The following is a 115,343-nucleotide window of genomic DNA, read 5'->3' as shown; positions in this document are numbered from 1 at the left end:
CCGTATTCAAAAGAATAATTCACAAGGAGTATGAATGTGACTGCGCTAAATCTGATTCCAGGCCAACTGAGTCTTGCCCAACTGCGGGCCATCTACCAACAGCCGGTAACCCTCAGCCTGGATGACAGCGCCACGGCGCAGATCGATGCCAGCGTCGCCTGCGTGGAGCAGATTCTCGCCGAGAACCGCACCGCCTACGGCATCAACACCGGTTTCGGCTTGCTGGCCTCGACCCGTATCGCCAGCGAAGACCTGGAAAACCTGCAGCGTTCCCTGGTGCTGTCGCACGCCGCCGGCGTCGGCGAGCCGATCAGCGATGCGCTGGTGCGGCTGATCATGGTGCTCAAGGTCAACAGCCTGAGCCGTGGCTTCTCCGGGATTCGCCGCCAGGTCATCAACGCGCTCATCGCGCTGATCAACGCCGAGGTGTACCCGCACATTCCGCTTAAAGGCTCGGTGGGTGCCTCCGGTGACTTGGCGCCATTGGCCCATATGTCGCTGGTGCTGCTCGGCGAAGGCAAGGCGCGTTACAAGGGCCAATGGCTGGAAGCCACCGAAGCGCTGAAAATCGCCGGCCTGACGCCACTGACCCTGGCCGCCAAAGAAGGTCTGGCGCTACTCAACGGTACCCAGGTGTCCACGGCCTATGCCCTGCGTGGCCTGTTCGAAGGCGAAGACCTGTTCGCCGGCGCCCTGGCGTGCGGTGGCCTTACCGTGGAAGCCGTGCTCGGCTCGCGCTCGCCGTTCGATGCGCGCATTCACGCGGCACGCGGCCAGCGTGGGCAGATCGATTCGGCAGCGGCCTATCGTGACCTGCTGGGCGACAGCAGCGAAGTGTCCAAGTCGCACCAGAACTGCGACAAAGTGCAAGACCCGTACTCCCTGCGCTGCCAGCCGCAAGTCATGGGCGCCTGCCTGACCCAGTTCCGCCAGGCTGCCGACGTGCTGGTGGTGGAAGCCAATGCCGTGTCGGACAACCCACTGGTATTTGCTGCCGAAGGCGACGTGATCTCCGGTGGTAACTTCCACGCCGAACCGGTGGCCATGGCTGCCGACAATATCGCCCTGGCCATCGCCGAAATCGGCTCCCTGAGCGAACGTCGTATCTCGTTGATGATGGACAAGCACATGTCGCAACTGCCGCCGTTCCTGGTGGGCAATGGCGGGGTGAACTCCGGCTTCATGATCGCCCAGGTGACGGCGGCGGCGCTTGCCAGTGAGAACAAGGCGTTGGCCCACCCCCATAGTGTCGACAGCCTGCCGACGTCCGCCAACCAGGAAGACCATGTGTCGATGGCTCCAGCTGCCGGCAAGCGTTTGTGGGAAATGGCTGAAAACACCCGTGGCATCCTGGCAGTGGAATGGCTGGCTGCGTGCCAGGGCCTGGATCTGCGCGATGGCTTGAAAACCTCGACGAAACTGGAAAAAGCCCGCGGCCTGCTGCGCGCCAAAGTCGGTTTCTACGACAAGGACCGCTTCTTCGCCCCGGATATCAATGCCGCCAGCGAACTGCTCGCCAGCCGCTGCCTGAATGAACTGGTGCCGGCCAAGTTGTTGCCAAGCCTCTAACCGCAAACTTGTAGTGAGCGGGCTTGCCCCGCGCTGGGTGGCGAAGCCGCCCCAACAAGGGCGCCGCGGTTCTTCAGATAGACCGAGGTGCCTGGTATCGGGGCGGCTTCGCCGCCCAGCGCGGGGCAAGCCCGCTCACTACAGGCTCGGTTTTTCTCGGGATAAGAATAATTAGGGAAGAGAAATGCACCAGCAAGAAAAGGGTTTGAAACGCGGGCTTTCAGCTCGACATATTCGCTTCATGGCACTCGGCTCGGCCATCGGCACCGGGTTGTTCTACGGTTCCGCCTCCGCCATCCAGATGGCCGGTCCTGCCGTGCTCCTGGCCTACCTGATCGGCGGCGCCGCCGTGTTCATGGTAATGCGCGCCCTCGGCGAGATGGCGGTGCACAACCCGGTGGCCGGCTCTTTTGGCCAATACGCCAGTACTTACCTGGGGCCTATGGCCGGCTTCATCCTCGGTTGGACCTACGCGTTTGAAATGATCATCGTCTGCCTCGCCGACGTCACCGCCTTCGGCATCTATATGGGCTTCTGGTTTCCGGAAGTTGCGCGCTGGGTCTGGGTGCTGGGCATCGTGTTTCTGATCGGCGGCCTGAACCTGTGCAACGTCAAAGTCTTTGGCGAAATGGAGTTCTGGCTGTCGCTGCTCAAGGTCGGCGCCATTGTCGCGATGATCCTCGGCGGCTTGGGCATCATGCTCTTGGGCATTCACTCGGCCGGTGAAACCCAGGCCAGTGGCCTGAGCAACCTCTGGGCCCATGGCGGTTTTATGCCCAACGGCGTCGGTGGCTTGATCGCCTCGTTCGCGGTGGTGATGTTCGCCTTCGGTGGCATTGAAATCATCGGCATCACCGCCGGTGAAGCCAAAGACCCGCAACGCGTGATCCCCAAGGCGATCAACGCCGTGCCGTTGCGCATCCTGTTGTTCTACGTGCTGACCTTGTTGGTGTTGATGGCGATCTACCCTTGGCCGCAGATCGGCAGTCAGGGCAGTCCGTTTGTGCAGATCTTCAGCAACCTCGGCATCGGCTCGGCAGCGACCCTGCTCAATATTGTGGTGATTTCGGCGGCGGTGTCGGCCATCAACAGTGACATCTTCGGCGCCGGTCGCATGATGTACGGCCTGGCCCAGCAAGGGCAGGCGCCAAAGGGGTTTGCCCGGTTGTCCCGGCAGGGCGTGCCGTGGATGACCGTGGTGGTGATGGGCGCGGCGTTGCTCGGCGGCGTGGTGCTCAACTACCTGATCCCGGAAAACGTGTTCCTGCTGATCGCCTCGATTGCCACGTTTGCCACCGTGTGGGTGTGGCTGATGATCCTGTTCACCCAGGTGGCCATGCGCCGTTCCATGACCCGGGAGCAAGTGGCCGAGTTGAAATTCCCGGTGCCGTTCTGGCCCTATGCGCCGGCTGCGGCCATCGTCTTCATGCTGTTCGTGTTTGGTGTGCTGGGGTACTTCCCGGACACCCAGGCCGCTTTGCTGGTCGGGGCTGTATGGATCGTGTTGTTGGTGGTGGCTTACCTGCTGTGGGTCAAGCCTGCTGCCGGACAAGCGGCCAAGGTCCATTACGAGTCGGTTCTGTCTCATCGTTAACTTAGGGAGGCGTTGATGAAAACGCTTTGGCAACACTGCCACGTCGCAACCATGGCTCATGGCAAGTACTCGATCATCGAGGATGCCGCCATGGTCACCGCAGGTTCGCTCATCGAGTGGATCGGCCCCCGCAGCCAGGCGCCGACGGCGGACTACGCCCAGGTGCATGACCTGCAAGGCGCGTGGGTTACCCCCGGGCTGATCGACTGCCACACCCACACGGTGTTCGGCGGCAATCGCAGCGGCGAATTCGAGCAGCGCCTGGAAGGCGTCAGCTATGCCGAAATCGCGGCCAAGGGTGGCGGTATTGCCAGCACCGTGCGCGCCACCCGTGCCGCCACCGAAGACGAACTGTTCGAAAGCAGCCGCAAGCGCCTGCGCAGTTTGTTGCGTGACGGCGTGACCACGGTCGAGATCAAGTCCGGTTACGGCCTGGACCTGGCCAACGAACGCAAGATGCTGCGGGTTGCGCGGCGCCTCGGCGAAGCTCTCCCGGTCAGCGTGCGTGCGACATGCCTGGCTGCCCACGCATTGCCGCCGGAATACAAGGATCGCGCCGACGCTTACATCGAACACATCTGTACCGAGATGCTGCCCGCCCTGGCAGCCGAAGGGCTGGTGGATGCGGTGGATGCCTTCTGCGAATACCTGGCGTTTTCCCCGGAGCAGGTGGAGCGTGTCTTCCAAGTCGCCCAGCAACTGGGCCTGCCGGTGAAGCTGCACGCCGAGCAACTGTCATCGTTGCATGGCTCCAGCCTGGCGGCGCGCTATCACGCGTTGTCGGCGGACCATCTGGAATTCATGACCGAAGCCGACGCCATCGCCATGGCCGCCTCCGGCACCGTCGCCGTCTTGCTGCCGGGCGCGTTCTACTTCCTGCGCGAAACCCAACTGCCGCCGATGGACGCCCTGCGCAAACACGGGGTGAAGATCGCCATCGCCAGCGACCTAAACCCCGGCACTTCGCCGGCGCTGTCGGTGCGCCTGATGCTGAACATGGCCTGCACCCTGTTCCGCATGACCCCGGAAGAAGCCCTGGCTGGCGCCACCCAACATGCGGCCACCGCCCTGGGGATGGGGGACAGCCATGGTTCGCTGGAAGTGGGCAAGGTTGCGGATTTTGTCGCATGGCAGATCGATCGTCCCGCCGACCTGGCCTACTGGCTGGGTGGCGAGCTGGATAAACGCGTTGTGCGCCATGGCGTCGACGTCACTGTTTGAGGAGTGTTGTTGTGGATAAGGTTCTGACATTCAAACAAGGCCGTGTACCCCTGTTGATCAGCATGCCCCACGCCGGTGTGCGCCTGACGCCAGCTGTCGAAGCCGGCTTGATCCCCGAGGCGCAAAGCCTGCCGGACACCGACTGGCACATCCCTACGTTGTATGACTTTGCCGAAGAACTGGGCGCCAGCATCCTGGCGGCCGAGTACTCGCGGTTTGTGATCGACCTTAACCGCCCGTCTGACGATAAGCCGTTGTATGTCGGTGCAACCACCGGCCTGTACCCGGCGACCTTGTTCGACGGCGTGCCGTTGTTCCGTGAAGGGCTGGAACCCGACGAGAGCGAACGCGCCAGCTACCTGCAAAAGGTCTGGGGGCCGTATCACCGCACGCTGCAAGAGGAACTGGCCCGGCTCAAGGCCGAGTTCGGCTATGCCTTGCTGTTCGATGCGCACTCGATCCGTTCGGTCATCCCGCACCTGTTCGAGGGGAAATTGCCGGACTTCAACCTCGGTACGTTCAACGGTGCCGCCTGTGACCCGGAGTTGGCCAGTCAGCTTGAGGCTATCTGCGCCAGCCATCCGCAGTACACCCATGTGCTGAACGGGCGCTTCAAGGGTGGGCATATCACCCGGCACTACGGTAACCCGGCCCAGGACATCCATGCCGTGCAGCTGGAATTGGGGCAGTGCACTTATATGGAAGAGTTCGAACCGTTCCGTTATCGCGCGGACCTGGCCGAGCCGACACGCGTGGTGTTGAAGCAGTTGCTGGAGGCGTTTTTGGCCTGGGGGCAAAAGCGCTACGGCTGAACTGTCATCGGGAGCAATGCCCCTAGCTGTGTGAACCCGATCAAAGGTCGGAGGGGGCTTGCCCCCGATGACGCGTGTACAGTCGCCACAGTGCAACTGTCGGTCGCCACCGTTCGTGTTGAGCGCATCCCTGCTGGGTAAGGTTGTTGAATAAAAACAGCCGAGTGAGCCCGCATCCATGAAAAAACTGTTGTTGTCCCTCACTGGTGCCGTGCTGCTCAGCGCGAATGCCATGGCCGCCGAGCCAAGTTCCTGCAAAAACATCCGTATGGGCGTGGTCAGCTGGACCGATGTGATCGCCACCTCCGGCATGGCCGACGTACTGCTCAACGGCCTGGGCTACGACAGCAAGCAGACCAGCGCCGTGCAGCAGATCATCTTTGCCGGGATTCGCGACAAGCGCCTGGATATCTTCCTGGGTTACTGGAAGCCGGCGATGGACAACAACATCGCGCCGTTCCTGGCGGCCAAGCAGGTCAAGGTCTTCGACAAACCCAGCCTCGCCGACGCCCAGGCGACCCTGGCCGTGCCGCAATACGTTGCGGATGCGGGCCTGAAAACCTTCGCCGATATCACCCGCTTCAAGGACAAGCTAGGCGGTAAGATCTATGGCATCGAGCCCGGCAGCGGGGCCAACACCGATATCCAGAAGATGATCGACACCGACCACTTCGGCCTCGGCGGTTTCAAGCTGGTCGCTTCGGGGGAGGCCGGCATGCTGGCGGCGGTGCAGCGCGCAGTGAATCGCAAGGAGTTCGTGGTGTTTGTGGGTTGGACCCCGCACCCGATGAACATCAATATGAAGATGACCTACCTTACCGGCAGTGACGATGTGTTTGGCCCTGACGAAGGCCGCGCCACGGTCTCCACCGTCACCGCGCCGGACTTCGCCGAGCGCTGCCCCAATGCGAACCGGCTGCTGGAAAACCTGACCTTCACTGCCGCCCAGGAAAGCCAGTTGATGGTACCGATCATGGAGCGCCAGTCGCCCCAGGATGTGGCCAGGCAGTGGCTGCGTGATCACCCCGAGGATTTGCAGCGCTGGCTGGCCGGGGTTCAAGCGTTTGATGGCAGTGATGGCACGGCGGCGGTTCAGGCCAGCCTCAAGCCCTGAGGCAATCACAAATCCAAATGTGGGAGCAGGGTTGCTCCCACAGTTTGATCTTCATTGCTAAGGATATGCGCGCATGTATCCAATTTCTCCGCAGCTTGCTGCTTTCGTCGCCAAAACCGAATCTTTCACCAGTGACGACTCATCCCTGGCCAGTTTGCGCCAGAACTACGACCGCATGTGCCAGGCATTCACCCCGCCGAAACCAGCGGGCTTGCAGGTCGGTGACTTCACCCTGGCCGGCGTGCGCGTGCGCAGTTATCTGCCGACTGCGTCCACTCCACCTGATGGCTGGCCATGTCTTTTTTATATACATGGCGGTGGCTGGATCGTCGGTGGGTTGGATTCCCATGATTTCATCTGCTTCGAACTGGCCAGCACGCTGCAGGTGCTGGTCATCGCCATCGACTACCGCTTGGCGCCGGAGCATCCGTTCCCGGCAGCTTATGACGATTGCCGCGACGTGTGGCAGGCCGTCCAGGCAGGGCAGGCGCCCCACGCTATCAACCTGCAACGTCTGGTGGTGATCGGCGACAGTGCCGGCGGCAACCTGGCAGCGGCGTTGTGCCAGGGTCTGCGGGATGCTGGCCAAGCGTTGCCCAAGGTTCAGGTGCTGATTTACCCAGGCTTGGGTGGCCCGGCCGATTTGCCGTCGCGTCGTGATTGCAGGGACGCGCCGCTGCTCAGCACCGACGACACCGATTATTACGCGCGGCTGTACCTGCAAGGTGCAGGCAAGCCATCGGCTTATGCCATGCCGCTGTTGGCCGAGGACTTGCGCCGTTTGCCCAGCGCCCTGGTCGCGGTGGCCCAATTCGACCCGCTACGCGACGACGGCATGTTGTATGCCGAGCGCTTGCAAGCGGCGGGTGTCAATGCCGTGCTGTACCCGGGTAAAGGTCTGATCCATGGCTGTTTGCGCGCACGCGGCCAAGTGCCGGAGGTGGATCGGCTGTATGACTATCTGCTGCAGTTCCTGAGGAGCGAAGTGCTGACACAGGTCTAATTGCTCAAGGACATGCTCATTGCACAATTCGGGTTTATGATGCCAGACGGCAAAATAATAGACGTCCCCCCAGGGATGAACCCGACACCCTACGGAGCGCGCAATGCAGACTTGGTACCCGCAGATCAAACCCTACGCCCGGCACGATCTGGCAGTCGATGACGTCCACACGCTGTATGTCGATGAAAGTGGCTCTCCCGAAGGCTTGCCGGTTATTTTCATCCATGGTGGCCCAGGTGCCGGTTGCGACGCCAACAGCCGCTGCTACTTTGATCCGAACCTGTACCGCATCGTCACCTTCGACCAGCGCGGCTGCGGGCGCTCCACTCCTCGCGCCAACCTGGAAAACAACACCACCTGGGATCTGGTCGCCGACATGGAGCGCATCCGCGAACACCTGGGCATCGATAAATGGGTGCTGTTCGGTGGCTCCTGGGGCTCGACCCTGGCCCTGGCCTACGCGCAAACCCATCCGGAGCGCGTACATGGCCTGATTGTGCGCGGCATTTTCCTGGCTCGTCCCAAGGACATCCACTGGTTCTACCAGGAGGGCGCCAGCCGCATGTTCCCGGATTACTGGCAGGATTACCTCGCGCCTATCCCGCAGGATGAGCGCCATGATTTGCTGGGTGCCTACCACAAACGCCTGACCGGCAACGACCAGATCGCCCAGATGCACGCGGCCAAGGCGTGGTCGACCTGGGAAGGGCGCATGCTGGGCCTGTGCCCCAACCCTGCGCAGGTGGAGCGGTTTGCCGAGCCGCAGCGTGCGCTGTCCATCGCTCGCATCGAGTGCCATTACTTCACTAACAACTCATTCCTCGAGCCCGACCAGCTGATTCGCGACATGCACAAGATCGCCCATCTGCCTGGCGTAATCATCCATGGCCGCTACGATATGATCTGCCCACTGGATAACGCCTGGGAGTTGCATCAGGCGTGGCCCAACAGTGAGCTGCAGGTTATTCGCGAGGCTGGCCATGCCGCATCCGAACCCGGCATCACCGATGCTTTGGTGCGTGCCACCGGGGAAATGGCCCGCAACCTGCTTGACTTGCCGCCTGAAGAAGCATGAAGGGCTTGTTGCAACGGGTGCGCGGCGCCCGGGTCGAGGTGGCGGGCGATATCGTAGGGGCGATCGACCAGGGTTTGCTGGTGCTGGTCGCCGTCGAACCTTCAGATACGCCCGAGAGCGCCGACAAACTTTTGCACAAGCTGCTTAACTATCGAGTGTTCAGCGATGATGAGGGCAAGATGAACTTGTCTTTGAAGGACATCGAAGGTGGTTTGCTGCTGGTGTCGCAATTCACCCTGGCAGCGGACACCAAGAGCGGGCTGCGGCCGAGCTTCTCCACGGCGGCCCCTCCGGCGCTGGGAGCGGCGCTTTTTGAACACTTGCTGTTACAAGCGCAACAATTGCATGGCAAGGTAGCGTCAGGGCGTTTTGGCGCTGATATGCAGGTGCATTTGGTCAATGATGGCCCTGTGACCTTCCTCTTACAGACATGAATGTATTAAAAACGACTTTAATGCCTAAAAACGCAGGGTTTCACTACAAATACTTCGTTGTCCCTGATGCGTTGTTTCGCGGGCTACTAGATAATCGCGCGCTACGGGGATCAGCGTTGTTTGGTCCATTTTTGACTTAGGTAGAGACTTGTCCGATAGCCTTTTGGGGAATCATTTTGACCCAGGGGAGTCGGAACAATGCTCGCCAACCTGGCATATAGATAGCTGGCCGTTGGTTTTTTGATCTGTTTTCGGCGAGGGTTGCTCGTGATTGTTAGTCCCTGTAATGCACCAAAATTGTCTGCCAAACGGTTACGAAACGCACTGGTGACGGGCTCTGCCCTGTTTTGCCTGTTCGGCGCGGGTCAACTGTGGGCATTCAGTCTGGATGATGTGTCGGCCAAGGCAAAAGAGCTGGCCGGGCAAAAATACGAAGCTCCGCGCAGCAATTTGCCAAACGAATTCCGCGAAATGAAATTCGCTGACTACCAGAAGATTCGTTTCCGCAACGAAAAAGCCGAGTGGGCTGATCAGAACACCCCGTTCAAACTGTCCTTCTATCACCAGGGTATGCATTTCGATACACCGGTGAAAATCAACGAAGTGACCGCCGACAGCGTCCAGGAAATCAAGTACGACCCGACTCGTTTCGATTTCGGCGACGTGAAGTTTGACCCTAAAGCCACCGAACAGCTGGGTTATGCCGGTTTCCGTGTGCTGTACCCGATCAACAAGGCCGACAAGCAAGACGAAATCATGACCATGCTGGGCGCGAGCTATTTCCGCGTTGTCGGCAAGGGCCAGACGTATGGCTTGTCCGCCCGTGGCATGGCGATCGACACTGCCTTGCCGTCCGGCGAGGAGTTCCCGCGTTTCACCGAGTTCTGGATCGAGCGTCCGAAACCGGGCGAGAAACAACTGGTGATCTTTGCCTTGCTCGACTCTCCACGGGCCACCGGCGCGTATCGCCTGACCCTGCGTCCGGGCGCCGACACCATTGTCGACGTCAAGTCCCAGATGTTCCTGCGCGACAAGGTCAGCAAGTTGGGCGTTGCCCCGCTGACCAGCATGTACCTGTTCGGCGCCAACCAGCCGTCCAAGGTGCTCAACTACCGTCGTGAGCTGCACGACTCCAGCGGCCTGTCGATCCACGCCGGTAATGGCGAATGGATCTGGCGCCCGCTGAACAACCCTAAACACCTGTCGGTCAGCAGCTTCGCCGTGGAAAACCCGAAAGGTTTCGGCCTGCTGCAACGCGGTCGCGACTTCAGCCATTACGAAGACCTGGACGACAACTACGACAAGCGCCCAAGCGCCTGGATCGAGCCCGAAGGCGACTGGGGCAAAGGCACTGTCAGCCTGGTGGAAATTCCGACCGCCGATGAAACCAACGACAATATCGTTGCCTTCTGGAGCCCGGAAAACCTACCTGAAGTCGGTCAGCCGCTGGACGTTTCCTACCGCCTGCACTGGACCATGGACGAGAAAGCCCTGCACCCGAGCGATAGCGCCTGGGTCAAGCAGACCCTGCGTTCCACCGGTGACGTGAAGCAGTCCAACCTGATTCGCCAGCCTGACGGCAGCGTGGCCTACCTGGTGGACTTCGAGGGCCCGTCTCTCAAGGCACTGCCTGCGGACGCCCCGGTGCGCAGCCAGGTGAGTGTCGGCGACAACGCCGAACTGGTTGAAAACAGCGTGCGTTACAACGAGCACACCAAAGGCTGGCGCCTGACCCTGCGAATGAAGATCAAGGACGCAGGCAAGCCGACCGAAATGCGTGCGGCGCTGGTGCAAGATGTTCCTCCTCCGGCGCCTGAGCAGGACTCGAGCCACGTGCTCAAGGCCGACAAGGTCCTGGCCAAGCAGCACGAGAAACAGGCCAAGAAAGACGCCAAGGATGCGAAAGACAAGGAAGCCAAACAGCCCGAAGCTGCCCCTGCCACCCCAGAGCCGGCCAAGACCGAACAAGTCCTGACCGAGACCTGGAGCTACCAGTTGCCTGCCGATGAGTAATTCACAAGCCAAACCAGAAACTCTGTCCGAGTACCTGGCGCATCTCCCGTTGACTGCCGAGCAGCGCGCCGAACTGGCGGGCTGCACCTCCTTCAGCGAATTGCACGAACGCCTGTCGTCGAAGACGTTCGACGCACCGACCGACGCCGCCCAGGCGTCGGTTGGCACGCGCTTGACCCTCAGTACCGCCGAGGAACTGCAAGACGCCGAAATGCTCGCGCTCGACGCCAGCGGCCGGGTCAGCCTGAAGGCCACACCGCCGATCCGTCGGACCAAGGTGGTGCCTGAGCCATGGCGTACCAATATCCTGGTACGTGGCTGGCGCCGCTTGACCGGTCGCACCAACCCACCCAAGCCGCCGAAAGACGAGCGTGTATTGCCCGCTGCGCGCTGGCGCACCGTCGGTTCGATCCGCCGTTATATCCTGCTGATCTTGATGCTTGGCCAGACCATCGTGGCCGGCTGGTACATGAAAGGCATCATGCCGTACCAGGGCTGGTCGCTGGTCGACTTCGACGAGATCCGCAACCAGACCCTGCTGCAAACCGCCACACAGGTACTGCCTTACGCTCTGCAAACCAGCATCCTGATCATGTTCGGGATCTTGTTCTGCTGGGTCTCGGCGGGTTTCTGGACTGCGCTGATGGGCTTCCTGGAACTGCTTACGGGTCACGATAAATACCGCATCTCCGGTAAAAGTGCCGGTGACGAGCCGATTCCGAAGGACGCCCGTACCGCGCTGGTCATGCCGATCTGCAACGAAGACGTGCCCCGGGTATTTGCCGGTTTGCGCGCTACCTTCGAGTCGGTGGCCGCCACGGGCGACCTGGACCGCTTCGATTTCTTCGTGCTCAGCGACAGTAACGACGCCGATATCTGCATCGCCGAACAACAGGCCTGGCTGGACGTGTGCCGCGAAGCCGGTGGCTTCGGCAAGATCTTCTACCGCCGCCGTCGCCGCCGCGTTAAGCGTAAAAGCGGTAACCTCGACGACTTCTGCCGTCGCTGGGGCGGTGACTACAAGTACATGGTGGTGCTCGACGCCGACAGCGTGATGAGCGGCGAATGCCTGACCAGCCTGGTACGCCTGATGGAAGCCACGCCGGACGCGGGGATTATCCAGACCGCGCCGCGTGCGTCGGGCATGGACACGCTGTATGCGCGCATGCAGCAGTTCGCCACCCGCGTGTACGGCCCGTTGTTTACTGCCGGCCTGCACTTCTGGCAGTTGGGTGAATCCCACTACTGGGGCCACAACGCAATCATCCGCATGAAGCCGTTCATCGAGCACTGCGCCTTGGCGCCGTTGCCAGGCAAAGGCGCGTTCGCCGGTGCGATTCTGTCCCACGACTTCGTCGAAGCTGCGCTGATGCGTCGTGCAGGCTGGGGCGTGTGGATCGCCTATGATTTGCCGGGCAGCTACGAAGAACTGCCGCCCAACCTGCTGGATGAACTCAAGCGTGACCGTCGCTGGTGCCACGGCAACCTGATGAACTTCCGCCTGTTCCTGGTCAAGGGCATGCACCCGGTGCACCGTGCGGTGTTCCTCACCGGCGTGATGTCCTACCTGTCGGCGCCGTTGTGGTTCTTCTTCCTGGTGTTGTCGACCGCGCTGCTGGCGGTCAATACCCTGATGGAGCCGCAGTACTTCATGGCGCCGCGCCAGTTGTACCCGCTGTGGCCGCAATGGCATCCGGACAAGGCGGTGGCGCTGTTCTCCACCACCATCGTGCTGCTGTTCCTGCCTAAACTGCTGAGCATCATCCTGATCTGGGCCAAGGGCGCGAAAGAGTTCGGTGGCAAGTTCAAGGTGACGCTGTCGATGCTGCTGGAGATGCTGTTCTCCATGCTGCTGGCGCCGGTGCGGATGATCTTCCACACCCGCTTCGTACTGGCCGCGTTCCTCGGTTGGGCTGCGACCTGGAATTCGCCGCAACGTGACGACGATTCCACGCCATGGAGCGAGGCCGTCAAGCGCCACGGTCCGCAAACCGTGCTGGGCTTTTTGTGGGCCTTGTTGGTGGTGTGGTTGAACCCAAGCTTCCTGTGGTGGCTGATCCCGATCGTCGGCTCGCTGATGTTGTCGATCCCGGTGTCGGTGATCTCCAGCCGGGTCAAGTTGGGCCTCAAGTCCCGCGACGAGAGCCTGTTCCTGATCCCCGAGGAGTACAACCCGCCGCAAGCGCTGTTGTCGACCGAACAGTACACCCACGAAAACCGTTGGCACGCCCTGCATGACGGGTTTGTACGCTCGGTGGTCGACCCGCAGCAGAACGCCCTGGCCTGCGCCCTGGCGACTTCGCGCCACCGTCAGGCGGAGCCGATCGAGCACCTGCGTGCCGAGCGGGTGCGTCATGCGTTGAAAGTCGGCCCGGCCGCACTCAACAACGCTGAACGCCTGGCCCTGCTCAGCGATCCGGTAGCCCTGGCCCGCCTGCACCAGCAGGTCTGGAGTGAAGGTCACGCCGAATGGCTGGGCGCCTGGCGTGCCTCGATCAAGGCTGATCCGCACGCGCCGTTGCTGCCGCTGCAACCGCTGTCGTCCCAGGCCCAGCCGGCCTGATTCAGACGCCCCCGAAGGCTCACTTCGGGGGCGCTTGAAACGCTGGTCCTACGGCGTTTCGCGTCTCTTCCTTTTTGTTCTAACTCCTTGTTATTTCGAAACAAAAGACCTCGATTCGAGGCGTATTGCCGTGCCTGTGGCTGGGGTAGCATCGCCCCCCAGATTTGACTTGCCACGGGGGTATTCATGTTCAAGAGGTACGGTTCAGCATGGCTGATCGGCGTTGTCGCAGGCATCTACGCAGGTTGGTTGAATGCCGGTGCCCTCGATGATGCGGTTCGACGGGGAGTGCTGAAGGTCGGCACGACGCCCACCTACATCCCCTTTGAAATGACGGATAAGCAGGGGCGCATCGTCGGCTTCGAGATCGACCTGCTGCAGACCATGAGCCGTGCATTGGGGGTCGAGCTCGAGTTGGTGGCGGTGCCCTATACCGAGTTGCTGCCTGGCCTGATGACCAAGCAGTTTGACCTGATCGGCAGTGGCATGACGGTGACCCAGGAGCGCAACCTGAAACTGAATTTCAGCGACTCCTTTATCGTGGTCGGCCAAACCATCCTGCTGCACCCAAGCCTGGCCGGTAGGGTTTCCAGTATTGAAGACCTGGACAGTGCCGAGTACCGCGTCGCCGCCATTGCAGGCACCACCGGGCTGGCGGCGGCGCAGCGCTTCCTGGGCGCGGCGCGCCTGAGCAGTTTCGCAACCCCTGAAGAAGGTGTGCGCCAGGTCGTGGAGGGCAAGGCGGATGCCTTTGTGCACGATGCACCCTACAACCTGATTGCAATGACCCGCCCCGAGAACAGTGCGTTGCTGGTGCTCGAACAACCCTTCACCTTCGAACCGCTGGCCTTCGGCCTGAAGAAGGGCGACTACGATAGCCTCAACTGGATCAACCACTTCCTCAATCAGGTGGCCCAGGACGGGACCTACGATCGCCTGCACGACAAGTGGTTCAAGGACACTGCCTGGATGGCGGAAATCGACTGAAAGTCATAACTGTTTACACATAACCCAATGGACGAGTGACGAGGGCAATGTGTCTACGCCCATGCTTCGCTGCACCCATGTGGGGCATTTCCGACATACGCCGATAACATTTACCCGTGAAACCTTTGTGACGGGCAACGAGTGGGTTAGGATCGCACCCCGAAATGGTGCAGCCCTTTTGCGCGCCGCTCTTATAAGAACCGTCCAGGGGACTTGATGATGAAAAAGTATCTTTCGATGCTGATGCTCGGCGTCACGGCGTGGGTCGCCGCCACTGCGGCCCAGGCCGGTGCCATCGATGATGCGGTCAAGCGCGGCACGCTCAAAGTCGGCATGGACCCGACCTACATGCCGTTCGAAATGACAGACAAGCGCGGTGAAATCATCGGCTTCGAAGTCGACATCCTCAAGGCGCTGGCCAAGTCCATGGGCGTCAAGCTGGAGCTGGTCTCCACCGGTTATGACGGGATCATCCCGGCGTTCCTGACCGGTAAATTCGACATGATCGGCAGCGGCATGACCCTGACCCAGGAACGTAACCTGCGCCTGAACTTCAGCGAACCCTTCATCGTCGTCGGCCAGACCCTGCTGATACGTAAAGACCTGGAAGGCACCATCAAGTCCTATAAAGACCTGAACGACGAGAAGTTCCGCCTGACCTCCAAGCTCGGCACCACCGGTGAGATGGTTGCCAAAAAACTGATCTCCAAAGCCAAATACCATGGCTATGACAATGAGCAGGAAGGCGTACTGGACGTGGTCAACGGCAAGGCCGATGCCTTTGTGTATGACGCGCCTTACAACGTGGTCGCCGAGAAAAAAGTCGGTAACGGCAAGCTGGTGTTCCTGGAAGAACCGTTCACGTTCGAACCCTTGGCGTTCGGTTTGAAGAAAGGCGATTACGACAGCCTGAACTACATCAACAACTTCCTGCACCAGATCCGCAACGACGGCACCTACGATCGTATCCATGACAAGTGGTTCAAGAGCTCCGAGTGGCTCAAGGACATGGAATAAGGCTTAAGACCGAGTCGCGTCCTTCGCGAGCAAGCCCGCTCCCACATTTGACCGAGTTCCAGCATGAGCATGCGGTCGAGTGTGGGAGCGGGCTTGCTCGCGAAGGCGGTCTCACAGGCGACACATATCCCGGAAAGTGAAATGAAACAGAAAAAAGCCCAATGGCCCTGGCACCTGCTGACCGTGGTCGTGCTGGTCGGCCTGGCTGGCGCCTTGTACTACGCCACTTCGCTGATGTCCTACGAGTGGCGCTGGAACCGCGTACCGCAGTACTTCGCCTACCAGGCCGAGACCTCCCAGCGTGCCGCCGATATCTCCACCGTCGTTGAACTGGTGCGCAAGGGCGATGTGGCTGAAGTCACCCTGCGCAACGACGCCGGTGTAGAGCAGAAGCTGAGCGTGGCCGACAACAGCCTGCAAGTGGCACGTGGCGATGACGTAGCCGAGGGCGATGTGGTCGGCGTGACCCGCCATTGGGCGTTGGGCCCGCTGATGTGGGGCTTGTGGACCACCTTGTGGTTATCGGTGGTCTCCGGAGTGCTCGGGTTGGCGATCGGCTTGGCGACCGGCTTGTGCCGTCTCTCCAGCAACCCGACGTTGCGCGATCTGTCGACGATCTACGTCGAACTGGTGCGCGGAACGCCGTTGTTGGTGCAGATCTTCATTTTCTATTTCTTCATCGGCACCGTGCTCAACCTGTCCCGGGAGTTCGCCGGGGTGGCTGCGTTGTCACTGTTTACCGGCGCCTATGTGGCGGAAATCGTTCGTGCGGGTGTGCAGTCCATCGCCCGTGGTCAGAACGAAGCTGCGCGCTCCCTGGGGTTGAGTGCCGGCCAGTCGATGCGGCATGTGGTATTGCCGCAAGCCTTCAAGCGCGTGTTGCCGCCGTTGGCCGGGCAGTTTATCAGCCTGGTGAAGGACACCTCGCTGGTGTCGGTGATTGCGATTACCGAGTTGCTCAAAAGCGGCCGGGAGGTGATCACCACCTCGTTCTCGCCATTTGAAATCCTGTTCTGTGTGGCAGGCTTGTACCTGCTGATCAACCTGCCGCTGTCGAAAATGGCCAGCCGGCTTGAGCGGAGGCTCGCGCAAAGTGATTGAAGTCCGCGATCTGGTAAAAGTCTTCGATACCCGTGGCCAGGTCGTGCGCGCGGTGGACCACGTGACCACCCAAGTGGCCAAGGGCGAAGTGCTGGTGGTGATCGGCCCGTCGGGCTCCGGCAAGTCCACCTTCCTGCGGTGTCTCAATGGCCTGGAAACGTTCGATTCGGGCTCGGTGAGCATCGACGGCCTGCAGCTGGCTGATCCGAAAACCGATGTGAACGCCTATCGGCGTGAAGTCGGCATGGTGTTCCAGCACTTCAACCTGTTCCCTCATATGACCGTGCTGGAAAACCTGTGCCTGGCGCAAAAGGTCGTGCGCAAGCGCGCCAAGAAAGAGCGCGAGGCCAAGGCCCTGGCGCTGCTGGAAAAAGTCGGTATTGCGCAAAAGGCCAACGAGTTTCCATCACGGTTGTCCGGCGGCCAACAGCAGCGCGTCGCGATCGCTCGTGCCCTGGCGATGGAGCCCAAGGTGATGTTGTTCGATGAGCCCACCTCGGCCCTTGACCCGGAAATGGTCGGTGAAGTGCTCGACGTGATGAAGACCCTGGCCCTGGAAGGCATGACCATGGTCTGCGTCACCCACGAGATGGGGTTTGCCCGCGAAGTCGCCGACCGCGTGCTGTTCTTCGATCACGGCAAGTTGCTCGAAGACGCGTCCCCGGCCGAGTTCTTCGATGCCCCCAAAGACCCGCGGGCCCAAGCGTTTTTACGCCAGGTCCTGTAAGCGTCAGAGCCTGAATTTGCCGATCAGCGTCTGCAAATCCAGGCTCAGCCGCGTCAACTGAACACTGGCGGCCGCCATTTCTTCGCTGGCGGTCGCCGTCTGTTCCGACACATCCCGCACCTTCAACACACTGCGATTGATCTCCTCGGCCACCGCGCTTTGCTGCTCGGCGGCGGCGGCAATCTGCGGGTTCATGTCCTGGATGATCGACACCGTGCGCGCAATCGCCGCCAACGCTTGACCGGCATCGCGGGTCAGGCCGACGCTGGTGTCGGTCAGGTTTCGGCTGCTGTCCAGAATCTGCGCCACCTGCTCGGTGCCCTTGTTCAGGTCCAGGATCAGCCCTTCGATTTCTTCCGCCGATTCCTGGGTGCGTTGCGCCAGGCTGCGTACTTCATCGGCGACCACGGCAAACCCTTCTCCGGCACTCCCGGCGCGCGCCGCTTCGATGGCGGCGTTCAACGCCAGCAGGTTGGTTTGCTGGGACACGGATTTGATCACATCCAGCACGCTGCCGATTTTCTGGCTCTCCTGCTGCAAGGCGAGCATGGCGCGACTGGACAATGCCATTTCACTCGCCAGGTGACCAATCTGCTCCACCGCCTGCGCGACCACCTGTTCTCCGGCGCTGGCCTGTTGGTCTGCTTCCTGGGCGGCGGCCGACGCCTGTTCGGCGTGTCGCGAGACTTCCTGGGCGGTCGCGAGCATTTCATTCATGGCCGTGGCCACCTGGTCGGTTTCGTCTTTCTGGTTGTTCACGCCCGTGCGGGTTTGCAAGGTGACGGCGGACAATTGGGTGGCCGCACTGGCGATCTGCCGGGCACTGTCGCCGATGCGGCTGATCAGGTTGCGCAGGTTGCGGGTCATTTGCCCGATGCTCTGTTGCAATTGGCCCAGCTCATCACGGCGATCGGTCTGGGGGGCGTGGCTCAGGTCGCCGTCGGCGACGCGATGGGCAGCGGTGAGGATTTCGCGGAGCGGTACGGCAATCTGCCGGGCGATCCACCACGCGGCCAAGCCGCCCAGTAGCAAGGCCGCCGCTGTGACGTTGATCAGCAGTAAGCGCGTGTGTCTCGCTTCGTTATCACCCTGGGTGTTCTGCCCTTCAATCAATGCAAGGTTCTGCTCGCGCAATTGATTGAGTTGCTGTTCAAAGCGGTTTTGCACGGTTTCTGTGTTGAGCTGCGCGTCCTTGAGCCGGGTGAGTTGCTCGCGATAGGTGGCCAGGTCGGTTTTGAGCTGCGCCGAGTCGACAGGCAAGGTGGTGACTACGGCTTGGGCGACTTCCAGCGCGTCGAGCGTCTTGGCAATGGCCTCGGCGTAGGCTTGCAATGATTGCGCGGCCCATGCCGGGCTTTGCACACGCTCCTCGGCCTGCTCCATGGCCTGGCGCAACTGCTCGATGGCGCCATGGGCGTTGCCGTCTTCCGGGTCGGGTAATGCGCCGGCGAGCTGGACGAGCGTCTCACTGGCTTGCAGCGCCGTTCTTTTGAGCGCGGGGCGAATGCTCTCGCGTTGCTCGATCAAGGGCGGCAGTTGCACCAGGGCGGCCTTGAAATCCGCGACCCAGCGCGTTGCCTCCTGCAAGCGCTGCAGGTCGGCGGGGTCTTTCAAGCGGCTTGAAAGGTCGGCCAGGTGTGCGTCGATTTGTTCGATGCTGGTGGCCATCTTGGCCAGGCTGTCGGCGTCCGTCAGGGTGCGGTAAACGATACGATCAGCGCGCATGGCTTCTGTGTCGACGGCCAATCGCCCTAGCACCGTCAGGCTGCTGGTGTGATACAGCGCGGTGTTCAAGGCTTGCCAGCCGGTCATGGCGATCAGGAGACTGAGGATCAGCACTTGGCCGAATCCCAGGATGAGCTTGAGACGGACGCTGGCATTGACCAGCAAGTGGGTCAGCCGAGAAAACATGATGAGCCTCCAATCAGAAAAAGCGTTCGGTTAAAACGCTAAAACGATTCGAGGTGTTGGCGGGCTGATAACTGCGTAGGACGTTTCACAAATTGCGGCGGCCTTGATCGACCGCCGCAGCAAAGGGTCAGACGCGGAAGCGCCCGACCAAGGTCTGCAAGTAGATCCCAAGGCGCGCCAGTTCTGCGCTGGAGGTGGCGGTCTCTTCACTGGCCGACGACGTTTGCTCCGACACGTCGCGCACATTCAGCACACTACGGTTGATCTCTTCGGCGACGGCGCTTTGTTGCTCGGCGGCGGTAGCGATCTGCGAGTTCATCGCCTGGATGGTCGAGACCGTGCGGGTGATGCTCGCCAACGCACTGCCGGCGCGACGGGTCAATTCGACGCTGCTGTCGGTCAGGCCACGGCTGTTGTCCAGGATGCTGGCCACCTGCTGGGTGCCGCTTTGCAGGCCGACGATCAGTTCTTCGATCTCTTCGGTGGATTTCTGGGTGCGTTGGGCCAGGCTGCGCACTTCATCGGCCACCACCGCGAAGCCGCGTCCGGCTTCACCGGCGCGCGCCGCTTCAATTGCCGCGTTCAGCGCCAACAGGTTGGTTTGCTGGGCGACCGACTTGATCACGTCGAGCACGCTGCCGATCTTGTCGCTTTCGCGTTTCAGATCGCCCATGGCGGTAGTGGAGTGGCCGACTTCGGTGGCCAGGCGCTCGATCTGGTCGATGGCTTCACTGACCACCTTGTCACCTTCACGCGCCTGTTGGTCGGCGGCCACGGCGGCTTCGGACGCTTCCTCGGCGTTGCGCGCCACCTCCTGCACGGTGGCAGCCATTTCGTTCATGGCGGTGGCCACCTGGTCGGTTTCGACCTTCTGGCTGTTGACCCCGGCGCTGGTTTGTTCGGTCACGGCCGACAGTTGTTCGGCGGCGCTGGCGATTTGCGTGACGCCGTCGCTGATGCCGCCGATCAGTTCACGCAGGCCCACGGTCATGCTTTGCATGGCGCGTTGCAACTGGCCCAGTTCATCCTGGCGCATCGAGTCCAGGTTGTGGCTCAGGTCGCCCGAGGCTACGCGCTCTGCGACTTTAAGCGTCTGGTTCAGTGGGATGACGATTTGGCGGGTGATGGCCATGGCGGCGATGATGCCGAAGATCAGCGCCAGCACGGTGGCCAGCAGTAACAGCTGTTTGGCCTGCACAACGTCGGCATCACGCACTGCCGTTTGCGAGGTGGTGAGCTTTTCGCTATGGCCCAACAGGATATCGCCTTGGGCCTTCATGGTCGCCATGGCCGCCGCGCTGGCAACCTGGGCGTCGCGATACTGGCTGACGGCAGCGCGATAGGCTTGCAGCGACACCCCGGCTTCTTGCAGGTTGGCCTGATACGGCTCCGGCAATTGGCCTTGCAGTTGGTTGATTTTTTTCAGGGCGTTGTCGATGGCATCCAGGGCCGGCTGTTCGGCCTCCGTCTTGCCGCTGTAGGTGTAGCCGCGAACCTGGAAGCGCGATTGCTGGATCAGCTTGCTCAAGTCCACCACGCTATTGAACTGGGCGACGCTGTCGCCTTGCAGCAGGGCTTTTTCGATTTCATTGATCTTGGCCACGGCGTTGTCAGCGGTGTCGCCCAATTGGCTGCGGGCGCCTTCACGCTTCAGACCGGCCTGGACCATGGCGGCGAAGGCTTTTTTGTATTGATTCAGAGCCTCCAATTGCTGCTCGACCAGCGCCTTGTCGTTAGGCTGTTCGATCAGATCCAGAGCGGTTTTCAGGCCGCTGTCCAACTGCGTGAGCAAGCCATTGACCGCATCCGTACCTTGTTCACCACGACGCATCTCGAAGTCCAGGCGTGCCAGTCGCAGGTCTTTGGTCAGGCTGTTGAGGCTGGAAATAAAGCCAAGTTTGTCGCCACGGCTGGTCACGTTGCTCAGGCCGGTCCAGCCGGTGAAGGTGATCAGTAGCGTCAGGATCAACACCAAGCCGAAGCCTACGCCCAGCTTGCGATTGACGCTCACATTCCCCAGTTTTTCGGCTAACCAACGATACATGCTGCGATCTCCTTTGGAACAAGGCTTGGACTTATTCAAAGGCTATCGGCCGGCCGGGCTATACCTGTAGGAAAACTGGAGTTTGTAGTGAGCGGGCTTGCCCCGCGCTTGGGGGCAACGCCGCCCCAAACTCAGGCGCTGCGGTCTTTCTGAATCACCGCGGCGTCCTTGGTTAGGGCGGCTTCGCCCCCCAGCGCGGGGCGAGCCCGCTCACTACAGGGTGTTGTTAGAACAGGCGGGCGAGCAGGGCGGTGACCGCCGTTTCGACGCGCAGGATACGTGCGCCGAGTTGCACCGGTTGCAAGCCGGCCTGGGTCAGCAGGTCCACTTCGTAGGGAATCCAGCCGCCCTCGGGGCCGATGGCCAGTGTCACCGGCTCATCCAGCCCGCGCGGGCAGGCCGGGTAATCGCCAGGGTGGCCGATCAGGCCCAGGGTGCCTGCGGTCATGGCGGGCAAACGGTCTTCAACGAACGGCTTGAAGCGCTTTTCGATAATGATCTCGGGCAACACCGTATCCCGCGCCTGTTCCAGGCCCAGGATCAATTGCTCACGGATCGCTTCAGGTTCCAGGAACGGCGTCTGCCAGAAGCTTTTCTCTACGCGGTAGCTGTTGACCAGCACGACCTTCGGCACGCCCATGGCGGCCACGGTTTGCAGCACCCTGCGCAGCATTTTCGGGCGCGGCAGGGCCAGCAGCAGGGTCAGGGGCAGTTTGGCCGGCGGGGGCTGGTCGAAGCTGACTTGCAGCTCGCCCTCGCGGGTTTCCAGGCGCAACAGCTGGGCGTTGCCTATCAGGCCGCCGATGCGCCCCACGCGCAGGCTGTCGCCCACCGCAGCGCGGTGGACTTCCTGCATATGCACCAGGCGCCGATCACGCAGCACCACCCGGTCGGCCGCGATAAAGTCGGCCTCTTCCAGCAACAGCAGGTTCATGGCTGGGTGGCTGGCGGCTGGTCGTTGTCGACGGGCGGGTCATCCGGCTGGTCTTCGCGCTTGCTGATCAGGCTGCCGAACAGGATGCCGATCTCGAACAGCATCCACATGGGCACGGCCAGCAAGGTCTGGGAGAAGATGTCCGGCGGGGTGAGAATCATGCCGACCACGAAGCAACCGATGATCACGTACGGGCGGATCTTCTTGAGGTATTTGACGTCGACCACGCCGATCCATACCAGCAGCACCACGGCCACCGGAATTTCGAAGGCCACACCAAAGGCGAAGAACAGCGTCATCACGAAATCAAGGTAGCTGGTGATGTCGGTCATCATCTCCACGCCGGCCGGCGTGGCTGCGGCGAAGAATTTGAAGATCAGCGGGAACACCAGGAAATACGCGAACGCCATGCCGGTGTAGAACAACAGGATGCTCGACACCAGCAACGGAACGGCGATGCGCTTCTCATGCTTGTACAGGCCCGGCGCGATGAAGCCCCAGATCTGGTGCAGGATCACCGGGATCGCAAGGAACAACGACACCATCATGGTCAGCTTCAATGGCGTGAGGAACGGCGACGACACATCGGTGGCGATCATCGTTGCCCCAGCCGGCAGGTACTGGCGCAGAGGCGTGGAGACGAAGGTGTAGATTTGCTGGGTAAAGGCGAACAGCCCGGCAAAGATGATGAAGATGGCCGCTACACAACGCAGCAGGCGGGTGCGCAACTCGGTGAGGTGCGAGACCAGCGGCATGTGCTGGTCGTTTTCCGGTTTATCAGCGCTCATGGGGCTCGCGGCGGCAATGTAGGGTCATGGGGCGCGGGCGACGCAACGGGCGTCGGCGCAGGCTCGGTTGGCGCGGCGGGCGTGGCTTGTGCAACGGGTGCGGGCGCGATGCTGTTCGGGGCCGCAGGCTCCTCCGGCTTAGCCGGCTCCTGTACCGGCGACAGGATTTTCCGGGCTTCCTGCTCCAACGACAGAATGTGTTCGTTGTGCAGTTGGCGGCGGATCTCGTCGGCGCCGATTTCCCGTTCAACTTCCTGTTTGATGGCGTTGAAACTGCGTTTCAGGCGCCCGATCCACAGGCCGGCCGTGCGTGCGGCACCGGGCAGGCGTTCAGGCCCCAACACCAGTAACGCCACGAGGCCGACGAGTAGCAGTTCAGAGAAGCTGATACCAAACATTAGTCAGTGCTCACGAGTCTTTGCGGGTCGGCTCTTCGACTTTTTCAGCCTGCACGTCGAAGGTCCGACGCTCGGTGATCGGCTGGGTGGCCTGCGGATGTACCGGCTGGGCTGGCGGCACCGGAGTGGCGACCGGGTCGGCCGGTTTTTCGTCGTCGTTCATGGCCTTGCGAAAGCCCTTGATCGACTCGCCCACATCGGTGCCCAGGTTCTTGAGTTTCTTGGTGCCGAACACCAGTACCACCACCACCAGAATGACGATCCAGTGTTTCCAGTCAAAAATGCCCATGCTGCAATTCCTCTGTGAAAGTTATTCAGGCGGACGGGCGCGAGGCCTTTTCGACGTGCCCGGACAAGCCGAAGCGACGGTCCAGTTCATCCAGTACGGCCTGCGGATGCTGCCCCAGTTGGGCGAGCATGACCAGGCTATGGAACCACAAGTCGGCGGTTTCATAGATTACATCGCTGTAATCACCGCTGATCTGCGCGTCCTTGGCGGCGATGATCGTTTCGATGGACTCCTCGCCGAGCTTTTCCAGGATCTTGTTCAATCCCTTGTGGTACAGGCTGGCGACATAGGAGCTGTCGGCATCCGCGCCCTTGCGGTCTTCCAGTACCTGGGCCACGCGGTTCAGGGTATCGCTCATGTTCAGTGTCCTGGGGAATAAATGGCGTGCGGGTCTTTGAGCACCGGCTCGACAATTTTCCATTCGCCGTCTTCGAACACGCGATAGAAGCAACTGTGACGACCGGTGTGGCAGGCGATGTTGCCGATCTGCTCGACCATCAGGATCACCACGTCGGCGTCACAGTCGAGGCGTATCTCGTGCAGGGTTTGCACATGGCCGGACTCTTCGCCCTTACGCCACAGTTTGCCACGCGAACGTGACCAGTAAATAGCGCGCTGCTCAGCGGCGGTGAGGCTCAGGGCCTCGCGGTTCATCCAGGCCATCATCAGCACGCGCCCGGTCTTGTAGTCCTGGGCGATGGCCGGTACCAGGCCGTCATTGTCCCACTTGATTTCGTCCAACCAGTCTTTCATGTTCGGCTCCGGCAATTTGCGACAGTGTATAACCGGATCGGCTATCGACGCACGATCAGATACACACCCACGGCGACCATGATGCCGGCTGGCCAGTGGCCCAACTCATTCAGTGGCCCGCCAATGGCCAGTATCACGCCACCCACCAGGTGCGCGGCGCCCAACAGGCGCAGGAACCAGTCGTCCTTGCGCTTCTGCCAGGGTGGCGCCGGGTCATGGGCGTGGGGCTGGGACATGCGCTCCAGCAGGTCACGGGTCATGTTGGCCAGGTGCGGCAGTTGTTCGAACTGGCTGTGCAGGTTGCCGATCAGGGTTTTCGGGCTGACGCGCTCACGCATCCATCGTTCCAGGAACGGTTGGGCGGTGTTCCACAGGTCAAGGTCCGGGTACAGCTGGCGCCCCAGCCCTTCAATGTTCAGCAGGGTTTTTTGCAGCAACACCAACTGCGGCTGCACTTCCATGTTGAAGCGCCGTGCGGTCTGGAACAGGCGCATCAGCACCTGGCCGAAAGAGATATCTTTCAGCGGTTTTTCAAAGATCGGTTCGCAGACGGTACGGATCGCCGCTTCGAATTCGTTGAGCTTGGTTTCCGCCGGTACCCAGCCCGAATCGATGTGCAGTTGCGCCACGCGGCGGTAGTCACGCTTGAAGAAGGCAAACAGGTTGCGCGCCAGGTAGTCCTGGTCTTCCGGGGTCAGGCTGCCGACGATGCCGCAGTCGATCGCAATGTACTGTGGGTTCCACGGGTTCACGGTGCTGACGAAGATGTTGCCCGGGTGCATGTCGGCGTGAAAGAAGCTGTCACGGAATACCTGGGTGAAGAATATCTCCACACCGCGCTCAGCGAGCATCTTCATGTCGGTGCGCTGGTCCGCCAGGGTCGCGAGGTCGGTGACCTGCACACCGTAGATACGCTCCATCACCAGTACTTTGGGACGGCACCAGTCCCAATACACTTGCGGCACATACAGCAAGGGCGAGCCTTCGAAGTTGCGCTTGAGTTGACTGGCGTTGGCGGCTTCACGCAGCAGGTCGAGTTCGTCGTAGATGGTTTTTTCGTAATCGGCGACCACGTCGACAGGGTGCAGCAGGCGAGCATCGGCGGAGAAACGCTCGGCGGCGCGGGCGAGGATGAACAGCCATGCCAGGTCCTGGCCGATGATCGGCTTGAGGCCGGGGCGAATCACCTTCACCACCACTTCTTCACCGGTCTTGAGCTGTGCGGCGTGTACCTGCGCCACCGAGGCCGATGCCAGCGGCTCGATGTCGAAGCGCCTGAACACTTCGCTGATCTTTTTGCCGAGCTGTTCTTCGATCAGCTTGACCGATTGCTGCGAGTCGAACGGCGGCACGCGGTCCTGCAGCAGCATCAGTTCGTCGGCGATGTCTTCCGGCAGCAGGTCGCGGCGGGTGGAGAGGATCTGTCCGAACTTGATGAAGATCGGCCCCAGGTCCTGCAACGCCAGGCGCAGGCGCGCACCACGGCTCAGTTCCAGCTGCTTGCGCGGCAACCAGCGCCACGGCAGCACATAGCGTACTGCCAGAAGAAACCACGGCAGGGGCAGGGCAAACAGCAGGTCATCGAGGCGGTAGCGGGCTACGACGCGCTGGATACGAAACAGACGGCGGACGGCGAGCAGCTTCATGCGTTATCGCTTGGATCAAGGGAACGGCTCAGGCGCTCGAAGCGGGCCTCGAGGCGTTCCAGGTCGATTTTGGCCTTGTCGAGTTCACGAAAGCGCGCTTGCGCTTCCCGTTGCCCGACCAGGGTGCGCGATTCTTCGCTCAGGTATTCGGCAAGGTTCTGGTTGAGGCTGGCGAACCCTTGCTGGTACCAGCGCGAGCGGCTGCGCAGGTGCCCGCTGATCAACTGGGTGGCGACGGGGCCGATCCAGCGCGACAGCTCGTATTCCCAGTCCAGTTCCAGGTCTTGCAGCACGGCGGCCAAGTCCATCAGCACCGCACTGTCGCCTTCCAGTTCCACTTCGGCACTGTGGAGGATGGCGGTCTTGTTGCGGCTCAAGGCCAGGTGCAACAGGCTCGACGCCGGCGCCCGCAGGGTGCAGTCGGCCTCGGCGGCCCATTGGCTGGCGAGCAGCAAGCCTTCATCGCCGGGCAGGATAAACAACTGCAAGGCGGGGCTGCGGCAGTCGACGGCAATGATCTTGCCGTTGAGGTGCGCGAGCCGCGCCAGGGCGGTGCTGTCCAGGCGCAAGACACGGTTGATGCCGTGTTCCACGCTGGCGAGAAGACCGGCGAACAACATCAGGGCTTGATGCCGCGGTGCAGGGCGACGATACCCGAGGTCATGTTGTGGTAGGTCACGCGGTCGAAACCGGCCTCCACCATCATCGACTTCAGGGTTTCCTGGTCGGGGTGCATGCGGATCGATTCGGCCAGGTAACGATAACTCTCGGCGTCATTGGTGATCAGCTTGCCCATCAACGGCATGAAGGCGAAGGAGTAGGTGTCGTAAACCTTGGACATCAGCGCGTTGGTCGGCTTGGAGAACTCCAGCACCAACAGGCGACCACCCGGCTTGAGCACGCGCAGCATGGAGCGGATCGCGTCCTCTTTGTGGGTGACGTTGCGCAGGCCGAAGGCGATGGTCACGCAGTCGAAATGGTTATCCGGGAACGGCAGTTTTTCGGCGTCGGCCTGGACGAATTCGATATTGCCGGCCACGCCTTTATCCAGCAGGCGATCGCGACCGACCTTGAGCATCGAACCGTTGATGTCCGCCAGTACCACCTGGCCGGTGGGGCCGACGAGCTTGGAGAACTTGGCCGCCAGGTCGCCCGTGCCGCCGGCGATGTCCAGCACACGGTTGCCGGCGCGTACGCCCGACAGTTCGATGGTGAAGCGTTTCCACAGGCGGTGCATGCCGCCCGACAGCACGTCGTTCATCAGGTCGTACTTGGCGGCCACGGAGTGGAACACCTCAGCGACTTTTTCCGCTTTCTGGCTTTCCGGGACGTTCTTGAAACCGAAGTGAGTGGTGGGTTCGGCATCGCTGCCTTTGCGCTGATCAGTCATATCGCTGTCACCAAAAGAGAATGCGGGACATGATAATCCCCATGACCTGCTTTGTCTTGGCAAGGCTGAAGGTAAGATAGGCGGTCACCGAGACCTTTTGCCGCATGGCAGGTGTTCCACTCGCTATAAAGAGGAGTCATTGCAATGGCCCGTATTACCGTTGAACGTACACACACCTTGGGTAAAGAGGGCGCGCGGGCGAAGGCCGAGAAGTTGGCGCACAAGCTCAAGGAGCAATATGGCCTGGAACCTTCATGGTCCGGCGATACCTTGAACCTCAAGCGCTCGGGGGTTAAAGGCACTGTATTAGTGGCCGATGAATCGCTGCGCATTGATGTGGAACTGGGCCTGTTGATGTCCGCCATGAGTGGCACTATCAAGTCCGAAATCGAGAAGGCGCTGGATAAGGCGCTGGCTTGATTCACCGCGCTTAGGGTGCCGATTCTAATTTTTCTCCCTACTTTGTGCCCAGGCCCTCAACTCCTGTGGGCTGTTCCTCCACCCTATTTTGCGTGAGGTGCACCATGGCCAAAGTTATTTTGAAGAAAAAAAACGACGTACAGTCCACTGCCCTGAGTGACGTTAAAAGCTATGCCCGCAAGATCTGGCTGGCAGGTCTTGGTGCGTATGCCAAGGTCGGCAGCGAGGGCGGCGAGTACTTCAAAGAGCTGGTTAAGACCGGTCAACATGTTGAAAGTAAAGGCAAAAAAGTTGTGGTTGAACAACTTGATGCTGCCAACAGTCAGATTGACCAAGTAAAGAGTAATGTCTCCAGCGTCAAAGGCCTGGTCGAAGTTCAACTGGATAAAGTTGAAAAAGCCTTTGACACGCGTGTTGCAAGTGCCTTGAATCGGATTGGCATTGCGTCTAAACATGACGTTGAGACACTCTCTGCTAAGCTCGAAGAGCTGACGGCATTGCTCGAACGTGTCGCGCGTAAACATTAAGGAGACAACGGGATGGCTGTTCAAAAGAAAACTCAGAAAGAAGGCAGCTCGTGGATCGGGGAGGTTGAAAAATATTCCCGTAAGATCTGGCTTGCTGGTTTAGGCGTGTACTCGAAGGTTAGCAGTGACGGCGGTAAATACTTCGAGACCCTGGTTAAAGACGGCGAGAAGGCCGAGAAGTTGACCAAGACCACCGTAGGTAAGAAAGTCGAGGCGGCCAAGGCCACTGCCGGTTCCGCCAAGTCCAGTATTTCTGATACTTGGGGCAAGTTGGAAGAAACGTTCGACAAGCGTCTGAACAGTGCCATTTCTCGGCTGGGTGTACCCAGCAAAGCAGAACTGAAGACGCTGCACAGCAAGGTCGATACCCTGACCAAGCAAATCGAAAAACTCACCGGCGCGAAAGTGGCTCCGGCGAAAACCGCAGCCGCCAAACCGGCTGCCAAGCCTGTCGCTAAAACTGCAGCGGCCAAGCCTGCGGCGAAAACGGCCGCCAAGCCTCTGGCAAAAGCCGCCGCCAAACCTGCCGCCAAGGCCCCGGCAAAAGCAGCGGCCAAACCCGCTGCCAAAACCGCCGCGGCAAAACCAGCCGCCAAGCCTGCCGCCAAGCCCGTGGCCGCTAAAGCCGCTGCCAAGCCTGCCGCTAAAGCCGCTGCCAAGCCTGCCGCAAAACCGGCTGCCAAGCCCGCGACTAAAACCGCTGCCGCCAAACCTGCCGCCAAACCGGCAGCCGTCAAACCCGCTGCCAAGCCGGCGGCCAAACCCGCCGCCGCTAAAAAGCCGGCCGTAGCGAAGAAACCAGCAGCGCCCAAGCCGGCAGTCGCGGCCAAGCCTGCCACGGCACCTGCGTCAACCGCCTCCACCGCCAACTCGGTTTCCGCGCCGGCGTCTGCTGCTACAACTACGACTGCAACGCCGGCCACGCCGACGCCATCCAGTCAGTCCTGATTTTACCGGGACCTGAAAATGCCCGGCCTGAAAAGGTCGGGCATTTTTTTATGCGCGTTCAAACTTCATCAGTCGTAAGCGATGGAAACGATCGCGGTACTGACCAGGGTTCCTGGAGTGATCGCGGCCCCGGTTTTGTGATACTCCGCGTTCATGGGTAACACCGCTCTCGCGCCGCTTGTCGGGATCTGGCGGGTGCGTTGGGCCGCAGACCCATTGGCGGGAATGTACGCGACGTTGCGGTGGGACAGCGAGAGCGCCGTTCCTCTTGAGGTTCCCGTATTGGCGAACAGCGCGCCGTTCCCGGTTGACGGCGTACCCGAGAACAGGAAGCTCACATTCCTGATCCCAGGTTCGCAGTGGGCGGTCAGTTCGAAGGGATGCACTCCGGTGGAGTTGGCGTGGTTGAAGTCGGAAACCCTGACGGTGGGCAAGATTATCGTGCGATTCACATCGCCAACGGCCAGGTCGCAGGTAGACGCGGGATTGACGAAGCGTATGGAGGTATTGAGGATCATCCGGTAATGGCCTCTGCCTCCATCCCAGTTGTTATGCTGGATTTCACCGCTAGGCAAAGTGCCGGTTGTCACCGGCCCCAGCTTGTAAAACTGCGCAACCAGCCGGGTAGCCCCCCATAGAATCCTTCCAGGAGCCGAGACAAGGCTTTCGGTCATGAGCTTGGCGGAATAGGGCGCGCCGGAGGTCAGCGTGACCATGACGCGCATGCCGATGCCAGGAACATTCGTGTGATAAATGAGCCCTCCCGGCGCCGAGATTGCGGACGTGAACCGCCCTGTGAGAAACGTCGGGGTCGGCGAGTGGCAATTCATATAAAACGTCGGGTAGGGCCCTGCAAATGTCTGGCTGGTGATCAGTTGGCCGATGCCAAGGCTTTCCGGCACGGTAATGGTACTGGGAAAGGTCACACTGTGTTGCGTGTTGGGGTAGCGATCGCAGGCCGCCTGGGCGGCGACTGGCAAACCGAGGCCCAGCAATACGCAAAGAGATTTGAAACCGTGCTTCATCTTCTGTTCTCGTGACGAAATAGCCGTCGGCACTGGTGGTCCACAGTTCACGCAGTGCCGTGATCAAGGTTGGAGGGATGCCAGACCTTCGTCAGTTGTAAGTGATGGACACCGTCACGGCGCTGACCAGGGTGCCTTGGGTAATTGGCACACCGGTTTTGTGATAGGCGACCTGAAGTGGCAGAACCGCCTTGTTGCCGCTGGTCGGTATCGTTCGGCTGCGTTGGGCGGGAGTGCCGTTGGCAGGGATTGTGGTGTGGGGGGCGGCGCGGTGTGCAAGCCACAAAGCCGTCCCGGCTGAAGTGCCGGTGTTGGCAAACAACAGCCCGTTGCCGGCGGAAACGGTGCCGGCAAACAGGAAAACTACGTTGCGAATGTCCGATTCGCAGTCGGCGGAAATTTCAAAGTTGTGCGCTCCTGTGAAATTGACCGAATCAAAGTCAGATATTTTGACCGTTGGCAGGGTAATGGTGCGGTTCACATCGCCAGCGGCGAGGTTGCAGGTACCGGCGTTGACCTGGCCCCGGAAGTTGAGGGTGCCCGTGGTCGCGGCGTGTGCGGCATTGGCAGCCAGGCTTGCGGTGATTGCCAGTGCTATGGGCAGGGTTCGAAAGCTCATCAGGTAGTCCTTGTTATTTCAGTTGTAGGTGATGTTGACGGTGGCAGTACTGGCGAGCGTGCCCGAACTGACCGTGCCGTTTTTGTGGTAAGCCGCACCGAGCGGCAGGATTGCGCGATTGCCGGTAACCACCAGCGTGCGCGTGCCATGGTTGCTAAGGGTCTGTGGGACGCCGTTGATGCGTGAGTACAGCCACAGCGCTATACCCGCGGCGGTGCCGGTGTTGGCGAACAGCAAGTCGTTCCCGGGGGCGGGAGTGCCGGTGATACTGAACGTGACGTTGCCTGCATCGGTGCAGTTGGCTGTCAGGTCGAAGTTCTGTGCGCCGGCGTAGACCTCGTCTTTCAAGGCACTGACTTGGATGGACGGGAGCGTGATGGTGCGGTTGACGTCGCCGGCTGCCAGGTCGCAAGTGGCCGCAGGCCTGACGAAGCGGACCGGGCTGGCGAGTTGCAGTTGAAACCGCTCTGGACTGATGACCCAGTGCTTTTCCCAGAACCGTCCGCTGGGGATCGTCCCGGTGGTCACCGCGCCGATTTTGTAGAAGGTGGCCTCCGCTGAGGTGAAGCTGGGGATCTTCCCGTACACCTGTTGGTAGCCTTGGTCATAAAGTGCAAAGGCTGCCGGGCCTCCGCCGCCGGCCCAGGTCATCGTGATACGCAGGCCTACCCCTGCAACTTCGGTGTGGTAAGCGTCAGTCCCCGGGTGTTGCAGCCGGGTATATCGACCCCAGACCCCGCTATGGGTGGCAACGCTGCACTCGGCAAAGTAGTCGGGTGCCGTACCGTTGAAAGCCACGCGAGTGATGACGCTGCCAACCGGCAGGCTGTCCGGCACGGTGATGGTCGCCGGCAGGTTCAAGGTAAACGTATCGTTCTGGAATCGGTCACACCTCGCCTGGGCGGCGACCGGTATGCCAAGGGCCAGCAGTGTCGAAACCAGCAGGGTAGGGTGTTTCATCGTCAGTCCCGTCCTCGGAAATAGAGCGTTTGGGCGCGATATGCGCGCTCGCCGGATCAACCGCTTGTATTGGCCGTGCAAGTGCCGGCATCCAGATGGCGCAACCGCTGGGTGGCGCTCCCTCCCGTTGCCTTGTCCAGGCCGTATTGCAGCCGGCAAGACGCGTCGTCACGGCTACCCCACTTGACGGTCAACAGCCCCTGGTCACGCGCTACGCGTACAAACGCCTTGCCGCCCTGGCCGACGATCCCCACGCTGGCACCGTCTTCATCGAACACATCCGAGCCGAACGGCAGCAGGCTGCCATCCTCTCGCAACGCTGTGATCAGCACGGCTTGGCCGCTGACTGTGTCGAACTGCAGCTTCACCACCGAGCCTGCACGGGGCGCTACGTTTTGCGCGGCGGTCTTGAGTTCCACGTCGACCGACAGGTCCTTGGGGTCCAGCTCGACCACGTTCTGGCGATAGGGCGTGAGGTGGGGCACCACGGCAAAACCCTGCTTGCCGACCTGGGCGCCATGGTTGCCGTTGATTCGCGCTCCCTGGGCGTCCGGCGCCTGGACGATGCCGATGGTGTCGCCCAGCTCCGGAGCGAAGGTCACGCCGTCTGCGTGGGCGACGACGCCACCGGTCATGCCCAGTGACATGGCGCGGTAGGTGTTGCTCTGGCCATAACCTGCGGACAGCACGCCGTGGCTGGCCTGGTACTTCACGTCGGCGGTCACGGAGTTACCGCTGCCTTGGGTGCGGCTGCCTCCCACGCCGTAGGTGAATTCGCTGCGCTCGCCCAGTGTGCCGCCAAGGTTCACGCGTTCGCCGCTGCTTTGATTGCCGCGAAAGGCTGTCGTGGTCAAGGTCGGTGAGCGAGGGTCGCTGCCCAGTGGCAGGCTCACGGTCAGTTCCAGTTGCTTGTCGACCCTGTCACTCAGCAAATCCTTGGTGCGCTGGGCACTGACGGTGTAGTGCAGGCCCTTCCAGCTATTGGTGTAACCGGCGGTAAAGGTCAGGTTGCCGCTGGCGCGGTTCCAGTAGTTTTGCGAGGAACCGGTGAGGTACACCGAGCCGTTGCCCAGGCTCTGGTTAAGGCTGATGTCCATCCTGTCGCGCAGGCGCGACAGGTTGTCCAGGCTGCGCCCGTCGATGGCGAGGTCACGCACCCGTGCCGCGTCGGCGATGCTCAGGAAGCCTTCGGTGGAGTAACGGTAGGCGCCGAGGGCAAAGTGCGTTCCGGTGTCGGTGAAATTCTTGCTGTAGCGTAACTGCAAGCTTTGTCCGCCACGCGGTTCATGGCCCGGCAGGGCGGCTCTCGACGTGGTCAGGTCAAGCGACAGTGCGCCAACCGGCGTGTTGAACGCTGCGCCCAACAACTGCGACAGATAGTCCTCGCTGACGACCGCGCCCATGTAGGCGGTGAGCAGGTTGTTGAGCCCGTTCTGGTAGGTGGCCTGGGCCAGGGTCGGTGGATGGCGCAGGCCGATTTCATCCAGCACGCCGACACTCAGCGAGTAGCGGGTGTGGCCCGCGCGCAGCAGGTTGGCATTGGCGGCAAAGGGCACGATGAATTCGCGCTGACGGCCGTCGGCTTCGGTCACCGTGACGGTCAGATCGCCGCCATAACCGGTGGGGAACAGGTCGTTGAGGACGAATGGGCCGGGAGCGACAGACACCTCATCGAGCAGCACGCCGCGCTGGCGCACCGTGACCCGGGCGTTGGTCTGGGCGATGCCGCGCACCACCGGTGCAAAACCGGTCATGGAGTCCGGCAGCATGCGGTCATCGCTGAACAGGCTGGCACCGCGCAGGCGCACACTGTCGAACAGCTCGCCCGGGGTGTAGATCTCGCCCAGCATCAGTTGTGAACGCAGAGGGTTGAGTTCGCGTTGCACATAGGTGCTGCTGCTTTGATAGCCCGAGGCGGTGTCGGTCTGGCTGAAGCTGCCGTTGTGACGCCAGTGCCAGTCACCCAGGTTGAGCCCGGTGTTCAGGCCCAGGTAATGGGAGTTGAGTGAGCGACCGTTGGTGCGGGTGGCAAAGGTGTTGGCGTTGTAGCGCGCAAAGGCCGCATCGACCCCACTGTCCCAATGCTTGGGGTCAACATAGCCACGCGCCTTACGCGCCAGGTAGATCTGTGGTACCTGCAGCGTCAGGCGGTTTTCGCCCGAATCGAATTGGCTGGTGCTGCCCGGCAGGTAGGCGGAAATGTCGGCACAGCGAGCAAATGTCGGGGTGGGCGCCTGACCGGCCTCGGCCGGTTGCTTCTGCGGCGCGTCCAGGTCGATGCCAAACCTGAGCAGCGCGTCTCGCTCCAGGCACATATGCGCAGAGTCCTGGCCCTTGACCGCGATGAAGGCCAGGGTTTCACGGCCTATCCACTGGCCGTTGAGGTAGACGTCGCTGCGGTAGCTGCCGGGGAGTACAACGTTGCCCTGGCTGAATTTTGAAATATCAACTTGCTGGCCGCCCACGCCATCCGGAAAGAAGGCCGGGTTGAACTCGACATTCTCGACCGCGTGGGCGTTGAGGGCTTGGGCACCGCTCAGCAGTAACAGGCAACGCGCCGTGTGCGTCAACCAATGACGTGTCAGGGACCTGGGTCTTGCGCTGACAGGCGTGTTCAAACTCATCTTTACCATTTCCAAAAAAAGGTGCTGTCCGAATTCGGGCAAGGGGAAGCCCTGCCCTGAAAAATGGGCATCAAACGGGTGTGTTCAGTGAGGTGAGGAGCGGGTCGGGCGGCTACGGTGCTCGGCAGGCTTCGTCGCTCACATCAGGAGCTTGGCGCGATGAGAGGTCTTTACCCCAAAGTCGTCGAGCGTCTGGAATTCCACGGTTGTTGCGTGGCCCGGTGCTGACTTGAGACTGGGCACTTCAAAGCGATTGCGAGCGCCAGGGGCCACCATGTTCTCGGCGCCGGATGTCGAGGCCTTGCGTGCATGACGCAGGTTTGACTCCAGCACTTCAATCTCCTCGAACGTCACGTGATAAGGGGTGGGGTTGTAGACTTCCAGAACCTGGCCCTGCTCGGTGGATTCGCGCCGCCATTGCAGTTTGCCCGGCGCAGCGTCGACGCCATAAGGCAGGTTCGGCGGGCGGAAAAACAGCTTGATCCGCGACCGGAAGGCGAGCTGCAGCTGGTTGCCCTGCTGGGCGTCCCGTGTTTGTGCGGGTACTTCCAGCAGGTTGAACCAGAACAGGCTTTCCTGTTTCGCCGACAAGCTTTCGCCGGTGTAGGCCAGGCGCAGAACCTGTTGCTTTCCGGGTTCCATGCGGAAGATCGGCGGCGTGGCGATAAAGGGGATGCCGGCAAGGTCCGGCGTGGAGTGTTCGTCGCCGCTGTCCAGCCAGGCCTGAATCAACACCGGTGCCTGGTTTTTGCTTTCAAGCCTGACCGTCACCTCTTTGTCGTTCTGCGGGTAGATGATCCGCGTGTTGTTGATGACAACGCTGGCGTGCGCGAGGGCGGTGCCCAGCAGTGCGAATGCCAATACCATGAGCTGCAAGAGCCGCTGTGAAATAGAGGTTAGGTTCATGGGGTGAGTCATCGGGTAGTTGAAGGGGCAAGGTTTGCCGAGTGACGTACTCGGGCACCGAAGTCGCTGACGGTGGTGAACTCGACCTTGGAGGCGCCACGGGGACGCTCATGCAGTTGCGGCAGTGCAAACAGTTTCACGTCTCCGGCCGGCAGCAGCAGGCCATCGTTGGCTGCCTGGTTCGGCGCTTTGCTGAAGCGTTTACCCTCGCTGAGCAAGTCAACGGTGGTCAGGGAAATATGGTACGGCGTCGGGTTGGTCGCTTGCAGCGCATAGCCCTGGTCCCGGGCTACCAGCTTCCACTGCAGTTTTGCCGGGGCACTGCCCACCGGATAGGGTAATGATTGGGGGCGCAGGAACACGCGCAGGCGAGTACGGAAGGCCAGTTCGATCTGGTTGTTTTGTTCGGCACCGGCGCTCACCGGGGGCACTTCCAGCACGTTCAGCCAGTACAGGCTTTCGCGGTCGGTGGGCGGTGTGTCGCCGGAGTAGCGCAGGCGCAATGCCTGCTGTTGATGAGGCTCAATGCGGAAGATCGGTGGTGACAGGGTAAACGGTGTTTGTGCCGTCGCCGGTGTCGAGCGCAGATCGCCCGTGTCCAGCCAGGTTTGCACCAGCGCCGGACGATCGCCTTTGTTCTCCAGGCGCACGACGACCTCCTGCTGTTCGGCGGGGAAGATCACGCGAGTGCCATAAATAATCACCCCTGCATGGGCGGGAGTCGCTTGGAGCGATAACCATCCAACAGCACAGGTGGCCAGCGCGAGGCGAGCCATTGTTTTCATAGTGTCCAACGTCTCTTCGAATCCAGGGAGGGACCTGCAGGGGCGCTGCAAGTCCGTTACCTACTTGGCCTGCCGGCTCCTTAATCGGCGTAAACGACCATAAAGCCGACGCGCGTCTTGACCGTACCTTCGGTGGCCGGGGCGGTGGCGTACATTTGCGCGGCCAGCGGGATGACGGCCTGGTTATCCGCGATGACGACGCCCTCCGATTTTTCGGTGTAAACGTTAATGGGCGTGCCATTACGGTTGGTCACTTCAACCTGTACGTTCTTGGCGTTGGCGGAGTCTTCAGGGTTGTCGTAGCCATCGATGTTCAAGCGCCCGGTCGCCACGTCAATGGCCGGGCTGGTGGGGTCGAACGCAACCATGGCGGTGCGGCCGTTGGTGCAACTGCCTTCGCCGGGGGCGCCAATACGGATGGTGAAGCCGGTCAGGTTGGCGCGATCACCCGGTCGCGCCAGGCGTGCAGCGGAAACACCCCCCAGGTTCACGTCCTTGACCACGGCACCGGTACCCGGCGCCGCGCCTTCGATGGTGCACGTCGTGTCGTTCACCAGTCCGGTGAAATTGATGGTGCCGTCATTGGCGGCGTAGGCGGTTTGCGATACGGCGGCAGCCAATGCAAGGGCAGTTGCAGCGGAAGAGAGAGCGTTGAATTTCATAGTATTTCCAAGCATGAATTATCTGGGATTGGCCTCGCACACTTGGGCTTTGTTTAAAAACGCTCCAAGTTGGCGAGGCCTACAAATAATCGGCCGGAACCGTCGATGCTGCCTATAGAGAAGTAACGATATTGGCCTCGTGATTGTTCGAAATTTTGTATTTAGAATCCAAATAGTTGTATTGACGGCAACTTGTAAGATTGCGCTGTAAGTTGGGAATGTAAGAGAAATCCTTATTATTGTTATTGATTGAACCTGCGGTGCGGCTGGGATATACCGTGATCATAATGACCGGCGAGTTTTTGTAATGAGCAGTACTCACAAGATCGGGTTTTTCGATGCCTACATCAACTTCCAGTACGTACACCATCATGTTGCTTGATGATCATGAGATGGTTAGGCAGGGGATCGAGCTGGGCCTGAGCAAGGAAGTCGACCTTGAGGTCATCGGTTCCTTCGGCACAGGCAAGGAATTATTGGAGGCGCTTGCCCGGCGGCCTGCTGATGTGGTGGTGATGGATTTTATCCTGGGGCCTTCAGACATCGATGGCCTCAGCCTGATCCAGACCCTGAGCCGACGTTTCAAGCAGTGCAAACCCATCGTCTTGTCATCCCACTACACACCGGCAACGGTGTTAATGACGTTGAAGGCCGGAAGTTGGGGAGTATTGGGCAAAACCCAGAAGTTGACGGAGTTGATTGCAGCGATTCGAACAGTCGCCCAAGGGCGAATTTACCTGCAGCCCTGTATGTTGCCGGAACAGCAAGGCGCCCAACTTATCCTTGAGGGGGGCGATATACCATCAACGCTGGGCGGGGGCGGTTCGCTCCCGACTAACGCCAGCCTCACACCCAAAGAACAGGAGGTGCTGCGTTGCTTTCTCGATGGCATGTCGGTGAGTTCAATTGCGGCAAAGTTTTCGCGCAGCGCCAGTACTATCAGTACGCAAAAACAATCGGCCTATCGGAAATTGGGCATCAAGACCGATAGCGAACTTTTCAAGTTCACTCAACAGTTTGGCAAGCCAGGATAGGCCGTGGCTGCCCAGCCTTAACCCGGGTTGTCCAGATAGCGCAGAGCGAACTGTTCCGTCGCCTGGCGGGCCGGTGCCAACAAGTGTGGCGCCACCAGCATCATGATCTGGTAGACCACCACCTGCACTTCACCTTCGCGATCGAGAACTCGCTGGTAATCCAGGGAAAACAACAGGGTCAGGGTGATTTGTTCCACCAACTGGCCCAGCGCCTGGGTACTGCTGACCAACTGTCCCGCCGCTTTCAACCGTGCCAGCAGTGAAGCCAGGGTGCGCTTGAGTGCCGTAAGCAGGCTGCGAATGCCCTTGGCCAGTTTCGGCAGGCGCCCGGCGAGGTTCGACAGGTCCTGGAACAGAAAGCGGTAGTGCGCCATGCGCTCGACGATCAGGTGCAGGAACAACCAGTAATCTTCGGCCTCCAGTTGCGCATTCGCGGGTGGGTCGAGCAGCGGCGCCAGCTCACACTGAAAGCGCTCGAACAGCCCGAGCACCAGCGGCTCCTTGCCGTGGAAGTGGTAGTAGAGGTTGCCGGGGCTGATCCCCATTTCATTGGCCACCTCCATGGTCGACACGTTGGGCTCGCCCTTGCGGTTGAACAATTGCAGGGCACATTCAAGGATACGGTCGCGGGTCTTCATCCAGTCTTCTTAATGAGTTCGTAGAGCTCAGCGCACCCGCACATAAGTGCCCGGCGCCGCTTCCATCGGTGGGTAGTTCTGGTTGCCCAGGGCCGTGAGGGTTTCGCGTTGCACGCCCGAACGCTGCGTAATCCACTCCAGCCATTGCGGCCACCAACTGCCTTCGACGTGGTTGGCGTCGTAATACCAGGCGCGTGGGTCGCTGCTCAGCTTGGCGTTCTCGACGTAGTTGGCCTTGGGGTTGCCCGGCGGGTTGAGGATGCTCTGGATATGCCCGCTGTTGGACAGCACGAAGCGTCGCTCGCCGCCCAGCAATTGAGTCGAGCGATACACCGCGTCCCAGGGGGTGATGTGGTCGTTGATCCCGGCCACGCTGAAGCTGTCCACCGTGACCTTCTGTAAATCGATCGGCGTGCCACATACTTCCAGGCCGCCGGGGTGGCTCAACGGGTTGTGCTTGAAGAAGTCCAGCAGGTCGCCGTGCAGCGCGGCAGGCAGGCGCGTGTTGTCGTTGTTCCAGTACAGGATGTCGAAGGCCGGTGGTTCCTTGCCCAGCAGGTAGTTGTTGATCCAGTAGTTCCAGATCAGATCGTTGGGGCGCATCCAGGCGAACACCTTGGCCATGTCACGACCGTCCAGCACGCCCTGTTGATAGGAGTGACGTTTGGCGGCCTCCAGGGTTTGCTCATCGACAAACAGGGTAGCGGGGCTGTCGATCTGGCTGTCGAGCAGGCTGACCAGGTAAGTGGCGCTGGAGACGCGCCGTAGCTGGCGCTTGGCCTGCAAGTGGCCTTGCAGGGCGGCAATGGTCAGGCCACCGGCGCAGGCACCCATCAGGTTGACCTCTCGGGCCCCGGTGATTGCCCGGCACACATTGAGCGCTTCCTCCACGGCCGCCACGTAGGTCGACAGGCCCCATTCGCGATGGCGCACATCCGGGTTGCGCCAGCTGATCATGAACGTCTGCAAACCGTTCTTCAGGGCGTACTGCACAAAGCTGTTGCCGGGGCTCAAGTCGAAGATGTAGTACTTGTTGATTTGCGGCGGCACGATCAACAGCGGCCTGGCGTACTGTTTTTCGCTCAAGGGCTTGTACTGGATCAGCTCCAGCAGCTCGTTGCGAAACACCACCGAGCCCGGCGTAGTGGCCACCGTCTTGCCCACTTCGAAGGCGTGCTTGCTCACCTGGCGCGGCAGGCCATTGTTGTGCAGCAGGTCTTCGAACAGGTTGCTCACACCGCGCACCACACTGTTGCCTCCGGAGTTCAGCAGTTCCTTGACGGCCAGTGGGTTGAGCAGGGTGTTGGAGGGTGAAACGGCGTCATTGATCAAGGAAAAGGCAAAGTGCGCGCGGGCGCGGTCATCGGCACTCAGGTGGCTGTCATCGATCCAGTGGCGCGTCTGCTGTTGCCAGCTCAGGTAGGCTTGCAGGCTGCGCCGGTAGAGCGGGTTGAGCTTCCAGGTGGGGTCGATGAAGCGGCTGTCGTTGGGGTTGGGCTCGTGCACGGTTTCGCCCAGCAGCACGCGCCCCAACTGGCCACCCAATGCCAGGGCATGACGGGCGGTATGCAGCGGGTTGCGCAAGCTGTGGGCCGCCACGCTGCGCAAGGTCGACAGCAGGTCTCGTCCCCTGAGACCGGTGATCGCATTTTGCGCGTTAATGAACGCAGCGGGGGTGGGCGCCGGGTTCGACACGGGTCTTTCTCGCATGAGCCAACACTCCTTGGTCAAGTCATCAAGCAGGCACGCCAATTCAGAACCATAGTCGGTTCCTGGGAAGTTGCGCGGCGGTGTGGTCCTTACACCGCGGGGCGCGGGTGAATCACCGCGCGCAGGCGCTCCTCCTCGAGAAACTTCATGATGATGGGCGCCACGGCTTCGGCCCGAGTGATCAGGAACAGATGGCCGTCATCGATGATGTGCAACTGGGCGTTGGGGATGCGCCAGGCCAGCAGGCGCATATTGACCAGCGGGATCAGCGGGTCGTCGTCCCCCGCCAGTACCAGGGTCGGTTGGCGGATCTTGTGCAGCCAATGGATGCTGGTCCAACCCAGGCCGGCGAACAGCTGCCAGTAGTAACCCAGTTTGCCGGCCGAGCGCACTTTGCTGGCATGTTCGGCGGCGAGTTTGGCGTCGCGACGGAATGAACCGCCATAAATCATTGGCGCGATGCGTACTACGTGGGATGGCTGGATGTAACGGCGCGGGCTGGCCATCAGCCACAACACTTTTGGCTTACCCGGTACCATGACCGCACCCGCCGCCGTGGCCGCCAGGATCAGTTTCTTGCAGCGCTCCGGGTAGTCGTAGGCAAATTGCTGCGCCAGCGCCCCACCCCAGGACACACCCACCACATTGACCTGGCCATAGTCGAGGTAATCGAGCATTCGTGCGGTGAGCTTGGCCAGGCCGGGAAAGCGATAGGGCACGCTGGGCGTCGAAGACCCTCCCACTCCAGGCACGTCGAAGGCGATCACTTCCAGGTCCGGGTCCAGCGCCTGGGCGAACGGAAACACCAGCTCGAGGTTGGCGCCGATGCCATTGAAGATCAGCAGCGGCGTCAAGTGAGGCTTGCCCGGGCGTACCGCCGTGCGGATGGTCTGGCCGTCCAGGTCGATGGTACGGAAGATGAACGGTTGCGGCATGCTCAAGCCCTGTGAAGTGGTGTCTCTGGAGTGCAGCCAATGTGGGGGGCAAGCGCCCTCCCACATTTGATCTCATTTCAATCTAGCGTTCATGTACGTAGGTGCCCGGCGCCGCTTCCGCCGCGGCGTAGGTTTTATTTCCGAGCGCTGTAGGGGCCTTCTTCAGTTTGCCTGCCCGGTCTGCCAGCCAACCCTGCCAATGCAGCCACCAGGAGTCGGTGTGCTTGGTGGCATTCTCCTGCCAGTCCAGAGCCTTGCCGGTCAGGCTGTCACTGGTCTGGTAGCGCGCCTTGGGGTTGCCCGGCGGGTTGAGGATGCTCTGGATATGCCCGCTGCTGGACAGTACAAATTCGACCTTGCCACCAAACAGCTGCGCCGACTTGTAGCACGACTGCCACGGTGTGATGTGGTCGTTGGTGCCGGCCAGTGCGTAGATATCCGCGGTGACCTGCTTGAGGTCAATCGGCGTGCCGCACACTTCCAGTGCGTTGGCGCGCACCAGTGGGTTGTTCTTGAACAGTTCGATCAAGTCGCCGTGGAACGCGGCGGGCAAGCGCGTGGTGTCGTTGTTCCAGAACAGGATGTCGAACACGGGAGGCTCGTTGCCCAGCAGGTAGTTGTTGACCCAGTAATTCCAGATCAGGTCATTGGGGCGCATCCAGGCAAACACTTTGGCCATGTCGCGGCCTTCCAGCACGCCGGCCTGGTAGGAGTGGCGCTTGGCCGCTTCCAGGGTCTGTTCGTCGACGAACAGCGCCACCTGGGTGTCCAGGGTGGTGTCCAGCACGCTCACCAACAGGGTCAGGGCGTTGACCTTCTTCTCCCCCAGTGCCGCGTAATGGCCGAGCAGGGCGGTGCAGGTGATGCCGCCGGAGCAGGCGCCCAGCATGTTGACGTCCTTGCTGCCGGTGATCGCCGTAACCACATCCACCGCTTCCTTGAGCGCCTCGATGTAGGTGGACAGGCCCCATTCGCGCTGGGCCTTGGTCGGGTTGCGCCAACTGACGATGAACGTCTGCTGGCCATTGCGCAGGCAAAAGCGCGCCAGGCTCTTATCCGGGCTCAAGTCGAAGACATAGAATTTGTTGATCTGCGGCGGCACCACCAACAGAGGGCGCTCGTGCACTTGCTCGGTGATCGGCTTGTACTGGATCAGCTCCAGCACATCGTTGCGAAACACCACCGCGCCTTCGCTGGTACCCAGGGTCTTGCCCACTTCGAAAGCGCCCATGTTGACCTGGCTCGGCATGCCGCCGTTGTGCACCAGGTCTTTGGCGAGATGGGAAAGCCCGTCGAGCAGGCTTTTGCCGCCGGTTTCAAAGAAGCGTTTGACCGCCGCCGGGTTGGCCGCGCTGTTGGTGGGGGCCATGGCTTCGGTCATCAGGTTGATCACGAAGTGGCCGCGGCTGATGTCCTGTTCGGACAGGTTGCTGTCACCGATCCAGTCGTGCAGTTCCTTGCGCCACGCCAGGTAGGTTTGCAGGTAGCGTTTATAGAGTGGGTTCTGGCTCCAGGCCGGGTCGTTGAAGCGACGGTCGTCGCTCTCGGGCGCCAGTTGGGATTTGCCGAACATCACGTTTTTCAATTCAACGCCGAAATGGGCGACGTGTTTGACGCTGTGCAACGGTTGCTTGATGGCTTGGGTCAACACCATCTTCGCCGAGGCCAATAAATCCTTTTTGCGTAACGCGATGATCGGGTTCAGCCCCAAGGTGTTTTCCGAGGCCTGGCGTTTCAAGTCATCGTTGTTCTTGTTACTCATCTACGACGCTCCATTGTCCGAAAGACGAGTACCGGGTACCGCTGTGCACCAGGTTTCGATACACAACACAAGCCAGGTACGCGACTCGGGTGACCGTTGATACCGCATCGTCAAATGCAGGGAACTTGCCAGTTCCATTGGTTACCCGAGTTTAATTTTTTTCGCAAGCGGGCCAATCGTTGGCCACGAGACAGGGCATTCAAGCAGATGGAATTAGAAAATGCTCTCTAAAGAGCCGCAGGCCTGAGCTAGAGCATCAGCCGCACGACCGACTCACTCGGGTCGCGGGTTTTCCCGGCGGCTTTGAGTTCCGCCAGATAATCAGCCCACAGTGCTTCCTGGCGTACAGCCAGTTGGTAGAGGTAGTCCCAAGTGAACAGTCCGCTGTCATGGCCGTCATCGAAGGTCAATTTCAGTGCGTACTGCCCGGCCGGCTCTACCTTGATCAGGCGCACGTTGAGTTTGCCGAATTGCAGGATGGGTTTGCCGTGGCCCTGGACCTCTGCGGAAGGCGAGTGGGTACGCAGCAGTTCGGCGGGCAACTGATAGACCTCATCGGGCCCGTAGGTGAGGCCGAGGGTGTTGGAGGTCTTGTGCAGGTTTACAGCAGTCGGGAATTTGGACATGGAAGATGATCCTGAATGAACCGGCCTCAAAATGTGGGAGGGGGCTTGCTCCCGATAGCGGTGCCTCAGTCAGTTTATCTGATACTGATACACCGCTATCGGGAGCAAGCCCCCTCCCACAATAAAGCAAAGCAGTCCTGAGCTGGGTCTACAGGATGTAGCGCGACAAGTCTTCGTTCTGCGCCAGTTCGCCCAAGTGGCTGTTGACGTAGTCGGCGTCGATCTTGATCAGCTCGCCGTTCTGCGCACCGGCCAGGTCACCCGCACTGAAGGACACTTCTTCCAGCAAACGCTCCAGCAGCGTATGCAGGCGGCGCGCACCGATGTTCTCGGTCTTCTCGTTGACCTGCCAGGCGATTTCGGCCAGGCGCTTGATGCCGTCCGGCTGGAACTCGATCCCCAGGCCCTCGGTTTTCAGCAACTCACGGTACTGCTCGGTGAGCGAGGCATGCGGCTCGCTGAGAATGCGTTCGAAGTCGCCCGGCGTCAGTGCCTTGAGTTCCACGCGAATCGGCAGGCGGCCTTGCAGTTCCGGCACCAGGTCGCTGGGCTTGCTCAGGTGGAAAGCACCTGAGGCGATAAACAGGATGTGGTCGGTCTTGACCATGCCCAGCTTGGTGTTCACGGTGCAGCCTTCGATCAGCGGCAGCAGGTCGCGCTGTACACCTTCGCGGGATACATCGACACCGCCGGCGTTACCGCGTTTGGCCACCTTGTCGATCTCATCGATAAACACGATACCGTGCTGCTCGACGGCTTCCAGGGCCTTGGCCTTGAGTTCTTCCTCGTTCACCAGGCGACCGGCTTCTTCGTCGCGCACCAGTTTCAGTGCTTCCTTCACCTTGAGCTTGCGGCTTTTCTTCTTGCCCTTGCCCATATTGGCGAACAGGTTCTGCAACTGGCTGGTCATTTCTTCCATGCCAGGCGGGGCCGAGATGTCGACGCCGGAGATTTCGGCGACTTCGATCTCGATTTCCTTGTCGTCCAGTTGGCCTTCACGCAGGCGCTTGCGAAACAGCTGGCGCGTGTTGGAGTCCGAGGCCGGTGCGGCGTCTTCGTTGAAACCCATGCGTGCCGGCGGCAGCAGCGCGTCGAGGATGCGCTCTTCGGCGGCGTCTTCGGCACGATGGCTGACCTTGCTCATCTCCTGCTCGCGCAGCAGCTTCAAGGCCGCGTCGGCCAGGTCACGAATGATCGACTCGACGTCGCGGCCTACATAGCCCACTTCGGTGAACTTGGTGGCTTCGACCTTGATGAAGGGGGCGTTGGCCAACTTGGCCAGGCGACGGGCGATCTCGGTTTTACCGACGCCGGTCGGGCCGATCATCAGGATGTTCTTCGGCGTTACTTCAACGCGCAGTTCTTCGGGCAGTTGCATCCGGCGCCAGCGGTTACGCAGCGCAATGGCAACGGCGCGCTTGGCATCGTCCTGGCCGATGATATGGCGGTTAAGTTCATGGACGATTTCGCGGGGAGTCATGGACATAGTGTTTGGCGGCCTCAAGCGCAAGTAAGCCTGCGGCTTACTCGGCGAGGTCCTGCTCCTCAATGGTCTGGTTGTGGTTGGTGAACACGCAGATATCGCCGGCGATACCCAGGGCGGTTTCGACGATTTCCCGGGCCGACAGGTCGGTTTTCTTCAGCAGTGCGCTGGCTGCCGCCTGGGCGTAGCCGCCACCGGAACCCATGGCGATCAGGCCATGTTCAGGCTCAACCACATCGCCGTTACCGGTGATGATCAGGGACGCGTCTTTGTTGGCAACGGCCAGCATGGCTTCCAGGCGGCTGAGGGAGCGGTCGGTGCGCCATTCTTTGGCGAGTTCGACGGCGGCGCGAACGAGATGGCCCTGGTGTTTTTCCAGCTGGCCTTCGAAGCGCTCGAAGAGGGTGAAGGCATCGGCGGTAGCGCCGGCAAAGCCTGCGAGAACCTGGCCGTGGTAAAGGCGGCGCACTTTCTTCGCATTGCCTTTCATCACGGTATTACCCAGGGAAACCTGGCCGTCGCCGCCCATGACGACTTTGCCGTGGCGACGTACTGAAACGATGGTGGTCAAGGGGAGAGTCTCCACGCAGCGGGGCGAAAATGCCCTGATGGAAACTCATATGGGGGTGACGAGGAGGATTTCAACCGTAGGGGGGTGTGGCGGACGAGTGGTGTTTATTGGTCTGACACACACTCGAGAACACCGCAAAAGCAAATGTGGGAGGGGGCTTGCTCCCGATGGCAATGGATCAGCCAGCTCATCTGGTACTGATACACCGCTATCGGGAGCAAGCCCCCTCCCACATTTTTGATCAGCGGCTCTGGCGTTGTTGTAACAGCAGGTTACTAAACCCGGCGCCAGCCAATTGCTTCTGTGCCACGGTCAGTTGCTCACGGTTGCTGAACGGGCCTACCAGCACGCGATACCAGGTCGCATCCTTCACCGTGCCGGACTCTACCGTCACCGCCTGGCCCAACAGAATGATCTGTGCACGCACGCGATCGGCATCCGCCTGTTTCGGGAACGAGCCCGCCTGCAGGAAGAACTTGGTCACTGGCGCTGCCTTGGTGGTGGCGACCGGTGGCGGCGGTGGCGGGGTGATGCCGGCCAGCGCGGCCTGGGCGCGTGCGGTGTCGATCTTCGCCGCTTCCGCCGGCGTTACCGGGGTGGTCGGCACTTGTGGCGTCGGCAGGGTTTTCTCCGGCACGGCGTCGGGCGGCACGATCACTTCCGATTCCGGCAGCAGCGTGTAGAAGTCGTACTTTGGCTTCACCGGTGCGGTCGGGCTCGGCGCCGTCTTGTTGGCTTCGGCTATTTTCGTGGCCTTCTGCTGCTCTTGCTTGACGCGTTTTACGTCATCGCCTTTGCCCGGCTCCAGCTTCATCAGGATCACGACAAACGCACCGACCGCCAGGCCGATGGCCATCCACAGCCAACCCGGAATAGGTTTCTTCGCCGGAGCCTGGTAGCGGCTGGCGCCGCGCTTGGGGGCGGGTTTTTTCTTGGCAGCCAACTTACATACGCTCCAGAGTTTCCAGGCCCAAGAGTTCCAGGCCTTGCTTGAGGGTCCGTCCAGCCAGTGCGGCGAGGCGCAGGCGACTTTGCTTTTGAGCTTCGTCCTCGGCGCTCAGGATCGGGCAATTCTCGTAGAAGCTGGAGAACAGGCCGGCCACTTCGTACAAGTAAGTGCAGAGGATGTGAGGCGTGCCTTTTTCGCCAACGCTGTTGAGCACTTCACCGAATTGCGCGAGCTTGGCAGCCAGCTCTTGTTCCTGCGGCGCGGCGAGCACGATCTGGCCTTCGACTTCGCTGAAGTCCTTGCCCAGCTTGCGGAATACGCCGGCTACGCGAGTGTAGGCATACAGCAGGTAAGGGGCGGTGTTGCCTTCGAAGTTGAGCATCAGGTCGAAGTTGAAGCTGTAGTCGCTGGTGCGGTGCTTGGACAGGTCGGCGTACTTCACCGCCCCAATGCCCACCACGCGGGCGATGTTGCGCAGGTCGGCCTCGGCCAGTTCCGGGTTCTTTTCTTTCACCAGGTTGTAGGCACGCTCCTGGGCTTCGGTCAGCAGGTCGATCAGCTTCACGGTGCCGCCGTCGCGGGTCTTGAACGGGCGGCCATCGGCGCCGTTCATGGTGCCGAAGCCCATGTGTTCCATTTCCATCGGGTGCGTCACGAACCCGGCCTTGCGCGCCACCGCGAAGACCTGCTGGAAGTGCAGGGCCTGGCGCTGGTCGACGAAGTACAGCGCACGGTCAGCCTTGAGCTTGCCGCTGCGGTAGCGTACGGCAGCCAGGTCGGTGGTGGCGTAGAGGTAGCCACCATCGGCCTTGACGATGATCACCGGCAGCGGCTCGCCTTCGGCGTTTTTGAATTCGTCGAGGAACACACATTGGGCACCGTTGCTTTCGACCAGCATGCCTGCGGCCTTCAAGTCGTTGACCACGTTGATCAGGTCATCGTTGTAGGCGCTTTCGCCCATCACGTCGGCCATCGTCAACTTGACGTTGAGCAGTTCGTAGATCTTCTGGCAGTGGGACAGCGAGATGTCCTTGAACCGGGTCCACAGTGCCAGGCACTCGGCGTCGCCGGCTTGCAGCTTGACGACCAGGCCGCGGGCGCGGTCGGCGAACTCTTCGGATTCGTCGAAGCGCTTCTTGGCGGCGCGGTAAAAGTTTTCCAGGTCCGACAGTTCGTCGCTGGTGATCGGGTTTTCCTGCAGGTAGGCCATCAGCATGCCGAACTGGGTGCCCCAGTCGCCGACGTGGTTCTGGCGAATCACTTCATCACCGAGAAACTCCAGGACCCGCGCTACGCCGTCGCCGATGATGGTCGAGCGCAAGTGGCCGACATGCATCTCTTTGGCCAGGTTGGGGGCCGACAGATCGACCACGGTGCGCTGCGCCGGGCCGGCCTTGCGTGCGCCCACGTGGGCATCGGCCAGTGCCGCGTCGAGACGATTGGCCAGGGCCTGGGTGTTCTGGAAGAAGTTGATGAAGCCAGGGCCTGCGATTTCGGCCTTGGTAACACTCTCGTCGGCAGGCAGCGCGGCGATGATCTTTTCTGCCAGGTCGCGTGGTTTCATGCCCGCGGGCTTGGACAGCATCATCGCGATGTTGCTGGCGAAGTCGCCGTGGGTCTTGTCGCGGGTGTTCTCCACCTGGATCGCCGGCGTCAAGCCTTCAGGCAACACACCTTCGTCGACGAGTTGGGTGAGGGCTTGTTGGATCAGCTGGCGAATGGTGTCTTTCATGGTGTTCTCTTTCGACCGCAAGCGGCGGCGCGCGAAGCGCAGGTGGAAAAACTGGGCATTATCCGTGGCGAGGGCGGGCTTGCCAACCTTCGAAGGTCCTTCACGGACGATTAACCTGTGGCAGGGGCTTCAATACAAATCTACCGGGTCCACATCCAACGACCATCGCACTTGCCGGCCACTGGGCATTTGCTCCAGGGCAAGCAACCAGCTACTTAATAGCCGATGCAGGGGCGCGCGGGACGTCGCCTGCAAGAGTAGCTGGGCGCGATAGCGCCCGGCGCGGCGTTCCATGGGGGCTGGCACCGGGCCGAGCAATTCGATGCCGGTCAGACCCAGCTCGCCCAATAAACGTTCGGCGAGGCTGCACGCCTCATCGAGAAAACCTTCGGCCTGGCCCGGCTTGTGTGCTTCAGCCCGCAGCAAGGCCAGGTGGGCGAACGGCGGCAGGCCGGCGGCGCGGCGTTCGCTGAGCGCCTGTTCGGCGAAGGCAAAGTAACCTTCTTCCGTCAGCTGGATCAGCAGCGGATGGTCGGCCAAGTGGGTCTGGATAATCACCTTGCCTGGCTCTTCGGCGCGCCCGGCCCGGCCTGCGACTTGTACGATCAACTGCGCCATGCGCTCACTGGCGCGGAAGTCGCCGGAGAACAGCCCGCCATCGGCATCCAGGATCGACACCAGCGTCACCCGTGGAAAGTGATGCCCCTTGGCGAGCATCTGAGTGCCGATCAGGATGCACGGCTGGCCCTTCTGGATGGTGGCGAACAGCTGGTTCATGGCGTCTTTACGCGAGGTGCTGTCGCGGTCGACCCGCAGCACCGGGTAATCCGGGAACAGAATCCCCAGGCGTTCCTCGGCGCGCTCGGTGCCGGCGCCCACCGGGCGCAGGTCCACCTTGCCGCACTGGGGGCAGTGGCGCGGCACCCGTTCCACGTGGCCGCAGTGGTGGCAGCGCAGCTCGCCGTAGCGCTGGTGCACGGTCATGCGTGCATCGCAGCGCTCGCACTCGGACATCCAGCCGCAATCGTGGCACAGCAGGGTCGGCGCAAAGCCCCGCCGGTTGAGAAATACCAGAACTTGCTGGCCGGCGGCGAGTGTCTGGCCGATGGCTTGTTGCATCGGCCCGGAAATGCCGCTGTCCAGCGGCCGGCTTTTTACGTCCAGGCGCAGGAAGCGCGGTTGTTTGGCGCCACCGGCGCGCTCGTTGAGGCGCAGCAGGCCATAACGGCCGGTGTAAGCGTTGTGCAGGCTCTCCAGTGAGGGCGTGGCGGAACCCAGCACGATAGGAATGTCTTCCTGGCGTGCTCGCACCAGCGCGAGGTCGCGGGCGTGATAGCGCAAGCCTTCCTGCTGTTTATAGGAACCGTCATGCTCCTCGTCGATGATGATCAACCCGGGGTTTTTCATCGGCGTGAACAGCGCCGAGCGGGTGCCGATAATGATGTCGGCCTCGCCGTCGCGCGCAGCCAGCCAGGACTCCAGGCGCTCACGGTCATTGACTGCCGAGTGCACCAGGGCGATACGGGCGTTGAAGCGCTGTTCGAAACGCGCCAGGGTTTGCGGGCCGAGGTTGATCTCGGGGATCAACACCAGGGCCTGTTTGCCGGCTTGCAGGGTTTCGCGGATCAACTGCAAATAGACTTCGGTCTTGCCGCTGCCGGTGACGCCGGCCAGCAGGAATGCGTGGAAACTGTCAAAGCCTGCACGAATGGCTTCATAAGCCGCCCGTTGTTCAGTGTTCAGCGGCAGTTCGGGCTGGGCCAGCCAGTGCTCATGGCGTGGGTCGGGGGCGTGCTTGCGGATTTCCACTTGCACCAGGCCCTTGGCCAGCAGCAGGTCGAGGCTGTCTTTGCTGAGCATCAGCTTGCTCAGTAACGGATGCGCCACCCCATGGGGATGCTGGGCCAGCGTGGCCAGGGCCTCACGCTGACGCGGCGCGCGGGCGATGCGCGGGTCGTCGAGGCGTGCGCCGGGGACTATCGACCAGAAGCGTTCCTGGCGAGCCTCCGCCAGTTCGCCTTGGCGCAGCAACACCGGCAGCGCCCAGTTCAAGGTATCGCCGAGGCTGTGTTGGTAGTACTGGGCGGTCCACAGGCACAGCTTGAACAGCGCGGGCGGCAGTGGGGCAGTGGCGTCGAGGATGGCCAGCGCCGGCTTGAGCTTTTCGGCGGGGACTTCACTGTGGTCGGCGATTTCCACCAGGATCCCGATCATTTCCCGCCGCCCGAACGGTACGCGCACGCGCATGCCTGGCTGCAACTGCGCACGTGAGACGCCGGCCGGGGCCCGGTAGTCGAACAGGCGGCGCAGGGGCGAGGGCAGGGCTAGGCGCAAAATGGCGTCGGGCACGCGGGGAGTCTCATATAAAGGCAGGCGGTGGCGCAGGTGCGGGAGCCTAGCAGACAGGCGAGGGCTTGGGGTAGCCGATGGTTTTCTGATGAAAGGGCGGCTTGCGCCACCGGCACCGCTTGCGCGATTAAAAAGGTCTGGTACAATCCGCGGCCTAATTACGTGCGGTATTCGACAATAGTTGTCGAGTGGCGGCACGCTAGCCCGAGGAAGTGCCATGAAAGCCGATATCCATCCAGCTTACGAAACCATCGAAGTTACCTGCAGCTGCGGCAACAAGTTCGAAACCCGTTCGAACCTGTGCAAGCCACTGGGTACTGACGTATGCAACGAGTGCCACCCGTTCTACACCGGTAAGCAGAAGACTCTGGACACCGGCGGCCGTGTACAGCGCTTCGCAGATCGCTTTGGTGCTTTCGGTGCCAAAAAGGCCTAAGGCCGATCAACTTGGGAAGCCGTTACGGTTTTTCCATGCTGATGAAAAAGGCGTCCCTTGTGGGCGCCTTTTTTGTGCCCGGGATTTGGCTTTCGGCCGCGCAGGCCGAGGCCCACTGCCCGGCGCCGACGTCGCTGGCCCAAGTCGAAGTGCAGCGCGTGGTGGATGGCGATACGGTGCACCTCAAGGATGGTCGCCGTGTACGCATGATCGGCCTCAATACGCCGGAGACCGGCAAGCGAGGCCGCACCGACGAACCTCTTGCCGTCGCCGCGCGCCAGCGCTTGCAGGCATTGGTGACGGCCAGTGGCGGGCGAGTCGGTCTGGTGGCGGGGCGCGATAGCAAAGACCGTTATGGGCGGGCCCTGGCTCACCTCTATGGTGCCGACGGTGAGAACCTGGAGGCGCAGTTACTGGCCGAGGGGCTTGGGTTTCAAGTCGGTGTGGCGCCCAACACCGATCTGGTCGCTTGCCAGCAAGCCGCCGAAGACGCCGCCCGACGGGCGCGGCTGGGCCTATGGCGGCAATCACCCGTGCAATCGGTAACGCAACTCAGGCGATCCGGCTTTGCCCTGGTCAGCGGCCGGGTGAGCAAGATTGAGCGCAATCGCGGCGGAATCTGGATTGAATTACAGGGTGCACTGGTATTACGCATTGCACCTGATCAAGCCCATCAGTTCGATAGTGCCCTGCTCAATGGTCTGCAAGGCCGGAGCATCGAGGCGCGGGGTTGGGTGCAGGATCGCTCCAGGCGCGGTGCAGTGAAAGGCAGCCAGGCGCGCTGGCTTCTACCCTTGACTGACCCCAGCATGTTCAAATTGGCATCTTGAGAAAAAATTGTAGACATTTTTAATGTCAATTGTGAACAGTTAAGCCCTTGTATCCCGTGGCTCTTGGCCGAAAGTCGTAGCGTACGGCCCTTGACACCTGTGACTGCCCAGTCTTGTAGGGGCTTTACGACACGAGTATCCTCGGCGGTCCGTCGACCAACAGTAAAAGCGGAATGCCGATATGTCTGATTTGAAAACTGCCGCTCTCGAATATCATGCCCATCCTCGTCCAGGAAAGCTGAGTGTAGAGCTCACCAAAGCCACTGCCACCGCCCGCGACCTTTCGCTGGCCTACAGCCCAGGTGTTGCCGAGCCCGTACGTGAAATCGCCCGCGATCCCGAACTGGCGTACAAGTACACCGGCAAAGGCAACCTGGTTGCAGTGATTTCCGATGGCACCGCGATTCTTGGCCTGGGTAACCTCGGCCCATTGGCTTCCAAGCCAGTCATGGAAGGTAAGGGCGTGCTGTTCAAGCGCTTCGCCGGCATCGACGTTTTCGACATCGAAGTCGATTCCGAAAGCCCACAGGCTTTCATCGACACCGTTAAGCGCATTTCCATCACGTTCGGTGGCATCAACCTGGAAGACATCAAGGCACCTGAGTGCTTTGAGATCGAAAAGGCCCTGATCGAGCAATGTGACATCCCGGTATTCCACGATGACCAGCACGGCACCGCGATCGTTACCGCGGCCGGCATGATCAACGCCCTGGAAATCGCCGGCAAGACCCTGGCTGATGCCAAGATCGTTTGCCTGGGCGCCGGCGCTGCGGCCATCTCCTGCATGAAGTTGCTGGTGAGCATGGGCGCCAAGCTGGAAAACATCTTCATGGTCGACAGCAAGGGCGTGGTTCAGTCCGAGCGTACCGACCTGAACCAGTACAAGGCGATGTTTGCCCACGCTACCGACAAACGTACCCTGGCTGACGCCCTGAACGGTGCAGACGTGTTCGTTGGCCTGTCCGGCCCGAACCTGCTGAGCGCCGAAGGCCTGAAGTCCATGGCGGCCAACCCGATCGTGTTCGCCTGCTCCAACCCGGACCCGGAAATCTCCCCGGAACTGGCGCACGCCACCCGTAACGACGTGATCATGGCTACCGGTCGTTCGGACTACCCGAACCAGGTCAACAACGTACTGGGTTTCCCGTTCATCTTCCGTGGTGCCCTGGACGTTCGCGCCAAGCGCATCAACGAAGAGATGAAAGTGGCTGCTGCCAACGCCCTGCGTGAACTGGCCAAGCTGCCGGTACCTCAGGAAGTGTGTGACGCCTACGGCGGCATCAAGTTGGAATTCGGCCGTGAGTACATCATTCCCAAGCCAATGGATAAGCGCCTGATCACCCTGATCTCCGATGCCGTGGCCAAGGCCGCCATCGAGACTGGCGTGGCAACCCTGCCGTATCCGAAGCACTACCCGCTCAAAAGCGTGGATGATGTGTTCAACGGCTAAGCCGTTGTAGCGCACGAACAAAAAGCCCCGGCTCTCGCGAGTCGGGGCTTTTTTGTGGCTCAAAGGTGGAGGTGTAAGTCGCCGTTTGTAGGAACGAGCTTGCTCGCGAAAAACGTCAACGATTGCGCGTGTTGCCTGAATAAACGCGGCGTCTATGAGTTTTTCGCGAGCAAGCTCGCTCCTACAGAGTCTTTATGGCCAGCCCCTCATGGGTCAGAACAGATCGATCGGCGCGCCTTCATCCGCCGGCAGTGGGCTGCCTGGGGCGACGCCATTACCCAGCTCGTTGACCGACGGCGGCGTGTCTTCGCTCTTGAACAGTTCGAAGTACGCATTCGGCGTGCTAGGCGAGGCCGCACGGCCGCTGATCGGATCGATCCGCAGGCTGAGGATGCCTTCCGGTTCGGCTTGAGTGTGCAACGGCTTGTCCTTCAAGGCGGCGCCCATGTAGCTCATCCAGATCGGCAGCGCCACGGTACCGCCGAACTCACGGCGGCCCAGGCTTTCCGGCTGGTCATAGCCCGTCCACACGGTGGTCACGTAATCAGCGTTGTAGCCTGAGAACCAGGCGTCCTTGGATTCGTTGGTGGTACCGGTCTTGCCCGCAAGATCCGCACGGCCCAAGGCCAGCGCACGACGGCCGGTGCCCTTCTTGATCACGTCCTCAAGGATGCTGTTGAGGATGTAGGTGGTGCGGCCATCCACCACGCGCGGCGCAACGGCAGGTGCCTGAGGTTCGGCCGGTGCCGCAGTGCTGGCGACGGGCGCAGCACCTGGGGTTGGCTCGATGGTGATACCGCCATTGCCGGGGGCCGCGATGCCGTCCGGGGCAGCCACGCCATTGACGACATCACCCGGCACGCGTGGTGGGTTGGCAGTGAAAAGGGTGTCGCCATTGCGGCTTTCGACCTTGTCGATCAGGTACGGCGTGATCTTGTAGCCACCGTTGGCAAAGGTGCTCCAGCCGGTGGCGATCTCCATTGGCGTGAGCGTGGCGGTGCCCAGGGCCAGGGACAGGTTAGGTGGCAGGTCCGATTTGTTGAAGCCAAAGCGCGTGATGTAGTCGATCGTCTTGCCGACGCCCATTGCCTGCAGCAGGCGGATCGACACCAGGTTACGCGACTTGTACAACGCCTCGCGCACGCGGATCGGGCCGAGGAAGGTATTGGTGTCGTTCTTCGGGCGCCAGACCTTGTCCAGGTACTCGTCGACGAACACGATCGGTGCATCGTTGACCAGGCTGGCGGCGGTGTAGCCGTTGTCCAGCGCGGCGCTGTAGATAAATGGCTTGAAGCTCGAACCTGGCTGGCGCTTGGCCTGAGTGGCACGGTTGTAGTTGCTCTGCTCGAAGGCAAAGCCGCCGACCAGGGCGCGGATTGCACCGTTCTGCGGGTCCAGGGACACCAGCGCGCCTTGCGCCACCGGCACCTGGCTGAACTTGAGGCTGTCATCCTTCTGGCGTAGCACGCGGATCAAGTCACCCACCTGAGCCACGTCCGACGGTTGCTTGGGCATCGGGCCCATGCTGTTGGTGTTCAGGAACGGGCGCGCCCACTTCATGCTGTCCCACGCCACATGTGCTTCGCCGGTGCGCGTCAGGACTTGCACGCCATCTTTCTTCACCTGAGTGACGATGGCCGGCTCCAGGCCGCTGATCGTGCGTTGCTTGCCCAATTCTGCGGTCCAGGCACTCAGGGTCTTGCCGGGCAGGCGCGACTCGGGGCCACGGTAGCCGTGACGTTGATCGTAGGTGATCAGGCCCTCATGTACCGACTGGTTGGCGATTTCCTGCAGGTTGCTCGGCACGGTCGTGGTGACGCGGAAACCTTCGGTATACGCGTCGCTGCCATAACGGCCGACCATTTCGGCACGGGCCATTTCGGCGATGTACGGAGCGTTCACTTCCGGCGTCGGCACGTGGTAACTGGCGTTCAGCGGCTCGGCCACGGCACTTTCGTAAGCGGCCTGGTCGATCTTGCCCAGCTTGTACATGCGGCCCAGGATCCAGTCGCGACGCTCTTTGCTGCGCGCCGGGTTGGCCAGAGGGTTGAAGCGCGACGGGGCCTTCGGCAGGCCGGCAATCATGGCCATCTGCGCCAGGCTGGCGTCACGAATCGACTTGCCGTAGTAGACCTGGGAAGCCGCCTCGATCCCGTAGGCACGGTTGCCCAGGTAGATCTTGTTGACGTACAGCTCGAGGATCTCGTCCTTGGTCAACTGACGTTCGATTTGCAGGGCCAGCAGGATCTCGGTGGCCTTGCGCGAAAAACTGCGCTCGCTGGTAAGGAAGAAGTTCTTCGCCACCTGCATGGTGATGGTGCTGCCACCGGATTGAATGTGTCCGCTTTTGACCAGCTGTGTGGCCGCACGTACCAAGCTGCTGGGGTCGACACCGTAGTGGTTGGCGAAATTATCGTCTTCCGCCGACAGCAGCGCGCTGATGAAATTGGGTGGAATGTCGGCGAAACGGATGGGGGTGCGGCGCATTTCGCCGAACTCCGCGATCAGTTTTTCATCGCTGCTGTAGACCCGCAAAGGAATCTGCAACTGGATACTTCTGAGCGCCTCTACGGAGGGCAAACCCGGACTAAGGTAGAGGTAGGCACCGCTGAGTACGAGCAGCAGCCCGCAGACGATCGCGACAATGGAGTACCCGAAAAACTTCAGCAGACGAATCAAGGCTTTTGGATTTCCAGAGAAAAGAATGGGTTACGCGTCGGGGCATGCATGGCAAACGATGGATCGACCCGAGCTGCAGATAAAAAGCGGGAAAAAACGCTGGGCATTAAAGCATTTTCGGCTTGGGGCGTCATTCGCGCCACTCAAACAAGTCGACCGAATGCATGAACGCCGGCGGTAACCAGAGGGTATGACTGCCGGTATGACCGGCAAAGTTTTGGGGAGTTTTATGAAAAAGGGATTTTTCAGGCGAAAAGTCGACACCGTCCTCGGCGTCGATATTCATGACAGCGGCATCAAGCTGGTCGAGCTGGGCCGTTCAAGCGCCGGCTATACCGTCGAGGGCTACGCCACGCAGGCACTGCCGGCGCATGCGGTGGTCGACGGCACATTGCTTGACCTTGAGGGTATAGGGCAGGCGCTGCGCCAGGCTCTGGTGCGGTTGCGGACATCGGTGCGCCAGGCTGCGGTCGCCGTGGTTGGACCTTCGGTGATCACGCGGGTGATCGAAATGGACGCGGGGCTCAGTGATGAGGAGATGGTCTGGATGATCCAGATGGAGGCCGACCAATACATTCCTTACCCATTGGACGACGTGGCTATCGACTTTCAGGTGCGTGGCCCTTCGGCGCAAGACCCGCACAGGGTCGAGGTGTTGTTGGCGGCCTGTCTCAAGGAACAGGTCAAGGCGCGCGAGGAGGTCCTGGCCCTTGCCGGGCTTGTGCCGCGGGTGGTGGATATCGAGGGATTTGCATTGGAGCGTGCGAGCCGTCAGGATTTCGCCAGCTTCATGCCGGGTCATCGAGTCGATGGTGCACAATGGGCCGTGGATGCCCAGGCGCTGGGAGTGGCTTGCGGATTGGCCCTGAGGAGTTTCGCTGAATGACACGAATCAATCTTTTGCCTTGGCGCCAGGCGCTGGCACAGCGGCGGCGCAAGTATTTGCTGATGCTGCTGTTGGCGTTCGCCTGTGTGGCATTCGCTGCGGTGTGGTTGGCCGATCAGGTGATCGACCGGGCGATAGACCGGCAAGTGACGCGCAATCAACATTTGGGCAGGGAAATCGCCGCTCAGGACGCGCGTATCAAGACCATCGACGAGTTGCAGGAGCGAAGCCAGCAATTGGCGGAACGCATGAAGGTTGTGCAGGATCTGCATGACGCTCGATCTTCCAGTGCCCAGCTGTTTGACCAGTTGGCCCGTGCAGTGCCGGATGGCGTCCGGCTGCATGAAGTGCTGGCGAACGGCGATACCATCAGCGTCAGCGGCAGCGCAGAAACCAGTGAAGACATCGCCCAGTTGATGCGTCGCCTGGAAGCCTCCCAGGGTACTCATGCCACGCGGCTCCAGCGGGTACGTGCGGATGCCGGGAGCGGCGACAATGAGTTCCAATTGATGGTGCGTCAGGGGGAAACCACCGAGGCGCAACCATGAGCCTGCCCAGGCTCGACTTTTACGCACTCACTCACAACGTTGCAACATGGCCCTGGCCTGGCAAAGCCCTGCTCGCCTGCGCATTGGCTGGCCTGCTGCTGGTGGTGGGAGACGCCTGGCTCCTGAGCCCCTCGCGGGAGCGATTGCGCGTACTTGAAACGCGGGAAACGGCGCTGCAACAACAGCTGGCGCAACGGGCGGACCTGGCTGCGGGCCTGGAGGTACGTGCCCAACAATTCAGCGCGATGGAGCACAAGGCAGCGGCGGTACTGGGGGCGATTCCCGGCCAGCCCGAGGTGCCTGGCTTGCTTGAAGACATCACTCGCCTGGCGGCGAGTAATGGCTTGGTGGTGGAGGGCATCACGGTCCTGGATGAGCAACCGCGCGCGTTTCTCATTGAACAACCCGTGCAGATCGGCGCCAGTGGGGCTTACCACGACCTGGCGATGTTCGTGGCGGCCTTGGGTGGGCTGTCGAGGATCGTGACTGTGCATGATGTAGCGCTTCGCCCGGATGGCGCCTTGCTGCATCTCGAGCTGCTGGCCAGAGCCTATCGCGGCGAATCGCTCGGCAAGCTGTCGCTCGATTCTGAGGCGCGCCTTGCCTACGACTCATCAGCCCGGCGCGATCCGTTCCTGCCTCCCGCCTCGCAGAACGATTGGATCTCCGGTCAGCCGGCGCTCGCGCCGGATCCCGCTCGTAGCAGGGGGAAGCTGGAAGGGTTGGCCACCGATCAGTTCGAAATGGTCGGCACGCTGTCCCGTGGCGGACAGGTCTTTGCCTTGCTACGGGCCGCGTCAGAGGTCTATCGACTGGCGGTGGGCGACTACCTGGGGCAGAACCATGGCCGGGTCAGGGCTATTCATGAGGGGCACATCGAACTTGTCGAGCTATTTCCCGATGGACACGGCGCATGGCTGGAGCGTCCAAAAACCTTGAAGCTGAACGTCAACTCATAACGGAATCAATCAATGAAAAGGACTTTCTTGTCCTTCGGTGTGGCGCTATGGATAGCGTTCACGACACCGATGGCTGCTGCTGTGCCCAATCGCCTGGACTTGATCCAGCTGCCCCCTCCCGGGGAGATCGCTTCGGATGCGTATTCCGGCGAAAAACTGAACCTCAATTTCCAGAACATCGAACTGCGCGCAGTGCTGCAACAAATTGCCGACATTGCCGGCCTCAATCTTGTGGCCAGCGACGAAGTGCAAGGCTCGATCACCTTGCGGCTCAAGGACGTGCCCTGGGATCAGGCACTCGACCTGGTATTGCACAGCAAAGGCTTGGATAAACGGCTGAAGGCCGGCGTATTGCTGGTCGCTCCTGCCGATGAGTTGGCTGCTCGCGAGCTGCTGACGCTGGAGTCGCGCAGGCAGATGGCTGAACTGGCACCGTTGCGTCGAGAGTTGTTGCAGGTCAACTACGCCAAGGCGGCAGACCTGGCCAAGCTGTTCCAATCCGTCAACGGGCTCGAAGGCACTACCGATGAGCGTGGTTCGGTTGCGGTGGATGACCGCACCAACAACATCATTGCCTACCAGACCGGGGAGCGGCTGGAGGAGTTGCGGCGCATTGTGGCGCAACTCGATGTTCCGGTGCGGCAGGTCATGATCGAGGCGCGGATCGTCGAGGCCAATGTCGATTATGACAAAAGCCTGGGCGCGCGTTGGGGCGGTGGGCTCAGCCGGGGGAACTGGGGCGCCGGCGGTATTCGCAAACCGCTGCCTGAAGGTACCGAGCCGCCGCAAGAGCCACCCACGTCGCCCTTTGTCGACCTGGGCTCGCTGACGGGGACGTCAGGCTTGGGTATCGCTTACATCACCGACAACCTGTTGCTGGATCTTGAGCTGACGGCCATGGAGAAAACCGGCAACGGTGAAATCGTCTCTCAGCCCAAAGTGGTGACCGCCGACAAGGAAACTGCGCGCATCCTCAAAGGCACCGAGATTCCCTATCAGGAATCCAGCTCCAGCGGCGCCACCTCGGTGTCGTTCAAGGAGGCTTCGTTGTCCCTGGAAGTGACCCCGCAAATCACTCCGGATGACCGGGTCATCATGGAGGTCAAGGTCACCAAGGATGAGCCGGACTATCTGAACAAACTCAACGATGTGCCGCCTATCAAGAAAAACGAGGTCAATGCCAAGGTGTTGGTCAAGGATGGCGAGACCATCGTGATTGGCGGGGTTTTCTCCAATACCCAAAGCAAAGTGGTAGATAAAGTGCCATTTTTGGGCGATGTGCCGTATCTTGGCCGCCTTTTCCGGCGCGATGTGCTGGCGGAGAAAAAATCCGAGCTGCTGGTATTCCTGACTCCGCGTATTATGAATAACCAGGCGATTGCTGTGAGTCGTTGATTCTGTGCGAAATTTGATTCTTGTAGGACCGATGGGGGCTGGAAAAAGCACCATCGGCCGTTTGCTGGCCAAAGAGCTGCGCCTGCCATTCAAAGATTCCGACAAGGAAATTGAATTGCGCACGGGTGCCAATATCCCATGGATCTTCGATAAGGAAGGCGAGCTGGGCTTTCGCGACCGCGAGCAGGCGATGATTGCCGAACTGTGCGGCTGCGACGGCGTAGTATTGGCCACCGGTGGTGGCGCCGTGATGCGCGATGAAAACCGCCGTGCGCTGCATGCCGGTGGCCGGGTGGTCTACCTGCATGCCTCGGTGGAGCAGCAAGTAGGCCGCACCGCTCGCGACCGCAATCGCCCGTTGCTGCGCACAGCCGACCCGGCAAAGACCCTGCGGGATTTGCTGGCGTTGCGCGATCCGCTGTATCGGGAAATCGCCGATCTGGTGGTGGAAACCGATGAACGGCCGCCCCGGATGGTGGTGCTCGACATTCTTGAGCGCTTGCAACGGCTGCCACCCCGTTAAAGCCAGGCCCGAAATGCGCTATTCTCGGCGGCGCGTCATTCCCTTCCAAGGTGTGGCGTAGAGCCATCAGTCGACGTCGGATCTTGACATCAGCGGACGTCAATACATCTTCAACGCGGGGACACATGCAGACACTTAAGGTCGATCTAGGCGAGCGCAGCTACCCGATCCATATTGGCGAAGGTCTGTTGGACCAGCCGGAGTTGCTCGCACCGCATATTGCCGGGCGGCAAGTGGCGATCATCTCCAATGAAACGGTCGCGCCGTTGTATCTTGAGCGTCTGAGCCGCAGCCTGGCGGCGTACTCGGTGATCTCCGTGATTTTGCCTGACGGCGAAGCCCACAAGAACTGGGAAACCCTGCAGTTGATCTTCGATGGCCTGCTCACTGCACGCCATGATCGGCGCACCACTGTTATCGCCCTGGGTGGCGGCGTCATCGGCGACATGGCCGGCTTTGCAGCTGCCTGCTACCAGCGTGGCGTGGATTTTATCCAGGTGCCGACCACCTTGCTGTCCCAGGTCGATTCGTCGGTAGGTGGCAAGACCGGCATCAATCATCCGCTGGGCAAGAACATGGTCGGCGCGTTCTACCAGCCGAATGCCGTGCTGATCGACACGGCGACGCTGAACACCTTGCCGCCGCGAGAGCTGTCGGCCGGCCTGGCGGAGGTCATCAAATACGGGCTGATCTGCGATGAACCGTTCCTCACCTGGCTGGAAGAACACGTCGATGCCTTGCGCAATCTTGACCAGGTGGCATTGACCGAAGCGATATCCCGCTCCTGCGCCGCCAAGGCGCTGGTGGTCAATGCCGATGAGCGCGAGTCCGGTGTACGTGCCACGTTGAACCTGGGCCACACCTTCGGCCATGCGATCGAGACACACATGGGCTATGGTGTGTGGTTGCATGGGGAAGCCGTAGCGGCTGGCACAGTGATGGCGTTGGAAATGTCGCAACGCCTGGGCTGGATCAGTGCCCAGGAGCGTGATCGTGGCATCCGCCTGTTCCAGCGTGCGGGTTTGCCGGTCATCCCGCCTGAGGAGATGACCGAGGCGGACTTCCTCGAACATATGGCGATAGACAAGAAAGTGATCGACGGTCGACTGCGACTGGTATTGCTGCGCCACATGGGCGAAGCGGTGGTGACCGACGATTATCCGAAAGAGATTTTACAGGCCACGCTGGGAGCGGATTACCGCGCCCTGGCCCAGCTGAAAGGTTAATAAGATCCCGATGACTAGTTTGCATGCCGACGAGGCGTTCCTCGGCCATTACCATCTAAGCCATGACCCTTTTGCTCCGCGGGTGCCTGGTTTCAAATTCTTCCCGGCGCAGCGCAAGCCGGTGCTTGGTCAGTTGCATCACCTGGCGCGCTACAGCCAGCTGTTGCTGGTAGTGACGGGCCCGTTGGGCAGCGGCAAGACCTTGCTGCGCCAGGCGCTGGTAGCCAGCACCAACAAGCAGACGGTGCAGAGCGTGGTGGTGTCGGCCCGTGGAGCCGGTGATGCGGCGGGCGTGCTGCGCCAGGTGGCCCAGGCGCTGGACGTGCCTACCGCCGAGCCGAACGCGATCCTCAAGCAGGTGGTGCAACTGGGCCTGACCGGTCAGGAAGTCTACCTGTTGGTGGATGACGCCGAGCAGCTCGACGAGTCCGCCCTGGAAGCGCTGCTGGCGCTGGCCGCGGGGACACCCGAAGGTCGTCCCCATGTGTTCCTGTTTGGTGAGTCGTCGTTGATCGCCGATCTGGAGCAGATCAGTGGCGATCAGGAACTGTTCCACGTCATCGAATTGCAGCCCTACGAGGAAGAGGAAACCCGCGAATACCTGGCTCAACGTCTCGAAGGCGCCGGGGCCGGTATCGAACTTTTCTCCGCTCAACAGATCTCTGATATTCACGAAAGCTCCGACGGCTGGCCAGGCACCATCAACCAGGTCGCCCGGGATGCCATGATCGAAGCCATGATTGCCAGCCGCTCTGCGGTTAAGCGTCCAAAGATGGGGTTCACTATGCCTAAGAAGCACGTATTGGCTATTTCCGCCGTTGTGGTGGTCGCCGTAGCCGCCGCCTGGTTGATTCCAGGCCGTAGCAAGGCCCCCGCCACTGCCGGCGCGCCAACTGAGCAGGCGCAACTGCCACTGGGCAAGCCCACGCCAAACGTCGAGTTCGCCAACTCTGGCCAACCGACCAATCTGCCGATGGTTGGCCAGCCAGTGATGCGCGGGCCACTTGCCGAAGAGGCCGGTGGTATCTCCGAAGGCGACGACGGCGTGCCGGTGGAAGGTTCCAGCGCCACACCTCCGACCGTGACCACCACTGCACCGCCGGCGGGCGTGCCAGCGGGCCAGCCGGCTGCGGTTGCCAAGCCGACACCGACCCCGGCTCCGACCGTGGCCACGGCCAAACCAGCCCCCGTGGCCAAGCCTGTAGCACCCGCTCCGGCTGCCAAGCCTGCGCCAGTGGCCAAGCCGGTCGAGAAGCCTGCCGCCACCGTTGCCAAGGCAGCCCCGGCCGCAGCCGGCAGCAGTTGGTACACCAGCCAGCCTGCTGGCCACTTCGTGGTACAGATTCTGGGCACCAGTTCCGAAGCCAACGCCCAGGCGTTCGTGAAGGAGCAGGGCGGCGAGTACCGTTATTTCAAGAAAGTGCTCAACGGCAAGCCTCTCTATGTGATCACCTACGGCAGCTTCCCAAGCCGCGCCGCAGCTGATTCTGCTATCAAAGCCTTGCCAGCGAAGGTTCAGGCTGGTAAACCTTGGCCTCGCACTGTTGCCAGCGTCCAACAGGAACTGGCGGCAACTCGCTGAAGATCCGGTGGCCTTACCCAGGCCGCCCTCCCGGCACCTCAAAAAATAACCGCAAGTGCGTGCAGTTCCTCCCGGGACCGCGCGCTTTGTGGTGTCTGCGTCACAGTAGCTTTTGAGTCGTAGCGGTCAGAATTAAAAAAGTTTTGACTAGCACAGCATATCGCTTTAAACCTTTCATAAATGCGACATAGATTTGCGACATTTCGTCGCTAAATTTGTGAGCGTCTGTGTCGGTGTGTACAATGACCTCCCTTTTGCCCCCGCTAAGTCGGCGTACGTTCGACGTGGAAGGTAACCGGTTGAATTGAAAAGAAATTTGCCTCGATATAAGAGGCAGCCTGGTGAGAAAGTGTCTATGAAAGCAGGTCTGTACCAACCCGATGAATTCAAGGATAACTGCGGTTTCGGCCTGATAGCCCATATGCAGGGCGAGCCCAGTCATACCCTTCTGCAAACGGCCATCGAGGCCCTGACCTGCATGACCCACCGCGGTGGGATCAACGCCGACGGTAAAACCGGTGACGGTTGCGGCCTGCTGATTCAAAAGCCCGACCAGTTCCTGCGCGCCGTCGCCAAAGAGCAATTTGCAGTCGACCTGCCCAAGCAATACGCCGTGGGCATGGTGTTCTTCAACCAGGACCCGGTCAAAGCCGAAGCCGCTCGCGAGAACATGAACCGCGAGATCCTGGCTGCCGGCCTGCAACTCGTCGGCTGGCGCAAGGTGCCGATCGACACCAGCGTACTCGGCCGACTGGCCCTGGAGCGCCTGCCACAGATCGAACAAGTGTTCATCGCAGGCGATGGCCTGAGCGACCAGGACATGGCGATCAAGCTGTTTACCTCGCGTCGTCGCTCGTCGGTGGCCAACGCCGCCGACACCGATCACTACATCTGCAGCTTTTCCCACAAGACCATCATTTATAAAGGCCTGATGATGCCGGCGGACTTGACCGCCTTCTATCCGGACCTGAGTGATGAGCGCCTGCAAACCGCTATCTGCGTGTTCCACCAGCGCTTCTCTACCAACACCCTGCCGAAATGGCCACTGGCCCAGCCATTCCGCTTCCTCGCCCACAACGGCGAGATCAACACCATCACCGGCAACCGCAACTGGGCCGTGGCCCGTCGCACCAAGTTCGCCAACGATCTGATGGACCTGGAAGAGCTCGGCCCGCTGGTCAACCGCGTGGGCTCCGACTCCTCGAGCATGGACAACATGCTCGAACTGATGGTCACCGGCGGCATCGATCTGTTCCGTGGCGTGCGCATGATCATTCCGCCTGCGTGGCAGAACGTCGAGACCATGGACCCGGACCTGCGTGCGTTCTACGAGTACAACTCGATGCACATGGAGCCGTGGGACGGCCCGGCCGGCGTGGTCATGACCGACGGTCGCTACGCGGTGTGCCTGCTCGACCGTAACGGTCTGCGCCCGGCGCGCTGGGTCACCACCACCAACGGTTTCATCACCCTGGCGTCGGAGATCGGCGTGTGGGACTACAAGCCGGAAGACGTTATCGCCAAGGGCCGCGTAGGTCCTGGCCAGATCCTGGCCGTGGACACCGAAACCGGGCAGATCCTCGACACCGACGCCATCGATAACCGCTTGAAGTCTCGTCACCCGTACAAGCAATGGCTGCGCAAGAACGCCCTGCGCATCCAGGCGACCATGGAAGACAACGACCACGGTTCGGCTTTCTACGACATCGACCAGCTCAAGCAGTACATGAAGATGTACCAGGTCACGTTCGAAGAGCGCGACCAGGTGCTGCGCCCGCTCGGTGAGCAAGGCTACGAGGCCGTTGGCTCCATGGGCGACGACACGCCGATGGCCGTGCTGTCGCAGCGTGTGCGCACGCCGTACGACTATTTCCGCCAGCAGTTCGCCCAGGTGACCAACCCACCGATCGACCCGCTGCGCGAAGCCATCGTGATGTCCCTGGAAGTGTGCCTCGGGGCCGAGCGCAATATCTTCCAGGAATCGCCGGAGCACGCCTCCCGCGTCATCCTCAGTTCGCCAGTGGTGTCCCCGGCCAAGTGGCGCTCGTTGATGACCCTGGACCGTCCGGGTTTCGACCGCCAGATCATCGACCTGAACTACGACGAGAGCCTCGGCCTTGAAGCCGCCGTGCGCAACGTTGCCGACCAGGCCGAAGAGGCTGTGCGCGCCGGTCGCACCCAGATCGTACTGACCGACCGCCACATTGCGCCGGGCAAACTGCCGATCCACGCTTCGCTGGCTACCGGTGCGGTACACCACCGCCTGACCGAAAAAGGCCTGCGCTGCGACTCCAACATCCTCGTGGAAACCGCCACCGCCCGCGACCCGCATCACTTCGCGGTGCTGATCGGTTTCGGCGCCTCGGCGGTTTATCCGTTCCTGGCCTACGAAGTGCTGGGCGACCTGATCCGCACCGGTGAAGTACTGGGCGACCTCTATGAGGTGTTCAAGAATTACCGTAAGGGCATCACCAAGGGCCTGCTGAAGATCCTGTCGAAGATGGGCATCTCCACCGTCACCTCGTACCGCGGCGCTCAATTGTTCGAAGCCATCGGTTTGTCCGAAGAAGTCTGCGAACTGAGCTTCCGTGGCGTGCCAAGTCGTATCAAGGGCGCGCGCTTCGTCGACATCGAGGCTGAACAGAAAGCCCTGGCCACCGAAGCCTGGAGTGCGCGCAAGCCGATCCAGCAAGGCGGCCTGCTCAAGTTCGTGCACGGTGGCGAATACCACGCCTACAACCCGGACGTGGTCAACACCCTGCAAGCCGCCGTGCAGCAGGGCGACTACGCCAAGTTCAAGGAATACACCGCGCTGGTGGACAACCGCCCGGTGTCGATGATCCGCGACCTGTTCAAGGTGAAAACCCTGGACACGGCGATGGACATCAACGAAGTCGAGCCACTGGAATCGATCCTCAAGCGCTTCGACTCCGCCGGTATTTCCCTGGGCGCCTTGTCGCCTGAGGCTCACGAAGCCCTGGCCGAAGCCATGAACCGCCTGGGTGCGCGTTCCAACTCCGGCGAAGGCGGTGAAGACCCGGCGCGCTACGGCACGATCAAGAGCTCGAAAATCAAGCAGGTGGCGACCGGCCGTTTCGGCGTAACCCCGGAATACCTGGTCAACGCCGAAGTGCTGCAGATCAAGGTAGCCCAGGGCGCCAAGCCCGGTGAGGGCGGCCAGCTGCCGGGCGGCAAGGTCAACGGTCTGATTGCCAAGCTGCGTTATGCGGTGCCGGGCGTCACGCTGATTTCGCCTCCGCCGCACCACGACATTTATTCAATCGAAGACTTGTCGCAGCTGATTTTCGACCTGAAACAAGTCAACCCGCAGGCCCTGGTCTCGGTGAAACTGGTGGCAGAAGCCGGCGTGGGCACCATCGCCGCCGGTGTGGCCAAGGCCTATGCCGACCTGATCACCATCTCCGGCTACGACGGCGGTACCGGTGCTTCGCCGTTGACTTCCATCAAGTATGCGGGCGCTCCGTGGGAACTCGGCCTGGCTGAAACCCACCAGACCCTGCGCGGCAACGACCTGCGCGGCAAGGTGCGGGTACAGACCGACGGTGGCCTGAAGACCGGCCTTGACGTGATCAAGGCGGCGATCCTCGGCGCCGAAAGCTTCGGCTTCGGTACCGCGCCGATGATTGCCCTTGGCTGCAAATACCTGCGCATCTGCCACCTGAACAACTGCGCCACCGGCGTGGCGACGCAGAACGAGAAGCTGCGCAAGGATCACTACATCGGCACCGTCGACATGGTGGTGAATTTCTTCACCTATGTGGCCGAAGAGACCCGTGAGTGGCTGGCCAAGCTGGGCGTGCGTTCGCTGGAGGAGCTGATCGGGCGTACCGACCTGCTGGAAATCCTCGAAGGCCAGACCGCCAAGCAGCATCACCTGGACCTGACGCCGCTGTTGGGCAGCGATCACATCCCGGCCGACAAGCCGCAGTTCTGCGGTGTGGACCGCAACCCGCCGTTCGACAAGGGCCTGCTGGCCGAGAAGATGGTCGAACTGGCCGCTTCGTCGATCAATGACGCCAGCGGTGGTGAGTTCGCGTTGGATATCTGCAACTGCGACCGCTCCATCGGCGCACGCATCTCCGGCGAAATCGCGCGCAAGCACGGCAACCAGGGCATGGCGAAAGCGCCGATCACCTTCCGCTTCAAGGGCACGGCAGGCCAGAGCTTTGGCGTGTGGAACGCCGGCGGCCTGCATATGTACCTGGAAGGCGACGCCAACGACTACGTGGGCAAGGGCATGACCGGCGGCAAGCTGGTGATCGTTCCGCCCAAAGGCAGCGTCTACAAGACCCAGGACAGTGCCATTGTCGGCAACACCTGCTTGTACGGTGCCACGGGTGGCAAGCTGTTTGCCGCCGGTACCGCCGGCGAGCGTTTTGCCGTGCGTAACTCGGGTGCCCACACCGTGGTGGAAGGCACTGGCGATCACTGCTGCGAGTACATGACCGGGGGCTTCGTCGCGGTATTGGGCAAGACCGGTTACAACTTCGGTTCGGGCATGACCGGCGGCTTCGCCTACGTGCTCGACCAGGACAACACCTTCGTCGACAAGGTCAACCACGAGTTGGTCGAGATCCAGCGGATCAGCGGCGAAGCCATGGAGTCCTACCGGAACCACTTGCAACACGTGCTGGACGAGTACGTTGAGGAAACCGGCAGCGAATGGGGTCGTAACCTCGCCGAGAACCTCGATGACTACCTGCGTCGTTTCTGGCTGGTCAAGCCCAAGGCTGCCAACCTGAAATCGTTGCTTTCCAGCATCCGTGCCAACCCGCAGTGATATGCGCCTGAAGAGTTTGATGAGGTTTTAACATGGCTGAACGTCTGAATAACGACTTCCAGTTCATCGATGTCGGGCGCAAAGATCCGAAGAAGAAACTGTTGCGTCAACGCAAGAAAGAGTTCGTGGAAATCTACGAACCCTTCAAACCCCAGCACTCGGCCGACCAGGCCCATCGCTGCCTGGGTTGCGGTAACCCGTATTGCGAATGGAAGTGCCCGGTGCACAACTTCATTCCCAACTGGCTCAAGTTGGTGGCCGAGGGCAACATCCTCGCCGCCGCCGAGCTGTCGCACCAGACCAACACCCTGCCGGAAGTGTGTGGCCGGGTGTGCCCGCAAGACCGTCTGTGCGAGGGCGCGTGCACCCTTAACGATGGCTTCGGCGCAGTGACCATCGGTTCGGTGGAGAAGTACATCACCGATACCGCGTTCGCCATGGGCTGGCGTCCGGATATGTCCAAGGTCAAACCGACCGGCAAGCGCGTCGCCATCATCGGTGCCGGCCCTGCTGGCCTGGGCTGCGCCGACGTGCTGGTGCGTGGCGGCGTGACCCCGGTGGTGTTCGACAAGAACCCGGAAATCGGCGGCCTGCTGACCTTCGGCATTCCCGAGTTCAAGCTGGAAAAAACCGTACTGAGCAACCGTCGCGAAGTGTTCACCGGCATGGGCATTGAGTTCCGTCTCAATACCGAAGTCGGCAAAGACGTGACCATGGAGCAACTGCTCGAAGAATACGATGCCGTGTTCATGGGCATGGGCACCTACACCTACATGAAGGGCGGCTTTGCCGGTGAGGACCTGCCAGGCGTTTACGACGCTCTGGACTTCCTGATCGCCAACGTCAACCGCAACCTGGGCTTTGAAAAGTCGCCGGAAGATTTCGTCGACATGAAAGGCAAGAAGGTCGTAGTGCTGGGCGGTGGCGACACTGCGATGGACTGCAACCGTACGTCGATCCGCCAGGGCGCCAAGTCGGTGACCTGTGCCTATCGCCGTGACGAAGCCAACATGCCGGGCTCGCGCAAAGAGGTGAAGAACGCCAAGGAAGAAGGCGTGAAGTTCCTCTACAACCGCCAGCCGATTGCGATTGTCGGTGAAGATCGCGTCGAAGGCGTGAAGGTGGTCGAGACGCGTCTTGGCGAACCGGACGCCCGTGGCCGTCGCAGTCCCGAGCCGATCCCGGGTTCCGAAGAGATCATCCCGGCCGACGCCGTGGTCATCGCCTTCGGTTTCCGTCCAAGCCCGGCGCCGTGGTTCGAGCAGTTCCAGATCCAGACCGACAGCCAGGGCCGCGTCGTAGCCCCGGAGCAGGGCCAGTACAAGCACCAGACCAGCAACCCGAAAATCTTTGCCGGCGGCGACATGGTGCGTGGGTCTGACCTGGTGGTCACCGCGATCTTCGAAGGCCGCAACGCCGCCGAAGGGATCCTGGACTACCTGCAGGTCTAATGATCGTTCCCACGCTCTGCGTGGGAATGCCGCCCAGGACGCTCCGCGTCTGCTTGAAGCGTGACGCGGAGCGTCACAGGATGCATTCCCACGCGGAGCGTGGGAACGATCGAAACCCGAAAATCTTTGCCGGCGGCGATATGGTGCGGGGCTCCGACCTGGTGGTCACCGCGATCTTCGAAGGCCGCAACGCCGCCGAAGGGATCCTGGACTACCTGCAGGTCTAATGATCGTTCCCACGCTCTGCGTGGGAATGCCGCCCAAGACGCTCCGCGTCTGCTTGAAGCGTGACGCGGAGCGTCACAGGATGCATTCCCACGCGGAGCGTGGGAACGATCATATCCGCGACAAATTGACCCGATAGATAAAAGGCACGGCGCATTCCGTGCCTTTTGCGTTGCGCTCTGAGAAAATGCCCGCACTTTTTTTGCGGATGCCGACATGACTGCCCTCAAGAACGACCGTTTCCTTCGTGCCCTGCTCAAGCAACCCGTAGACGTCACGCCTGTCTGGATGATGCGTCAAGCCGGTCGCTACCTGCCGGAATACCGCGCCAGTCGCGCCAATGCCGGCGACTTCATGAGCCTGTGCATGAACCCCGCGTTCGCCTGCGAGGTCACGATGCAGCCGCTGGACCGCTACCCGGAACTGGACGCGGCCATCCTCTTCTCCGATATCCTCACCATCCCCGACGCCATGGGCCAAGGCCTGTACTTCGAGACCGGTGAAGGTCCGCGTTTCAAGAAAGTCGTCAGCACCCTGGCCGACATCGAAGCCCTGCCGATTCCTGATCCGCACAAAGACCTCGGTTATGTGATGGACGCCGTCAGCACCATCCGCCGCGAGCTCAATGGCCGCGTGCCGCTGATCGGCTTCTCCGGCAGCCCGTGGACCCTGGCTACCTACATGGTCGAAGGTGGCTCGTCGAAAGACTTCCGCAAGACCAAGGCCATGCTCTACGACAACCCGCAGGCCATGCACCTGCTGCTGGACAAGCTGGCGCAGTCGGTCACCTCCTACCTCAACGGCCAGATCATGGCCGGTGCGCAAGCGGTGCAGATCTTCGACACCTGGGGCGGCAACCTGTCTGCGGCGGCGTACCAGGAGTTCTCCCTGGCCTACATGCGCAAGATCGTCAGCGGCCTGATCCGTGAGCATGAGGGTCGCAAGGTGCCGGTCATCCTGTTCACCAAGAACGGCGGCCTGTGGCTGGAAAGCATCGCCGATGCAGGCGCCGATGCGTTGGGCCTGGACTGGACCTGCGACCTGGGCGAAGCCCGGCAGCGCGTGGGCAACCGCGTTGCGCTGCAAGGCAACATGGACCCGACCGTGCTCTACGCCAAGCCGGAAGCGATCCGCACCGAAGTCGGGCGCATCCTGGCCAGCTATGGCAAGGGCACCGGCCACGTGTTCAACCTCGGCCACGGCATCACGCCGGAAGTGAACCCGGAGCATGCCGGCGCGTTCCTGCGTGCGGTGCACGAGTTGTCGGCGCAGTACCACGAGTAACATGCAAAAAATGTGGGAGGGGGCTTGCTCCCGATAGCGGTGGTTCAGTTACAAATACTGAAACTGACACACCGCTATCGGGAGCAAGCCCCCTCCCACTTTCCACCTTATCGTGTCAGACCTTCACATTCCCCAGCGGCGGCAATTTCGCCAGCTTCAACGCCACCAGCAACGCACCGATCAGCAGCGCCACAATAAACCCGCCAATCCCATTCCAGCCCGCAAAGTGCCAGAAGAACCCTCCCGCAGTCCCCGCAACACTCGATCCCACGTAATAGCAGAACAAGTACAGCGAAGACGCCTGCCCCTTGGCTTTTACCGCACGGCGACCGATCCAGCTGCTGGCCACCGAGTGGGCGCCGAAGAAGCCGAAGGTGAAGACCAGCATGCCGGGCACCACCAGCCACAGCGGGGTGAAGAGCGTCAGGAGCATGCCGGCGAGCATCAATACGATAGTGCCCCATAACACGCGGCGGCGGCCGAGGCGGTCGGCCAGGGAGCCGATTTTGGCCGAGCTGTAGATGCCCGAGAGGTACACCAGCGACAGCAGGCCGACCACGGCCTGGCTCAAGTCATACGGGTCGTCGAGCAAGCGATAGCCTATGTAGTTGAACATCGTCACGAATGCGCCCATCAGCAGGAAGGCTTCGAGAAACAACCACGGCAAGCCCGCGTCCTTGAAGTGCATGACAAAACCATCCAGCAGGCTGCGGGGCTTGAGGCTGGTGGCGCGGAAGTTGCGCGACTCGGGAAGGATTTTCCAGAACACCGTGGCCGCCATCAGCGCCAGGGCGCCAATGATCAGCATCGCTGTATGCCAACTGACGAAGTCAATCAGGACGCCGATGATCAGGCGGCCGCTCATGCCGCCAATCGCGTTGCCGCCGATGTACAGGCCCATGGCTAGGCCAATGTGCTGCGGATGGATCTCTTCGCTCAGGTAGGTCATCGCCACCGCCGCCAGGCCGCTCAATGACAACCCCACCAGCGCACGCATCAGGAGGATGCCTTCCCACGTCGGCATCAAGCCGCTGGCGATGGTTGCCAGTGCGGCGCAGAACAGCGCTGAAACCATCACGGGCTTGCGCCCCAGCCTATCGGAGATCGGCCCGGTGATCAGCAAGCCGAATGCCAGCATCGCCGTGGACACCGACAGAATCAGGCTGCTTTGCGCCGCATTGATGGAAAACTCATGGGACAACGCCGGCATCATCGGCTGCACGCAATACAGCAGGGCAAAGGTCGCGAAACCACCGGAGAACAGCGCCAGCACGGTGCGCATGAACATCGGCGTGCCTTTTTCGATGTACTCGTCGTTGAGCTGGGCGACCACCTCATCCAGGGCGGTGGGTGGGCGTTCTTGAGCGAATGGCGCGACAGCAGATTTCACGGGGACCTCGGGAAGCGAAAGCCTGCCAGGACTGGCAATGCAAAAAAGAATATAGCTGGCTAATGATTCTTTCCAATATATTGTTCGACCTGTTTGAGAGCTTTTACGACCTAATGAGATTTGCATGGAATTACGTCATTTGCGCTACTTCATTGCCGTCGCCGAAGAACTGCATTTTGGCCGCGCCGCACAGGTACTGGGCATCTCTCAGCCGCCGCTGAGCCAGCAGATCCAGGCGCTGGAACAGGAAGTGGGGGCGCGTTTGTTCGAGCGCACCAATCGTCGGGTTGAGTTGAGCGAGGCCGGACGGTTGTTCCTGCAAGAGGCGCGGCTGGTACTGGCTCAGGTCGACAAAGCCGCCGATGTAGCGCGGCGCGCGCAATCAGGTGAGCTGGGAGAACTGAAGATCGGCTTTACCTCATCGGCGCCGTTCAACTCCAGCATTCCCCAGGCGATCTTTGCGTTTCGCCAGGCGTTCCCGGCGGTGCACCTGAATTTGCAGGAAATGAGCAGCACCGAAGTGGCCGAGTCGCTGGTGGATGAGTCGATCCAGGTGGGGTTGATGCGCCCGCTGCCGTTGCCCGACTCGCTGGGGGTCATTGAATTGATGCGCGAGCCGCTGGTGGCCGTGCTGAATGCCGGGCATCCCCTGGTGGACGGCAGTGAGCGCGGCTTGCACCTGGCACAGTTGGCGCAGGAGCCGTTTGTGTTTTTCCCGCGGACCTAGGGCAGCGGTCTCTACGCTCAACTGCTCAATCTGGCGCGTGACGCCGGTTTCAGCCCGCACTTCGCCCAGGAGGCGGGGGAGGCGATGACCATCATCGGCCTGGTAGCGGCGGGGCTCGGCGTGTCGGTGCTGCCGGCCTCTTACCAGCGCATCCGTATTGATGGCGTGGTGTATCGCACCTTGCTGGATCAAGAGGCGGTGACGGCAGTATGGCTGGTGCAGCGCAAAGGCGCGCAGAGCCCGATGGCGAAAGCGTTTGTGGAGTTGTTGACGCGCCAGCCCGTGCAATGATCGTCCCCACGCTCTGCGTGGGGACGCATCCCGTGACGCTCCGCGTCACCCTGGCACAGGAGCCAACAGCGGTACGCAGAGCGTCCCAGGCGGCATTCCCACGCGGAGCGTGGGAATGATCAATGATCAGGGTTTATTGCAGCCCCGCACCCCGCAACCCCGCCAGAATGTCGCGATCCAGCATGCTCACCCAACGGTTGTAGTTGCGATGGATCTTGCCGTCCTTGTAGCCCAGGTCGCGGCTGTCGCGGTAGGTGATGGCGTAGCTGTTGCGGGTGTAGCGGATATCGATTTGTGCGTAGAACTGGTTGCGCACGGTGATCTCGGCCTGCACCAACTGCGGGCTCAGGCGCTGCACTGTCCATTCGCGCTTTTGCAGGGCGTTGACGATGACCTGTTTGACTTGCTCTTCACTGACCTGGGGGCCGGCTACCAAATCGTGCTGGGTGTTGAGTACCGGTTTACTGGTGCAACCGGCAGTGCTCAGCAGGGCCAGGGTGATCAGGGTGGCGCGTAGCAGGGAGGACATTCCGTTTTCTCCAATCGATTAAAAAGTCAGGACCAGCGGCGGAAAATCAGCGATGTGTTAACGCCGCCAAAGGCAAAGTTGTTGTTCATCACGTAGTCGTGGTGCATCTCACGCAGACCGCCTTGCAGGTAATCCAGCTCGCCGCATTGCGGGTCGACGACGTCCAGGTTGAAGGTATGTACGTACTGGTCGCGATTCATCATCTCGATGCTGAACCACGACTCCAACGCACCGCAGGCGCCCAGGGTGTGGCCCAGGAAGCTTTTCTGTGAGCTGATGGGCATGCGGCTGCCGAACAGGCTGCTGGTGGCCAGGGTTTCGGCAATGTCGCCTTGGTCGGTGGCAGTGCCGTGGCCGTTGACGTAGCCGATGGCATCCGGGGTGAGACCGGCATCTTCCAGGGCTAGCTCCATGGCGCGGCGCATGGTTTTCTGTTCGGGGCGGGTGGTGTGCTGGCCGTCGGCATTGCTGCCGAAGCCGACGATCTCGGCGTGGATGTGTGCCCCTCGCGCCAGGGCGTGCTCCAATTCTTCCAGCACCAGCATGCCGCTGCCCTCACCGATCACCAGGCCGTCGCGGCCACTGTCGTAGGGCCTTGGGCTGGTCTGCGGGGCATCGTTTTTCAGGCTGGTGGCATAGAGTGCGTCGAATACCATGGCTTCGGTGGGGCACAGTTCTTCGGCGCCGCCGGCAAGCATCATCGGCAGGCGGCCGAACTTGATCGCTTCATAGGCATACCCAATGCCCTGGCTGCCGCTGGTGCAGGCGCTGGACGTGGGGATCAACCGCCCGGTGAGACCAAAGAAGATACTGATATTCGCCGCAGTGGTGTGGGGCATCATGCGCACATAGGAGTTGGCATTCAGCCCTTCGGCCACCGAATTGAGCAGCATATTGCCAAACGCCTTGATCTCATCGGTGCTGCCGGTGGACGAGCCGCAGGCCACGCCCATGCGCCCGTCCTTGATCGACTCGTCGCCCAGCAGACCGGCGTCTTTCAACGCCTGCTCGGCGGCCCACACCGCCAGGCGCGAGACGCGACCCATGCTGCGCAGTTGTTTACGCGTCCAGTGGGCGGGCACGACGAAATCGTCAATCGGCCCGGCCAGGCGCGTATTCAATTCGCTGAAGCGGTCCCACTCATCCATGCGCCGGATGCCGCTGCGGTTGGCGCGGAAGTTGGCCGAGATGGTGGCCCAATCGCTGCCCAGGGAGGTCATGCCGGCCATGCCGGTGACGACGACACGCTTCATCAGCACAGGCCTCCGTTCACCGCCAGCACCTGGCGAGTGATGTAGCCGGCTTCGGCCGACATCAGGAAATTCACCGCACCGGCGACTTCTTCCGGGGTGCCCATGCGCTGCGCCGGGATCATCTTCATCAGCTCTTCAACCGGCACGTTTTCATCGAGCATCGCGGTGTCGATCAGGCCGGGAGCCACACAGTTGACGGTGATCTTGCGTTTGCCCAGCTCGATGGCCAGTGCCTTGGCTGCGCCGATCAGGCCGGCTTTCGAGGCGCTGTAGTTGACCTGGCCACGGTTGCCGATCAGCCCCGATACCGAGGTGATGCACACGATACGCCCGGCCGCACGACGGCGGATCATCGGCATCATCACCGGATGCAATACGTTGTAGAAACCGTCGAGGTTGGTGCGCATCACCACGTCCCAATCGTCTTCGGACAAGGCCGGGAACGCGCCGTCACGGGTCAGGCCGGCGTTGAGTACCACGCCGTAATAGGCGCCATGCTGCTCCACGTCCGCCTCCAGGATTTGCTTGCAGCGCGCGCGGTCCGCCACATCGAACTGCAGCACCCGCGCCTGGCGCCCCAGGGCCTGGATTTCGACCTGCACCGCATCGGCTTCGGCACGGCCGCTGCGGCAATGCAGCACGATGTCATGCCCGGCCTGGGCCAGGCGCAAGGCAATGGCGCGGCCGATGCCACGGCTGGAGCCGGTGACCAGTACGGATTCAGTCATGGCGTTTCGTCCTTAGATTCATCTAAATAGTTGGCCGCCTGGGGCGGTCGAAATACGTTCAAGCGGGCGCTGGCCTGGATACCGTCGCCGGTCAGGTGGCATTCGAACACCCCCATGCCGTTGTCGTCTTCCAGGGAGCGCAGGCCGTGGATGCGCAGCTCGGCGCCTGCGGGGAAGTGCTCCACGTTGCACTCGAACTTACGTGTGCCCAACAGGAAGCCCAGTTCCACGGCTTCGCCTTTCTGGCGCGCTCGGCAACCGGCATAGGCGGCGACGCTCTGCGCCATCAGCTCGATGCCGACCCAGGCCGGCAGGCTGCCGTCCGGACGGCTGAACAAACCGCCGGGTTTGACGGTGACACGGGTGTGGACCTGCTCCTCATCGAACGACAGCACCTGGTCGATCAGGATCATGTCGCCCGCATGGGGCAGCAGTTCGGCGAGTGGCCAATCGATCATGGGGCCTCTGCGATTATCAGGCTGATGTTATTGCCGCCGAAGGCAAACGAGTTGCTCATCAGGCAGCGTTTTTTCAAAGTGTCGCCCGCTGCGGCCCATTGCAAGGCCGGCAATGCCGGGTCGGCCTGGCCATCCCACACATGCGGCGGCACTGCACCGTGAGCCAGGCTCAGCCAGCAGAAGGCCGCTTCCAATGCACCGGCTGCGCCGAGGGTATGGCCGCTCATGGGTTTGGTCGACGAGCAGGCCACACCCTGGGGGAACAGGCTGGCCACGGCCAGGCTCTCCATGGCGTCATTGTGCAGAGTGGCGGTGCCGTGCAGGTTCAGGTAGCCGATCTGTTCCGGCGCCAGTTTCGCACTGGCCAGGGCCTTGCGCATGGCGTGCAACGCACCTTTGCCGGAGGGTTCGGGGGCGGAAATGTGGTGGGCATCACAGCTGGCGCCGCTGCCGATCAACGCGATGGGCGCAGGCTGGCGACTCATCAGGAACAGCACCGCCGCTTCGCCGATGTTGATGCCGTTACGGTTTACCGAAAATGGATTGCAACGTTCGCTCGACACCGCTTCCAGCGCGGTGAAGCCGTTAAGCGTCAACTTGCACAGACTGTCGACGCCGCCGCAGATCACCGCATCGCATACGCCCAGGTCCAGCAGTCGCTGGGCACTGACCAGCGCACGGGCACTGGAAGTGCACGCTGTGGAAATCACATAGGCCGGGCCGCTCAGGTGCAGCCAGTCGGCGAGGAAATTCGCCGGCGCGCTGAGCTCCTGCTGCTGGTAGTCATAGTCGCCGGGGAATTGCTGATTGCGCAGGTAATGGGCGATACCGCGGCTGGCTTCATCGATGCCCGACGTGCTGGTGCCCAACACGACACCCACGCGTGCTGCACCGTGGGTGTGGATCGCCTGACGAATCTCGTCTTCAATCTGCAGCGCCGCTTCCAGCAACAGTTGGTTGTTACGGCTATTTTGTGCGCACAGCGCTGCGGGAATGTCTGCCAGCTCACCCCGCACGCCGCCTACCGGCAGCACGCGATCCGGCACCCAGCCGCTCTCGGCGCGCATGCCCGAGCAGTCGCCGGCAAACAGGCTGCGGCTGACTTCGGCTTGGCCGCGCCCCAGCGCGCAGATCACGCCGAGCGCATTCAGATAGGCCGTCATCGGCCCACCCCAAGCGGCGTGATGCGATAGCTCAACGGCTGCCCATTCATGTTCACACTGAACACCTCGGAAGACTGATACACGATTTGCCAGTGCCCCGGCAGCGTACGCGTCAGGTCCCTCGCCTGGGCGCTCGGGTACAGCGCAGGCACTTCATCGGCCGACGTCAGGGCAAACAGCAGCGCAGCGAACAGCTCCCGCGCCTGAGGGTTGGGCGGCAGCAAACCATCGGCCTGCCACTGGCCATCGACCAGTTTTTGGCGGGCCTGGGGAATGCCCAGCGGGTCCATCATCGACCAGCGAATCGCGCTGCCTTCACGCTGGATGACCAGCAACCAGTCCTGGGTCTGGCCGCCCGTGCGGCGCTGTACATGCAGTTGCATCGGCAAGCTCAACGCCGGATTTTTCGCCGGCAGCGGCGGCTGGCTGGCGCAGGCGCTCAGCAGCAACAGGCAGCCGATCAGCAACAGGCGGATCATAGGGTGGCACTCGCCAGAGGTTTACGCGCTACGCAGTTGACCAAGGTTTCCTCACGTTGGCCCACCGGCGGCGGATTGCGCAGGCCCCAGCGTTCGAGCAGGCCGAAATCGCTGGCACGGCTCCACCACAGATAGGGGTATGAGACGTTCTGTGGGCCAAATTCAAAGCCCTGTTCGCGGAGCATCTGCAGGTACTCTTCGGCGCTCTTCTGCACGTGCATCGGGTGACGGAACAGCCAGCGGATCACCCAGGTATCGATATAGGCTTCGGTCGACTCGGCAAACAGCAAGTAACCACCGGGCTTGAGCACCCGGTAGAACTCTTTGAGTGCGCGATGCTGTTCGACCAGATGATGAAAGGTCTGGTGGCAGAACAGGATGTCGACGCTTTCGTCCGGCACTTGCAGGGTCGCGCAGTCGCTGCCGATCAGTTCCACCGCCAGGCCTTGGCGGGCGGCTTCGGCCTGGCTCAGCGCCAGGCTGTGAGGGTCGGCATCCAGGCCGATCAGGCGCTCGGGCGCAAAGACCTGCTGCAAATAGCGAAACGACTTGCCCTGGCCGCAACCGGCGTCCAGCAACACCGGCGCCACCGGCAACGGTTCGCTGAACAAGCTGCGCAGGTCATTGATCGCCACGCGCAACACATGGTGTTGCCAGGTGTGGCTGCGCAGGAACCAGAAACCGAACCGGGTTTCTTCGACGTAGTTCTTACTCAGGTACTGGGTAGTCATACCGTTTCACTCGCACAAATTTCCGACAACATCCGCAGGCGCCGCTTGGGTTCGCTGACAAACGGGTTACGTTCATCCCAGGCATAACCGGCGAGGATCGAGCTGATCATCCGACGGATCTCCGGTGAGCTGCCCGGATGAAAGATCACGTCCTGGAACGTCCCGGCATACCAGCCTTCGACGTAGCAACGGAAGGTATCGACACCGCGCTTGAGCGGCTCGGCAAACTCGGTTTGCCAGTCGACGGTTTCGCCCTTCAATTGGCGATGCAGCACACCCGCCGCCATGCTCGCCGAACGCATGGCAATGGTCACGCCGGAGGAGAATACCGGGTCGAGGAACTCCGCCGCATTACCCAACAGCGCAAAGCCCGGCCCGTGCAGGGTTGTGACGTTGGCCGAGTAACCGCCGATGGTCCGTGCCGGCGTGTCCCAGACGGCGTTTTGCAGTACGCCGCGCAGGCTCGGGGTTTCATCGATGAAGCCCCGCAGGCACGCGTCGAGGTCGCTGTCGCGGCCGTCAAAGTGTTGTTTGGCCGCCACTACGCCGACTGAACAACGCCCGTTGCTGAAGGGGATGGTCCAGAACCAGATATCGCGCTTCGTCGGGTGGGTGGTCACGAGAATTTTGCTGCGGTCGAAACCTGGGTGCGTGATGCGGTCCTCGACGTGAGTGAATACCGCCTGGCGCAAGGGAAAGTTCGAAGGGGCTTCCAGTTCCAGCAGGCGCGGCAACACGCGGCCATAACCACTGGCATCCAGCACGAATCTGGCCTTGATGTGGTACTCGCTGCCGTTCTCCCGGCGGATATGCAGGTAGCGGCACTCGCCACTCAAGTCCACACCCGCGACGGTTTCGCCGTAGCGAATGTCCACGCCTTGCAGTGCGGCCTGATCGGCCAGCAACTTGTCGAACTCGCCGCGCTGCACCTGGAAGGTGGTCGGCTTGCCGTTGCTGAAGGTGTCGCCGAAATCAAACGCGCTGTAGCGCTCGCCCCAGGCGAACGCCGCACCGGTTTTCACCTGGAAACCCGCTGCTTGCACGGCGTCGAGCATGCCGGCTTCTTCGATAAAATCGATGCAGTGGGACAGCAGGCTTTCGCCAATCGAGAACCGTGGGAAATGCTGGCGCTCGATGATCAATACGTCATGCCCGTTGCGCTTTAACAGCGCGGCGGCGATAGCCCCGGATGGTCCGGCGCCGATCACGACCACCTGGCGACGTTCCATTTCAACTATTGGCACGAGGGCTCCTTGCCACTTTGGCGATAACGGTATTCATAAGGCATGTTTGTGTTGCCCGGCCCAGGGCGCCAGCATAAAGCTGAACGCCAGGCCCAGGCTGACCGACAGGCCGAAATTGCTCACGGCCGGTGTACTGGACACCGCCAGCAGGCCGAACGACAACCACGTCGTCAGCGCGGCCAGCAGCGTCCCCAGAAGACTCACGGCCGCGCCGCCGATCTGCTCGCGCATCAGGATGGCGTAGTCGACGCTGATGGCCGTGACCAGCAGCAGGCCGAACAGGCTGAACAGGGTCAGCGGCTGGCCCAGCCAACCGAGGCTGGCCAGGCTGCACAGGGCCGCCAGCAACGGCAGGGCGACAATGCGCAAGGCACCGCCGAAACCGAACGGCAGGATCAGCAGCAACACGATCAGCACGCAGGACATCAGTTTCAATTCGGCGGCGCTGACCTGCGTGTCGGCGAATACCCGGTTCAGGTCGCCCAGGCGGTCGACCAACTGCACGCCGGGCAAATCCTGTGCTTGTACGCGCAGCAACGCCGTGTTGTTCAAGCCTTGCAGGCTGACCATCGCCGCGACGCCGCCGTCCACCGGGCCCAGCCACAGGGGGCGCCAGGGTTCGGCCAGCGGGCCCTTGAGCGCCGCGTCGATGTCTTCGGTAGGCAGCGCCTGCAACTGCGTGACTTCGGCCTGCAGGGCGCTCGCCGGTATGCCGAGGTCCAGCAGCGGTTGCCAGTGCTGCGCGAAGTTGTTCAAGCCGTCACGCAACTGTTGCTGTTCGGCGGGTAGGTTGACCAGTTGGTTGAGCGCCAGGTAGCCCTGGAGCTTATTCATGTTCACCAGTTGATCCAGGCGCTGGCCCAATGCGGCCTGGCGTTCCAGCAGCTGCTGCTGGTTCTCTGCCCGCACCAGGAAGAACTGGCTGGTCGGCTGAAAACCGGTGATGCGCGCCACGGCCTGGGCTTCCTGCAGCAATTGCGGCGGTGCGCCGATCCACTGGCGGATGTCGTTCTTGCTGCTCAGGTGCCACAGGCCGCCGGCGCAAAACAGCAACAGCAGTACCAACAACACCGGGCTCGGTACGCGTTTGAGCAGCGCTGTACGCGCTTGCCACAACTCCTCGGCAATACGCAGCGGCCACTGCGCGGGGCGCAGTTCCACGTTTTTGAGCAGCGCCGGCAGCAGGCACACGGCCGACAGATACGCCCCCACCAGCCCGGCGGCGGAAAACACTGCGATTTGTGTCAAGGCGGGAAAGGGCGTCCAGGCCAGCGCCAGGTAACCGATGCAACTGGTGGCCAGGCTCAGGCTCAGCCCGGGCAGGGTGATGCGTAACGCCGGCCAACTGCGCCACGGGCGCATGCTCCAGCTTTTCGACAGGTAGTGCAGCGGGTAATCCACCGCCACGCCGATCAGGCTGGAGCCCAGCACCAGGGTTATCACATGCATGTGGCCGAACAGCGCGACACAGGCCACCGCGCCAAACAGCATGCCTGCCAGCACCGGGACAAACGCCAGCAGTACGCGCCAGCGGCGGAATGCCAACAACAGCAACAACAGGATGCCCAAGGTGGCGCCGCCGCCGACCCAGGTGATCTCCCGTGTGGCTTGCTGCTGCCCATTGGCCGCGTAGAGCAGGCCGCTGGCGGCGAGCAGTTGCGCGCCGTGTTCGCCTGCCTGTAGGCGGCTGGCCTTGAGCAGATCCGCCACTTGCAGCGGTAGTTTCATATCGAAGGCATTGCCGGTGGTGCGCGCACGCAGCAACACCCAGCTTTTGCCGTCGGCATCGGCGATCAGCGCGCCGCTGCCGATATCCAGTTGCACCGAGCCATGTTGCGGCTGGCTGCTCTGGATGCGCCCGGTCAGGCCCAGCCAATCGTCCTGGCTCGGCACCAGGCTGAACCCGGTGAAGGGGTCGAACAGGGCCTGCACGCGCTGCTGGATAAACGCGTCGGGATGGTCGATCAGTTGCTCGCGATCCTTGGCCGCGAGCATCGCCAGCCGCCCGCGCAGCAGCTGTTCGCGCAGTGCCGGCAAGTCGGCTTGCAGGTTCCATTGCACCTTTTCAAACAAGCCGCTGGCCTGCCAGCGTTCGCCCAGTTGCTGCGCTACGTTCACCGCTTGCTGGCGGTCGGTATGCCCCACCAGCACCAGCATCTCGCGGTTCAACGGTTCCTGCATGCGCTGCTCGGCTTGCAGTTCGAGGGCATCCGGCGTGTTGCCCGGCACCAGTTCCATCAGGTTGGCCGACAGCGGCGCACCGTGGCGCCACTGCCAGCCGGCCACGGCCAGCACGGCCACCAGCAGGATCAGGAACAGGCGCGGCAGCAGGCGCTCACTGGGCAAAGTCGTGTTGCTCCGCGTCAGTCAGGGGCAGGCTTGCAGTGCTGTCCTGCATGCGCAGCACGGTGCTGTCACCCTGGGTTTCGAGCAACTGGATGGTCTGCACCAGTTCGCCGCCGTCAATGTTGATCTGGGTGAACACTTGCTTGAGCAACAACGAGCGTGGAACCAGCGTCAGCTTCCACTGCTTGGCTTCGCCTTGCAGTTGCAGTTCAAAGTCGCGCTGCAAGCCGCTGCTGTCGCCCTGGAGCACCGCAAGGAACAACCGGTTCTGCTCGGCCCCGGCGCTCTTGTTCGGCAGCAGTTGCCAGCCACCGGCGTCACGGCGGGCAATGCCCTGGGCGCTGATGCGGTAGTCCTGTTGCAACGGGGTTTTGAGCAGCCACAGCAGGCCGTGGTCTTTGGCCAGCACGAAGGTGCCTTTGCTGATCAGCGGCTGGGGCAGGGCGCGCAGGTGTTTTTCCTGGGTGAAGCTGCCGTGGATCACCGATGGTTTTGCCAACTGCTCGCTTAGCTGCTGCAGGTCAAAAGCATGAGCACTCAGGCTTAGCAGCAACCCAACCCCTGTAGGAGCGAGCTTGCTCGCGAAAAACCTGAGGGCGCGGCGCAGTGTCAGGCAGCCCGTATTCACGTTGACGATTTTCGCCGGCAAGCTGGCTCCTACAGGGGATCTCATTGCAGGGCCCTCTCGACGGCGTCGGTGAAGACTTTGGGCGAGGCCAGCTGCATCTCGCGGCTGGCGATTTCCACGGCCACTTGCACGGTGCTGGCGCGGGTCATGCGCTCGCCGCTGGCCAGGTCGGTAATCAGGTAGTTGACCTTCAAGCGGTTCTCCCATTCCACCAGGCTGGCGCGCACATTGAGGGTCTGGCCAAAGGTGGCGCCGCGCACGTAGCGTAGTTGCATATCGATCACCGGCCAGGCGTAGCCCGATGCCTGCATCTGGGTGTAGTTGTGCCCGAGTTTGTCCAGCAACGCACAACGCGCCACTTCCAGGTACTTCACGTAATGCCCATGCCAGACCACATGCATGGTGTCGATGTCGAAAAACGGTACGAGGATTTCAGTGTCGCAATGCAACACGCCCTGGCTACGCATGCAGCCTCCAGTGTTGCTCGGCGATACGTTTGAGGCACAGGCGAAGCTCGCCTTCCAGCGCTCGATCCTCGATGACCGGCGGGAAGTCTTTGCCCAGTTCCTCGTGCATGGCGGCCAGGGCCGGCGGCAGCGGCCGTGCCTCCTCGGCCTGGGCGCGCAGCCATACGCCCTGGTTGGCGGCGAGCAAGGTCGCGGCGGCGACTTGTTCGGTCAGTTCCAGCACGCGGATCGCATCGCGGGCGGCGATGGTACCCATGCTCACTTTGTCCTGGTTATGGCACTCGGTGGAGCGCGAGAACACGCTGGCCGGCATCGTGTTTTTCAGCGCTTCGGCGGTCCAGGCGCTGGTGCCGATCTGCACGGCCTTGAAGCCGTGGTTGAGCATGGCGCGGTCGGCCGGCGCGCCGGACAGGTTGCTCGGCAGGCCATGGTTGTAGCGCACGTCCACCAGCAGTGCGAGCTGGCGGTCGAGCAGGTCGGCGACATTGGCCACCAGGGTCTTGAGGCTGTCCATGGCGAAGGCGATATGCCCGCCGTAGAAGTGCCCACCGTGCAGTACACGTTCTTCTTGCGCGTCGATGATCGGGTTGTCGTTGGCGCTGTTCAGCTCGGTCTCGATAAACGCGCGCAGCCAGCTCAGGCTGTCGGCCAGTACGCCGAGTACGTGGGGTGCACAACGCAGCGAATAGCGGTCTTGCAGGCGGTGCAGCGGCGCGGTCGGCGCATCGATTGCCAGATCCTTGCGCAGCCAGGCGGCCACTTGCATCTGCCCCGGGTGCGGTTTAGCGGCGAACAGGCGCTCGTCGAAGTGCTCCGGGTTGCCTTGCAGCGCCACCACGTTCAGCGCGGTAATGCGTGTGGCCAATTGCAGCAGGTAGTCGGCGCGGGAGAAGGCCAGGCAGGCCAGGCCGGTCATTACGGCGGTGCCGTTCATCAGCGCCAGGGCTTCCTTGGGGCGCAATACCAGCGGGGTCCAACCCAGTTCGCGGTGTACGTCGGCCGCCTGGCGGCGTTCGCCACGGAACATCACCTCACGTTCGCCGGATAAGGTCGCCGCCACGTAAGACAGCGGGGTCAGATCGCCGCTGGCACCCACCGAGCCTTCCTCCGGGATCAGCGGCAGTACGTCGTGTTCGAGAAAGGCCTGCAGGCGCTCCAGCAGTTCGACGCGCACGCCGGACACCCCATGGCACAGCGACTGCAACCGCGCAGCCAGTACTGCGCGGGTGGCCTGGGCGTCGAGCAGCTTGCCCAGCCCGCAGCCATGAAAGGTATACAGGTGACGGGGCAGCGCCTCGACGTGTTGCAGCGGCACCGCCACCACGCACGAGTCGCCGTAGCCGGTGGTCACGCCGTAGATCACGCCCTCCTTGTCCAGCAGCGAGTCGAGGAACTGCGCGCCCTTGGCGATACGCTGGCGATACGCGGCGTCGTTCTGCAACTGCGTGGGCGCCTGGCGGTTGGCCAGGGCTCGCACGTCTTCAATGCGCAGAGCGCGTTCGCCAAAGGTTACCGGCTCAAGATGCGTCGTCATCGGTCTTCCAGAAAGGGTAAAAGTTGAACCATTGTCGGGGCGCTTGCAGGCAGAACTCGCCCAGGCGTGCGGCGTAGCGCGCGGTCCACTGGGCAATCACCTGCTCGCGGGTACTGCGCTTCCATTCGATCAATTGGGCGAAGGGCTCGATGGTCAGGCGATAGCGGCCGTCGTGCTTGAGGCACATCAGCAGGTTGACCGGGCATTTGAGCAGGCCGGCCAGCAACCACGGACCTTGGGGGAAGGCGGCATCCTGGCCGAGGAAATCCACCCGCACCTTGCGCCCGCCGTGCAGCGGCACGCGGTCGCCGGCAATTGCCAGCCACTCGCCCTCGTCCAGGCGCTGGCTGAGCAACAGCATGGTGGCCGGGTCGAGTTCGCTGACCTGGATCAGACGCAAATGGGTCGCCCCGGCTTCACCCAGCAGGCGGTTGAAACGCTCGGCATGCTTGGTGTGCACCAGCACGTTCATGGTGACTTGCTCGCCGATCTCCGCCAGGGCGCGGCACACTTCAAGGTTGCCCAAGTGTGCGCCCACCAGCATCTGCCCGCGCTCGCCGCGCAGTTGCCCACGCAATTGTGCCGGGTCGTCGATTTCGATCTGTTCGATGCGCAGCTTGCCGTTCCACACATCGAGCTTGTCGAGCAAGGCGTCGGCGAAGGCCATGAACTGACCGAACACGCTTTTATGGGTGGGTTGCAATTCGTTGCGGCCGCTCCAGTACGCCAGGCGCTGCTGGTACTCCCAGGCACTCTGGCGGGCCGTGCGGCCGAAGAGGAAGAAGTACAACACGATGCCGTACAGCAGGGGGCTCAGCAGGCGACGGCCCAGGACCCTGGCGGCGACAGCGGTGAGTTTCATCAACCAGAAACTGCCACGCTCCTCCCGGTCGGCCCAATGTTTGTGGCTGTCGTTCATGCCTGCCACCGCCGCCACAGGATGATCGGTGCCCGTACCAACATGCCGAAGAACAGCCGGGTATGCATGGCCGAGATACGCACGTTGTCGCGGAACAGGCGGAAGTGCGACAGGCCGTCCGCGGGGTAATGCACCTGGGTCGGCAGCCAGCGCATCGGCTGGTTGCGCCAGGCCAGGCGCACCAGGATGTCCGAATCGAAATCCATGCGCGTGCCGATGTAGGCCGAGTCCATCAGGGCCAGTGTGGGTGCCAGCGGGTACACGCGAAAGCCACACATCGAGTCGCGAATCTGCAGCGACAGGGTGTTGATCCACACCCAGACGTGAGTCAGGTAGCGTGCGTACAGGCGGCCTTTGGGCACGCTCTCATCGTATTCGGGATAGCCACAGATCACGGCCGTTGGGTGGGCGCGCGAAGCGTCAAGGAAGGCCTCGACTTCACGCAGGTCGTGCTGGCCGTCGGCATCCACCTGCAGGGCGTGGCTGAAGCCCAGGCGTGCAGCCTCGCGAAAACCGGCCATGACCGCGCCGCCTTTGCCCTGGTTGCTCGGCAAGGTCAGCAGGGTGACCGACTCCAGCGTCGCCAGTTGCGCCAATACGGCCGCGCAGGCCGGGCTGCTGCCGTCATCCACCAGCAGGCACGCCAGGCCACTGTCCAGCAGGCTATGGACCACGGCCGGCACGGCGGCTTCATGGTTGTAGACCGGGATCAGGGCGCACGGCTTATGCATGGGCGGTGACCAGCTGGATGCGCCCGCTGGAGCAAGCGGCAACGCCGTTGCGGTAGGCGAAATACAGTTTGCCGCGTTCCGGGTCGAAGCGCAGGTGCAGCTCGATCTGGTCACCGGGGCGCACCAGTTGCTGGAACTTGAGCACTTCCATGCCGGCGAACGTCATGGGCAGGTCCATCAGCTGTTGGCCCAGGTTGAACGCCCATTCCACCTGCACCACGCCCGGCAGTACCGGCGTCGCGGGGAAGTGGCCGCTGAAATAGGCCAGGTCCGGTGGGACGCTCAGTTGCAGGGTCCATTCGCCATCGGTTTCGACTTGCTCCAACACGTGCGGCGCTTTTGGCCGTGGGGCGAGCAACAGGGCCGTGACATCGGCCTGGGGCAGCTTGCCCTGGGCGTTCAGCGGCAACTGGCGCAGCAAGCGCCAACGGCGGGGCAGGGCCAGCGCCTCGCAATGTTGGCTCAAGTGCTGGCGCAGGGTTTGGGTCAGCGTGCGACGTCCCTGGTTGCGCAGGGCGTGCAGGCCGTCGGCACTGAGCACCACCAGCGCGCCGAGGGATGCGCGGTTTTCCTGCACCACGCCCAGGCGGGTTTCGGCAACCCACGGGTGGGTCATCAGTGCCTGTTCCAGCATGGGCAGGGAGATGCGTTTTTCTTCCAGCTTGACGATGCGGTCCAGGCGGCCGAGCAATTCAAAGCGGCCATCGGCGTGGATCCGCGCCGCGTCGGCGGTCTGTTCGATATGACCGGCCGGCAGATAGGGCGAAGCGATGCGCAGGGCGCCCTCGGCATCCTGGCTCAGTTGCACATCGGCAAAGGGTTCCCACGGCTGTGCGCCTTGGCGCCAGGCGATGCCACCGGTTTCCGAACTGCCGAGGATTTCCGTCGGCCATTGCTGCAGGCGATCGTAGAGCTCGCCGGCCGCCTCGATGGGCAAGGCGCCGCCGGACGAAAACACCCGTGATACCTGGCGCAACGCGGGCCAGTCGAGGTTGTCGCCCATGCGCTTGAGCAGCGCCGGGCTGGCTACCCAGGCAAATTGCGGGTGTTCGCGGCTGGCGCGCTGCAGATCTTCGGGAAAGGCCAGTTGCTGGCGCACGAAGCGGCGCCCGGCATACAGCGGCCATAGCACACGGAACAGCAGGCCGTAGATGTGCTGGGTGGCGACACTGCCGATGATGCAGGCTTCTTTGAGGTCCGCGCCCCACAGGGCCTCCAGGGCCTCGACTTCGTTGGCCAGTTGGCGCAGGGTTTTGTCGATACGCTTGGGCTCACCGCTGGAGCCGGAGGTGCACAGGCTCAGTCGGCAGGTGTCCAGGTCGAGCGCGGCGGGGCTCAATGGGGCCTGGTACAACGCATCCAGATCAGTCGGCTCAACCAGCCAGGCATCCACTGAGTCGTCCCAGCGTTGGCGGGTCTGGGGTTGCAGGTCGGCAGGCAGCAGCACACTGACCCCGGCACGCCAGGCGCCCAGCAGGGCAATCGCCAGTAAGCCTGCGTCTTCCAGATGTACAGCCAGACGCTGGATGCCACGCGCTTGCAGGCCCGCCGCGAGGCTCAGGGCGTGTGCCCACAGCTGGGCATGATTCATCAGCGGCTCGCTGGTCACCCAGCGCTGTTCCAGCGGCTCAAGCAGCAAGTGCTCAAGTTTCAAACCTTTCATACGCGGCCTCGAACCCTTTGTCGTACCAGCCATTCCACGGCAAACAACAGCCCCATCAGCCCGTAGGCGATCAAGCCGTTGTACAACGTCCACCAGCTCAGCGGCGCCCACAGCGTGAGGGCGGCGGCCAGCAGGCCATTACACAGAAAAAACACGCTCCAGACCACGGTGACCTGGCGCGTATAGACCACCGCTTTGGGCGGCAACTGCGGCTCGGTCATGCGCGCCAGGCGCTCGACCACCGGCGGGCCATACTTCAGGCTCAGGCCGAACAGCGCCAGCATGAATGCGCTGACCAGGCTAGGGTACCAGCGCAGCCACTGCGGGTTGTCGAACCAGGCGAGCAACAGGCAGAACACAATCACCGTCACGGCCATCCAGCGACTGCCGGGGCGCCGAGCCGCAGTGAGTGCACGCAACAGCCACAGGCTACCCAGCAACAGGCCGAACTGCCATGGCGCAAAGTGCTCGGTGCCGTAATACACCGCAAAGGGGTACAGCAGCCCTGCCAGCAACAGGCCAAGGCCGATCAACCGGCTCATGCGGCAGGCGTGACCAGACGGTACACCGCCTCTACCACGTCGTTCACGGTACGCACCGCCTTGAACTCTTCGGCGGCGATCTTCTTGCCGGTCTGGCGTTTGATATGGTCGATCAGGTCCACGGCATCGATGCTGTCGATTTCCAGGTCCTGATACAGGTTGGCCTCGAGGGTGATGCGTTCCGCGGGCAGTTCAAACAGTTCCACCAAGGCATCGCGCAGGGTGTTGAAAATATCGTCACGAGTTTGCATGGTACGGTCTCAAGCTGCCTGTCTGGCTGTGACGAACGCCGCAAGGCTGGCCACGTTGGTGAAGTGATTGCGGGTGTCCTTGGCGTCGGCGTCGATCTTGATACCGTACTTTTTCTGGATCGCCAGGCCCAATTCCAGGGCGTCGACCGAGTCCAGGCCCAGGCCTTCGCCGAACAGGGTTTGTTCGCTGCCGATGTCGTCGGCGCTGATGTCTTCCAGGCCCAGGGCCTCGATGATCAACGTTTTTATGTCGTGCTCAAGGCGTTGTTGGTCGCTCATCTTCGGCGAGCTCCTTAATGAAATAGTGGTGCAGGTAATCGTTGAGCTTGCGTGAAGCCTGGGGCGCAGGCCCAAGAGCGGCAAACGCTTGTGGTTCTATATCGGCACCCACCCGCAAACTGAAGTGCACGCGGCATTTGGGGATGCGGTACCAGGGTTCGGCCTTGGTCAGGGTGGTCGGGCTGACCTTGATCACCACGGGGGTAATGATTGTCGCACCGCGCAGTGCAATGGCGGCGCCGCCGCGATGAAAGGCGGGTGTCGCGCCGGGTGGGGTGCGGGTGCCTTCGGGAAAGATGATCAGGGTCTGGCCTTCGCGCAGGGCAGCGGCAGCGGCATCGAGCATTTCGGCGCTGCCATCATTGCTGATATAGCCGGCTTCACGCACAGGCCCACGGGTGAAGGGGTTTTGCCACAGGCTCTGCTTGACTACGCAGTTGGCCTGGCGCACCAGGCCGATCAGGAACACCACGTCGATCAGCGACGGATGGTTGGCGATGATCATCTGGCCCGGGCGGCCGAGGTTTTCAGCACCTTCGACGCTGTAGGTCAGCACGCCGGCGCGTTGCATCAGGCGGATAAACAGCCAGAACAACCTGCTGATGGTCAGGCGCGCACGGCGCTGATGTGTGTCGGCGCTGCCCGGCAGACAACTGAGCAACGGAAATACCAGCAACCGCAGGCACAGCCCGCCGAGGCCGAACAGCGCGAAGCTGGCGGCGGTGGCGAACAGGCGCCAGTAGTAGGCGTCCCGCGGTTTGCGGGTCAGGGCTTGCGTTGCCAGTTCCATACACGGTTCTTCCAGGCATGTTGGCAGGCGTCCTGTCCGTTCAGCAGGGTGCGCAGCAGGTTCAGGGCGTGGGGCCACGGTTGGGCGGTGCTGGGTTGGACAGTGCCGGTGGTGAGTTCCAGCTGCCACTCGTCGCCCGGCGTCAGCAACAGGCCCAGAGCGTAGGGGAAGGGTACGTCGTGGATCCAGCTGGCATAGGCTTCGGGCGGCTGTTCTTCGGTGATCACCAGCAGCACGGCCGGCGCCCCTTCGTCGAGCAGTGCGGCGGCTTCCAGCAGGCCATGCTCCAGGCCATCGCCGGCGGCGGCGAGGGCGGTCATTTCGCTGGTTTCATTGCGCAGGATCGACCACAGGCCAATCACCGCGTTATGCACCGACAGGCTGAACTGGGTGGGCGACAACGGCTGGTCGTTGGCCAGGTCGCTGAGGATATCGAGGGTGCGCGGGGTTTCGCCGTGGCGGGAGATAAAGACCAACGGCAGGTCCTGCAGGCCCTCGGCCAGCGGCCAACCCACGCTGAACGCCATGCGCGCCAAGCGGCTCAGGCGCCGGCGCTGCATGGCCGGGAGGAATGATACGTCGGGGGAGGCTTCGCTGGCAGGCAGCAACACCGGGGCCAGGCACCATGTGCGCCAGGCATCCGCGCTCTCGAGGCCAGGAGCCCATGCGCGCCATTGGGCGATGTTGAAGTTGATCACTGAGACGTTATCCCGCCCCTGCGGGCTTCCATGTGCGGCTGTTGGCCCCGAATACCGGGACAGGGAGCAACGGCCGAATGGCGCGCATTATCCCGGTGGCGTGGGGTTCTAGCAAATTTTGGTAAAAATTTGTGCACGTCGATTACAAATCAGTCGTGGAGATTTGCGGATTGTCCTTTACGCGGTGCTCGTTGGGGCGTCGGACGCGTCCCTTTCATTTGTATGCGAGGTCCTGGTATCGGCGTGTCATGCAGGGCTGAACGGATGAACGAGGTAGCTAACAGGCGCTTTTGCCCTCTACACTCGGGACATTCATTGATACACGGAGGTTTTTCCATGCGGCGCGTGGTGTTCAATCAGAAAGGCGGTGTGGGCAAGTCCAGCATTGCCTGCAACCTGGCGGCGGTCAGCGCCAGCGAAGGCTATCGAACCCTGTTGGTGGACCTCGATGCACAAGCCAACTCAACCCAGTACCTCACCGGGCTGACCGGCGACGATATCCCTATGGGTATCGCCGATTTTTTCAAGCAAACCCTGTCTTCGGGGCCGTTTTCCAAGAAAAACCAGGTGGATATCTACGAAACGCCGTTCGATAACCTCCATGTGGTCACCGCCACCGCGGAATTGGCGGATTTGCAGCCCAAGCTTGAGGCCAAGCACAAGATCAACAAGCTGCGAAAACTGCTGGATGAGCTGGGTGAAGATTACGATCGGATCTACCTGGATACCCCTCCGGCCTTGAATTTTTATGCGGTTTCGGCGCTGATTGCCGCTGATCGAGTGTTGATTCCGTTCGATTGCGACAGCTTCTCGCGTCAGGCCCTTTATGGCCTGCTGGCGGAAATCGAAGAGTTGAAGGAAGACCATAATGAAGGCCTTGAAGTGGAGGGCATTGTGGTCAACCAGTTCCAGGCCCGGGCGAGCCTGCCGCAGCAGATGCTCGACGAGTTGATCGCCGAAGGCTTGCCGGTGTTGCCGGTGTACCTGGCCAGTTCCGTGCGTATGCGCGAGTCACACCAGGAGAGCAAGCCGCTGATCCACTTGGACCCACGGCATAAGCTGACCCAGCAGTTTGTGGAATTGCATAACCTGCTGGAAAACGCGTGACCTGAGGCGCAACACAAAACTTATGTGGGAGGGGGCAGATCCCCTGGCTTATACGCCTGGACGAGCAATAACCTCACCGCTCTAAATCTTTAGGTAAAACGCGGTCAAATGTGGGAGGGGGCTTGCTCCCGATGGCGGTGGGTCAGTCAGCACAGGTGCTGCTGATAGCCTGCTATCGGGAGCAAGCCCCCTCCCACACTTGATTTGTGTTGTTTTTGAGGTTGGGTCAGATGCCCTGGCTGCGTAACCAGCTCATCAACTGCGGCAATGGAAACGCCCCACTCTGACGCGCCACTTCGCGGCCGTTCTTGAACAGAATCAGACTCGGGATCGAGCGAATCCCCAACTGCGCCGACAACTGCTGGTTGGCCTCGCTGTCCAGCTTGGCCAGCCGGCACTTGCCCTGCAGTTGCCCTGCCGCCTGTTCGAACACCGGTGCAAACGACTTGCACGGCCCGCACCAGTCGGCCCATACATCCACCAGTAACGGTAAATCCCCCTTGATCTGGCTGGCGTAGTCGCCTTGCTTCAGCTCGAAAGGCTTGTTCAACAAAACCGGTTGCTTGCAACGCCCGCATTTGGGCGCATCACCCAGGCGTTCGCCGGGGATGCGGTTGAGGCCGTTGCAATGTGGGCAGGGAATGACGAGAGGTTCGGACATGGCGGGCTCCTGAAGGTGGCCAATAGGCTCTATCTGGAGCCAGCTAAAGTATTTATCAAGGTTGTAGTGAGCGGGCTCGCCCCGCGCTGGGTGGCAGAGCCGCCCCAAATCCAGGCGACTGGGCCTTCCTGAAACGCTGCGGCGTCCTTGTTGGGGCGGCGTTGCCACCCAGCGCGGGGCGAGCCCGCTCACTACAAATCGGGTGCGCTGAGGGTGTCTATGACGAACAACTGATCTCCAGATGCTTACCCCAATCCGGTGGCCGCTGCGCGTATTGCTCCATTCCCGCTTGCGCCTCGAACGGCTTGGAAAGCACTTCATGCAGCCGCCGCACTTCGCTGTAATCCCCGGACTCGGCGGCGGCAATAGCGTTTTGCGCAAGATAGTTGCGCAAGATATACAGCGGGTTCACCGCATGCATCCGCGCACGGCGCTGTTCTTCGCTGCCGTCGCCATCGCGTTCAACACGAGCCTTGTACAGCTCGGCCCAGGCGTCAAACCCGGCCAGGTCGACAAAGTCATCGCGCAGACGTGCCACTGCCAGCGCCGCCGGCTCATCCCCCAGGCGGCGGAAGAACAGCGTGTAGTCCACGCCGCTGTTCTGCATCAGCTTCAGCAGGCGTTCGACCAATTTCTGGTCATCATCTTCGGCGGTGGTCAGCCCCAGCCGGCGACGCATCAGGTCCAGGTAATGCGCCTGATACAGCGGCAGGTACAGGCCAAGGGCTTCTTTCAACGCGTCGACGCTGATAAACGGGGTAAGCGCCTGGGCCAATGCGCTGAGGTTCCACTGCCCGATCGGCACCTGGTTGCTGAATGAGTAACGCCCTTCATGATCGGAGTGGTTGCAGATGAAGTGCGCGTCGAAATCATCGAGAAACGCAAACGGCCCGAAGTCGAAGGTGATGCCCAGGATCGACATGTTGTCGGTGTTCATCACCCCATGGCAGAAGCCGTAAGCCTGCCATTTGGAGATCATCTCGGCGTTGCGCTCGACGATTTCGCGGAACATTGCCAGGTACGGTTCGGGCTGTTCCCGGCACTCGGGGTAATGCAGGTTCAGCACATGTTCGGCCAACTGCGCCTGCTGCTCGGGCTTCTGGGTGTAGTAGAAATACTCGAAATGCCCGAAGCGGATATGGCTGGGCGCCAGGCGCAGCACCATCGCGCCACGCTCCTGTTTTTCACGCCATACCGGTGTGCTGGAGCCGATCACGCATAAGGCGCGGCTGCAGGGGATGCCCAACGCATGCAGGGCTTCAGAGGCCAGGAACTCGCGGATCGATGAGCGCAACACGGCGCGCCCATCACCCATCCGTGAGTAAGGCGTCATGCCGGCGCCCTTGAGGTGCAGGTCCCAGTGTTCGCCCGCGTCGTTGTACACCTCGCCCAGTAACAGCCCGCGGCCGTCACCCAGTTGCGGGGTATAGCCGCCGAATTGATGCCCGGAATAGACCATCGCCCGTGGTTGCGCCTCGGCCCACAGCTTGTGGCCGCCAAACAGCTCGGCGAACACCGGTGTGTCGGCCACGGCGGGGTCAAGGTCGAGCAGGGCCATGGCGGCGTCGCTGGCTACGACCAGGCGCGGTTCGTCGAGAGGTTCAGGCAGTACGTGGGTCGAGAACGCGTCGCCCAGGCGTGCGAAACGGTTGTCGAAGGTCAGTTCGTCGAGGGCTTTCACCGGCCATCTCCAGCAGAATGTCCGAGCATTCTGCTGGGGATAACGCCGTTAGTCGAGTTTGCTGGGCGGCGGTTCTTGCACGCCGCCGTCGTTGGCGGGCTGGGTCGGCGGGTCGACTTCCACCAGTTTGTATTCCTGGCCGTGCAGGTTTTTCAAGTAAACCTCCATCTGGCGGAACGAAATGTTGATGTGCTCTTTCTTGAACTCACGGTTGATAAAGCGGTTCACTTCGTCGATCACCGGGTTGCGGTCGCCCAGGTCACGCACGTGCATGCGCAGTTCGTGGTCGAGGGTGCTTTCGCCGAAGTTGAGGAAGTACACGTGCGGCTCCGGCTCCTTGAGCACCCGCGGGTTTTCGCGGGCAGCCTTGAGCAGCAGCTCTTTCACGCGGTCCAGGTCGGAGCCGTAGTCCACGCCCAGTTTCAGGGTGACGCGGGTGATGGTGTCGGTCAGCGACCAGTTGATCAGTTGCCCAGTGATGAATGTCTTGTTCGGGACAATGATGTCTTTGCGGTCGAAGTCGGTAATGGTGGTGGCGCGGATGCGGATCTTGCTCACCGTGCCCGACAGGTTGCCGATGGTAATGGTGTCGCCGATGCGCACCGGGCGTTCGAACAGGATCATGATGCCGGAGATGAAGTTGGCGAAAATCTCCTGCATCCCGAACCCCAACCCCACCGACAGCGCCGCCACCAGCCATTGCAACTTGTCCCAGCTCACGCCGAGGGTGGACAGGGTAGAGACGAAGCCGACGCCGGCAATCACATACGACAGCAAGGTGGTGGTGGCGTAGGCGCTGCCCTGGGCCAGGTCCAGCTTGGACAGCACCAAGACCTCCAGCAGGCCGGGCAGGTTGCGCGCCAGGGCGAAGGTGATGCCGACGATGATCGAAGCGCCGAGCAGGTCGCCGATGCTGATCGGCACCATGCTGATGTTGGCGCCGGTGCCGCTGGTGTATTCGTAGAGGGTCACGTTGTCCAGGTAGGAGAACACGGTGATCAGGTCTTTCCACACCCAGTACAGCGCAGCAATGAAGCCGCCCAGCAAGGCCAGGCGGATCAGGCGCATGGATTGTTCGTTGACCTGCTCGATATCCAGGGTCGGTTCTTCGATCACGGCTTCGCCATCGCCGGCTTCCTTGGCGGCCTGGCGTTTGGCCAGGGCCCGGGCATAGGCCAGGCGTCGTGCGGCAACGCCCAGGCCGCGTGCGAAAGTGGCCTCGATGACCAGCCAGAGCATCAGCAGGTACAGGGTGTTGATCAGACGGTCGCTGAGTTTGAGCGCGGTATAGTAGTAGCCGAAACACACCGCGATAAACAGCGCGATGGGCAGGGCGGTAAACACCAGCCCTACGACTTTTCGGAACAGCGAGGCTTTTTCGTGGGTTGGGCTGTTCAGCAGCAGGCGACCGAGCAGCCAGGCCATCAATGCGTAACAGGTCAGTACCACGCCGATGCCGAGCACGTCGTCGGCCAGCGCCGCCGGTTGATGTTCGGCGATGGCCACCACGGCAACCAGCGCCAATACGACCAGCCCGAGTTTGCGTATCCAACCCTGGAGAAAGGCCACCTGAGGCCGCTCCCAGCGGAAATGCAGTTCAGCCACACCGCCCGGCGCGAGAATTCTGTAGGCGGTGTAGAACACCAGCCACGCTTGGGCAATCAGCAGCAGTGCGACGCCCAGGTTGGCGTTTTGCCCGCGAGCGTCGATCTGCAGGGCATAGCCGCACAACGCCAGGCCCAGGGAGACCGGCAATGCCAGCAGGATATTGATCAGGATCGCCTGCGGTGTGTGCCACTGGCTGTCGCGCTTGAAGTGGCCGATGTCCAGGTGGACCTTGTTCAGGCGCTGGTACAGGGCTTTGCGTCGCCACAGCAAGGCACCGATCAACAGCAGCAATGGCAGGAACAGCAGCGGGCGTTGAGTCAGGCCGTCATACAGTTCGCTGACGCTGGAGGCCCAGGGCAACGTGGTGATCTGCTTGCTCAGGTGATCCGGTACGGTTTCCAGCCATTCGGTATCCAGCGGCTTGTTGCTGGGGATCCAGAACATTTGCTCATCCAGGGTCGCGCGCAGGTTGCTGGCGGTGCTGAGCAGTTGTTTCTGGTTCAGTTGCAGGGTGATGGATTCATTGAGCAGTGCGCTCAGTTCCCGGCTCAGGCGCTCCAGCAGGTCGCTGCGCGTGATCGCCAGTTCCAGCAGGGTACGGCGCAGTTGTGGGGTGACTTCATCCGGCGGCTGGTTGGCCAGCAGGTTATCGACATAGCTGCTGGGGGTGCTGATCAGCTCGCGTTGCTGGTTGACCTCGAACTGGTACAAGCGAATGTTGGCGATGTCGTCTGCCAGGTTGCGGTCGACGGTGAGGCGCGGCAACGCCTGTTTTTGTTTGTAGAGGATCTTGGACAGCAGCAGGCTGCCCTTGAGCACGTTGATTTGCTCGTCCAGGGCCGAGTCGCTCTGGGTCACGGTGTCCAGTTGCTGTTTGGTCTCCAGGTTCTTCTGGGTCAGGTCGTTGAGGCGGTCGGTGCTTTTGAGCAGGTAGTCGGAGAGCTTGAGGTTGGCTGCGCTCTCGGAGGCCAGCAGGCTGCTGCTGCCGGCTTTTTGCGCTTCGATGGACTGTTGGGTCACCGTCTGTTGGGACTGGGCCAGGCGCTTCTGGTTGATCAGGGTTTGCAGGTCCTGGATCTCTTGTTCCAGGCGCGCGGTTTTTTCGACCACCAGATCATGCTGGCTGTTGCCCAGGTCTTGCAGTTGGCTGTTGCCGGCCAGTTCCTGGCGGCGCAGCGGGATCAGCGCATTCAGGGAGGCGAGCTCGGCATTCAGCTGGTTGCGCTGGTCGCCGCTGAGGGTCTTGCCGTTGTCTTTACCGAGCTTGAGGGTCGCGTTGATCTGCTGGATACGCGTCTGGCTGTTGCTGATTTCGGTCTGGGCGCGCTCGGGGCGGGTTTGAGCGGCGATGGTCAGGCTGTTGGCGTCGGCCAGCTCTTTTTGCAGGTCGCCTTGCTGGGTGGAGCGTTGCACCAGCAGTTGTTCAAGCTGCGGCACCGGCAGGCTCGCGTAGCGCTGCGCCACCGGGATGATTTTGGTGGCCTTGAGCCGCACCAGTTCGCGCTGGTTTTCGCTGGTCTGGCGCGGAGCGTCTTCCAGTTGGCGCTTGAGGTCGATGAGGCGCTGCTCGTAATCCTGCTTGTTGCCCAAAAAGGTCAGGGTCTGTTGCAGGATGGTCTGCAGCGCCTTCATATCGGCGTCGGGCAGCTTGCGGTCGGGCAGCTTGTCCAGGCTTTGCTGGATGGCGTCGGCGCTGGGCGGCTCGGCGGCATGGACGATGCCGACACACAGGGTCAGGCTCAGCAGGGCAGTGGCGAGATAAGTGCGCAAGGTTGGCATAGAGACCGGTCGAGCAAGGTGAAGAATCGGGGCATTGTGGCCCCGCAGTTTAGAGGAAGAGTCCGGGGCCCGGGCGACTTCCTTCGGGAAATCTGACGCCGACTTTACCAATCTTGTTCCCGTCCATGACAGCGACGGTCCAGATGGTGTTGTTCCATTCCACCTGGTCGCCGACGATAGGTGCGCCGCCGACTTTCTGGGTGATGAAGCTGCTCAGCGGCATGTCCGGGTCGATGCCTTCTAGCTTGAGGCCGTACAGGGCCGACACCGCGCCCAGCTGGGCGTCGCCTTCCAGGACGAAGTCGCCGAAGAAACGCAGATCCAGGCCGCGTTGCGGCGCCTGGCTGAACAGTTTGCCCAGGGCCGGCAGGTTGTGTTCGTGACCGATCACGCAGAGCAGATCGTCGACTTCAAGCACCGTACTACCCGACGGATGGAGCAGTTGCTGGCCCCGGAACAGGGCGGCGATCCGCGTGCCCTCGGGCATTTTCAGTTCGCGCAGGGCGGCGCCGATGCACCACTTCTCCGCGCCCAGGCGGTAGACGAACAACTCCCACTCACTGGTGACGTGTACTTCCAGCGCTGCACGGGAGATCGGTGCCGGTTCCGGCGGTACGGTGACCTTGAGCAGTTTGGCCACCCACGGCAGGCTGGTGCCTTGCACCAGCAACGAGACCAGCACGATAAAGAACGCCAGGTTGAAGTACAGCTGCGCATGGGGCAGCCCGGCCATCAGCGGGAATACCGCGAGGATGATCGGCACCGCGCCGCGCAGGCCCACCCAGGCGATAAAGGCTTTTTCGCGACCATGAAACGCCTTGAACGGCAACAGGCCGACGATCACGGACAGCGGTCGCGCAAACAGAATCATCCACAGCGCCAGGCCCAGGGCGGGCAGGGCAATCGGCAGCAAGTCATGGGGCGTGACCAGCAGGCCCAGCACCAGGAACATGCCGATCTGTGCCAGCCACGCCATGCCGTCGAGCATATGCAAAATGCCATGACGGCTGCGCACCGGCCGGTTACCGATGACCAGGCCGCACAGGTACACGGCGAGGAAGCCGCTGCCATGCAGGGCGTTGGTCAGGGCGAATACCACCAGGCCGCCGGCGATCACCAGGATCGGGTACAGGCCGGTGGCCAGGTTGATGCGGTTGACCATCTGCAGCATCAGCCAGCCGCCGCCCAGGCCGATGATGCCACCGATGCCGAACTCGCGGATCAGGTGCGTCAGCAGGCTCCAGTGCAGGCCGGTCTGGCCGCTGGCGAGCATGTCGATCAGGGTCACGGTGAGGAACACCGCCATCGGGTCGTTGCTGCCGGACTCGATTTCCAGGCTGGCGGTAACCCGTTCGTTCAGGCCCTTGCCGCCCAGCAGCGAAAACACCGCGGCGGCGTCCGTGGAGCCGACGATTGCGCCGATCAGCAAGCCCTGGATGAGATTCAGGTCAAATAGCCAGGCCGCCGCCATGCCCGTCAGGCCGGTGGTAATCAACACCCCCACCGTGGCCAGCGATAACGCTGGCCAGAGTGCCACGCGGAAACTCGCCACCCGCGTGCGCAAGCCGCCGTCGAGCAGGATCACGGCCAGGGCGAGGTTGCCCACCAGGTAGGCGGTCGGGTAGTTGTCGAAGATGATGCCGCCGCCATCCACGCCGGCGACCATGCCCACGGCCAGGATGATCACCAGGATCGGAATCCCTAAGCGGGACGAAAGGGAACTCACCAGAATGCTCGCACCCACCAGCAACGCGCCGATCAAGAACAGGCTGTTGATGGTCGTTGCATTCAAAGGCAGTACTCCAGGGCTGGGAAGACGGGCGCAAACTGACCATGCAGTCTGCGTGCCAGCGATTCTAACCTGTTGAATTGCTGCGCTGTCAAAAGCTTTTCGGCAGGCTCCGATACAAACAATTTCCCTGTAGTGAGCGGGCTTGCCCCGCGCTGGGTGGCAACGCCGCCCCAACAAATACACCGCGGTATTTCAGAAGGACCGAGGTGCCTGGGTTTGGGGCGGCTGCGCCGCCCAGCGCGGGGCAAGCCCGCTCACTACAAAGGTTTAGTCAGAGGCGGAAACGGCTCACCATCCCGTTCAAATCCACTGCCAGGCGCGACAACTCACTGCTCGCCGTACTGGTCTGGCTGGCACCGGTTGCCGACTGCACCGACAGATCACGAATGTTCACCAGGTTACGGTCCACTTCACGCGCCACCTGTGCCTGTTCTTCCGCTGCGCTGGCGATCACCAGGTTGCGCTCGTTGATCTCGATGATCGCCGTGTTGATAGTGTCCAGGGACATGCCTGCCCCTTTGGCGATGTTCAGCGTGGATTCTGCGCGTTCGGTACTGTTACGCATCGAGTCTACCGCATGCCCGGTGCCGGTCTGAATGCTGCCGATCATCCGTTCGATCTCACTGGTCGATTGCTGAGTGCGGTGGGCCAGCGCCCGCACTTCATCGGCGACCACGGCGAAGCCACGACCGGCTTCACCGGCACGCGCCGCTTCAATCGCCGCGTTCAAGGCCAGCAGGTTGGTCTGGTCGGCCAAGCCGCGAATCACGTCCAGCACCTTGCCGATGTCACGCGATTCGTTGGCCAGTTCGCCAATCAGGGTGGCGGTGGCTTGCACGTCGCTGCTCATGCGTTCGATGGCACTGACGGTTTCCTGTACCAGATCACGTCCGTCGCCGGCCGACGTGGTGGCGTTGCGCGAGGCCTCCGAGGTGCTGACCGCATTACGTGCGACTTCTTCGACGGCGCTGGTCATCTCGTTGACGGCAGTGGCGGCCTGTTCGATTTCGTTGTTCTGCTGGGTCAGGCCACGAGCGCTTTCGTCGGTGACGGCGTTCAGTTCTTCGGCGGCGGACGCCAGCTGGGTGGCGGAGCCGGCGATGCGTTGCAAGGTGTCGCGCAACTTGTCCTGCATCTTGGCCATGGCGGCCAGCAGGCGGCCGGCTTCGTCGTTGCCGTCGACCTTGATCGGGCGGGTCAGGTTGCCTTCAGCCACTTCTTCGGCCGCTTCCAGAGCCTGGGAAATCGGTACGGTGATGCTGCGGGTCAGCAACCAGGCGAACAACAGCGTCAGCCCCGTGGCAATGATCAGCAGGCCCACTACCAGGTCAAAGGCCATGTCGTACTGGTTTTTGGCTTGCAGGTTGGCGGCATTGGCATCGTTGTTATTGATGTCCAGCAGGCGGGTCAACACGGCATTGACCTGCTCGGAGTTGTCCAGCAATTGCGTGTTCAGCAGGTCGCGCAGGGCTTCGATCTGATTGGCGCGCGACAGGCTCTTCATGCGCTCTTCAATCTGGTGGTACTGGCCCAGCAGGCGTACGTACTCCTCGTAGGCATTGCGTTCTTCAGGGCTGCTGATCAGCTTTTCGTAGACGGCCTGGGCTGTGCGGATCTGCTGATTGCGCAGGTCGAAGGCATCCAGGGTCTTTTGCTGCACGTCCGGCTCGCGGTTGGTCAGCAGGCGGTACGACAGCACTCGCAGGCGCAGGGTCAGTTGGGTGAACTCGTCCAGGGCGCGGATGCTCGGCACGCTGCTCAGGGTGATGGCTTCGGTGGCTGCGCGGATCTTGCTCATCTGGTTCAAGGCGAACACGCCCAGACACAACATCAGTGCGCCAATAAACGCGAAGCCGAGGAAGGCCCTCGGAGCGATATTCATATTACGGAGAGACATGCGGGAATCCTGGGAAGAAGCGCGATCCATGCGGTCTTGAGACGGGTATGTATCGGCTATCGGCCATGCGACTAAAGTCTTAAGGGCGTGCGCGCTTTTGTCGCATCGGACGAGGGGTTAAACCGATTCAGGAACCAGATGGGGGAATTGCAGTCACTAAGGCTCCGAAAGTGCGGCCCGGCCCTTAAAAAACGGGCTGTGCGCCGGGGATAAGCCTGGCATCCGAGGTGAATTTTCTTTATCGTCACCGCCCTTTTAAAAGCCCGAGAAATCAAAATGTTAGAAGCATCTCTCAGTCAATTGGAACAATTGGTCAGCGACCTTGTACAGCAGAACCAGGACCTGCTGGGCAGCAACGAGTCTCTCAAGGCGGAACTGGCCCGCGCCAAGGACGAAAACGACAGCCTGCAACTGAGCCTGATGGAACAGGAAGAAAAGCACGGCGCCACCGCCGCTCGCATCCAGGCGTTGGTTGAGCGTGTGAGCGCAGGGCCCGTCAGCGCATGAATGAAGGGATAAAGGTCGTTTCGATTCTCGGAGAGGATTACTCGATCAAGGCTCCGGCCGGGGAAGACCAAACCCTGATGCACGCCGTGACCCTGCTCAAGGCCTCGTTGGCCACCACCAAGAAAAAGTACCCGACCCTGATCGGTGACAAGTTATTGGTACTGGCCGCGCTGAACCTGTGCGCCGAGCAGATCGAAATGCAACAGCGTCACCAGCAGGAGCTCGACCGTTACCAAGAGCAAGTCAGCGCCACGGTCGAAGTGATTTCCAAGGCCATCCAGCCCTAGAACCAGTCATCCTGCATCCCCAGGCACGTATCGTCGCGTGCCTCCAGAATCGCCAGTTCATGATGGCAGCTCGGCACTTCCCAGGTCAGGAAGTACCGGGCAGCCTGGAGCTTGCCTTTATAGAAGGCGACGTCGGCCGCATTCCCCCTGGCCAGCCCTTCCTCGGCGCGTATCGCCTGTTCCAGCCAGCGCCAGCCAATCACCGTATGCCCGAACACTTTCAGGTACAGCGCCGAGTTCGCCAGGCTGCTGTTGACCTTGCCTTGGGCCAGATCCGTCAGCAGGCCGATCGTCACGCTTTGCAAGCGGTTGACCAGGTGTTCCAGTGGCTCACGCAATGCGTTCAGTGACGGATAGGCCTGTGCCCGTGCGCCCGTCTCGGCGATCAATCGAATCAACTGCTTGAGACCCGCACCACCGTTCTGCGCCAATTTACGCCCGAGCAAGTCCAGGGACTGAATGCCATGGGTCCCTTCGTGGATCGGGTTCAGACGGTTGTCGCGGTAATACTGCTCAACCGGGTATTCACGGGTGTAGCCGTGGCCCCCGAGAATCTGGATCGCCAGTTCATTAGCCTTGAGGCAAAACTCCGACGGCCAGGATTTGACGATGGGCGTGAGCAGGTCCAGCAGCTCGTGGGCTTGCTTGCGCTCGGCCTCGGTCTCCAGAGTGGTGGTGTCGTCAAATAGCCGTGCGGCGTAGAGGCCAAGGTCGAACGCGCCTTCCACGTAGGACTTTTGGGTCAGCAGCATGCGCTTGATATCGGCGTGCTGGATGATCGAGACTGGTGCTGTCGTAGGATCTTTGCTATCGGGCAGGCGGCCCTGCGGGCGCTCACGCGCATATTCCAGTGAATACAGGTAACCGGCGTACCCAAGCATCACGGCGCCCATGCCGACACCGATGCGTGCCTCATTCATCATCTGAAACATGCAGCTCAGGCCCTGGTGCGGTTTGCCCACCAGATAACCGACACAGTTGCCGTTATCGCCGAAGTTGAGCGCTGTGGAAGTGGTGCCGCGCCAGCCCATTTTGTGAAACAGCCCGGCCAGCAGCACATCGTTGCGCGCGCCGAGGCTGCCATCGTCGTTGACCAGGAACTTGGGCACGATAAACAGCGAAATGCCTTTCACCCCTGGCGGCGCATCCGGCAGCTTGGCCAGCACCATGTGCACAATGTTTTCCGACAGCGGGTGGTCGCCGCCGGAGATGAAAATCTTATTGCCCTTGAGTCGATAAGTGCCATCGGCGGCAGGTTCCGCACGTGTACGGATATCCGACAGCGACGAGCCGGCGTGGGGCTCGGTGAGGGCCATGGTGCCGAAGAAGCGGCCGTCGATCATCGGCTGCAGGAAGCGCTGTTTCTGTTCTTCGGTACCGAAGCTTTCGATCAGGTTGGCGGCGCCCATGGTCAGGAACGGGTAGGACGTCGACGCCGCGTTGGCTGACTGAAAATGCGCGAAACAGGCTTGAGACAGCAGAGTGGGCAGTTGCATGCCGCCGGCTTCGAAGCTACGGGCGGCATTGAGAAAGCCGGCTTCGAGGAAGGCATCCACGGCGGGCTTCACTTCCGGAATCAGAACTGCCGCGCCGTCTGCATAGCGCGGCTCGTTTTCATCGTTCTTGCGGTTATGGGGGGCAAAGTACTTTTCAGCGATGTTTCGCGCCGTGCCGATGGCGGCGTCGAACGTCTCGCGGGTGTGTTCGGCAAACCGCTCGCGCTGGGTCAGGCCCTCGGCATCGAGGACTTCATACAGCTCGAAAGCCAGGTTGCGGGAACTGAGCAGCGACTCGGACATGGCGGGTTACCTTTAGAGGAGTTGGCCTGAGTCTAAGTGCGCAAATGGAGGCTGGATAGCAAGATTGATTTGGGTGATGGAGGGGCAGAACGCGCAAGGGTGAGAGAAGCGCGGAGCCAATGTGGGAGCGGGCTTGCTCGCGATAGCGGCGTGTCAGTCGATGAGAGGTCGACTGACATTGCGCATTCGCGAGCAAGCCCGCTCCCACACTTCTGACCCTGTTGGGTCAGTTAACCAATGGTCATCAGGCTGGCGTTACCGCCTGCCGCCGCAGTGTTGACGCTCAATGCACGTTCGATCACCAGGCGCTCCAGCGCAATCGCCGTCTCACCCTGCGACAAACCCTGCACCCCGACAATCGCGCCGCCACGCTGGGCCACTTGCTGGCACACCGCACGCAGTTGGTCGGAGTCGCCGTGGTGCAGAACGGCGTCGAATACGACTTCGTCCTTGGTCCAGTCGGCCACGCGCTTGATCCTCGCCTGAATCTCCCTCGGCAGGCGTGGGAACAAGGCCTTGGTCAGGCCTGTTTCCGGCCATACCGCCGAACCGCCTACCGCCAATACCGCCGCCAGTTGAGTAAGCAAATCACCTTCCACCTCCGCCAGCGACAACACGTGTTCGCGAGGCAGGATGGCGTAGCTGTTGCGCTCGCCGGTCGGGCCGGCCAGTTGGCGGGTGATACCGCTTTGCGACTGCGCGGCGAATTGAGTGCACAGGGCGCTCAGTTCGCTGAACTTATTGCTGTCGGCCCAGGTTTTCAGGGCGGTCAGCGGTTGGCTCATGGCATCGCGCAGGCGCACGTCCGGTGCGGCCAGTGCATCGCCACGCACGAAGGATTGTTCGATCGCATCGGTCGGACGTGTCGACAGCAGGCGGTACAGGTACAGCGGGCCACCGGCTTTCGGGCCGGTGCCCGACAGGCCTTCGCCGCCGAACGGCTGCACGCCGACCACGGCGCCGACGATGTTGCGGTTGACGTAGACGTTACCGGCATTGACGTTGTCGATCACCTTGGCGATGGTCTCGTCGATACGGGTATGAACGCCCAGGGTCAGGCCGTAGCCCGAAGCGTTGATCTGGCCGATGAGCTGGTCGATTTCCTTGCGCTTGTAGCGCACCACGTGCAGCACCGGGCCGAAGATCTCGCGTTGCAGTTCGTCGAAGCTTTCCAGCTCGATCAGGGTCGGCATCACGAAGGTGCCGCGCTTGATTTCTTCGCCGTCGGCGATAGCCACTTGGTACACGTTGCGGCCTTTGTCGCGCATGGCCTGGATGTGTTTCTCGATGCCGGCCTTGGCTTCGGCGTCGATTACCGGACCGATATCCACCGACAGGCGTTCCGGGTTGCCCAGACGGCATTCAGCCATGGCGCCTTTGAGCATTTCAATGACGCGGTCTGCCGAATCTTCCTGCAGGCACAGTACGCGCAGGGCCGAGCAACGTTGACCGGCACTGTCGAAGGCCGAGGACACCACGTCGATGACCACTTGTTCGGTCAAGGCCGAGGAATCGACGATCATCGCGTTCTGGCCACCGGTTTCGGCGATCAGCGGGATCGGGCGACCCTGGGTGTCCAGGCGGCCGGCGACATTGCGTTGCAGCAGGCGCGCCACTTCGGTGGAACCGGTGAACATCACGCCTTTGACGCGATCATCACCCACCAGGCGGGCGCCCACGCTTTCGCCCTGACCGGGCAGCAGTTGCAGCACACCTTCCGGAATACCGGCTTCCAGCAGGATGCGCACGGCTTGTGCGGCCACCAGCGGGGTTTGCTCGGCAGGCTTGGCCAGTACCGGGTTACCCGCCGCCAGTGCGGCGGCAACCTGGCCACTGAAGATGGCCAGCGGGAAGTTCCACGGGCTGATACACACCACCGGGCCCAATGGGCGATGGGCGTCGTTGGTGAAATCGTTGCGTGCCTGCACCGCGTAATACCGCAGGAAATCCACGGCCTCGCGCACTTCGGCGATGGCGTTGGCGAAGGTCTTGCCGGCTTCGCGGGCCAGCAGCCCCATCAGCGGCTGGATCTCGCTTTCCATCAGGTCGGCGGCACGTTCCAGGATCGCGGCGCGTTCGGCGGGCGGGGTGGCCTGCCAGATCGGACCAGCGTTGATCGCGCACTGGATGGCGTTATCGACGTCTGCAACGGTGGCTTCCTGGACCTGGCCGACGACGTCGCGCAGGTCGGCGGGGTTCAGCACCGGCGTCGTCGCTTGCTCGCTGGACGCGCAACCGAGCATCGGCGCGGCTTTCCAGTCGTTGTGGGCCGTGGCCAGCAGGGCGCAGGACAGCGACGCCAGGCGATGTTCGTTGGCCAAGTCGATACCGGCGGAGTTGGCGCGGTCGCTGCCATACAGGTCGCGTGGCAACGGAATACGCGGGTGCGGCAGGCCGAAACCGCCTTCCAGCGTGGCCATTTGCTCGATGCTGGCCACGGGATCAGCCACCAGCTCCTGAATCGAGATCGACTGATCGGCAATGCGGTTGACGAAGGAGGTATTGGCGCCGTTTTCCAACAGGCGACGTACCAGGTAAGCCAGCAGCGTTTCGTGGGTGCCGACCGGTGCGTACACGCGGCACGGACGGTTCAGCTTGCCATCGGCAACCTTGCCCACAACCTGTTCGTACAGCGGCTCGCCCATGCCGTGCAGGCATTGGAACTCGTACTGGCCAGGGTAATAGTTCTGACCGGCGATATGGTAGATGGCCGACAGTGTATGAGCGTTGTGCGTAGCGAACTGCGGGTAGATGACTTCCGGTACCGACAGCAGTTTGCGTGCGCAGGCAATGTAGGAAACGTCGGTGTACACCTTGCGGGTGTACACCGGGTAGCCTTCCAGGCCCTCGACCTGGGCGCGCTTGATCTCGCTGTCCCAGTACGCGCCTTTCACCAGGCGGATCATCAGGCGATGGCGGCTGCGGCGCGCCAGGTCGATAACGTAGTCGATCACATACGGGCAACGCTTTTGGTAGGCCTGGATCACAAAACCGATACCGTTCCAGCCGGTCAGTTGCGGCTCGAAACACAGGCGTTCCAGCAGGTCCAGGGACAGCTCAAGACGGTCGGCTTCTTCGGCGTCGATATTCAGGCCGATATCGTATTGCTTGGCGAGCAGGGTCAGCGACAGCAGGCGCGGGTACAGCTCGTCCATCACACGCTCGTACTGAGCGCGGCTGTAACGCGGGTGCAGGGCCGAAAGCTTGATGGAGATGCCTGGCCCTTCATAAATCCCACGGCCGTGAGACGCCTTGCCGATGGAATGGATAGCTTGTTCGTACGAGGCCAGGTATTTCTGGGCGTCGTGCTCGGTGAGTGCGGCTTCGCCGAGCATGTCGTAGGAGTAACGGAAGCCCTTGGCTTCGAACTTGCTCGCATTGGCCAGGGCTTCGGCGATGGTCTCGCCGGTGACGAACTGCTCGCCCATCAGGCGCATGGCCATGTCGACGCCCTTGCGGATCATCGGTTCGCCGCTCTTGCCGATGATGCGGCTCAGGGACGAAGTCAGGCCGGCTTCATTGTGGGTGGAGACCAGTTTGCCGGTCAGCAGCAGGCCCCAGGTGGCGGCGTTGACGAACAGCGACGGGCTGTTGCCCAGGTGCGGCTGCCAGTTGCCGGTGCTGATCTTGTCGCGGATCAGCGCGTCACGGGTGCCCTTGTCCGGGATGCGCAACAACGCTTCGGCCAGGCACATCAGGGCCACGCCTTCCTGGGACGACAGGGAAAATTCTTGCAGCAGCCCCTGAACAATACCGGCACGGCCGCCGGCACTCTTCTGATTGCGCAGTTTTTCGGCAATCGAGGCGGCCAGCTTGTTGGTAGCTTCGGCCATCGGCGCCGGCAGGCGCGCCTGCTCGATCAGCATGGGCACCACTTCCGGTTCCGGGCGACGGTAAGCAGCGGTGATCGACGCGCGCAGTACCGACTGCGGCAGGATACTTTCGGCGAACTCCAAGAAGCATTGGTGGGCGTGATCGGTCTGGATCTCGCCGGCCTCTTCAACGTCCTTGCTGCCCAAGCCATTGAGCTCGGTCAGGGTTGCACCACCCTCGAGTTTCTCCAGGTAATTGAAAATCGCCTGCTTGATCAGCCAGTGCGGCGTGCGATCAATGGAGGTCGCGGCAGCCTTCAGGCGTTCGCGGGTCGGGTCGTCGAGTTTGACCCCAAGGGTGGTCGTTGCCATCTTTTTATCCTCATGGGTGCCACTACCGAGTGGCATCTGCTGGCGCCAAGATTAGCTTTGCCCATGAGGAGGTGCAACCGGGTGCAACCCTTTTGTTCAGGAAATTTTTTAAGGTTCTCGAGAAAAAAATCGGCCCTCAGCGGAATCCGCTTCTTCTTGGTGCGTTTTATTGTGATGTCGGCTGTTTTTGCTCCGAAAGGGAGCAAAAACGCGGTGTTTGGCGTAATACATGTCTGGGTGCAACTTATTCTCGCGAAACTGGTTGCACCTTATTTGCTTTGTTGCATAGCATTCGCGACCAAGGTGCAACCACCTCCAAGGTTCGGTTCATCGGCTGGCGGCTTTCCTGGGGAAACGCCAGTCATAAATGCGCGGCACGCAGTTTCGTCTACCCGGTTAACAGTGGGTAGCCGTCTGACAGACCGCCGCTACATAAAAACAAAGCCAGGGCGTTACTCTTATGAGCGTTAGCAATCCAACCCTGATCACGTTCGTGATCTACATCGCAGCAATGGTACTGATCGGCTTCATGGCCTATCGCTCCACCAACAACCTTTCCGATTACATCCTTGGCGGTCGCAGCCTCGGTAGCGTGGTGACGGCTCTGTCGGCCGGTGCTTCCGACATGAGCGGCTGGTTGTTGATGGGTTTGCCGGGCGCGATCTACATGTCGGGCCTCTCGGAAAGCTGGATCGCCATCGGCCTGATTGTCGGTGCTTACCTGAACTGGCTGTTCGTGGCCGGTCGCCTGCGCGTACAAACCGAACACAACGGCGATGCCCTGACCCTGCCGGACTATTTCTCCAGCCGTTTCGAAGATAAAAGCGGCTTGCTGCGGATCATCTCTGCGGTAGTGATCCTGGTGTTCTTCACCATCTATTGCGCGTCCGGCATTGTGGCCGGTGCCCGCCTGTTCGAAAGCACCTTTGGCATGTCCTACGAAACCGCCCTGTGGGCCGGCGCTGCAGCGACCATTGCCTACACCTTTGTCGGTGGTTTTCTGGCCGTCAGTTGGACTGACACCGTGCAAGCCACGCTGATGATTTTTGCGTTGATCCTCACGCCGATCATCGTGCTGTTGGCCACCGGTGGCGTCGACACCACCTTCCTGGCCATCGAAGCCAAGAATCCCGACAACTTCAATATGCTGAAAAACACTACCTTCATTGGCATCATTTCGCTGATGGGTTGGGGCCTGGGCTACTTCGGCCAGCCGCATATCCTCGCGCGTTTCATGGCGGCCGATTCGGTGAAGTCGATCGCCAAGGCGCGTCGCATCTCCATGACCTGGATGATCCTGTGCCTGGGTGGCACCGTGGCGGTGGGCTTTTTCGGTATCGCTTACTTCTCGGCGCATCCGGAGGTGGCAGGTCCAGTGACCGAGAACCACGAGCGTGTGTTCATCGAGTTGGCCAAGCTGCTGTTCAACCCATGGATTGCCGGTGTATTGCTGTCGGCCATCCTCGCGGCGGTGATGAGTACCCTGAGCTGCCAGTTGCTGGTATGCTCCAGCGCCTTGACCGAAGACTTCTACAAGACCTTCCTGCGTAAAAATGCGTCCCAGCTGGAGCTGGTCTGGGTCGGCCGTGCCATGGTGCTGCTGGTGGCCCTGATCGCCATCGCCATGGCCGCCAACCCGGACAACCGCGTGCTGGGTCTGGTGAGCTATGCCTGGGCCGGTTTCGGCGCAGCGTTCGGTCCGGTGGTACTGATCTCGGTGATCTGGAAAGGCATGACCCGCAACGGCGCACTGGCCGGTATCCTGGTTGGTGCGATCACCGTCATCGTATGGAAACACTTCAGCCTGCTCGGCCTGTACGAAATCATCCCGGGCTTTATCTTCGCCAGCCTCGCGATCTACTTCGTGAGCAAGCTAGGCGCACCGACCGCAGGTATGGTCGAGCGTTTTAATGCTGCGGAAAAAGACTACAACCTCAACAAGTAATTCGTCAGATGTTGAGCCAGCGCTGAGTTGAAAAAGAGGCCCGCGTCCTACGGATGGCGGGCCTTTTTTTGCGCGTGATTTTCGCAGGGCCGAAGAAGATTCGGGCTTGTACATGTAGGGCTTTACTGATTTATCCAGGCTGTGCTCAGCGGGGTAGAACAGTGGTGCAGAATCATCCGCCTACTTCCCGCAGAGAAACACCGGATGTTCGCTCCTGCTAATCAAAGTGCTTTTACCCTCATCCTTGATGGGGAGCCCAGTGAGCTCAAGGTCTTGGAGTTCAAGGGGACCGAAGCCATCAGCCAGCCCTACCGTTTCAACCTTGAACTGGTCAGCGAGCAACCTGATCTCGACCTGGAAAGTCTGCTGCATCGCCAGATGTATCTCGGGTTTGATGACCAGGGGCATGGCGTCCACGGCCTGGTTTACCGGGTGGCACAGGGTGACTCCGGGCGGCGTCTCACGCGTTATCAGGTCAGCCTGGTGCCGCAACTGGCGTACCTGAAACACAGCAGTCACCAGCGCATCTTCCAGCACCTGACAGTGCCGCAGATCGTTGCGCAAGTGCTGGAGGTGCAGGGTATCCAGAGTGACCGGTTCAAATTCCAACTCAGCGGTACCTACCCTGCGCGTGAGTACTGCGTGCAGTTTGGTGAGACCGACCTGGCATTCATCCAGCGGTTGTGCGCCGAGTTGGGCATTCACTATCACTTCCAGCATTCGCCCGCAGGGCACCTGCTGGTGTTCGGTGATGACCAGACGGTGTTTACCCAGGCCGAACAGTCCACCGCTTACATGCCCGGTTCCGGAATGGTGGCGGATACGCCGGTGATCAAGCGCGTGACCGTGCAATTGGAAACCCGCACCACGGCGGTAAGCCTGCGCGACTACGACTTCCGTAAACCACGCCTGACGCTGGAGAGTGAAGTGGCTGGCGAGCAGCTTCCTCGGCTGCTGGAGCAGGGTTTTCCCGGCCAATTTTCCGACCGTTCCCATGGCAAATGCCTGACGCAGCAGAGGCTGGAGCGGCATCGCAGCGACTACCGCGTCGCCCATGGCCAAGGCGATGAGCCGGCGTTGGTCAGTGGCCGTTTCCTCAAATTGAGCGGGCACCCTCGTGACGACTGGAACGACCTGTGGCTGGTGACGCGGGTCACGCACGAAGGCAGGCAGCCCCAGGTGCTTGAGGAAGCGGTGGTCGAGGTCGCCGGCGGGGATTTGCGCCAGGGGTATCGCAATGAATTCAGGGCGGCACCCTGGGACGTGATTTTCCGGCCGCCGCTGCCGGAGCAGCCACGCCCGAGTATTTCCGGGTATCAGCATGCGGTGGTCACCGGGCCTGACGACAGCGAAATCCATTGCGACGAGTATGGCCGGGTCAAAGTGCAAATGGCCTGGGATCGTACGGGAGAGCACAACGACCACTCCAGCTGCTGGCTGAGGGTGGCCAGTGCCTGGGCGCATGATCGTTATGGCTCGGTGCTGATTCCGCGGGTCGGCATGGAGGTGCTGGTGGGCTTCGTCAATGGCGACCTGGATATGCCGGTGGTCATGGGTTGCCTGCCCAACGCGGCGACACCGGTGCCCCTCGAACTGCCGGCGGACAAGACCCGCAGTATCTTGCGCAGCCAAAGCAGCCCAGGCGGGGGTGGCTACAACGAACTGCGTATCGAAGACCGCAAGGGGGCCGAGGAGATCTACCTGCGCGCCCAGCGGGACTGGACTGAGCATGTGCTGCATGATCAGCAGGTGCAGGTGGATAACCTGCGCCGGATAACGGTGGGCGGCGAGTCGCACCATGAATTGCAGGGCGAAGAGCAGCGCATCACCCACGGTAACCGTCTGACTGAACTCAAGCAGGATGATCATCTGGTGGTCGGTGGTTCACAGCAAATACGGGCTGGTCGGACCGTTCAGATCGGCGCCGGGCAGAGTGTCGTGATCGATGCCGGTGCCAGCGTGACGATTCAGGCGGGCGGCCAATCGATCACGGTTTCAGCGGGCGGCATATTCAGCAGTGTGCCGATCCAGCTTGGCGGGGCGCCGGTTCCCGCTGTTGCGCCGTTGCTACCGGGCATAAAGGCAACGCTGCTGGCGGTAATACCCGCTCCGCTGAGTCGCGCTCAAGTGGCCAGCCTGAAACGCAGCGCGCCGTTCTGCGAGGAGTGTGAGCGCTGCAAGCATGGCCAGTGTGATATCCCTCGACACAGTGGCTGAGCCTAACCTGAAAGGAGTTTACCGCGATGAACAAGCTGCTGACCCCCAATGCCTGGATCACACAACACCCTCTGCAGGCTGATGAGCGGATCTTCGCCATCTTGAGTGGTACCAGCGGCGCCAGACCTTTTGGCCACTGGCAAGCCATGGGCGGCGGGATGCTGCCCCAATCGATCTGGGCAGGCACCGCCTATGCCGAGTGGGATGAGGTCATGCCTCATGTCGGTATCGTCGAGCCGGGCAGTGCCTTTCTCGATTGGGTCGCAACCATTGACGCTACGGATTGGGGCTGGTTGGCGGTGTCGTCCAGCTCGCTCGACATCGTGATTGCCCATCTGCAAAGCCTGACCAAGGTCTATCTGCCCGACGGCCAGGTGGTGTTCTTGCGCTTTTGGGATGGCGCTCAGTTTCTGCCGGTTGTGCAGGGCCTGGGCGATGACGCGGGGAGGGTATTGCCGGCGTTCCAGCGGTATCTGATCAATGGCCGGCCGCTGACGGTTGCGCCTGGTGCGGTCACGGTTGCCAAGACCAGCCCCTGGTGGCGAGTGCCTGCACCTCTATTGGCGCATGTGGCAGAACAATCCCCGCAGACCCTGATCGACAACCTGCTGCAATGGCTCGAAGAACAGCGCCCCGACCTGTACGCAGGGTTTACGCCGACGACCTTGCAGCACAAGGTCGCCTACTGGGCGCGCAGGCCGACGATCAACCCCGCAGCGCTGGCCGATTACCTCGCCTCAGAGTTGAGTTGAACCCAGCGCCTGCTGCAGATCGTCAATCAGGTCGTCAATCGCCTCGATACCCACCGACAGGCGGATCATCTCGGGCTTTACTCCGGCCTTGGCTTGCTCGTGTTCATTCATCTGCCGATGGGTGGTGGATGCCGGATGACAGGCCAGGGACTTGGCGTCGCCGATATTCACCAGGCGCTTGAAGATCTGCAGGGCGTCGTAGAAGCGTACACCGGCATCAAAGCCACCCTTCAAGCCGAAGGAGAGAATCGCCGAGGGTTTGCCTTGCAGGTATTTTTGCGCCAAAGCGAAATGCGGGTGGTCCGGCAGCCCGGCGTAACTGACCCATTCCACCGCAGCATGGCCTTGAAGGAATTGCGCGACCTTGAGGGCATTCTCAGTGTGGCGCTCCATGCGCAGGGCCAGGGTTTCCAGGCCTTGCAGCAGCAGGAACGCATTCATCGGCGCCAGCGCTGCGCCGGTGTTGCGCAGGGGCACGGTGCGGGCGCGCGCAATGAAGGCGGCCGGGCCGAATTTTTCGGTGTAGACCACGCCGTGATACGCCGGCTCAGGGTTGTTGAGCCCAGGGAATTTTTCGGGGTATCGGGTCCAGGGGAAGGTACCGCTGTCGACGATTACGCCGCCCAGGGAATTGCCATGGCCGCCGATGTATTTGGTCACTGAGTGCACGACGATGTCGGCGCCGAACTGGATCGGCTTGCACAGGATCGGCGTAGCCACTGTGTTATCCACCATCAGCGGTACGCCACGGGCGTGGGCCACCGCTGCCAGGGCTTCTAGGTCGACGATGTTGCCCGCCGGGTTGCCGATACTCTCGCAGTACACCACTTTTGTATTGGCGTCGATCAGTTCGGCGATGGCCGCGGCGCTGTCATCGCGGGCAAAACGGACCTCGACCCCAAAACTCGGCAGCAAGTGGGCGAACAGGGTATAGGTGCCGCCGTAGAGCTGCGGGGTGGTGACAATATTGTCGCCGGCGCGGGTGAGGGTCTGGATTGCATAGTGGATGGCGGCACTGCCGGCCGACACCGCCAACGCCGCGATACCGCCTTCGAGGGCGGCGATACGTTGCTCCAGCACATCGTTGGTGGGGTTCATGATGCGCGTGTAGATATTGCCGGGCACGTCGAGGTTGAAGAGGTCGGCGCCGTGCTGGGCGTTGTCGAATTCGAAAGCGACATTCTGATAGATCGGCACGGCGACGGCCTTGGTGGTCGGGTCGGACTTGAAGCCGTGGTGCAGCGCGATGGTGGCGTCTTTCATGATTGTTATTGACCTCCCTGGAGAATGGATCGCCACAATAAATCCACCCTGGTCATGCTATTTAGATTTTTTTCAGCCGGCCTCCTGTGTTTGCGGCATAAGCGTCGCCCGACACGCAGCCCTGCACCTTTGCTCACGTAGAAGGTAAACTTCGCCCCCTGCGCAGGAGCAACCATGAATTATCGTCACGCCTTTCACGCCGGCAACCATGCCGATGTCTTCAAACACCTGACCTTGACCCGCCTCATCGCCCTGATGTCGCGCAAGGAGCAGCCGTTCGCCTACCTCGACACTCACGCCGGCATTGGTCTGTACGACCTGCAAGGCGACCAGGCCAACCGCACCGGTGAATACCTGGAAGGCATCGCCCGCCTGTGGGGTGAAAGCGACCTGCCGCCACTGACCGCCGATTACATGCGCGTACTGCACGAGATGAACCCGGACGGCCAATTGCGTTACTACCCGGGTTCACCGGAGCTGGCGCGGCGTCTCACGCGCCCGCAGGATCGTGTGCTGCTCAATGAAAAGCACCCGGACGATGGCGTGTTGCTCAAGGACAACATGAAGGGTGATCGTCGTGTGAAGGTGCACCTGGGCGAGGGCTGGCATGTTCCGCGTGCCTTGCTGCCAGTGCCGGAAAAGCGTGCGCTGATGCTGATCGACCCGCCGTTCGAAAAACTCGACGAGATGCAACGCTGCGCGGCTTCCCTCAAAGAGGCGGTGGGCCGCATGCGTCAGACCGTTGCGGCCATCTGGTATCCGGTAAAAGACCAGCGCATGTTGCGCCGTTTCTACCAGGACCTGGCCGGCACCGGTGCGCCGAAGTTGCTGCGTGTGGAATTGCTGGTGCATCCGCTGGACACGCCCAACACCCTGACCGGCTCGGGCCTGGCGATCGCCAACCCGCCGTGGGGCTTGGAGGAGGAATTGCGTGAGCTGCTGCCATGGCTGTCCAAGAAGCTTGGCCAGACCCAGGGCGGGTGGCAGATGGATTGGCTTATTGCCGAGTAACTGCTGATTGTAGTGAGCGGGCTTGCCCCGGTACAAACCGGGGACATCGTTTACATTTCTAACCGGGGACATGGTTTACAGGCTAATAC

The 115,343-nt window shown here is 61.5% G+C and carries 93 protein-coding genes and 7 pseudogenes; 40 read left to right on the top strand and 60 right to left on the bottom strand.

Going from position 1 to position 115,343, the window contains the following annotated elements; genetic code table 11:
* Positions 1–30 precede the first annotated feature (30 nt).
* From hutH to C9383_RS17200, 14 genes and pseudogenes are all read left to right on the top strand, one after another.
* Positions 31–1,569, top strand: coding sequence for a histidine ammonia-lyase (gene hutH, locus C9383_RS17265; RefSeq protein WP_090367339.1), 1,539 nt, complete (start codon positions 31–33; stop codon positions 1,567–1,569).
* Between the two features lie 184 nt (positions 1,570–1,753).
* The gene (locus C9383_RS17260) at positions 1,754–3,163 is read left to right on the top strand and encodes an amino acid permease (protein WP_060754581.1); all 1,410 of its coding nucleotides are present in this window, start codon (positions 1,754–1,756) and stop codon (positions 3,161–3,163) included.
* 15 nt (positions 3,164–3,178) lie between these two features.
* On the top strand, positions 3,179–4,384 hold the full coding sequence (hutI, locus tag C9383_RS17255) for an imidazolonepropionase (RefSeq protein WP_090367337.1): 1,206 nt from the start codon (positions 3,179–3,181) through the stop codon (positions 4,382–4,384).
* A gap of 11 nt (positions 4,385–4,395) precedes the next feature.
* Positions 4,396–5,196, top strand: a complete 801-nt coding sequence (gene hutG, locus C9383_RS17250; RefSeq protein ID WP_090367335.1) for an N-formylglutamate deformylase — start codon at positions 4,396–4,398, stop codon at positions 5,194–5,196.
* 178 nt (positions 5,197–5,374) lie between these two features.
* Positions 5,375–6,310, top strand: coding sequence for a choline ABC transporter substrate-binding protein (locus C9383_RS17245; RefSeq protein WP_090367333.1), 936 nt, complete (start codon positions 5,375–5,377; stop codon positions 6,308–6,310).
* 73 nt (positions 6,311–6,383) lie between these two features.
* A complete protein-coding gene (locus C9383_RS17240) occupies positions 6,384–7,313 on the top strand; it encodes an alpha/beta hydrolase (protein ID WP_090367331.1) in 930 nt (309 codons plus the stop codon).
* Between the two features lie 103 nt (positions 7,314–7,416).
* Positions 7,417–8,388, top strand: coding sequence for a prolyl aminopeptidase (pip, locus tag C9383_RS17235; protein WP_090367329.1), 972 nt, complete (start codon positions 7,417–7,419; stop codon positions 8,386–8,388).
* The gene (gene dtd, locus C9383_RS17230; RefSeq protein ID WP_090367327.1) at positions 8,385–8,822 is read left to right on the top strand and encodes a D-aminoacyl-tRNA deacylase; all 438 of its coding nucleotides are present in this window, start codon (positions 8,385–8,387) and stop codon (positions 8,820–8,822) included. The genes pip and dtd overlap by 4 nt, the downstream gene beginning before the upstream one ends.
* A gap of 267 nt (positions 8,823–9,089) precedes the next feature.
* Positions 9,090–10,835, top strand: a complete 1,746-nt coding sequence (locus tag C9383_RS17225; protein ID WP_090372265.1) for a glucan biosynthesis protein G — start codon at positions 9,090–9,092, stop codon at positions 10,833–10,835.
* A pseudogene (mdoH, locus tag C9383_RS17220) lies at positions 10,828–13,436 on the top strand (glucans biosynthesis glucosyltransferase MdoH). Before C9383_RS17225 ends, mdoH begins: the two are co-directional and overlap by 8 nt.
* Before the next feature lie 148 nt (positions 13,437–13,584).
* On the top strand, positions 13,585–14,385 hold the full coding sequence (locus tag C9383_RS17215; RefSeq protein WP_090367325.1) for a transporter substrate-binding domain-containing protein: 801 nt from the start codon (positions 13,585–13,587) through the stop codon (positions 14,383–14,385).
* Between the two features lie 219 nt (positions 14,386–14,604).
* The gene (locus C9383_RS17210) at positions 14,605–15,402 is read left to right on the top strand and encodes a transporter substrate-binding domain-containing protein (protein ID WP_060754572.1); all 798 of its coding nucleotides are present in this window, start codon (positions 14,605–14,607) and stop codon (positions 15,400–15,402) included.
* Positions 15,403–15,543: 141 nt separating this feature from the next.
* Positions 15,544–16,503, top strand: a complete 960-nt coding sequence (locus tag C9383_RS17205) for an amino acid ABC transporter permease (protein WP_090367323.1) — start codon at positions 15,544–15,546, stop codon at positions 16,501–16,503.
* Complete coding sequence (locus C9383_RS17200) at positions 16,496–17,230, top strand: amino acid ABC transporter ATP-binding protein (protein WP_060754570.1); 735 nt, start codon at positions 16,496–16,498, stop codon at positions 17,228–17,230. The genes C9383_RS17205 and C9383_RS17200 overlap by 8 nt, the downstream gene beginning before the upstream one ends.
* A gap of 3 nt (positions 17,231–17,233) precedes the next feature.
* On the opposite strand, the gene C9383_RS17195 is transcribed toward C9383_RS17200, so the two are convergent.
* The 12 genes and pseudogenes from C9383_RS17195 to ubiE all read right to left on the bottom strand — a co-directional run bounded on the left by C9383_RS17195 (position 17,234) and on the right by ubiE (position 27,383).
* Positions 17,234–19,141, bottom strand: coding sequence for a methyl-accepting chemotaxis protein (locus C9383_RS17195; RefSeq protein ID WP_090367320.1), 1,908 nt, complete (start codon positions 19,139–19,141; stop codon positions 17,234–17,236).
* 127 nt (positions 19,142–19,268) lie between these two features.
* Positions 19,269–19,982 carry a methyl-accepting chemotaxis protein gene (locus C9383_RS28705; RefSeq protein WP_413037842.1) on the bottom strand — a complete coding sequence of 238 codons (714 nt, stop codon included), beginning with the start codon at positions 19,980–19,982 and terminating at the stop codon, positions 19,269–19,271.
* A gap of 144 nt (positions 19,983–20,126) precedes the next feature.
* Positions 20,127–21,185: pseudogene (locus tag C9383_RS28700) on the bottom strand (methyl-accepting chemotaxis protein); the annotation flags it as partial.
* 226 nt (positions 21,186–21,411) lie between these two features.
* Positions 21,412–22,119 carry a 16S rRNA (uracil(1498)-N(3))-methyltransferase gene (locus tag C9383_RS17185; RefSeq protein WP_090367316.1) on the bottom strand — a complete coding sequence of 236 codons (708 nt, stop codon included), beginning with the start codon at positions 22,117–22,119 and terminating at the stop codon, positions 21,412–21,414.
* Entirely contained in the window at positions 22,116–22,907 is a 792-nt protein-coding gene (gene tatC / locus C9383_RS17180) for a twin-arginine translocase subunit TatC (protein ID WP_060754566.1), read from the bottom strand. The genes C9383_RS17185 and tatC overlap by 4 nt, the downstream gene beginning before the upstream one ends.
* A complete protein-coding gene (gene tatB, locus C9383_RS17175; protein WP_060754565.1) occupies positions 22,904–23,305 on the bottom strand; it encodes a Sec-independent protein translocase protein TatB in 402 nt (133 codons plus the stop codon). The genes tatC and tatB overlap by 4 nt, the downstream gene beginning before the upstream one ends.
* Positions 23,306–23,315: 10 nt before the next feature.
* Complete coding sequence (locus tag C9383_RS17170) at positions 23,316–23,594, bottom strand: twin-arginine translocase TatA/TatE family subunit (protein WP_060754564.1); 279 nt, start codon at positions 23,592–23,594, stop codon at positions 23,316–23,318.
* Positions 23,595–23,619: 25 nt separating this feature from the next.
* The gene (locus C9383_RS17165) at positions 23,620–23,952 is read right to left on the bottom strand and encodes a phosphoribosyl-ATP diphosphatase (protein ID WP_090367314.1); all 333 of its coding nucleotides are present in this window, start codon (positions 23,950–23,952) and stop codon (positions 23,620–23,622) included.
* Between the two features lie 2 nt (positions 23,953–23,954).
* A complete protein-coding gene (gene hisI / locus C9383_RS17160; protein ID WP_090367312.1) occupies positions 23,955–24,347 on the bottom strand; it encodes a phosphoribosyl-AMP cyclohydrolase in 393 nt (130 codons plus the stop codon).
* A gap of 41 nt (positions 24,348–24,388) precedes the next feature.
* Positions 24,389–25,993: a ubiquinone biosynthesis regulatory protein kinase UbiB gene (gene ubiB / locus C9383_RS17155; protein WP_090367310.1), complete on the bottom strand. Its 1,605-nt coding sequence runs from the start codon at positions 25,991–25,993 to the stop codon at positions 24,389–24,391.
* Positions 25,990–26,613 carry a ubiquinone biosynthesis accessory factor UbiJ gene (locus C9383_RS17150; RefSeq protein ID WP_090367308.1) on the bottom strand — a complete coding sequence of 208 codons (624 nt, stop codon included), beginning with the start codon at positions 26,611–26,613 and terminating at the stop codon, positions 25,990–25,992. The genes ubiB and C9383_RS17150 overlap by 4 nt, the downstream gene beginning before the upstream one ends.
* Positions 26,613–27,383 (bottom strand): bifunctional demethylmenaquinone methyltransferase/2-methoxy-6-polyprenyl-1,4-benzoquinol methylase UbiE, encoded by a 771-nt coding sequence (gene ubiE, locus C9383_RS17145; protein ID WP_060754560.1) that lies wholly within the window; start codon positions 27,381–27,383, stop codon positions 26,613–26,615. The genes C9383_RS17150 and ubiE overlap by 1 nt, the downstream gene beginning before the upstream one ends.
* 144 nt (positions 27,384–27,527) lie before the next feature.
* Between ubiE and C9383_RS17140 the strand changes: the two genes are divergently transcribed.
* The 3 genes from C9383_RS17140 to C9383_RS17130 all read left to right on the top strand — a co-directional run bounded on the left by C9383_RS17140 (position 27,528) and on the right by C9383_RS17130 (position 29,278).
* Positions 27,528–27,803 carry a polyhydroxyalkanoic acid system family protein gene (locus tag C9383_RS17140; protein WP_090367306.1) on the top strand — a complete coding sequence of 92 codons (276 nt, stop codon included), beginning with the start codon at positions 27,528–27,530 and terminating at the stop codon, positions 27,801–27,803.
* Positions 27,804–27,907: 104 nt separating this feature from the next.
* Positions 27,908–28,330, top strand: coding sequence for a phasin family protein (locus C9383_RS17135; protein WP_090367304.1), 423 nt, complete (start codon positions 27,908–27,910; stop codon positions 28,328–28,330).
* 12 nt (positions 28,331–28,342) lie between these two features.
* On the top strand, positions 28,343–29,278 hold the full coding sequence (locus C9383_RS17130; RefSeq protein ID WP_090367302.1) for a phasin family protein: 936 nt from the start codon (positions 28,343–28,345) through the stop codon (positions 29,276–29,278).
* Between the two features lie 68 nt (positions 29,279–29,346).
* On the opposite strand, the gene C9383_RS17125 is transcribed toward C9383_RS17130, so the two are convergent.
* The 7 genes from C9383_RS17125 to C9383_RS17095 all read right to left on the bottom strand — a co-directional run bounded on the left by C9383_RS17125 (position 29,347) and on the right by C9383_RS17095 (position 36,859).
* Positions 29,347–30,303, bottom strand: a complete 957-nt coding sequence (locus tag C9383_RS17125) for a fimbrial protein (RefSeq protein WP_090367300.1) — start codon at positions 30,301–30,303, stop codon at positions 29,347–29,349.
* A gap of 91 nt (positions 30,304–30,394) precedes the next feature.
* A complete protein-coding gene (locus C9383_RS17120) occupies positions 30,395–30,922 on the bottom strand; it encodes a fimbrial protein (RefSeq protein WP_060754555.1) in 528 nt (175 codons plus the stop codon).
* Positions 30,923–30,940: 18 nt separating this feature from the next.
* Positions 30,941–31,882, bottom strand: coding sequence for a fimbrial protein (locus tag C9383_RS17115; RefSeq protein ID WP_090367298.1), 942 nt, complete (start codon positions 31,880–31,882; stop codon positions 30,941–30,943).
* Positions 31,883–31,938: 56 nt separating this feature from the next.
* Positions 31,939–34,506 (bottom strand): fimbria/pilus outer membrane usher protein, encoded by a 2,568-nt coding sequence (locus C9383_RS17110; protein WP_090367296.1) that lies wholly within the window; start codon positions 34,504–34,506, stop codon positions 31,939–31,941.
* Between the two features lie 138 nt (positions 34,507–34,644).
* The gene (locus tag C9383_RS17105) at positions 34,645–35,412 is read right to left on the bottom strand and encodes a fimbrial biogenesis chaperone (protein WP_162843518.1); all 768 of its coding nucleotides are present in this window, start codon (positions 35,410–35,412) and stop codon (positions 34,645–34,647) included.
* Between the two features lie 8 nt (positions 35,413–35,420).
* Entirely contained in the window at positions 35,421–36,197 is a 777-nt protein-coding gene (locus tag C9383_RS17100) for a fimbrial biogenesis chaperone (protein ID WP_090367293.1), read from the bottom strand.
* An 80-nt stretch (positions 36,198–36,277) separates the two neighbouring features.
* Positions 36,278–36,859: a fimbrial protein gene (locus tag C9383_RS17095; protein WP_090367290.1), complete on the bottom strand. Its 582-nt coding sequence runs from the start codon at positions 36,857–36,859 to the stop codon at positions 36,278–36,280.
* Positions 36,860–37,230: 371 nt separating this feature from the next.
* Between C9383_RS17095 and C9383_RS17090 the strand changes: the two genes are divergently transcribed.
* On the top strand, positions 37,231–37,893 hold the full coding sequence (locus tag C9383_RS17090) for a response regulator transcription factor (RefSeq protein WP_090372263.1): 663 nt from the start codon (positions 37,231–37,233) through the stop codon (positions 37,891–37,893).
* Positions 37,894–37,910: 17 nt separating this feature from the next.
* On the opposite strand, the gene C9383_RS17085 is transcribed toward C9383_RS17090, so the two are convergent.
* The 10 genes from C9383_RS17085 to C9383_RS17040 form a co-directional block, all read right to left on the bottom strand.
* Complete coding sequence (locus C9383_RS17085; RefSeq protein ID WP_060754549.1) at positions 37,911–38,531, bottom strand: TetR/AcrR family transcriptional regulator; 621 nt, start codon at positions 38,529–38,531, stop codon at positions 37,911–37,913.
* Between the two features lie 27 nt (positions 38,532–38,558).
* Positions 38,559–40,241 (bottom strand): class II poly(R)-hydroxyalkanoic acid synthase, encoded by a 1,683-nt coding sequence (gene phaC / locus C9383_RS17080; protein ID WP_090367288.1) that lies wholly within the window; start codon positions 40,239–40,241, stop codon positions 38,559–38,561.
* Positions 40,242–40,330: 89 nt separating this feature from the next.
* Complete coding sequence (gene phaZ / locus C9383_RS17075) at positions 40,331–41,176, bottom strand: poly(3-hydroxyalkanoate) depolymerase (RefSeq protein WP_060754547.1); 846 nt, start codon at positions 41,174–41,176, stop codon at positions 40,331–40,333.
* Positions 41,177–41,258: 82 nt separating this feature from the next.
* On the bottom strand, positions 41,259–42,938 hold the full coding sequence (gene phaC, locus C9383_RS17070) for a class II poly(R)-hydroxyalkanoic acid synthase (RefSeq protein WP_090367286.1): 1,680 nt from the start codon (positions 42,936–42,938) through the stop codon (positions 41,259–41,261).
* A 248-nt stretch (positions 42,939–43,186) separates the two neighbouring features.
* Positions 43,187–43,564 (bottom strand): gamma-butyrobetaine hydroxylase family protein, encoded by a 378-nt coding sequence (locus C9383_RS17065; RefSeq protein ID WP_053253945.1) that lies wholly within the window; start codon positions 43,562–43,564, stop codon positions 43,187–43,189.
* A 148-nt stretch (positions 43,565–43,712) separates the two neighbouring features.
* Positions 43,713–45,050, bottom strand: coding sequence for an ATP-dependent protease ATPase subunit HslU (gene hslU / locus C9383_RS17060; protein ID WP_090367283.1), 1,338 nt, complete (start codon positions 45,048–45,050; stop codon positions 43,713–43,715).
* 37 nt (positions 45,051–45,087) lie between these two features.
* A complete protein-coding gene (hslV, locus tag C9383_RS17055; protein WP_003171209.1) occupies positions 45,088–45,618 on the bottom strand; it encodes an ATP-dependent protease subunit HslV in 531 nt (176 codons plus the stop codon).
* A gap of 241 nt (positions 45,619–45,859) precedes the next feature.
* The gene (locus C9383_RS17050) at positions 45,860–46,561 is read right to left on the bottom strand and encodes an SPOR domain-containing protein (RefSeq protein ID WP_016972721.1); all 702 of its coding nucleotides are present in this window, start codon (positions 46,559–46,561) and stop codon (positions 45,860–45,862) included.
* Between the two features lies 1 nt (position 46,562).
* Positions 46,563–48,299, bottom strand: coding sequence for an arginine--tRNA ligase (argS, locus tag C9383_RS17045; RefSeq protein WP_090367281.1), 1,737 nt, complete (start codon positions 48,297–48,299; stop codon positions 46,563–46,565).
* Positions 48,300–48,428: 129 nt separating this feature from the next.
* Complete coding sequence (locus tag C9383_RS17040) at positions 48,429–50,648, bottom strand: primosomal protein N' (protein ID WP_090367279.1); 2,220 nt, start codon at positions 50,646–50,648, stop codon at positions 48,429–48,431.
* Between the two features lie 217 nt (positions 50,649–50,865).
* Here C9383_RS17040 and rpmE point away from each other — a divergent pair, with 217 nt between their 5' ends.
* The 3 genes from rpmE (at position 50,866) to C9383_RS17025 (ending at position 53,364) form a co-directional block, all read left to right on the top strand.
* Positions 50,866–51,084: a 50S ribosomal protein L31 gene (gene rpmE / locus C9383_RS17035; RefSeq protein WP_010213765.1), complete on the top strand. Its 219-nt coding sequence runs from the start codon at positions 50,866–50,868 to the stop codon at positions 51,082–51,084.
* A gap of 35 nt (positions 51,085–51,119) precedes the next feature.
* Complete coding sequence (locus C9383_RS17030; protein ID WP_090367277.1) at positions 51,120–51,914, top strand: thermonuclease family protein; 795 nt, start codon at positions 51,120–51,122, stop codon at positions 51,912–51,914.
* A 181-nt stretch (positions 51,915–52,095) separates the two neighbouring features.
* A complete protein-coding gene (locus C9383_RS17025; RefSeq protein WP_060755208.1) occupies positions 52,096–53,364 on the top strand; it encodes a malic enzyme-like NAD(P)-binding protein in 1,269 nt (422 codons plus the stop codon).
* A gap of 213 nt (positions 53,365–53,577) precedes the next feature.
* Here the strand turns inward: C9383_RS17025 and C9383_RS17020 are convergent, their stop codons facing one another.
* Positions 53,578–56,040, bottom strand: a complete 2,463-nt coding sequence (locus C9383_RS17020) for a penicillin-binding protein 1A (protein WP_413037841.1) — start codon at positions 56,038–56,040, stop codon at positions 53,578–53,580.
* 232 nt (positions 56,041–56,272) lie between these two features.
* Here C9383_RS17020 and pilM point away from each other — a divergent pair, with 232 nt between their 5' ends.
* The 11 genes and pseudogenes from pilM (at position 56,273) to hemE (ending at position 70,923) form a co-directional block, all read left to right on the top strand.
* Complete coding sequence (gene pilM, locus C9383_RS17015; RefSeq protein ID WP_090372261.1) at positions 56,273–56,929, top strand: type IV pilus assembly protein PilM; 657 nt, start codon at positions 56,273–56,275, stop codon at positions 56,927–56,929.
* On the top strand, positions 56,926–57,477 hold the full coding sequence (locus tag C9383_RS17010; RefSeq protein ID WP_090367273.1) for a PilN domain-containing protein: 552 nt from the start codon (positions 56,926–56,928) through the stop codon (positions 57,475–57,477). Before pilM ends, C9383_RS17010 begins: the two co-directional genes overlap by 4 nt.
* Positions 57,474–58,436, top strand: coding sequence for a pilus assembly protein PilP (locus tag C9383_RS17005; protein ID WP_090367272.1), 963 nt, complete (start codon positions 57,474–57,476; stop codon positions 58,434–58,436). The genes C9383_RS17010 and C9383_RS17005 overlap by 4 nt, the downstream gene beginning before the upstream one ends.
* Positions 58,437–58,574: 138 nt before the next feature.
* Positions 58,575–59,831, top strand: a pseudogene (locus C9383_RS17000) (type IV pilus secretin PilQ); the annotation flags it as partial.
* A 4-nt stretch (positions 59,832–59,835) separates the two neighbouring features.
* Positions 59,836–60,354: a shikimate kinase AroK gene (gene aroK, locus C9383_RS16995; RefSeq protein WP_003187914.1), complete on the top strand. Its 519-nt coding sequence runs from the start codon at positions 59,836–59,838 to the stop codon at positions 60,352–60,354.
* A 125-nt stretch (positions 60,355–60,479) separates the two neighbouring features.
* Complete coding sequence (aroB, locus tag C9383_RS16990; RefSeq protein WP_060755203.1) at positions 60,480–61,580, top strand: 3-dehydroquinate synthase; 1,101 nt, start codon at positions 60,480–60,482, stop codon at positions 61,578–61,580.
* A gap of 10 nt (positions 61,581–61,590) precedes the next feature.
* Positions 61,591–63,162 carry an SPOR domain-containing protein gene (locus tag C9383_RS16985; protein ID WP_090367268.1) on the top strand — a complete coding sequence of 524 codons (1,572 nt, stop codon included), beginning with the start codon at positions 61,591–61,593 and terminating at the stop codon, positions 63,160–63,162.
* A gap of 355 nt (positions 63,163–63,517) precedes the next feature.
* Entirely contained in the window at positions 63,518–67,963 is a 4,446-nt protein-coding gene (gene gltB, locus C9383_RS16975) for a glutamate synthase large subunit (protein WP_060755200.1), read from the top strand.
* Between the two features lie 32 nt (positions 67,964–67,995).
* Entirely contained in the window at positions 67,996–69,414 is a 1,419-nt protein-coding gene (locus tag C9383_RS16970) for an FAD-dependent oxidoreductase (RefSeq protein ID WP_060755199.1), read from the top strand.
* A gap of 113 nt (positions 69,415–69,527) precedes the next feature.
* Positions 69,528–69,641 (top strand): annotated as a pseudogene (locus C9383_RS28200) (hypothetical protein); the annotation flags it as partial.
* A 214-nt stretch (positions 69,642–69,855) separates the two neighbouring features.
* Positions 69,856–70,923, top strand: coding sequence for a uroporphyrinogen decarboxylase (hemE, locus tag C9383_RS16965; RefSeq protein ID WP_060755197.1), 1,068 nt, complete (start codon positions 69,856–69,858; stop codon positions 70,921–70,923).
* Between the two features lie 115 nt (positions 70,924–71,038).
* Here the strand turns inward: hemE and C9383_RS16960 are convergent, their stop codons facing one another.
* Positions 71,039–72,265 carry an MFS transporter gene (locus C9383_RS16960; protein WP_240202475.1) on the bottom strand — a complete coding sequence of 409 codons (1,227 nt, stop codon included), beginning with the start codon at positions 72,263–72,265 and terminating at the stop codon, positions 71,039–71,041.
* A 172-nt stretch (positions 72,266–72,437) separates the two neighbouring features.
* Between C9383_RS16960 and C9383_RS16955 the strand changes: the two are divergent.
* Positions 72,438–73,331, top strand: a pseudogene (locus tag C9383_RS16955) (LysR family transcriptional regulator).
* Positions 73,332–73,464: 133 nt separating this feature from the next.
* Here C9383_RS16955 and C9383_RS16950 read toward each other — a convergent pair.
* Genes C9383_RS16950 through C9383_RS16855 form a run of 20 tightly spaced genes read right to left on the bottom strand, consistent with a single transcriptional unit; the run spans position 73,465 to position 90,764 of the window.
* A complete protein-coding gene (locus tag C9383_RS16950; protein ID WP_090367264.1) occupies positions 73,465–73,860 on the bottom strand; it encodes a hypothetical protein in 396 nt (131 codons plus the stop codon).
* Between the two features lie 26 nt (positions 73,861–73,886).
* Positions 73,887–75,113, bottom strand: coding sequence for a beta-ketoacyl-ACP synthase (locus C9383_RS16945; RefSeq protein WP_090367262.1), 1,227 nt, complete (start codon positions 75,111–75,113; stop codon positions 73,887–73,889).
* Positions 75,113–75,841: a 3-oxoacyl-ACP reductase FabG gene (gene fabG, locus C9383_RS16940; protein WP_090367259.1), complete on the bottom strand. Its 729-nt coding sequence runs from the start codon at positions 75,839–75,841 to the stop codon at positions 75,113–75,115. The genes C9383_RS16945 and fabG overlap by 1 nt, the downstream gene beginning before the upstream one ends.
* The gene (locus C9383_RS16935) at positions 75,838–76,299 is read right to left on the bottom strand and encodes a hotdog family protein (protein ID WP_060755191.1); all 462 of its coding nucleotides are present in this window, start codon (positions 76,297–76,299) and stop codon (positions 75,838–75,840) included. The genes fabG and C9383_RS16935 overlap by 4 nt, the downstream gene beginning before the upstream one ends.
* Complete coding sequence (locus tag C9383_RS16930) at positions 76,296–77,462, bottom strand: beta-ketoacyl-[acyl-carrier-protein] synthase family protein (RefSeq protein ID WP_060755190.1); 1,167 nt, start codon at positions 77,460–77,462, stop codon at positions 76,296–76,298. The genes C9383_RS16935 and C9383_RS16930 overlap by 4 nt, the downstream gene beginning before the upstream one ends.
* Positions 77,459–77,941 carry a hypothetical protein gene (locus C9383_RS16925; RefSeq protein WP_090367258.1) on the bottom strand — a complete coding sequence of 161 codons (483 nt, stop codon included), beginning with the start codon at positions 77,939–77,941 and terminating at the stop codon, positions 77,459–77,461. Before C9383_RS16925 ends, C9383_RS16930 begins: the two co-directional genes overlap by 4 nt.
* Positions 77,938–78,672 carry a class I SAM-dependent methyltransferase gene (locus C9383_RS16920; protein ID WP_090367255.1) on the bottom strand — a complete coding sequence of 245 codons (735 nt, stop codon included), beginning with the start codon at positions 78,670–78,672 and terminating at the stop codon, positions 77,938–77,940. The genes C9383_RS16925 and C9383_RS16920 overlap by 4 nt, the downstream gene beginning before the upstream one ends.
* A complete protein-coding gene (locus tag C9383_RS16915) occupies positions 78,669–79,916 on the bottom strand; it encodes an NAD(P)/FAD-dependent oxidoreductase (RefSeq protein ID WP_090367254.1) in 1,248 nt (415 codons plus the stop codon). The genes C9383_RS16920 and C9383_RS16915 overlap by 4 nt, the downstream gene beginning before the upstream one ends.
* 33 nt (positions 79,917–79,949) lie before the next feature.
* Positions 79,950–82,262 carry an MMPL family transporter gene (locus C9383_RS16910; RefSeq protein ID WP_090367252.1) on the bottom strand — a complete coding sequence of 771 codons (2,313 nt, stop codon included), beginning with the start codon at positions 82,260–82,262 and terminating at the stop codon, positions 79,950–79,952.
* Positions 82,252–82,935: an outer membrane lipoprotein carrier protein LolA gene (locus C9383_RS16905; protein ID WP_090367250.1), complete on the bottom strand. Its 684-nt coding sequence runs from the start codon at positions 82,933–82,935 to the stop codon at positions 82,252–82,254. Before C9383_RS16905 ends, C9383_RS16910 begins: the two co-directional genes overlap by 11 nt.
* A complete protein-coding gene (locus C9383_RS16900) occupies positions 82,932–83,357 on the bottom strand; it encodes an acyl-CoA thioesterase (RefSeq protein WP_060755184.1) in 426 nt (141 codons plus the stop codon). Before C9383_RS16900 ends, C9383_RS16905 begins: the two co-directional genes overlap by 4 nt.
* Complete coding sequence (locus C9383_RS16895) at positions 83,350–84,891, bottom strand: HAL/PAL/TAL family ammonia-lyase (protein WP_060755183.1); 1,542 nt, start codon at positions 84,889–84,891, stop codon at positions 83,350–83,352. Before C9383_RS16895 ends, C9383_RS16900 begins: the two co-directional genes overlap by 8 nt.
* Positions 84,875–85,810 carry a lysophospholipid acyltransferase family protein gene (locus tag C9383_RS16890; RefSeq protein ID WP_090367249.1) on the bottom strand — a complete coding sequence of 312 codons (936 nt, stop codon included), beginning with the start codon at positions 85,808–85,810 and terminating at the stop codon, positions 84,875–84,877. The genes C9383_RS16895 and C9383_RS16890 overlap by 17 nt, the downstream gene beginning before the upstream one ends.
* Positions 85,807–86,541, bottom strand: a complete 735-nt coding sequence (locus C9383_RS16885; RefSeq protein WP_090367247.1) for a glycosyltransferase family 2 protein — start codon at positions 86,539–86,541, stop codon at positions 85,807–85,809. The genes C9383_RS16890 and C9383_RS16885 overlap by 4 nt, the downstream gene beginning before the upstream one ends.
* On the bottom strand, positions 86,534–88,204 hold the full coding sequence (locus C9383_RS16880) for an acyl-CoA synthetase family protein (protein ID WP_090367244.1): 1,671 nt from the start codon (positions 88,202–88,204) through the stop codon (positions 86,534–86,536). The genes C9383_RS16885 and C9383_RS16880 overlap by 8 nt, the downstream gene beginning before the upstream one ends.
* Entirely contained in the window at positions 88,201–88,746 is a 546-nt protein-coding gene (locus tag C9383_RS16875; RefSeq protein WP_090367243.1) for a COG4648 family protein, read from the bottom strand. The genes C9383_RS16880 and C9383_RS16875 overlap by 4 nt, the downstream gene beginning before the upstream one ends.
* Complete coding sequence (locus C9383_RS16870) at positions 88,743–88,997, bottom strand: acyl carrier protein (protein WP_060755179.1); 255 nt, start codon at positions 88,995–88,997, stop codon at positions 88,743–88,745. Before C9383_RS16870 ends, C9383_RS16875 begins: the two co-directional genes overlap by 4 nt.
* A gap of 9 nt (positions 88,998–89,006) precedes the next feature.
* Entirely contained in the window at positions 89,007–89,276 is a 270-nt protein-coding gene (locus C9383_RS16865; RefSeq protein WP_060755178.1) for a phosphopantetheine-binding protein, read from the bottom strand.
* Positions 89,254–90,066: a lysophospholipid acyltransferase family protein gene (locus C9383_RS16860; protein WP_060755177.1), complete on the bottom strand. Its 813-nt coding sequence runs from the start codon at positions 90,064–90,066 to the stop codon at positions 89,254–89,256. Before C9383_RS16860 ends, C9383_RS16865 begins: the two co-directional genes overlap by 23 nt.
* Entirely contained in the window at positions 90,042–90,764 is a 723-nt protein-coding gene (locus tag C9383_RS16855; RefSeq protein ID WP_090367241.1) for a beta-ketoacyl synthase chain length factor, read from the bottom strand. The genes C9383_RS16860 and C9383_RS16855 overlap by 25 nt, the downstream gene beginning before the upstream one ends.
* Before the next feature lie 336 nt (positions 90,765–91,100).
* Between C9383_RS16855 and C9383_RS16850 the strand changes: the two genes are divergently transcribed.
* On the top strand, positions 91,101–91,871 hold the full coding sequence (locus tag C9383_RS16850; RefSeq protein ID WP_060755175.1) for a ParA family protein: 771 nt from the start codon (positions 91,101–91,103) through the stop codon (positions 91,869–91,871).
* Positions 91,872–92,097: 226 nt separating this feature from the next.
* Here C9383_RS16850 and trxC read toward each other — a convergent pair whose 3' ends face one another.
* The 6 genes and pseudogenes from trxC to C9383_RS28690 form a co-directional block, all read right to left on the bottom strand.
* On the bottom strand, positions 92,098–92,532 hold the full coding sequence (trxC, locus tag C9383_RS16845; RefSeq protein ID WP_090367239.1) for a thioredoxin TrxC: 435 nt from the start codon (positions 92,530–92,532) through the stop codon (positions 92,098–92,100).
* 217 nt (positions 92,533–92,749) lie between these two features.
* Entirely contained in the window at positions 92,750–94,213 is a 1,464-nt protein-coding gene (gene selO, locus C9383_RS16840; protein WP_090367237.1) for a protein adenylyltransferase SelO, read from the bottom strand.
* 48 nt (positions 94,214–94,261) lie between these two features.
* Positions 94,262–97,600 carry a mechanosensitive channel MscK gene (gene mscK, locus C9383_RS16835; protein WP_090367235.1) on the bottom strand — a complete coding sequence of 1,113 codons (3,339 nt, stop codon included), beginning with the start codon at positions 97,598–97,600 and terminating at the stop codon, positions 94,262–94,264.
* Between the two features lie 49 nt (positions 97,601–97,649).
* Positions 97,650–99,392, bottom strand: coding sequence for a potassium/proton antiporter (locus tag C9383_RS16830; RefSeq protein ID WP_060755169.1), 1,743 nt, complete (start codon positions 99,390–99,392; stop codon positions 97,650–97,652).
* 271 nt (positions 99,393–99,663) lie between these two features.
* Positions 99,664–100,263 (bottom strand): annotated as a pseudogene (locus C9383_RS28695) (methyl-accepting chemotaxis protein); the annotation flags it as partial.
* 303 nt (positions 100,264–100,566) lie between these two features.
* Positions 100,567–101,223 (bottom strand): annotated as a pseudogene (locus tag C9383_RS28690) (MCP four helix bundle domain-containing protein); the annotation flags it as partial.
* A gap of 342 nt (positions 101,224–101,565) precedes the next feature.
* Between C9383_RS28690 and C9383_RS16820 the strand changes: the two are divergent.
* Entirely contained in the window at positions 101,566–101,796 is a 231-nt protein-coding gene (locus C9383_RS16820; protein ID WP_058423524.1) for a hypothetical protein, read from the top strand.
* Positions 101,793–102,083 (top strand): cell division protein ZapA, encoded by a 291-nt coding sequence (locus C9383_RS16815; RefSeq protein WP_060755167.1) that lies wholly within the window; start codon positions 101,793–101,795, stop codon positions 102,081–102,083. The genes C9383_RS16820 and C9383_RS16815 overlap by 4 nt, the downstream gene beginning before the upstream one ends.
* Here C9383_RS16815 and C9383_RS16810 read toward each other — a convergent pair.
* A complete protein-coding gene (locus C9383_RS16810; protein ID WP_060755166.1) occupies positions 102,080–103,882 on the bottom strand; it encodes an acyl-CoA dehydrogenase in 1,803 nt (600 codons plus the stop codon). The genes C9383_RS16815 and C9383_RS16810 overlap by 4 nt on opposite strands.
* Before the next feature lie 230 nt (positions 103,883–104,112).
* Complete coding sequence (putA, locus tag C9383_RS16805) at positions 104,113–108,066, bottom strand: trifunctional transcriptional regulator/proline dehydrogenase/L-glutamate gamma-semialdehyde dehydrogenase (protein WP_090367233.1); 3,954 nt, start codon at positions 108,064–108,066, stop codon at positions 104,113–104,115.
* A gap of 460 nt (positions 108,067–108,526) precedes the next feature.
* Here putA and putP point away from each other — a divergent pair, with 460 nt between their 5' ends.
* From putP to C9383_RS16785, 3 genes are all read left to right on the top strand, one after another.
* Positions 108,527–110,011, top strand: a complete 1,485-nt coding sequence (gene putP / locus C9383_RS16795) for a sodium/proline symporter PutP (RefSeq protein WP_060755164.1) — start codon at positions 108,527–108,529, stop codon at positions 110,009–110,011.
* 204 nt (positions 110,012–110,215) lie between these two features.
* On the top strand, positions 110,216–112,228 hold the full coding sequence (locus tag C9383_RS16790) for a type VI secretion system Vgr family protein (RefSeq protein WP_090367230.1): 2,013 nt from the start codon (positions 110,216–110,218) through the stop codon (positions 112,226–112,228).
* A gap of 26 nt (positions 112,229–112,254) precedes the next feature.
* Complete coding sequence (locus C9383_RS16785) at positions 112,255–112,980, top strand: DUF4123 domain-containing protein (RefSeq protein WP_090367228.1); 726 nt, start codon at positions 112,255–112,257, stop codon at positions 112,978–112,980.
* Here C9383_RS16785 and C9383_RS16780 read toward each other — a convergent pair.
* Positions 112,966–114,243 (bottom strand): O-acetylhomoserine aminocarboxypropyltransferase/cysteine synthase family protein, encoded by a 1,278-nt coding sequence (locus C9383_RS16780; protein WP_090367226.1) that lies wholly within the window; start codon positions 114,241–114,243, stop codon positions 112,966–112,968. The genes C9383_RS16785 and C9383_RS16780 overlap by 15 nt on opposite strands.
* A 174-nt stretch (positions 114,244–114,417) precedes the next feature.
* Here C9383_RS16780 and C9383_RS16775 point away from each other — a divergent pair, with 174 nt between their 5' ends.
* Complete coding sequence (locus tag C9383_RS16775) at positions 114,418–115,254, top strand: 23S rRNA (adenine(2030)-N(6))-methyltransferase RlmJ (RefSeq protein WP_060755160.1); 837 nt, start codon at positions 114,418–114,420, stop codon at positions 115,252–115,254.
* Positions 115,255–115,343: the final 89 nt, after the last annotated feature.

The organism is Pseudomonas palleroniana (assembly GCF_003031675.1).
In the GTDB taxonomy this organism is placed as follows: Bacteria; Pseudomonadota; Gammaproteobacteria; order Pseudomonadales; family Pseudomonadaceae; genus Aquipseudomonas; species Aquipseudomonas palleroniana.
The sequence above is the reverse complement of the archived record's forward strand: the minus strand, read 5'-3'. Positions and strand labels throughout refer to the sequence as shown.

What these genes read in the sequence shown, in the direction of transcription:
- C9383_RS28705 (WP_413037842.1), bottom strand. Translation starts at nt 19,982, where the DNA reads ATGAACGAAATGGCTGCCACCGTGCAGGAGGTGGCGCGCAACGCCGAG.
- trxC (WP_090367239.1), bottom strand. Translation starts at nt 92,532, where the DNA reads ATGTCCGAACCTCTCGTCATTCCCTGCCCACATTGCAACGGCCTCAAC.
- C9383_RS16850 (WP_060755175.1), top strand. Translation starts at nt 91,101, where the DNA reads ATGCGGCGCGTGGTGTTCAATCAGAAAGGCGGTGTGGGCAAGTCCAGC.
- C9383_RS17215 (WP_090367325.1), top strand. Translation starts at nt 13,585, where the DNA reads ATGTTCAAGAGGTACGGTTCAGCATGGCTGATCGGCGTTGTCGCAGGC.
- C9383_RS17010 (WP_090367273.1), top strand. Translation starts at nt 56,926, where the DNA reads ATGACACGAATCAATCTTTTGCCTTGGCGCCAGGCGCTGGCACAGCGG.
- C9383_RS17030 (WP_090367277.1), top strand. Translation starts at nt 51,120, where the DNA reads ATGCTGATGAAAAAGGCGTCCCTTGTGGGCGCCTTTTTTGTGCCCGGG.
- C9383_RS17170 (WP_060754564.1), bottom strand. Translation starts at nt 23,594, where the DNA reads ATGGGCATTTTTGACTGGAAACACTGGATCGTCATTCTGGTGGTGGTG.
- dtd (WP_090367327.1), top strand. Translation starts at nt 8,385, where the DNA reads ATGAAGGGCTTGTTGCAACGGGTGCGCGGCGCCCGGGTCGAGGTGGCG.
- C9383_RS17210 (WP_060754572.1), top strand. Translation starts at nt 14,605, where the DNA reads ATGAAAAAGTATCTTTCGATGCTGATGCTCGGCGTCACGGCGTGGGTC.
- C9383_RS16870 (WP_060755179.1), bottom strand. Translation starts at nt 88,997, where the DNA reads ATGCAAACTCGTGACGATATTTTCAACACCCTGCGCGATGCCTTGGTG.
- C9383_RS16810 (WP_060755166.1), bottom strand. Translation starts at nt 103,882, where the DNA reads ATGTCCGAGTCGCTGCTCAGTTCCCGCAACCTGGCTTTCGAGCTGTAT.
- putA (WP_090367233.1), bottom strand. Translation starts at nt 108,066, where the DNA reads ATGGCAACGACCACCCTTGGGGTCAAACTCGACGACCCGACCCGCGAA.
- C9383_RS17260 (WP_060754581.1), top strand. Translation starts at nt 1,754, where the DNA reads ATGCACCAGCAAGAAAAGGGTTTGAAACGCGGGCTTTCAGCTCGACAT.
- C9383_RS16820 (WP_058423524.1), top strand. Translation starts at nt 101,566, where the DNA reads ATGTTAGAAGCATCTCTCAGTCAATTGGAACAATTGGTCAGCGACCTT.
- C9383_RS16895 (WP_060755183.1), bottom strand. Translation starts at nt 84,891, where the DNA reads ATGACGACGCATCTTGAGCCGGTAACCTTTGGCGAACGCGCTCTGCGC.
- pilM (WP_090372261.1), top strand. Translation starts at nt 56,273, where the DNA reads ATGAAAAAGGGATTTTTCAGGCGAAAAGTCGACACCGTCCTCGGCGTC.
- mscK (WP_090367235.1), bottom strand. Translation starts at nt 97,600, where the DNA reads ATGCCAACCTTGCGCACTTATCTCGCCACTGCCCTGCTGAGCCTGACC.
- C9383_RS16885 (WP_090367247.1), bottom strand. Translation starts at nt 86,541, where the DNA reads ATGCATAAGCCGTGCGCCCTGATCCCGGTCTACAACCATGAAGCCGCC.
- tatC (WP_060754566.1), bottom strand. Translation starts at nt 22,907, where the DNA reads ATGAGCGCTGATAAACCGGAAAACGACCAGCACATGCCGCTGGTCTCG.
- hslU (WP_090367283.1), bottom strand. Translation starts at nt 45,050, where the DNA reads ATGTCCATGACTCCCCGCGAAATCGTCCATGAACTTAACCGCCATATC.
- phaC (WP_090367288.1), bottom strand. Translation starts at nt 40,241, where the DNA reads ATGCGAGAAAGACCCGTGTCGAACCCGGCGCCCACCCCCGCTGCGTTC.
- C9383_RS17245 (WP_090367333.1), top strand. Translation starts at nt 5,375, where the DNA reads ATGAAAAAACTGTTGTTGTCCCTCACTGGTGCCGTGCTGCTCAGCGCG.
- C9383_RS17130 (WP_090367302.1), top strand. Translation starts at nt 28,343, where the DNA reads ATGGCTGTTCAAAAGAAAACTCAGAAAGAAGGCAGCTCGTGGATCGGG.
- C9383_RS16815 (WP_060755167.1), top strand. Translation starts at nt 101,793, where the DNA reads ATGAATGAAGGGATAAAGGTCGTTTCGATTCTCGGAGAGGATTACTCG.
- C9383_RS16900 (WP_060755184.1), bottom strand. Translation starts at nt 83,357, where the DNA reads ATGCGTAGCCAGGGCGTGTTGCATTGCGACACTGAAATCCTCGTACCG.
- C9383_RS17110 (WP_090367296.1), bottom strand. Translation starts at nt 34,506, where the DNA reads ATGAGTTTGAACACGCCTGTCAGCGCAAGACCCAGGTCCCTGACACGT.
- C9383_RS16905 (WP_090367250.1), bottom strand. Translation starts at nt 82,935, where the DNA reads ATGAGATCCCCTGTAGGAGCCAGCTTGCCGGCGAAAATCGTCAACGTG.
- phaZ (WP_060754547.1), bottom strand. Translation starts at nt 41,176, where the DNA reads ATGCCGCAACCGTTCATCTTCCGTACCATCGACCTGGACGGCCAGACC.
- C9383_RS17105 (WP_162843518.1), bottom strand. Translation starts at nt 35,412, where the DNA reads ATGAACCTAACCTCTATTTCACAGCGGCTCTTGCAGCTCATGGTATTG.
- C9383_RS16890 (WP_090367249.1), bottom strand. Translation starts at nt 85,810, where the DNA reads ATGAACGACAGCCACAAACATTGGGCCGACCGGGAGGAGCGTGGCAGT.
- C9383_RS16865 (WP_060755178.1), bottom strand. Translation starts at nt 89,276, where the DNA reads ATGAGCGACCAACAACGCCTTGAGCACGACATAAAAACGTTGATCATC.
- C9383_RS16920 (WP_090367255.1), bottom strand. Translation starts at nt 78,672, where the DNA reads ATGACTACCCAGTACCTGAGTAAGAACTACGTCGAAGAAACCCGGTTC.
- C9383_RS17240 (WP_090367331.1), top strand. Translation starts at nt 6,384, where the DNA reads ATGTATCCAATTTCTCCGCAGCTTGCTGCTTTCGTCGCCAAAACCGAA.
- C9383_RS17090 (WP_090372263.1), top strand. Translation starts at nt 37,231, where the DNA reads ATGTTGCTTGATGATCATGAGATGGTTAGGCAGGGGATCGAGCTGGGC.
- C9383_RS16780 (WP_090367226.1), bottom strand. Translation starts at nt 114,243, where the DNA reads ATGAAAGACGCCACCATCGCGCTGCACCACGGCTTCAAGTCCGACCCG.
- C9383_RS16860 (WP_060755177.1), bottom strand. Translation starts at nt 90,066, where the DNA reads ATGGAACTGGCAACGCAAGCCCTGACCCGCAAACCGCGGGACGCCTAC.
- C9383_RS17140 (WP_090367306.1), top strand. Translation starts at nt 27,528, where the DNA reads ATGGCCCGTATTACCGTTGAACGTACACACACCTTGGGTAAAGAGGGC.
- C9383_RS17115 (WP_090367298.1), bottom strand. Translation starts at nt 31,882, where the DNA reads ATGAAACACCCTACCCTGCTGGTTTCGACACTGCTGGCCCTTGGCATA.
- ubiB (WP_090367310.1), bottom strand. Translation starts at nt 25,993, where the DNA reads ATGAAGCTGCTCGCCGTCCGCCGTCTGTTTCGTATCCAGCGCGTCGTA.
- C9383_RS16945 (WP_090367262.1), bottom strand. Translation starts at nt 75,113, where the DNA reads ATGAAGCGTGTCGTCGTCACCGGCATGGCCGGCATGACCTCCCTGGGC.
- C9383_RS16970 (WP_060755199.1), top strand. Translation starts at nt 67,996, where the DNA reads ATGGCTGAACGTCTGAATAACGACTTCCAGTTCATCGATGTCGGGCGC.
- C9383_RS16985 (WP_090367268.1), top strand. Translation starts at nt 61,591, where the DNA reads ATGACTAGTTTGCATGCCGACGAGGCGTTCCTCGGCCATTACCATCTA.
- C9383_RS16775 (WP_060755160.1), top strand. Translation starts at nt 114,418, where the DNA reads ATGAATTATCGTCACGCCTTTCACGCCGGCAACCATGCCGATGTCTTC.
- hemE (WP_060755197.1), top strand. Translation starts at nt 69,856, where the DNA reads ATGACTGCCCTCAAGAACGACCGTTTCCTTCGTGCCCTGCTCAAGCAA.
- gltB (WP_060755200.1), top strand. Translation starts at nt 63,518, where the DNA reads ATGAAAGCAGGTCTGTACCAACCCGATGAATTCAAGGATAACTGCGGT.
- C9383_RS16790 (WP_090367230.1), top strand. Translation starts at nt 110,216, where the DNA reads ATGTTCGCTCCTGCTAATCAAAGTGCTTTTACCCTCATCCTTGATGGG.
- C9383_RS17135 (WP_090367304.1), top strand. Translation starts at nt 27,908, where the DNA reads ATGGCCAAAGTTATTTTGAAGAAAAAAAACGACGTACAGTCCACTGCC.
- C9383_RS17120 (WP_060754555.1), bottom strand. Translation starts at nt 30,922, where the DNA reads ATGAGCTTTCGAACCCTGCCCATAGCACTGGCAATCACCGCAAGCCTG.
- C9383_RS17195 (WP_090367320.1), bottom strand. Translation starts at nt 19,141, where the DNA reads ATGTTTTCTCGGCTGACCCACTTGCTGGTCAATGCCAGCGTCCGTCTC.
- argS (WP_090367281.1), bottom strand. Translation starts at nt 48,299, where the DNA reads ATGAAAGACACCATTCGCCAGCTGATCCAACAAGCCCTCACCCAACTC.
- C9383_RS16925 (WP_090367258.1), bottom strand. Translation starts at nt 77,941, where the DNA reads ATGATCCGCCTGTTGCTGATCGGCTGCCTGTTGCTGCTGAGCGCCTGC.
- fabG (WP_090367259.1), bottom strand. Translation starts at nt 75,841, where the DNA reads ATGACTGAATCCGTACTGGTCACCGGCTCCAGCCGTGGCATCGGCCGC.
- C9383_RS17100 (WP_090367293.1), bottom strand. Translation starts at nt 36,197, where the DNA reads ATGAAAACAATGGCTCGCCTCGCGCTGGCCACCTGTGCTGTTGGATGG.
- C9383_RS17085 (WP_060754549.1), bottom strand. Translation starts at nt 38,531, where the DNA reads ATGAAGACCCGCGACCGTATCCTTGAATGTGCCCTGCAATTGTTCAAC.
- hutH (WP_090367339.1), top strand. Translation starts at nt 31, where the DNA reads ATGAATGTGACTGCGCTAAATCTGATTCCAGGCCAACTGAGTCTTGCC.
- C9383_RS16785 (WP_090367228.1), top strand. Translation starts at nt 112,255, where the DNA reads ATGAACAAGCTGCTGACCCCCAATGCCTGGATCACACAACACCCTCTG.
- C9383_RS16930 (WP_060755190.1), bottom strand. Translation starts at nt 77,462, where the DNA reads ATGACGGCCTATCTGAATGCGCTCGGCGTGATCTGCGCGCTGGGGCGC.
- hisI (WP_090367312.1), bottom strand. Translation starts at nt 24,347, where the DNA reads ATGAAAGACTGGTTGGACGAAATCAAGTGGGACAATGACGGCCTGGTA.
- aroB (WP_060755203.1), top strand. Translation starts at nt 60,480, where the DNA reads ATGCAGACACTTAAGGTCGATCTAGGCGAGCGCAGCTACCCGATCCAT.
- C9383_RS16950 (WP_090367264.1), bottom strand. Translation starts at nt 73,860, where the DNA reads ATGTCCTCCCTGCTACGCGCCACCCTGATCACCCTGGCCCTGCTGAGC.
- rpmE (WP_010213765.1), top strand. Translation starts at nt 50,866, where the DNA reads ATGAAAGCCGATATCCATCCAGCTTACGAAACCATCGAAGTTACCTGC.
- C9383_RS17005 (WP_090367272.1), top strand. Translation starts at nt 57,474, where the DNA reads ATGAGCCTGCCCAGGCTCGACTTTTACGCACTCACTCACAACGTTGCA.
- C9383_RS17125 (WP_090367300.1), bottom strand. Translation starts at nt 30,303, where the DNA reads ATGAAGCACGGTTTCAAATCTCTTTGCGTATTGCTGGGCCTCGGTTTG.
- C9383_RS17065 (WP_053253945.1), bottom strand. Translation starts at nt 43,564, where the DNA reads ATGTCCAAATTCCCGACTGCTGTAAACCTGCACAAGACCTCCAACACC.
- hutI (WP_090367337.1), top strand. Translation starts at nt 3,179, where the DNA reads ATGAAAACGCTTTGGCAACACTGCCACGTCGCAACCATGGCTCATGGC.
- C9383_RS17165 (WP_090367314.1), bottom strand. Translation starts at nt 23,952, where the DNA reads ATGAGCGATACCCTGAACCGCGTGGCCCAGGTACTGGAAGACCGCAAG.
- C9383_RS16880 (WP_090367244.1), bottom strand. Translation starts at nt 88,204, where the DNA reads ATGAAAGGTTTGAAACTTGAGCACTTGCTGCTTGAGCCGCTGGAACAG.
- putP (WP_060755164.1), top strand. Translation starts at nt 108,527, where the DNA reads ATGAGCGTTAGCAATCCAACCCTGATCACGTTCGTGATCTACATCGCA.
- C9383_RS16935 (WP_060755191.1), bottom strand. Translation starts at nt 76,299, where the DNA reads ATGATCGATTGGCCACTCGCCGAACTGCTGCCCCATGCGGGCGACATG.
- C9383_RS17095 (WP_090367290.1), bottom strand. Translation starts at nt 36,859, where the DNA reads ATGAAATTCAACGCTCTCTCTTCCGCTGCAACTGCCCTTGCATTGGCT.
- C9383_RS17025 (WP_060755208.1), top strand. Translation starts at nt 52,096, where the DNA reads ATGTCTGATTTGAAAACTGCCGCTCTCGAATATCATGCCCATCCTCGT.
- ubiE (WP_060754560.1), bottom strand. Translation starts at nt 27,383, where the DNA reads ATGACTGATCAGCGCAAAGGCAGCGATGCCGAACCCACCACTCACTTC.
- C9383_RS17205 (WP_090367323.1), top strand. Translation starts at nt 15,544, where the DNA reads ATGAAACAGAAAAAAGCCCAATGGCCCTGGCACCTGCTGACCGTGGTC.
- C9383_RS16875 (WP_090367243.1), bottom strand. Translation starts at nt 88,746, where the DNA reads ATGAGCCGGTTGATCGGCCTTGGCCTGTTGCTGGCAGGGCTGCTGTAC.
- phaC (WP_090367286.1), bottom strand. Translation starts at nt 42,938, where the DNA reads ATGAGTAACAAGAACAACGATGACTTGAAACGCCAGGCCTCGGAAAAC.
- C9383_RS17185 (WP_090367316.1), bottom strand. Translation starts at nt 22,119, where the DNA reads ATGAACCTGCTGTTGCTGGAAGAGGCCGACTTTATCGCGGCCGACCGG.
- tatB (WP_060754565.1), bottom strand. Translation starts at nt 23,305, where the DNA reads ATGTTTGGTATCAGCTTCTCTGAACTGCTACTCGTCGGCCTCGTGGCG.
- pip (WP_090367329.1), top strand. Translation starts at nt 7,417, where the DNA reads ATGCAGACTTGGTACCCGCAGATCAAACCCTACGCCCGGCACGATCTG.
- C9383_RS17150 (WP_090367308.1), bottom strand. Translation starts at nt 26,613, where the DNA reads ATGTTGTTCGCCGGTCTTCTCGCCAGCGTGGAACACGGCATCAACCGT.